The sequence below is a fragment of the Nostoc sp. MG11 genome, assembly GCF_014904695.1.
Lineage (GTDB): Bacteria > Cyanobacteriota > Cyanobacteriia > Cyanobacteriales > Nostocaceae > Komarekiella.
The window spans coordinates 1-102,882 of sequence record NZ_JACXXN010000021.1; the positions used below are offsets into that span (position 1 = coordinate 1).

A 102,882-nucleotide genomic window follows, 5' to 3' on the forward strand; every position below is an offset into this window, starting at 1 on the left:
TGATGATATGGTTAGCTCCAGCTATACGCAGCGGTTCAGCAAAATCGGGGTGGCGCATCCGAGTCAGAAGATGGGGAACGCCGTAGTGCTTAGCAAGGGTTACCATGGCCAAATTTAAAGCATCACTTCTCAGGACAGCCGCCAACGAGCCTGCTTTGCGAATCCCAGCATCTAGTAAGACTTCTGTACTCACAGCACTGCCTTCAAAAGCCATTGCCCCCACTTGTTCACGGGCATAGCGGCAAGCGGTAGGATCGATGTCAATAACGGCAACTGTATGCCCTAATTCTACCAATTTCTGGGCCAAACTTAAGCCCACTAAGCCTGCTCCGCCAATTAGTACGTACATGGCTATTCTTAATGTTTGACTTCCTATTTCAGTTTACAGGTTTAGCAAGAGAGTGAAGTTGTAGCAGTGAATAGTTTAGACTTTCCAACTGTTCACCTCGTAGGAATGTCAAAAACGCGCCATTCCTGAATACCCCAACGCTTAAGAATAGGTTCGGCTTGACGGATATCCTCTTCTGTGGTTTCTATTGTCATTAAATAATTGCCTTGGGATACTCGGTCGTTATAAAGCTGGGCGGCTTCTTCGGGAAGAAACCAACCTCGTAGTGCGCCAATAAGTCCGCCAGCAGCCGCACTAGCTCCACTTCCCAAAAGGGTAGCTAAAATAGACTCTGCTGCTAACGCCGGGCCAAAACCAGGAATCAGCAAAATACCCAGACCTGCAACCAAGGTAAGTAAACCTCCCGTCCTAGCACCTGCTAATCCACCCGCCCTAGCACCTTCAGCAGGAGTGATAGTATCACTTGTGTCGGAACTGTCAAGTTGCTCATCGATCTGGGGTTTTTTAGTGATTACAGAAATCTTATTCATCGGAAAGCCACTACTTCTAAGCTCATCGAGCGCCTGTAGTGCAATATTACGGCTGTGAAATATACCAATAGCGTGTTGGAGTTGACCAGAAGCCATTTTGCCTCCCAATATTGATGAACCTACAAAGCAACAAATCCTTTGGTAGAGACGTTGCATTGCAACGTCTCTACATGGTCTATCTGTCACATTCTTTTTGTAAATTGTTATTACTAACAAATGTGACCAGAAAGTGATGGCACTTGTGAGCAGTTAGGCTTGTTTGTAGTGGGCGATTTCTCGCCTATATAAAGTTTTCAAGAGCTAGAGCCGCTTACTACTAGCTCCGATTTAGTTAAGCCCTTCTACTTATCATCAACGCAGACAACATAATTATTTCAGCACAGGTAGGATCAATTGTAATTTTTGAATTGGGATTTTTCGAGCAACTCTTTAACTTGACCAGCTACAAGCGGATGTGGATCGTCTTGTAACTGGGGTAGGATTTCTAAAAGAATGCGATGTGAAACCATGTTTAGATATGCGATCGCAGCCTCTCTGACAAAGCCAGTTGGATGACGCAAAGCTGCCAAAATCTCAGGACTTGTCAGTCGCATACGAGTAATTTGAGCAAAATGAAAACAGCAAGCTAAGCACCAATCAGAAAGCAAATTACTCAACAATAGTAATTTGTGGAGGCGATCGCTCACTAACATATTTTCGTAGATCACAACTTTGGCTTCTATAAGATGTTGCAGTTTTTCTTGCTGCGATCGGTTATCTAAAATATTCAACAACAGGGATTTGGAAGGCAAAGTTACAGTGTGTTCTAAGATTTCTAATCCCCGTGCTAAGTTTACTCCTGATTGCGATCGCAGATTGAACGCCGCCGCCTGCATTTTATCTGGAGAGTAAAGCAGTTTCAATAACAACAGCAACCGCTCTTTGACATCCAATTCTAATTCTAGCAGCGCCCGTTGTAGTAACTCACAAACAGTCAAAATCCTCTTGCTTAATTGATCATATTCTAGAGGGTCTATTGTTTTGAAATCTACATAAGCGGCGTAAATCTCACCTAAAAATCGTAATTCCTGCTCAATTAAATTTTCTACCCTACTCTCATAAAACCGATCAACTAAACCTGCAATTCCTGGTTGTTTTTGGATTTTTAGCAAGCTACGAAGAATATGATCCCTGGTAGTACCCCAAGATGTTTCCAAGTTTTGCCATAAAGACTCCATCGCTTCTTGAGTACCGATCTGACCAATGGTACGCCAAGCATACATCCGCACTACTTCTGGTTTGTAAATATCAGTAGCCACCTGCAACAGCATCTCTAGAGCTTCATTCTCCAGTCGTACTAAAGCTAACATTGCTGTACTGCGGGTTGACTTGTAGTAAAGTGCTGCAATTAGTGCCGAATAGTATTCTTCTGAATGAGTTGCTGCAATCATTTCCAAGACAGCACACCGCACCCGTAAAGACTCATCCTGTAACAAATTCGGAATGTGAATCCGCAACGCTTGCAAATAAATCGCTTCTCTGAGCGCTCTAACTCCATTCACCCGTTCCCATTCTCGCTTATGAGTCAGCATTCGGCGCATGGTTTTTGTAGCTGCAACTTTTTGCATTGGCGTTCCCTGGCGCAAAACTAAAGCGGCGGCGGTAGCGCGGATGAGTGAGTTTTGGCGGGGGTGCAAGTATTCTTCTAGCAGGCTTAAATTGGGATTTGGTTCAGCCAGCCAAACGTAGCGCAGCGCTAGAGCAAAAACTTCAGGAGTAGTTGCTTCTGGTTGTTCTAACAAGGGGCGGATGGCGGGTAAATAAGCAGGATTTGCACCTCCTATCAACATCACCTCCAAACTTTGGCATTGCAAATCTGGAGGTAACTTGACTAGCAGTGGTGCTAAAACTTCTGCCGCGCCTGGGGAATCAATTTGAGCTAAAAGTTCAATGCAAGAGCGTTTATCTGCCTCGCTACCTTTTTCTCCTAAAGCTTTGACTACGCCCTGCTTGAAGAATCGTAAGCCCACATTGGCTGCACTCAGGTGTCCCCGGGCCACACTTAAGACTAACAGGTCAACATAGCGCGATCGCAACTCCCAAACTACTTTCAAACAAGCACCAGCTACCACCATTGTTTCCCCTACTAACACCCACTTTTGTAGCGGTACTGGTACAAATCGACCACCAAGCAACAAAGTCGCAAAAATTACCAATCCTGTCAAACCAGTAGCGATCGCTTCCGCAGTTCCGCCAGATAATGTCTGCATTCTGCTGCGAATCGCCTCTGGGATCGGTTGGTATAGTACTGGGCCACTACTCATGACAAAGGTGTAACGCAAAAGTTCATCGCAGAATTTGAGAATTATCAGACCCCAGAAAAAGCTCTGCGATTGCATTGCGGGAACTAAATTCAAGAATAGCAGCACCGCTGGTAATAAAAAACCTACAGTGATAGGTAAAAGCGTGGCGGTGAAAAAGACCCCCATCCGTTCGATGAGTCGGCTAGAAATAAACCACTGCGTCAATAACTCACACAGTCCTAGCATCCCACCAAATAGTCCTAAGAAACTGGCGAGTTCGCGATCGCCCAAATTGGACTGAAGTTCGCGCAAATACTGAAAATCTATTAACAACCCAATGACTTGTAACAGACCCACAAAAGCAAACAATTGCCAGACATAGCGCTTTAGCGGACTTTTAACAAAACGCTGTCGTGAGGCTTGTTCTTCAGGAACTAGTCTTTGGGGAGTTTCGGGAAAAGCTGCTCGATAGTGATGAGTTAAATAGAATAAAATCCCCGATCCCAACAGAATCATTACGCAGCCAATGAGGATGACGTTATTCAACTTGGCAAATTGCACCAGCCAAGGCAAACTAAAGCCGCTGATCACATCAGCGATCAATAAACCACTACTAACCAGTGGGTAAGTACGCTTAATTTCCCGAATGTTAAATAGTTGATTAGCAACGATGGACGTGTTGAGGTCATTGACCACATAAAGTGCATCTACCCACAGCCGCAGCAGAAATATTGAAATAACTGCTAAGTATGAAACATGGTTTCCCCAGTGTAATAAAACCAATAAAACTAATGGCGTCACCATGCAAGGTGCGATCGCCACAATTACCCGGCGTAAGGGGAAAATCCTTTGCAGCCAAGAATATAAAAAAACCAGTCCTGCACCTAACCCGGCACTGGCAATATACATCCAAGGCAATAAGTCTGTTCCATATTCGTCTAAAAACAGCGCGACTGTACTGTCCTCGGCCCACCGCAATCCTACAGATACAGTTGTATAAAAAGCAAACATCATCCAAGTTCGTTCGCTCTCCTCTGGTCGGAGATTTACCCACTGTAACAGTCGTGGTAGAACACCTCTATTTGCAGTCAACCAGTCATTTTTCAGTTCCATGCAGTTTTAGTTTCTGGTATCGTCACCGCGCAACAGGGAAGTAAGGAGTAGGGGCTGTGGAAGTACAATTATTCTTGCCCTTCATCTCCCTCATCTCCTGGACATAGCAAAAGTCCTGAGTAACTGAGTATTATGTTTCCCACTCAGCCATCAGGACTATCGATTTCAGATAAATAAACCCAGAAACCAAGAACTAGTAGTCAAAATTAGAGAAATCCCTCTAACTCTGTAGAGACGCGTAGACACTCGAAAAGCGGTGAGGGGGTCGCAGTCTTCTCTACGAGAGGCTTTTTTTACCAAGGCGGTTCCCGTCGTTAGCGCAGCGTTAGCGAGTCTTCGAGCATCACCCCCGAACCCATACTCCTGCTACGCGTAGTGTCTCCTACAGGAGAAAGGCTTCCGGTAAGAGTATAATCACGCTCTACTCCTGCTATCTCCTATCAAGTTGAATTACGAATAACGTAGCTTGCTTCTCGCCGGAGGCGAATATTATGAATTATGAATTACAAAATAATCCCCTGACTTATAGCCAGAGGATTATCAAACTTCGTCTATTAAACAGTTAGAGGATTATTTTTTGGGCGAGATCAGCATCATCATATTTCGCCCTTCTTTTTTAGGCGCTTGCTGAACTTCACCAAATGGCTCTAAATCCGTTGCCATTCGCTTGAGCAAATCTTCTGCTAGGTCACTGTGTTGAATTTCTCGACCCCGGAACATCACAGTAGCTTTGACTTTATCACCATCTTTCAAAAAGCGCTCTGCTTGCTTAACACGCACATTGTAGTCGTGTTCTTCTATCTTGTAGCGCATCTTAACTTCTTTAACATCAGCTGTGTGCTGCTTTTTCCGGGCTTCCCGCGCCTTTTTCTCCTGCTCAAACTTGTATTTCCCGTAATCCATAATCCGGCAAACCGGCGGATCAGCCTTGTCACTGAGTAGCACCAAATCTAGTTCTTTTTCTTCAGCTAGTTGTAGTGCTTCCTGTGGGGGCATAATTCCCAGCTGGGCGCCATCAGTGTCAATGACCCGAATTTTCGGGAAGCGAATCCGTTCGTTAATTTGTGGCAGATCGCGAGTTCGTTTTTTCTCAATCACAGGCATTATGATTTGTGGGAGCTCTTAATGAAGGATTTGGCGTGGTCTTGATTGGTATGCCTCAGAGGCAAAATACTGGAATAACTAAGGTTTGAACACATAGTCTCTGATTCTAGGGTAACTAATCCATAAAGTAGTTGCGTCGTTGTATTTGTCATTCTACTCACTCTGAGAGAATTTCTCTGCAATAGTTAATCTAAATTACACAACTTAGGGCAATATTAAGTATTGTTACAATTTACCAATACTTTGTTTATTGTGTAGTCGGATTAACAAGCATATCTCCAAAATAACAAGGTTAGATATACAAGACGTTTATAAAAACCAATACAATATATTGTATTACACAGAAATACTAGTAGTGTTTGTAGTCAATAACTCTTGATGAATGTACTTAGAGCAGATGTGGTAGCTGTCTTTTACAAGTAGACAATGGTTACAACTTCTCCAGCCTTGGCACTAAAGATTTGCAATTAAACTCTTATATTGGAAGTAATGGTGTTTCAAAGCTAATGAATTGGAGGGATTGTGACTACTGCGGTACATTGGCAGGAGCGGGTTGGTAATCAGAGGGATTGGGTTTGGCGGGGTTGGCAAACTCGTTACACTTTTATTAGACCTACCCAAAATTACCATCAGACAACACCTTTAATCTTGCTACATGGCTTTGGTGCATCCATTGGGCATTGGCGACATAATTTAGAGGTTTTGGGTGAGCATCACACGGTTTATGCTCTAGACATGCTGGGTTTTGGCGCTTCTGAAAAAGCCCCGGTCAATTACAGCATAGAACTTTGGGTAGAGCAAGTTCACGACTTTTGGAAAACATTTATCCGTGAACCTGCGATATTAATTGGTAATTCTAATGGTTCGTTGATTTCCATGGCCGCCGCTGCCACCTATCCAGACATGGTGCAAGGTATGGTAATGATGAGTTTACCCGATCCGTCGTTAGAGCAAGAAGCGATCGCGCCCATACTGCGGCCACTTGTCAGAACCATTAAAAATATAGTTGCTTCTCCGTTGATACTGAAGCCTATATTTAACTTTGTGCGTCGTCCAGGTGTGCTACGCCGTTGGGCAAGTCTTGCTTATGCTAACCCAGAAGCAATCACCGATGAACTCATAGATATTTTAGCTGGGCCACCCCAAGACCGGGGTTCTGCCCGTGCTTTTAGTGCTTTGTTTAAAGCTGCGATCGGTATTAATTTTAGTCCTAGCGTCAAGACAGTATTACCAACTTTAAAAATTCCGATGCTCTTAATTTGGGGACAAAAAGATCGTTTTGTTCCCCCAGCACTTGCTAGCCAATTTGCTCAATACAACGAGAAATTGGAATTGCTAAATCTAGAGGATGTGGGGCATTGTCCCCACGATGAATGCCCAGAAGAAGTTAACCGAGCTATTTTAGATTGGATTCAGAGATGGGCTGGCGATCGCTAATAGTTAGTTGCTACCTAAATATCCTTAAATTGGATTAATACGTTCAACAACCAGCACTAACCAATCGTCGTTTGATTAGTATCAACATCCGTAGCACCACTTACAGAACGGGCAACAGAAATCATTTTGTTAAGAATTTCCTGACTAGGAACTTTACCTTTCAATACTACAGTGCTGCCTGTCTGAGCTACCCAGAGGCTATCAACATCATCTAGTTGAGGGTCTTGATCGAATGCCAAGGCTACCCGCTTTGCCAACCCACTTTGGTCATACTCACCATTTAATCCCAGACGTTCTAGGGGAGTTGATTGAGTAGCAGTAGGGGCATTAGTAGAAGTTTGCTGTACTTGTGGAGCTGGATTTACTTCTGCATTTTGAGGCTTTTCCATTCCAAATAGTCTTTTTAACCAACCCATAAATACTTTGCTCCTGTTGAAGGTTTGTCAAATGTAAGTATAAATGCTTTATGCAAGTCCGGCATCTGCCAATAAAAAGATATGCACTCAGGAATATTTCTACTTATGGCATGATTTTTGCACAATTTTTTTTTAGGACTGCAATGAGTGTAGCTATTAAGTTTAAAATAGAAGGTCGCATTTACAATTTAATGCGGCAGTACGTCTAGCGCAGCCGTTAGCTAGTGTCTGCGTGATCAAATCCTGCTCTAGCCTTTGTTGGCGACGATGAAACATACTCTTTCAGTTCTCGTAGAAGATGAGGCGGGTGTTCTTTCCCGAATCTCTAGTTTATTTGCCCGTCGTGGTTTTAATATTGAAAGCCTCGCTGTTGGCCCGGCTGAACAGGGAGGAGTTTCCCGCATTACGATGGTTGTACCCGGTGACGATCGCGTAATCGAGCAATTAACCAAGCAGCTATACAAGTTGGTCAACGTTCTCAAAGTACAAGACATTACCGAGACTCCCTGCGTAGAGCGGGAATTGATGCTGTTGAAGGTGAATGCCACTAGCAGCAATCGCTCAGAAGTGATCGAATTGTCTCAGATTTTCCGGGCGCGTGTCGTAGACGTGGCGGAAGATTCTCTTACCTTGGAAGTTGTCGGAGATCCAGGTAAAATGGTGGCGATCGTGCAGGTGCTACAAAAATTTGGTTTAAGGGAAGTCGCCCGCACGGGCAAAATTGCCCTGACTCGTGAATCGGGTGTGAATACTGAATTACTTAAGTCTCTAGAAGCAAAAGTTTAGTGGAAAGAGTTTGGCAAAGGTTAGCCCTTTCAAGGTGTAATTTATTTCCTTAGTGCCTTAGTGCCTTCGTGGTTTAAAAATTGACTTTGAACCACTAAGACACTAAGGTAAAAAGCTTATTTTTAACTCCTCAAACAAGAGCGGATTGCTGGTAGTTGAGAACTGTGATCAAACTTTTGCCAAAGTGGCATGACTAAAGTGGCAAAAAATTGGTACAAGATAAATGGACAAATATTTAATACTGCTAACTACCAAAATAAACGAATCTGAGTTAGCTAAAAGTACCGATTTTTTAATTGTATCAATTGCCTAGGATGATATTGAATGTACAGATTCGTGGGATTTTTGTAGTAGGCTGCGATTATCTAAATATTAATTGCTACTCACCAATCACTCATTACTAAACTTTTAACTACATCTTAAGTCTGAGTCAAAAGAGAATTAATCAAAGTTTATAAAAACTGGTTCTTAGCAGAAGAACTTTTTAACAAATGCAGTATGACAAAGTATTAACACTGCGCCACAATTTGTCGTGGGCATTTATTGGCAATGCAGTCTATGCAGCTTGTCAGTGGGGGATGCTTGTAGTGTTGGCTAAACTTGGTAGTCCTGAAATGGTGGGGCAATTTGCCTTGGGTTTAGCAGTAGGAACACCCATAATCATGTTGACAAATCTGCAACTACGATCTGTTCAAGCAACAGATACTAGAAAACAGTATAGTTTTAGCGATTATCTGGCGCTGAGGTTAATATCGACAACGCTGGCACTTGTGGTTATCGCAGTTATTAGTTTATTAGGAGGATATGGGTGGGAAACATCTTTAGTTATCTTCCTAGTTGGTCTAGCCAAAGCGTTGGAATCTATTAGTGATATATTTTATGGGTTACAGCAATACAAAGGCACGAATTGTATTGCTGTGTCACTGATGATTAAAGGTTTTCTATCGCTGCTACTTCTGAGCATTGGCGTATATCAATCTGGCAATATTTTATGGGGAGTAACGGGGTTAGTATTTGCTGGGGCTGTGGTGCTAGTTGGTTACGACATTCGTAATGGTGTTTTGCTACTTAAGCATTTGTCAAAACTACAACCGCGTTGGCATCGGCCAATCCTACTCAAGTTGGTATGGCTCTGTTTGCCTTTGGGATTTGTGATGATGCTAGTCTCACTTAATCACAACATTCCTCGCTACTTTATTGAGCGATATTTGGGCGTGGAGCAACTTGGAATTTTTGCAGCCGTAGCTTACTTGATGGTGATAGGAGGGATGTTAGTGAATCTTCTAGGAGAGTCAGCTAGTCACCAGTTAGCTAAATATTATGCCGCAGGAGATGCGATCGCTTTTCGCACCCTCTTGCTGAAGTTGGTAGGAATGGCTGCTTTGTTGGGTGTCACAGGTGTTTTGGTAGCTGTTGTTGATGGACGGCAGATTTTAACTGTTCTGTATCGGCCTGAATATGGCGAACAAGCAAATTTGTTTGTCTGGTTGATGGTTGCAGCAGGAATTAGCTATGTATCGTCCTCATTAGGCTATGGAATGGCAGCAGCTAAGTACTTTTGCATCCAAATACTTTTATTTGCTGTGGTGGCAATTATCTTACCCATCGCTTGTATCTGGTTGCTACCTCAGATGAAATTGCTAGGAGCTGCGATCGCTTTAATTATTGCAGCTACAGTACAAGCTGTGATCAGTTTGGGCGTGATTCTTCACAGCCTACACAAGCTCGATTCCAAAAACCTGAATCCATCCACAAAACTCACCTGAAAGTTAGAGAAAATACATTACGCTATTTCTCGCAGTTTGAGTATAAATGATCGCAAATATTGCGATTAATAGCATTTCTTTAAGAATCCACCAAATTTTTACCAAAAAGCTTCTATTTCGTAAATAATATTGGCAATTATTTGAGTTGTTAAATTTATTCTTCCAAATGCTTCTTTGGGCAAGTATACAGGAAGAACTTGCTGAGTTTCCAGTTGCTTGGTGGAGGAAATAGGCTCTCAAAAAATTTGTTAGCGGTTTTATTTCGTACTGAGGCGAGAGTTCCGCAGGTTTGTGCTGCTGCAATAGACTTCTTGCATAAGTCAGGAAAAGCTGAAAGGAATTGTATTTTTCCTTTCCCACAAGAGTGCAAAGGCAATGGATGCAAGAAGTCTAATACTTAAACACATGGGATTTATGAATTTTCATACTTGCCTGTTCATATAAAAGGAGCGTTTTATGCCTGTCACACCTACCTATCCTGGCGTTTATATTGAGGAAATTCCCAGTGGCGTTCGTACCATTACGGGGGTTTCAACTTCTATTACTGCTTTTATTGGATTTGCTCTTAAAGGATCAACTAATGATCCCATCCGAATTCAAAGCTTCGGTGATTATGAACGCCAGTTTGGGAAGTTGACACTTAACAGCACTATGGGCTATGCCGTTCAGCAGTTTTTCCTGAATGGAGGGACTGACGCCCTGATTGTGCGCCTGTCTGCAAAAACCAGAGCAACCACTGAACTCGAAGCTGCTGATAAAAGCTTGATTTTGGAGGCAATAGAACCTGGGAGAGAGGGCGATCGCTTAACTGCAACTGTCAACTATACTGATGTAGTTGACGACAATAACTTCAACTTAATCATCAAAAAAGGTGAAAAGACGGTTGAAGAATTAAAAAACGTTAAGTTCGATCAAGTTGCCGGGAAACTATCGAAATCTGTGCGCTTACTCAGCAGCACACTCACTCAGCGCCCTGACGAAATTGAAAACCAAGCCTTTACAGGTGGTACAGACGGAGGAGTCGAGGCTCAGGTTAGCTTACCCACGAGTAATGAAGCTAACGCTCCAGCACTCGTCTTAAATGCCTCTAGCGAAGGAGCCTGGGGGAATGACCTGAAGGTTGTTGTTGACCATGATACGGCTGATGAATCCAGTACACCCGAAGCGAAAAAAACGTTTAACGTAACGATTACATATATTGACGGTGAGCAAAGAACGAGTGAGAAACTCCGCAACCTTTCCATAGACAAAACTTCGCCTCGCTACGTCGTCGAAGTTTTCAAAACTCAATCCTTCTTTGCGCGTGTTGATGAAGATAATATTCCAGCGGTTCGTCCTCAACCCAGCGACAATGAAGACGGAAGTTCCTTTAGTGGCGGACAGGATAGCAATGAACCGCCCACCAATGACAACCTCTACACCGGTAGCAAGTCTGAAAAGACAGGTATTTATGCGTTAGAAAAAGCAGACTTGTTTAATTTACTCTGCATTCCACCTGTTAATCGTGAAATCGACATTTCGCCAGGAACTTGGGCTACAGCACTTCAGTATTGCTTTGAGCGCCGTGCCATGCTAATTGTCGATCCTCCTCTGGAGTGGACAAGCAAAGATGCGGTGATTAGAAATCTGAACAACCCTCAAGACTCTCTGCTAGCAGCCTTGGGCAAAAATAAGAACTATGCAGCCCTGTTTTTTCCCAGAGTGAAACTGGCAGATCCGTTGAAGGAAAATCGCCTAGAAACATTTGTACCTTGCGGGGTGATTGCTGGAACCTTTGCACGTACCGACGCTCAACGCGGTGTTTGGAAAGCACCTGCTGGAATCGACACAAGTTTGTCAGGCGTGCGAGGACTCACTGTGAGTTTGACTGATGGTGAAAATGGTCAACTAAATCCTTTGGGAATCAATTGTCTGCGATTCTTCCCAGTCTATGGCAACGTGGTTTGGGGTTCACGGACATTGGAAGGAGACGATCGCCTCGCATCGGAGTGGAAATACATCCCTGTGCGGCGGCTGGCGTTATTTCTGGAAGAAAGCCTTTACCGGGGCACTCAATGGGTGGTATTTGAACCCAATGATGAGCCGCTGTGGTCACAAATTCGCCTGAACCTTGGGGCGTTTATGAACAACCTTTTCCGCCAGGGCGCATTTCAAGGAAAAACGCCAAGAGAAGCCTATTTCGTGAAATGCGACAAAGAAACAACCACACAAAACGACATTGATCGCGGCATCGTCAACATCATCGTCGGTTTTGCACCGCTGAAGCCTGCGGAGTTTGTGATCATCAAGTTTCAGCAAATTGCTGGTCAGCTCGTCACTTAAATCAGTGAACAGTCCTAACGGCGCATCGTGGGGTGAAACCCAGTAATAAAACTGATAACTGTTAAAGGAGGATGTGATGGCTCAGTTTAGTGTCAATGCTCAACGATTTGACCCATATAAAAACTTTAAATTTCGGGTGAAGTGGGAAGGTAAATATGTGGCGGGTGTGAGTAAAGTAGGAGCGCTCAAGCGATCAACCGAAGTGGTAACGCACCGAGAAGGTGGTGATCCCAGTAGCCCGCGTCACTCGCCCGGACAGAGCAAATACGAACCGATCATGTTAGAACGGGGCGTAACCCACGATAGGGACTTTGAACAGTGGGCAAATAAGATTTGGAACTACGGTTCTGGGTTAGGAGCAGAGGTATCGCTCAAAGACTTCCGCAAAGATATCATTATCGAGTTGTATAACGAGGCAGGACAGTTAGCGATCGCCTACAAGGTATTTCGCTGCTGGGTATCAGAATTCACCGCTCTCCCAGAACTCGATGCCAACGCCAACGCTGTTGCTATCCAGAGTATCCAACTGCAAAACGAAGGCTGGGAGCGAGATTATGAAGTAACAGAACCTACCGAACCGAGTTTCTTGGAACCGTCGTAGAAAGAAGGAGGGGCAGTGTTTCGGCTACGCGGCAGTTGGGCGCTAGAGCATCGATTCAGTAATCGCAAAAACCCGATTTCTCTTCGGTAAAACGACCAACTATCGTTGACTGTAGAGACGTTGTTATGCAATGTCTCTACGAAATAATCGGTTTTTCTCGCCCCTATTTTGAATACTGAATCGGTGTTCTAGGGCTGAGCGTAGCCGTTGGCGCAGCCTCTCGTAGAGAAGCGTAGTCGAAACCCAACAATTGGTGCGGAGGAGCGGAGGAGATATATTTTAGAATGCAACAATGAGTCCTTTGATACTCGCAAACGAGTCTTTGATACTCGCGAACGAGCCTTTGATACTCGCGAACGAGTCTTTGATACTCGCAAACCCTGCCCCCTGCTCCTCCGCCCCCCACCCCTCACCATGCGTCTCCTCTCTGCCAATCAGATTCTTCAAATTTGGGAAATTGGGCAAGCTCAGCATCCTTTAGATCGGGCGCTGACGTTGTTATCTTTTGCGTTACCTGAGCGATCGCTGGATGATTTAGCACAGTTCAGCATTGGGCAACGGGATGCGCTGCTATTAACGCTGCGAGAGATGATGTTTGGCTCAGTAATGGATGGATTTGCAGTGTGTCCGCAATGTGGTGAACAGCTAGAATTTACGCTGAAAGTGCCGGAACTGCGGATTGTCGAGCCAATGTTGACAATTAAGCCAGAGTACGCATTTTCCATAGAGGACTACACACTACAGTTTCGCCTGCCCAATAGTCGAGATTTGGCGGCAGTAGTACGCTGTCCTGATTTAATAACAGCTCATCAACTTTTGGCGCAGCGTTGTATCCAACAGGTTAGCCTGAGTGGGGAAATAGTGAAGACTGATATGCTGCCGGATACAGTATTAAACCAGTTGGGACAATATATGGCAGATTGTGACCCACAGGCGGAATTACTGCTAGATCTTACCTGTCCTGCTTGTAATCACCGCTGGCAGGTATTGTTTGATATCGTCTCGTTTTTCTGTACAGAACTAAGCGTTCAAGCGAAGCGGCTACTGCGGGAAGTCCATACTTTGGCACGCTGCTACGGCTGGCGTGAATCCGATATTTTATCCATGAGTCCGATGCGGCGACAATTTTATCTTGATCTGGTGAGCAGATGACAGACTTTCTAACACGACTAGCAGCACGCACGTTGGAGCTAATGCCGATGGTACAGCCCCAAATCGCGCCGATATATGCGGTGGGGGATGGGGAATGGGGCATGGGGAAGAGTTACGAAACAGAAGATTCAGAGCAGTCTGCTGCTATAGAGAGGACAGAACAAAGACAGAATCCGGCGTTAGCGATCGCCCGGCTCCCTCGCCTCACAACCCAACCTACATCCAATCCCATTGGTGAATTGCATTTGTTGGAGGTTTCTCAGGACATATCTCGAGCTATGGTGCAGGAAGAATTATCTGCCCCATTGCAGCCAGAGGATGTAAGGCAATCATTGCATCCTCCAGAAGTTTCTGCACCAATTGCACTGTCTACCCCAGACAAAGACGCTATTTCTCCATCATCCATCTATCCGGCAGTGCCACTTCCAGGGCCAGGGCGATCGCCCGAACCGCTTTCATCACCACAGTTGTTGGAAAAACCTCTCATCCCTGCTGTATCTGCAAAGGTGTCACAGCCTCAAGTCCCGGTGTTGTCACCACCACAGTTGTTGGAACAAGTTATCCCTGCTGCATCTGCAAAGGCTTCACAGCCTCAAGTCCCGGTGTTGTCACCACCACATTTGTTGGGACAAGTTATCCCTGCTGCATCTGCAAAGGCTTCACAGCCTCAAGTCCCCGTGCTGTCAGCGCCACCATCATCGGAATTGGTGACACCTGAAATGAATCGGTTGGTGCAGTTGAGACAGGCGCGGGTAACTAATGGAGAGGCAGACGAAGCGATCGCCCAGCCTGTGGAATTGCCAGTTGCTCAGTTGAATTTCTCTTTGGAAGATAGTACTGCTCTAGTTCAGCCAGTGCAATCCGCAGGTTTGAAGCAGTTACAAGAGGCTGCGGGATCTCAACCAACAATGGCGTGGAGTGACAGACGCATCGATGCAGCGCCATCTGTACCCACCATTCACATCAGTATCGGGCGGATTGAAGTGCGGGCAGTGTCGCCGCCTGCACCAACTCGTTCTCGCTCCGCTCCTGCTGCACCCCGATTATCACTAGAAGACTATCTGAAGTCTAAGGGAGGTTGAGATGAGTAACGCCCTTGCCATTGGTGCGGTAACTGCTGTAATTAAGAACTTGCTAGAAAACGGGCTGGTGCGACAAGGTATTGCTGCCAGTCTCGGAGACGCGCCCACTGTGACAGTAGTGTTGCCCAATTTGGACGGTACTAATGGGACGACGCCAGCGAAAGATCGGCTGAATCTGTTTCTGTATCAGACAACGTTCAATTCTGGCTGGCGTAACCTGGGTTTACCCACTCGTAACAGCAGTGGAGAGCGGGTGGCGAACCCTCCTCTAGCTCTTGATTTGCACTACTTGTTAACTGCTTATAGCCAGGAGGCGTTTCATGCCGAGATTATGCTCGGTTATGCGATGCAGTTATTCCACGAAACACCTGTATTAACACGGGATGTGATCCGCACCGCGTTGCAAAGTCTTGCCTCTAGCGAAAAACCAGCACTCAAATCGCTATCTGTGGTGGATCTAGCAGAGCAGGTGGAGCAAATCAAGATATCGCCACAGCCGATGAGTACAGAGGAAATGTCAAAGCTGTGGTCGGCAATTCAGACCCAGTATCGTCCGACAGCGGCTTATCATGTGTCCGTGGTATTGATTGAGTCCCAGCGCTCGCTCAAATCTGCCCTCCCCGTCCGAGAACGACGCCTACACGTACTGCCGCTACGCCAGTTGGTAATCACAGAAGTGCAACCGCAAATTGTCGCACCAGGCAATCTGCTGACGTTGCGGGGGCAAAACCTGATGGCTGAACGTGTACAGGTTAGTTTTGGCAGCGTTACGGTGGAGCCAATGAAGGTGGGCGATCGCGAAATTCAGGTGAATGTCCCTACTGGTTTACAAGCAGGCATCAGTACAGTACAAGTCTTGCATCTACTAGATTTGGGCGCACCATCGGGGCTGCATCGTGGCTTTGAGTCCAACGTTTTGCCTTTCGTTCTGCGTCCTCGAATTCTGCGGATAGAGGCTCCAGGAGGGATTATTGCAGGCAGAGTAGATATTCGAGTGACAGTGGAGCCAGTCATTGGCAAGGGGCAACGGGTAACGCTATTGCTGAACGAACAAAACAGTGACACTACCACCGCTTATACCGCTACTGTTGACAAATCTATTGAAGATACCAACATCATCACAATTCCGGTAGCGGGAGTGAAAGCGGGGCGTTATCTGGTAAGAATCCAAGTCGATGGCGCAGAAAGCCTACCGGAAGTAGACGACAATCTCTATTCTGGAGAGCCAGCGGTGGCGATCGCCTGCACCCAAAATTGCCTGCGCGTTACCCAAGACGACATCCAACTGACAACCACACTGGATGGAAATCTCCTGATCGTCGAGGGGATTGTGACTGTCAAAGACCAGACAGGCGCTTTATTACCAGATGTGAAAGTTGCGATCGCCTGGACACTACCAGATGGCTCCACCCGTACCGATACTGGCAATACTGTTGCGGATGGTACTGCCACTTTCCGCATTATTGGCATCCCAGGTACTTATACCCTAACTGTCACTAACCTCACGAAACTCGGTTTCTGTTTTGACCCACCCAAAGACACCACCCAGATTCCTCCCCGTCGAACGCTGCCGTTTAATAGCGTTACAGAGTGATTATGACCAGCACCGTCCCTTTAACCTGGCAAGAAGCCAACGACCAATATCTGGCGATCGCGATCACTAGAGTGCGGACGGCGTTGCAGGAATACATCGCCCGTGTCCAAGGACAACCTGCGCCGGAAGCATCTCCACCCATACAGCAACATCCGTTAACCCCACCTTCAGCCCTCCAAACCCTCTGCACTGCATTTGGTCTTACTTCCTTTGAGCGTGATTTGCTGGTGTTGTGTGCTGGAATAGAACTTAGTGGCTCTCTCGCCCAACTGTGTGCAACCGCCCAAGGCAGCTTGCAATTAGCGTATCTTACCTTCAGCCTAGCGCTAGCAGCCCTGCCCGATGCTCACTGGAGCGCCCTGGCTCCCACCAGTCCCCTCCGCCATTGGCGCTTGATTGAGGTCGGCAATGGTGAAAGCCTGACTCAAAGCCGTCTCCGCATTGACGAGCGGGTGCTACACTACCTCAACGGCGTATCCTACTTAGACGATCGCTTGCGCGGACTGGTAGAACCGATAAAGAATAATGCTTTGCTACCACCCTCCCACCAGCAACTCGTTGAAAGCCTTGTAAATAGACTGACAACAAATACCAGTATTTCCCAGCTAATTCAACTGTGTGGTGGTGAGCCGGAAGCTAAAGAAGCGATCGCCATTACCGCCTCTACCAATTTGGGACTCAACCTGCATACCCTACGAGCTACCGACCTCCCCACCAGCGCCGCTGAACGGGATGCTTTAGCACGTCTTTGGGAGCGGGAAGCAGTCTTGAGCCGCAGCGCCTTACTAGTAGATTGTGAAGTCGGAGAGAATAAAGACAAAGTATTACCTTTCCTCGAAACCGTCCAAAGCTTGGTAATGGTTGCCACCCGCGACCCTCTGCACCTGCGTCGCCCTTCCCTGCGCTTAGATATCAATAGACCTACCTCTGGCGAACAGCGCCAACTTTGGCAAGAGGCTCTAGGAGGCATAGTAGACCAAGATCTTGACCCCCTCATTGCTCAATTTCAACTCAGTGCTGCTGCCATTCAGGCGATTTGTTCAAAAGACTCATTATCTGCTAAAGACCTCTGGGATGCCTGCCGTATCCATGCACGTACTCGTTTAGATGACATGGCCCAGCGCATTCAACCTGTGGCTACCTGGGATGACTTGATCTTGCCAGAACCTCAGTGTCGAACCCTCCGGGAAATTGTCGCCCAAGTGCAACAGCGGATAACGGTTTATGAAACCTGGGGTGTTGCGGCTGGAAGTGCGAACGGTTTAGGGGTAAGCGCTCTATTTGCAGGGGCTAGCGGCACAGGCAAAACCTTGGCAGCAGAAGTACTAGCACAAGAATTACGGCTGGATCTCTACCGGATTGATCTCAGCCAAGTGGTGAGTAAATACATTGGGGAAACCGAAAAGAATTTGCGGCGGGTATTTGAAGCGGCCGAAGCAGGCGGCGCAATCTTGTTGTTTGATGAAGCAGATGCATTATTTGGTAAACGCAGCGAAGTAAAAGATAGTCACGATCGCTACGCCAATATTGAAGTTAGCTATCTGCTGCAACGGATGGAAGCTTATCGCGGACTAGCGATTTTGACAACAAATTTGAAAGGTGCGATCGACTCTGCATTCCTGCGGCGGATTCGCTTTGTGGTGCAGTTTCCATTTCCCGATGTCGCCCAGCGCCTAGATATTTGGCGGCGGATGTTCCCACCCAAACTGCCAACCAAAGGGCTAGATCTGAATCGGTTAGCGCAACTGAACATCCCTGGCGGTAATATTCGGACTATCGCCCTGAATGCTGCTTTCCTCGCTGCCGATGCTAAAGAACCTGTGCAGATGAAACACCTGCTACGGGCAGCCCAAAGCGAATATCTGAAGCTAGAGAAAACCCTGACGGATGCGGAGGCAAGTGGATGGATTTAACACCTGCTAATTTGGAGTTACACATAGAAGAACTTATCCTACATGGCTTTCCGGTCAGCGATCGCCACCGCATTGGAGCCGCTGTACAACAGGAACTCACCCGATTATTCGCACAGGGTATCCCACCATCTTTGATGCAAGGAGGAGCGATCGCCCAACTCAATGGCGGTATATTTGAGATGACACCTGGCACGCAGCCAGAAATTATCGGTGTCCAGATTGCTCAGTCTATTTATGGGGGGTTGAATCAATGAGTACAAAAACGTCAGCGGTAAATACAACAACGAAACCCTCCCTCAACAGCGACAAATCTGGACTGCTGCAACGCAAGTGTGCTTGTGGCAATTCGCCAGGGTTAACAGGCGAGTGTGCTGAATGCCAAAAAGAAAAACTCACTTTACAGCGATGGGCAACAAATCAAGATCATGCTGCTGAAGTGCCGCCAGTTGTGCATGAAGTATTGAACTCTTCCGGTCAACCCCTCGACCCGGCAACGCGCACCTTCATGGAATCTCGCTTTAATCACGGTGTGGATCAACAGATACATAGTCTGCAATCCCCTGTTGCCAAGAATATCAGTATAGGTTCAGCAGGCGATCGCTATGAGCAACAAGCAGATCGAGTTGCCGAACAAGTAATGCGATCGCCTGTTCCAACTAACCCACCTACTTCCCAGTCTCAACTTGACTTCAGTTTGGTTCGCATCCACACCGATGCCAAGGCTGCACAATCGGCTCAGGCAATTAGCGCCCGTGCTTACACCTTCAACCAGCACGTCGTATTTGGCTCAGGGCAATATGCACCTGACACGACTGAAGGCAAAAAACTCTTGGCTCATGAGTTGACGCACGTTGTACAGCAACAGGGACAACCAGCGATGAAGTTGCAACGGAAGCTGAATAGTCCAACACAAAGCGCTCCTGAAACACCAACAATAGATCAGGGCGCAGATACCGCAACTCAACCAGACCAACCTTCTACCCCAACTGCGACAACGCTACTCGCTCCGAAAGCCGCATTACCTTCAAATACTCCTACTGTGCCTGAGCCAATCGCCTCAGAAGTCTCTCCTACACCACAAGCCCAAACAGTACCCTCTGCTCCCACAAAAGACAATGTGGTTACTAGCAGTTCTGAGGGACTATTACAGTCTTTGGCAACTACGCCAGCCAGTTCTTTTATCCCAGCGATCGCAACTGTCAGACAGGCAACAGGGCAAGTACAAGCACAAGAAAAGGCAGAATTAACAGCGAACTTTCCGACGGTTGAACAACCCACTGGTTTACCTAGTATTCCTGATGCTACCAAAGTTGCACCAACTGTGCTGGAACGCGGCATCGCTCCAGAATTGCCCAGTGCGGGGGAAGGTAAAACGACAACAGAAATGCCCATCGCCGCAGCTAGTGGCCCCCTTCCTGCCAGCCAGGTATCTACCGCAGCGGCAGAACCCACGGCAGAGGACGAAGGCAGCTGGTGGGACTGGCTGTCTAACCGAGTCGGCAATTTTATCACCACCATCCCTACCACTGACCCTAACCTTTCCACTTCTGCTGGTTCTCGTCCCTATGTAGACCTGAGTGGCAATGCCGATCCGGCTCAGAATACCCAGTATCAACAGACTTCCCAGCAGACTATAGCCCAGCATCAAAGTGAGGCGGATGCCGCGATCGCTGCTGATTTTGGCGAAAATAACATTTACCCCACCTTACAGCCTCAAACTCTGCACCCAAGTTATGAGCCGACGACACCAGTAGCAAAGGAAGGCGTCAGTATGGCAGCACCAATTTTGCCGGATGTCCAGCGTCCTATCTTTGACCAAAGCTATACTCCTTGGACAACAGCAGCAGCCAAGCAGCAAGAGCCGCAATACTTACAGGATCAGACAGAATTTCAGCGTCAGTCTCAGGAAACACAGGTACAAGGACAGCAGCAAATTGCTACAGCCACAGAAGCGACACGGATGCAGCAAGAACAAATGCAGCAACTAGCTCGCAATGATGTGGATGCACAACGGCAACACTGGCGAGAAGAAAACAACAAAGTTCAGCAGCAATATGCTACGGAGTCCGATGCCAAACGCGGGGAAATCGATCAACAGATTCAGGACAAGGTGCAGACGACTGAAGCGGAAGCTGACCAGAAGTTAACTGATGCAGAAGTCAAAGCGGAGGAAGAACGGAGTAAAACTGAGCAAAAGGCAGCCAGTAAGAAGCAAGAGTTAGAAAACAAGCCTCAAAGTTTCTGGCAAAACCTCAAAGGCTCAATTTCTTCAGTGTTTGACAGCATCAAACAGGCAGTCAATAGTTTGTTTGAGGAACTGCGGCGTTTGGTGAAAAATATTCTGGATGCCGCCCGTACCGCTGCTAAGAATCTGATCGAAACTGGGCGTAAGCTGATTGTCGGTTTAATTCAAGACTTTGGTAACTTTGTTAAACAGCTGGTAGATGTGGCACTTGCCGCTTTCCCTGACCTGGCTGAGAAAGCGCGGCAGTGGATCGATAATCAGGTGAATCAGGCAATTAACGCTGTTAATCAGGCAGCTGATGCCTTAAAACAAGGTGTTGATATCATCCTGGATGGGATGGCTCGGATCATTGACACCGCTCTATCGGCGCTTCAAGTTGCTTTTAATACAGCACTGGATATCCTGGAAGCCATTGCGATCGCCCCGCTGCAAGTCTTGGAAATTCTAGCTCAGCTAGCAGAAATCCTCAAGGAGTTTCTCCCGTTACCTGAAGGGCTGGAGAAACTACGTAATTACTACCAAGGACTATTAGATCGGGCAAAAGCAATACTGGGAGAAACTTTTTCTGATGCAACTCAATCAGAAGCGATCGCTACTGCTCCCACTGCATCTATTAGCAACATTGCGCCGTCGATGATGGCAAGCTCAGCAACGCCAGCAACCACCTTGGCTACTAGCACCTCATCCAACATCATCCAGCGCCAGCCTAGTTCTCAAGCACCTGCGGGTAAAGTGCCGCTCGGCTCTCCAGGTGGTTTTAACTCACCAACTACTGAGCCAGCCGGTGGTTGCGGACTATGTTACGGTATACCCGCTGCGGTAGGTACAGCCGCTCACACCCTGATTCAGCAAGAATTTGAAATTCTCCATCCCCTTGGGCTGATGGAATTTCCTTTCTCCAGTCCTACAGATGAAAACGGCAGGTTAGATTTAGCGATCGCAACTCCCACTGGCTTGCAAATTGGCGAAATTAAGCCTGCCAATCCTGCGGGATATGCACAGGGCGCTGCCGATATGCTGTTCTATACTGCTGCCCTCAAAGCAGTTTACCCAAATTCCACCATCAGTCCCCTGACCAGCCTAATTCCACCTTTGATTTTCCCCACCCTTTCACCCAATTGTCCGGTGCAAGATTTGTTTGTTGCACCGCCGATTGCTGGAGTTTACGGCTATTTCTGTAAACCTAGTTTTAGTGAGTTACTGGCAAAGGGATGCAAGTGTAATGGCAAGCCAAAGAAGGAGAAAGAGAAAGAAAAGGTAAAAGAAAAGGTGAAGGAAAAGGAAAAAGTGAAGGAAGAGGTGAAAATCAGGCAAAGGATTCCTGACTGGGTATTAATCCTCGCAATGATTGCCCTCTTAATTGTCGGCATTATCCTACTCCTCATACCCTCTCCTGATCCCATCACCAAGGGAGGTGGCGCAGGCGCTCTTGTTGGTGCAGGAGCCATATTAATGTTGTTGCTCAACAAGTCTCGTTCAGAGTCCGAACCGATCGCCTGAATACAGGGGACTCCAGCCTCAGCATTCTGATGTATGTCTTTCGTCAAGCGAGGATTTAAGAAATGCGATCGCACACCTCAACTAAATCACTACCAAAATCCTCCTTTACCCCAGCGCGATCGCCCCTACTCCAGCGAAAGTGCGATTGTGGTAATTCGGCTGGGTTAACGGGGAAGTGTAGCGCCTGCGAGGATAAATCACTAACCTTGCAAAGACGCTCTAAAAATCAAACAGAAACCACTGCTGAAGTTCCGCCAATTGTGCATGAAGTCTTGAGTTCGTCCGGTCAACCTCTTGATCATCAAACCCTCAACTTCATGGGATCTCACTTTGAACATGACTTTAGCCGGGTAAGCGTGCATACCGATTCCAAAGCAGCAGAATCCGCCCAGGCAATCAATGCTTTAGCTTACACAGTGGGACAGAATATTGTATTTGGAGCAGGGCAATTTGCACCAAATACAACAACGGGTAAGAGGATACTGGCGCACGAGTTAACTCACGTAGTTCAGCAAAGCCATCAGGGACTAACTCCATCACTACAACGCCAATCATCTGCTGGAACAGAAAGTGATGCACTTGAAGTAGAAGCAGACAAGATTGCTCAGAATGTAGTTAAAAGCCCGACAAAAAAAGCTAGTTCACTTCAGAAGAAAAAAACCAAGAAAGCTGTCAGTTCTCTCTTGACCTTTGCTCAGGTAGAAAAATATATTCTCAGCAATAACAATTCCAGCCTCAGTAAGGAATTCCTGCTCTGTTTGATTTGGAAGGAAAGTGGATTTGATCCAAAAACCAAAAATTCTTCGAGCAGTGCAACTGGACTGATGCAAATGACCAAAGGAGCAGTCACAGAGGTCAATAAAAATACACCCAAAGGTGTGCATTTTAACCATAGTGAGATGACTGATCCTGAAAAAAATATTGCCTGTGGAACTTATTATCTAACTATCCGAATTAAGTGGGCAAAGGGAAATATCAAGAAAGGTGTAGAGGGCTTTGGTACTGGAGCCGGATATGCTGACAAAATCTTGGATTGTGAAACTTGCTTGCAAAAGCAGCCAGCTGAACCCAATGATTGCTTGTTTACTATTCATAAATAGCGTAAAATCATTTTTTTGAACAATCTTTGAGGAAATATACTAATGCTATCAATTTTGCAAACACTGATTTTTTTATTTGGGACTGCATTCATCTTGGGTTTTCTTACCTATGGGCTAATTGATAACACCAATCCGCCCAAAAAAGATGATAATAATCCCGCGCCAATTCCTCCAGTAGGAGATTCTCCTACTGCTGAAAAAGCTGAACCAGTTTCTTCATAGCTTCAGGGTTTTTGGTGTCTAAACTTACGGATTCTTCTTTTGAGGGAGCAGTTCTGGATCGGGTTCTGGCAATAGTTGAGTGAGTTTTAAGTCCCAACCAAAGGCTTGTTTTAGCGTGCGATCAACCCAGATCGTCACAAGCTGAAAGGGTAGTAGTAAGACAGCAACAAATTTTTTCAAAATAGTCGTCGGCGTGGGATTATCTGCTTCTAACCAGATGCGAAATCCACGTCCTGTATGGAATCCCAGCAGCCAGACAAATAGAAAACCACCCACAATAGACAGCAGTACTAGCAGCAGCAACCGAGCAAATTGAGTAAAAATCTGCCAAGTTTTCCAGACAGCTTCTTTGTATATCTTGCTGGTGTCGCGGCTGGTGACAGTTTGCCATAGTTCATTAGTCTGACAAGAGAGCGTTGTCCACCAGCGTTGCCAAGCATCTTGCAGAGGTTGAAGGGTTGGAGGCTGAGAAGTCTGGGTTTGAAGAGAAGTCATATAAGTAATTATCTCAAGAGTAAGCTATCCAAAATTAGAGATTCTCTAGTTAGTAAAACGTGAGTTAAAGCACTTTTGCAAACTATTGGTTAAGGGTTAAAGCTCAATAGAAAAAAAATTCATGCCTTTAACCTTTTGTCCTTTACCCAATTCTTGCAAGAAGTCTGATGACTGAAGGGTATAACTTTTGTAAAACAATTGTTGGGCGATCGCTAAAATCATTATGATTTTTAACAATTCTTTGGCTAAAAGTGAATAATCATTACGTATTTAGAGGAAGAATTACAAATCTGGTAAAAACTGGCGGAAAACAGTATCCTTTTCACAGAAAACTTTAATTATTCAGCATAACCACTATAGTAATACTAATTAAATTTTGAGAAAAATAAATCAAAAATCTCAACGGAGCAAAATCAGGCTTGTCCTTTGCTAAACTCTCCGAAGTTCATCATTGCTCAGCACTGTTTCAGTGAAGATTATCCATTCATAAATTTAGAAATCTAAATTAGGCTTTATGATTGCCTTTACTCTTTCTCCACGTCTGGTTAAAGGAGCCATTGTTGCCATTGATCCAACTACCAATCGGGTAGCTCGAACTATTGTTTTTCAGTACAACCCAGAAACGCTTTCTCGGACTTTGCAGGTTCAGGCAATTGAAGAAAATGGTGCTCGATCAGAGGTATTTCGGCTCAAGGGCGCACCAGTGGAAACTATTCGATTAGAAATTGAAATTGATGCTACTGACCACTTAGCCAATGGAGAAAAAACAGCAGTAAATTTAGGTATTTATCCCCAATTAGCGGCATTAGAAACGTTAATTTATCCTGACGTTGAGCGGGTATCTAAAAATATGGAAAACGCTGCCAAAGGAGTGTTAGAAATCATTCCTACGGAAGCTCCGATGACACTACTAGTTTGGGGAAAAAAACGAGTCCTACCCGTTCGACTGACCGATTTTAGTATCAACGAGGAAGCATACGATGTAAATCTCAATCCCATTCGCGCTAAAGTTTCCCTCAGTTTACGTGTCCTCAACTATGACGATCTTCCTTGGGGACAACGTGGCTCCAAACTATTCCTAACCCATCATCGTGAAAAGCAAAATCTAGCTAGACAAGGGAAAATATCCCTTGCTGAAACCACAGTCGTTCAAATCAATATCCCAAATCTGTAATCTCCTCCCATGTTCGACCCCAATAGCCGCTATTACCGCTTGGAAACTGCCGAGTACACCACCCCCGACGATCGCAAAATTGCCTATAAGCGGCGGCGCTTTTTGCCACAGGGCGAAATGCTACCGCTACAGCTAGAAGTCACGGTAACACGAGACGATCGCCTGGATTTAATCACGGCGCAAACACTGGGAGAAGGAGAGCAGTTCTGGCAGGTTTGCGACGCCAACAACGCCATGCAGCCAGAAGACTTACTAGCAGAGCCGATACAAGTGTTGCGGATTCCCGTTCCCCAGCCACTTTCGCAGATGTAAGGACGCGACGACAATGCCCGGAATTACCCTAACGCTACGAATTGGGAAAAAAACACCTCAACTAGCTCCGATGCTGTTGACAGAGGCGTTGCAGAGTGTGGAAGTCAGCCATAAAGACAGCGATCGCTCAGGTTTCCAGATAGTTTTTCAAGTCGGGCGATCGGGGTCACGCGATTTGCAGGATGATCGGTTGCTGCAAAGTCCGCTACTAGAACCATTTAACCGAGTCATCCTGGTAATTACACTGAACGCCAAAGCACAGGTATTAATGGATGGCATCATTACACACCAAGAGTTTTCGCCCAGTATGGAGCCAGGGCGCTCTACACTCACGGTGACAGGGGAAGATGTGAGCGTAATGATGGCTAAATCAAAGCTGAAGATTCAACATCCGCAACAGAGTGAATCGGCGATCGCTCGCAAAATTATCAGTAATTACTCAGAGTACAAACTCATCGCCGATATCCAGAAACCCCCAGCCGAAGCCGCACCCTCCCGAAATGAGCGCATACCCGCCCAATCTGGTAGTGATTTGGAATACCTAGGGTTATTGGCAGATCGTTTTGGGTACGTATTTTACGTAACGCCAGGGCCAGGAGTAGGACAGAATACCGCCTACTGGGGGCCGCCCCCACGCGGTACAAATCCCCAAAAAGCAATCACAGTCAACATGGGAGCCTTTAGCAATGCCGACTCAATTAACTTTCAGTTTGATGCTCAATCAGCAACCCAGATGCAAGGCAGCATTCAGGAACGGCAGAGAAACCAGATCCGGCGGTTGCAAGTGATGAAAAGCGATCGCTCCCCACTAGCGCGACAATCTGCCTTCCAACTTCAGCAAACACAAGGTGTCCCACACATCAAGACATTTGAAGAAACCGGGCACGACCTAGCCAGAGCACAAGCACGTAGCCAAGCAATAGTCAACCAATCAACCGACAATGTTCTTACCGTCAGCGGTGAACTGGACACTCTGCGCTACGGCGAACTCTTAAAGTTGCGAGAACTAGTGAATCTGCGCGGCGTCGGCAACACCTATGACGGTACTTACTACGTCAAAAGCGTCACCCATCGCCTCCGTCAAGGGGAATACAAACAGAGCTTCACCATCACCCGTGAAGGGCGAGGCAGCACGATTTCGGCTGTGAGGAGATAAATCTATGCCGCAATTTTTTGGTAAGTATCGAGGAAAAGTCGCCGCCAACAAAGACCCGCTTCATTTGGGTCGGGTTCAAGTTCAAGTGGCAGCAGTATATGGCGAAGGTCGAGTTAGTTGGGCAATGCCCAGCACCCCCTACGCTGGAAAAGATATTGGCTTTTTTGCCATTCCCCCAGTTGGCACAAATGTTTGGGTGGAATTCGAGAAAGGCGATCCTGACTATCCCATCTGGAGCGGCTGTTTTTGGAACCAAGGGGAACTACCGCAAAATGCCAGGGTGGAAGATCCCGTGAAAGTGCAGGTGTTCAGAGCTGAGGGCATCACCCTAACTTGGAGCAATTTGGGAGAAAACAAAGGAGTCACCCTAGAGGTAGACACTCCTGTAGTAGAACGCAAACTCAAATTAGTCTTCAACAGCGACGGCATTGAACTTAATAACAAAGATGAAACCACCATTAAACTCAAGGCTGATGTGATTGAGTTAAAAAACCGCAATAGCTCCACCATCACCATTCGGGCGGATAACATCCAACTTCAAGAAACTGCAATTGAAGTCAAACTTACCGCTAACAGCATCGACCTCACCTGCGCTCCCGCCACAATCAAACTCAGCACTTCCTCTGGAATTGAGTTGAGCAACTTACCAGCCACCGCCAAATTTAATTCCTCTGGTATGGAGATTAGTGCTACTCCCGCCAGTTTAAAAATTTCACCAGCAGCAATTGAACTCAGCAATACTGCTGCCAATATCAAAATTTCTCCCGTCTCGGTCAATGTCAACAATGGTGCTCTGGAGGTAATTTAATGCCTGGCTTTCTATTAAACGTGGGCAGTACCGTTCTTTGCGCGCATGGGGGACAAGCAAAACCCACCGTCCCCAATCCTCGCGTCCGAGTAATGGGAATGCCAGTAGTGACCCAGGGGCCGCCTTACATAATTGCAGGCTGCGCTAATCCGCCGCCTCCACTCAATGTCGGCCCCTGCGTAGTCGGAAACTGGATTCTGGCAGCACTACGAGTGAAAGTTATGGGATTGCCAGTACTACTTCAAGATAGTCAGGCAATCTGCCTACCAACAGGAACCCCGTTGACTGCCATACTTGCTCAACCGCGTGTTAGGGGGATGTAATTCGTAATTTGTAATTTTTAATTGGTAAGGGTGCGATGCGAAAAAGTGGAAGCATATTGAGGGGAGCAGGGTTCACGAATATCAAAGGCTCGTCTGCGAATATCAAAGGTTCGTTCACGAATATCAAAGGTTCGTCTGCGAATATCAAAGGCTCGTTCACGAATATCAAAGGTTCGTCTGCAAATATCAAAGGTTCGTCTGCAAATATCAAAGGTTCGTTCGCAAATATCAAAGGTTCGTTCACGAATATCAAAGGTTCGTTCGCGAATATCAAAGGTTCGTTCACGAATATCAAAGGTTCGTTCGCGAATATCAAAGGTTCATTATTGCATTGCAAAAGATATCTTCCCTGCCTCCCCTGCGGTGGTCAGATCCCCGACTTCTTAAAAAAGTCGGGGATCTAATAGCCCAGAGAATACATGCTTGAACAATTTGGTAGAACTATGCAGATTGGCTATCCATTTCAAATTGATGGGCGGGGACGAGTGGCGGATGCAACCCCAGAACAGCACATTCGCCAAATGATTGAGCAGGTGTTGTTTACATTGCCGGGGGAGCGAGTCAACCGTCCAGACTTTGGCAGCGGTGTACAACAACTTATCTTTGCACCCAACAGCGAAGAACTGGCAGCGGCGACAGAGTTCTTAGTAAAAGGGTCGCTAGAACAGTGGTTAGGGGAGGTGATTGAGGTAGAGGCGGTGGAGGTGCAGAACGAAGACGCCAGTTTACAGATTACAGTTCAGTATCGAGTGCGGCGAACCCAAGAGCGTCAGGTTGTGGAGTTTTCTCGCAATGGTTAGTACACAATACCGATGTAAAAATGAACGACGCAGAAACGAAGTTCGTAAACGCAAGGATGCGGACGGACTGCCGATTTTGAATGGCATTGATTATTTAGAAGTCGCCACAGATCAAAAAACGCTGTTTGTTCATTTCATCCACATCCTGGAGCAAAATACTTTAACCATTGAAAACATTCAGGTAAGAAGGTTTGAGGGAACAACGGCGATTGAGGTTCCCATTGAATCGGTGAGTGCCTCAAGCAGGCTGTTAACCATTGGGGTGACAGCGCCTAAAGATGTGTTGACGTACACAATGCAATTGGTAGAAGCATTCGGCAAGGAAAAACCGCCTACCGGATTTGACTCACAACTGGCACAGGTAGAGTTTTTATTCCAGGTGGCAGATTTGAGCGAGTTTGACTGCAAAACACCGACTGAACCAACTGAAAAACCACCTCTACCCCCAGTAATTGATTATCTGGCCAAAGATTACGCTAGCTTTCGCCAATTGATGCTGGATCGGTTGGCGGTGACAATGCCGCAGTGGCAAGAGCGCAGCCCCGCTGACCTAGGGATTATGTTGGTGGAACTGGTAGCTTATAAGGCAGACTATCTCAGTTATTTCCAGGATGCGGTAGCAACGGAAGCATATCTGGGAACCGCTCGCAAGCGTGTGTCGGTGCGTCGCCATGCCCGTCTACTCAATTACCCCATGCATGATGGCTGTAACGCCCGCACCTGGGTAACACTGCGGGTGAATCAACCTTTGATGTTGCCCGATCGCAATACTGTAAAAACACGCTTTTTAACAAATGTGCCTGATCTTCCTAGCATCCTATCTGAAAAAGAATTTGATATTGCCATTAACCGAGGAGCGCAGGTATTTGAAGCGATGGAGGATGCCAAGCTTGATCCTGCCTGCAACGAAATACATTTTTATACTTGGAGCGATCTGACGTGTGTGCTGCCTACCGGGGCGATCGCTGCCACACTGAAGGATGAAGGGAAACTGGCGCAACTATTACAGCCGGGTACTGTGCTGATCATTGAGGAAGTCAAAGGAGCGCAAAGCGGTGAACCAGCAGATGCCGATTTGACTCATCGTCATGCGGTGCGATTGACAAAGGTAATGTTAGATCGTGATCCATTGGAAGATGTGAGCTTAGTAGAGATTGAATGGTCGCAAGAGGATGCATTACCGTTTCCTATTACCATTTCCCAAATAGTGGGCGATCGCCCCATCTCTAATATCAGCATTGTCCGGGGTAACGTTATTCTGGTCGATCACGGCTACACGGTGGATGGTTCAGAAAACCGGATGCTTGATTGGGTATCAGCCAAACGCTACCGTGCTCGCCTGCGAGAAAGACCGCTAACTCAACAAGGACGGGTACAAGTTAGCACCGACACACAAAAACAAGATTCCACCGCTGCGGCTTTTGTCAAGGCCTTTGGCAAAGATTGGTCTGAGTGGTGGGGTAGTAGACCAACCTTTAACCCCAGCGCCTCGGCTGCGTCTGTCTGGAAATGGGAAATGCGTGATGTGATGCCTGCCATTTTCCTAGAAGAACAGGATGCCTCAACCACCGAGATCAGCTTTTGGTATCCCCAACGAGATTTGCTCAATAGCGATCGCTTTGCCCGCGAGTTTGTCGTGGAAATGGAGGATGATGGACGTGCTTATCTGCGGTTTGGTGATGGTCAGGTGGGTAGACAGCCCCAAGCAGACGCCACCTTGTCGGCAATCTATCGCATTGGCAACGGTACACAGGGGAATGTGGGAGCAGAGGCGATCGCTCATCTCTTCTGTAAAGCATGGGATTCTCAAGAAGTTCTGCTAACAATCGGCAATACCAATCCTATCCGTAACCCCCTCCCAGCAAGAGGCGGCGTTGACCCAGAACCGATTGAGCAAGTGCGGCTTTATGCGCCCCAAGCATTTCGCACACTGCAACGGGCAGTCACAGAGGCAGATTATGCCGAAATTGTCCAGCGCTTTCCTGGTGTTTCCAAAGCGCTGGCAACTCGCCGCTGGACGGGTAGTTGGTACACGATTTTTATCACAGTAGATCGGCAGAATGGTTTGCTAATTGATGAGACATTTAAGCAGGAATTGACCAGCTTTTTAGAACAGTTTCGCCTGACGGGTCAGGATGTAGAAATCGAAAGTCCGAGCTTTATACCGTTGGATATTGCCCTCAAGGTTCAGGTTGCACCCGATTATTTTCAGAGCCAGGTGAAGGAAGCCTTGCTGAATGCTTTTAGTAACAAAGTGTTGGGTGAGGGACGACTGGGGTTTTTCCATCCTGATAATTTCAGCTTTGGTCAGCCAGTGTATCTGAGTAAGGTAATTACACAGGCGATGCAGGTGGTGGGTGTGCAGTCTGTTACCGCAAAGCGTTTTCAACGCTGGGGATTGCCACCACAAAACGAGTTGGAATTAGGGCGAATTGCCCTTGGGCGACTGGAAATTGCCCGCCTAGATAACGACGCCAATATGCCGGGACAAGGCAGACTTGAATTATTGCTGGAGGGAGGCTTATGACGTGTCCCGAACAACCGCAACAACCGCGCAATCGCCCTGGTTTACCCGCCCTGAGTTATCGAATTGGGGACTATGCTTCGTTTCGCGATCGCCTCCTTAGCCGCCTCACTTGCCCCATAGTCACGCCCGACAAACCCCAGGGCATTTCCCTACGCCAGCTAAATACACGCACCAACGACGACCCCGCGATCGCCCTCTTGGATGCCTGCGCTGTGGTTGCCGATGTCCTCACTTTTTACCAAGAGCGGATCATCAACGAAGGTTATCTACTCACTGCCACCGAGCGGCGCTCAGTACTAGAATTAGCGCGGATGATTGGCTACGAACTAAATCCGGGTGTCGCTGCTAGTACAGTTTTGGCGTTTACCGTCGAAGATGCCCCCGGTTCTCCCACCGTCGCCACCATTGCCAAAGGCACACAAATCCTCAGCATTCCTGAACAAGACGAACTACCACAGACTTTCGAGACTAGTGAAGACTTCACCGCCCATCTGGAATGGAACGCCCTCAAACCCCGCCCCAACCGTTCCCAAAAAATTACTAAGAGTACCCGCCAACTCTACCTCAACGGTACGAGTACCGGATTGCAGCCAGGTGATGCACTGCTACTAATGGATGGAGATGACCCAGAAAAGCCGCATTATTTGCTCAGTCTCGATACCGTTACACCCAACGCCAAAGATGGTTACACCGTCGTCACCTGGGAACGGCAATTACCCCCTACCCTAGAACAACCACCCCGCAACCCCACCGTTATCGCCTTTCGCCAGCGGGCAAATATGTTTGGCTTCAACGCCCCCCGGTGGGACACCATGCCCGACGAAATTAAGCTGGCAAACGGTGGCAAAATCAAGGGTGGCGTTTATCGCTACAACGTTGGTAGTAATTCTCAGTGGCAGTCAGTTAATACAGGTTTGCTGAGTTTTGACATTCGTTGTCTGGTCGCCAATCTCAAAACAGGTTCCTTGTTTGCTGGAACGCCCCTTGGGATTTTTCGCTCCAAAACTAACAGCGAAACCTGGACGCTGAATAACACTGGACTGACAAATTTTAGTATTCAAACCATCCTGGCGGCATCGAATGGGGAACTGTTGGCGGGTAGCACGGGTGGGGGTGTATTTCGCTCCACAGATGACGGCGAAAGCTGGTCGCCCATTGGCATAGGTTCGGTGAAAGTCAAAATTAGCGGAGCAGGTGGGACACAAACCTCGGAGCCGGAAATCACAGGCATTCCCAATACAGTTGTTCATGCTCTGGCGACTTATGATTTCACCCTTACACCACCAACTCTATCCACAAATGGAACTACAGTAACGATTACCAGAGGAAACGGAATTATTCCTTTGAACCTCCAACCAGGAGATGCGATCGTTGTTGGGCAACAAATTAGATTTGTGACTGGGGTTAGTGCTACAAATCCAGCGCAAGTTACTATTAACGATTCGTTTCGCAATCCTCCGCCGCCGTTGCCGAATGGTGCAGAGATTAACCTACCACTTGGAACGGCTTTCATCGCGTTTCGTCCTTCTAGTTCTCCTGGTGCTTCCGCCTTGGTGCTAACAAGTAGTAGCGGTAATTACATCTTTGCGGCGACGGATGTTGGAGTTTATCGCTCCAATGATCAAGGGCATAATTGGGACGGTAAAAATAATTTATCTAATCAGGTTGTTCGATCGCTAGCAGTTTGTTCAGGTTTTATCTTTGCCAAAACCGATCGCGGCATTTTGCAATCTAGTGACCAAGGAGCAATCTGGAACTCAACAAATCTCACAGATACGGGTAAGGAAATTCGCTCGCTGGTAGCGTTTGGCAATGATGCGTTTGTGGCTGCAAGCGATGGAGTTTATCGATCGCGCAGTGGGGGAAACTGGGAACAGAAGAACAACGGTTTAATTGATACCAATGTGTGGGCGATCGCAATCAACCAAGTGAGCGAGCAACCAGGTGATCTATTTGCATTCACAGCTAGCGGCATTTTCCAATCCATAGACCAAGGCGAGAACTGGACTTCATTTAGTAGTGCCTCGAAAAATCCTGACTTGACCGCCGTTACAGCTTGTGTAAAATCTGTTGTCGCTAATCCAAATCAAATCTTTGTAGGTTCTGCTTTTACTGGTTTTGAGAAAGTAACTGAAGCAGGCTGGACAAACTACAACATTCCAACTCCCCAACCGGGGCAAGATTTGCAAATTGATTTAGATACACTTTATCCCCGGATTATTGCTGATAGCTGGGTGGTGTTACGCCAGGGAAATCGTTTCCAACTGTGCAAAGTCAAAGATGTTATTGAAACACAGCGCCAGGACTTCACCCTAGACACGAAAATCACGCGAATTCTCACGAATACAGTAAGCCAGCTAGAGAAATTCAATCTACGAGATACGATGGTGCTGGCGCAAAGTGAGACGCTTTCACTCACTAAAGATCCGTTAACAGTTGCAGTACAGCAAGAAAATATCTTTTTCGACCCCATTTGGACAAACAAAGTCTTGCTGAGTGAGTACGTCAAAGGTTTACAGCCTCAGCATCCAGTAATTATCAGCGGTAAACGCATTCGAGCCGAAGTTTTGAATGTGGGTGGAGTTGTGCAGTCTGGGAATGATGGCGATCGCTGGTTCCGTAATAATATTGGTTTAACTAACACTGAAGTTACTGCATTTACTTCCCATCTCCAACCAGAATTAGGGACACTCGCCAGAAACTTCACCGCCATCCTGGGAACAAAAGCCGCCTTTAGCAAGGAACTTAAGGTTGGTGCAGGTATTACAGTAAATGGTGAAACTCAGACGATTAGCAGTATTTATTCAGACAATTCTCTCCTGGTAAACACAAGATTCACCAATGAGCTATCCGAAGTCCCATTTACATATTCTGGAGCGGGAACAGGGACGATCACCAGTAGTGACACTATGATTGCAGGCAGCAATACTGTTTTCACCAGAGAGTTGAAAGTTGGTGCTGAGATTAAAGTTGGGGAGCAATCAATAAAAATTAAGGATATTTTCTCTGATACATCGCTGGTTTTAGAGTCTGCTTTCAGTTTAGATTTACCGCCCGGAACAACCTTTACTTACAAAGGTGAGGGAACAGGTACAATTTCGAGCGATCGCACTGCTATTCAAGGCACTAATACTGAGTTTCTCAAAGCCTTAAAAGTTGGTCAAGCAATCACAATTAATAATCAGACCAAACTTGTTACAGGCATCATCTCAGATACTTCTCTGTTTGTTGATGCTGATGTTGACGATTTAACGAGTCAGTCTTTTGAGAGTAATACGCTGTTTGTGGGGACTAACGGCGGTGGTGTTTTTCGCTCGCTCAACAACGGTAACACCTGGGAACCCATCAATCGCGGTTTAACAGATCTGAAGATTCAAGCGATCGCCACTAAAACCATTCAACCAGAAGCTAGTGATGCTCCAACTCCAGGATATAAACTGTTTGTCGGCACAGCAAACGGCGTATTCCAAACAGAGAGAGAAATTCAGTGGCAGGAAGTAAATACGAATTTGGTGTATTCTGATGTCCGTGCCTTAATAGTGAGCAACAGTGGTGATTTGCTGGCGGGGACAATCAACGGCGGTGTTTTGCGCTATGCCAATGACGGACAAACCTGGATGCAGACAGGATTGGATGTTGTCGATGTCCAGACTTTGGCAGTTGACCCTAATGGAGACATCTTTGCTGGAACTATTGCCGATGGTGTGTTCCGTTCTGCTGATGACGGTAACACTTGGAAAAAACTGGATGCTGGGTTGACCAATCCCAACGTTACTAGCCTGGTAGCTTACCGCAAATTGGGAACTGGAAATGTAACTACTATTGACGCTAAGGTACTTGGACTAGTATCTGAACAGGATGAACCGGGTACAGCCTTCACCACAGAATTTGCAGTCGGTGACACAATTACTATTGCAGGGCAGACACGCCGCGTCACGAAAGTTATTTCTGATATTCGTTTAGATATTGACCGAAAATTTGATCGAGAAGATATCACCGAAGCCAGCAACTTTCAGGTAACACGAGTATTGGCGGGTACTGCTGGTAGTGGCGTATTTCGCCTCAAGCCCAATCAACAACAAAACCCGATTTGGGAACCTATTGCCAATAATCCCACCGATTTGAATATTCTGTGTTTGACGATTCAGCCTGTTACTAGCGATTTGTTTGCTGGTACGGCAAGCGGCGGTGTATTCCGCTCTCGCGATGATGGCAATTTGTGGAAATCCAGCAATGGGGGGCTGACTAGCCTAAATCCACAAATCAACCCTACAGGAAAGGTAAACACCGAGTTTCGAGCGATCGCAGTGCTTAATCAGCATCTTTTCGCTGTCGGTATTGGTATTCTGATTTCGCCTGACAACCTTTACACTGTGCCAATTCGCTCAGGCGATCGCTTGCAAGTCATGTCTTTGTCTATACCTCTGCCCGAAAAAGGTCGAGAGGAACAAGCTGAGAATCTGGGACAAAAATGGTTGCTCAAAGACCGTGATGGCTTTACAGGCGTGGTGATGACTGCTGAGATGGAAGATATACGGCTCTTAGAGGCGACAGCCGAGGATGAAGCAGTTAGTGAAATAAATGCGATCGCCATTCCACCTAACGATCAGCAAGAGCCGTTGTTGACTTTCACAGAGCCGATTCAAAATAGCTATGACCCGCAAACTGTGCAGATTTATGCCAATGTAGTCCGAGCAACGCATGGCGAAACGATTCAGGAAGTCTTGGGTAACGGTGATGGTACAGTGACGAATCAAAAGTTTATTTTGAATAAGCCGCCCTTAACATACATATCTGCATCTACACCCAGCGGTTCTCAAACCACACTTCAGATCAGAGTCAATAATGTGCTGTGGCAAGAAGTGCCTTCCTTATACCAGCGATCGCCTCTAGAACAAATCTACATCACCCGCATCGCCAATGATCAAACAGTCACGATTACCTCTGGTGACGGCATTCACGGGGCGCGACTGCCCACAGGCTTGGAAAATATCACCGCTACTTATCGCAGCGGCATTGGGCTAGCAGGGCGAGTGGGGGCTAATCAATTAACTCTGCTGAAGACACGTCCTCTAGGCATTTCTGAAGTTACCAATCCGCTGCCAGCCACCGGCGCAGCTGACCCAGAAACCATGTTAGAAGCGCAGACAAGCGCCCCTTTAACCATCCGCACGCTGGGGCGAATTGTATCGTTGCAAGACTACGAAGACTTTGCCCGCGCCTTTGCTGGCATTGGCAAGGCCCAGGCAAAGTTACTGTGGGCAGGTGAAACCCAGCAGGTACATATTACTGTGGCAGCAATTGGGGGCGCAGCTGTGCTAACTGATTCAGCGTTGTACATCAACTTGGTAAAGGCAATTGATGATGCTCGCGATCCGGTGCAACAGGTGCAGGTTGATTCTTACGAACCGTTGGCGTTTAACTTGGAGGCAAAACTGTTAATTGATCAGCGATACCTACCAGATAAAGTGCTGGCACAGGTGAAAGCGGCGCTGCTGAAGCGGTTCACCTTTGAGAAACGCGACTTTGGGCAGGATGTGACGACGGCAGAAGCGATCGCCACTCTCCAAGCAATCACAGGGGTTGTGGCCGTCGATCTAGACGCGCTACATCGCCGCGATTTAACCCGCAATCTAGAATCCGTCTCAGCATTGCCCGCCCGCTGGGATGTTGTAAATCGCCAAATCCTACCTGCTCAGTTATTAACAATCAGTCCTGCTGGAATTCGTCTGCGAGTGGAGGCAAGTTTATGACTCACAACGACATCCCCGAACGTCTTTACTCTCTTCTCCCCGCCATCTACCGGATTCGGGACGAGTCCCAAGATGGATCGCTGCGATCGCTGCTCAGCATCATTGAGAGCGAACTGCAATTAGTCGAGCAAGATATTGAAAACCTCTATGAAAACTGGTTTATCGAAACCTGCGATGATTGGGTAGTGCCATACATCGGCAATTTACTTGCGGTACGTGAATTGAGTGCCGAAAGCCACCGCACCTTTGGACAGGAACGTCGCGCCTTCGTTGCCAATACCCTCGCCTATCGCCAGCGCAAAGGCACAACCCCTGTATTAGAACAACTGGCGCGAGATATTACTGGCTGGGGCGCAAGGGCGGTAGAATCTCAACGGTTGGTAGCAGCAACTCAAAATGTCAACCACGTTCGCCCCCAAACTGGCACTGTGAATCTGCGCCGCATCGGGCAATCAGAGCGCTTAGGCACTCCCTTTGAGACAGGAGTTGCCTATACTACCCAAATTGGCCCCAGTCGTGGCGGCGGTAAATATAATCCCAACAGCGTTATCCTCTACCTCTGGCGGTTGCAATCCTATCTAGTTGAAAGAGGCACTCCCCGCGCTGTATCAGGGCTTGACTCCGCGCAAGGACGCTATTTCACCTTTAATCCTCTTGGCTATGACAAAATTCCCCTGTTCAACACTCCGCAAACCGAGAGAGACATCACGACGTTGGCAGAAGAAATCAACGTTCCCGGTATCCTGACACGGGATCTGCTGAAGGCGTATGCACCAGAAGCCCGGCCAGTACAAGTATTTGTCAAGGGAGAACGGCAGCCGTATCAAGTAGACGACCTCTCAAATTGGCAGTCTGATCTTACTGGTACGCTGGTAGTTGATCCAGAACTGGGACGGTTGGCGTTCCTCAGCGAGCCACCTGAGCAAGTAGAAGTAACCTATGCTTATGGCTTCAGCGGCGATATCGGAGGTGGGGTTTACGAACGAACAGATGCGATCGCCCAACAACCACCTAATCCAGGACAAATTACTTGGAAGGTGAATTCTGACTTGCCGGCGCTATTACAGATAGTAAAAATCTGGAATCAATACGCCCGCAAGTGGCAACACTGCTATGACTTAATCAATTTTCCTGTAGCGCGACTGGTACTCAGTCCTGATCAACAGATTTACCGAGTTGATTTAGATAATAAGCGAGAAGAACGCAATCTCAATCTGTCTCCAAATATGCGGGCGGGTATCTTGCAGGGCTTAAAAGCGATCGCTCATCTTGGAGAAATTGACGTGGTGGTAACGCCCGGTGTGGCGGTGGATATTCAGGGGCGAGCGATGCGGCTGAATGTTCGGCATTCGGTGATTGTGGGCTGCTATCCCAGTCAAACGGTGCGGCTGGTGATTTTTTACCCGGAACGAGAATGGGAACCTCACTGGGAAATTCGGGCGCTACCTATGGATGAGTGGGAGCAAGATTTAGTCAAAACTTACATTCCGTTGGTAGAACTGACAATCAACGCTGACGGCAGAATTGAGAAAGTGAGCAACGCTGTACGGCAGAATTTTCAGTTTCAGCCGGGGTTTGTGGGCGAATTCAAGTTGTCCATCCCATCTAGTTTAAGTGGCTCGAATGACGTGTTGGAGATTTCGGCAAATCCGGGAGCCTTCGCTGTTAACCGTAATGGCCAAAAGATCAATCTGACTCAGGTTGCTTCTTACGCGTTGTCACAGGAACCACCAAAAACGATGTTGCTGTTCATTGCTCCTGGTAAAGAACCAGGGACAGGCAGACTAGATATTGTTCCTGATACAGAACGTGTGATTATCGAACTCCAGGGCAACCACACTTATACTCGCAATTTGGCGTTGCAAATTCCAGCAGAAAAGCAGCTGCATCTAGTTGCTAGTAATGGCGATCGCCCCCACCTGTTAGGCAATCTCACAATTCGCGGCATCGCAACCCCCGATACCGAAAATGCAGGTGACTTTTTCCTGGAAGGGCTGCTAGTAGAAGGCAAGCTTACTGTGTTGCCGGGAAACCTGCAACGTCTGCAAATTGCCCATTCCACACTGGTTCCCCAAGCGGGAGGGCTAGTAGTACAAAAGGCGGAATACGAAATTATAGACGCAGATCCAGAAGATGTTACCTTGCTGGCGCTATTGATGTATAGCCTGATGCTGTTGCAACGTTTGCTGCGAGTAGGGCTAAGCAGTAATGGCTTATCGACTCAAGAGCGAATTTCCCAAATGTCACAGATTGTCTTGCAACAGGTGAGTACTTTGTTTGCAGGCATCCAGCGAGTGATCGAGCAGTTGCAACCGCCGTCACCAGTATATGAAGACGAGGAATCGCCACAACCTCGACACAGCTGTACTGTATGTCAAGAACCCGACGACGACGATGTGAATCTAGATGAGGACAATTCGCTCCTTGCGATCGCCATTCACCAGAGTATTTGTGGAGCGATCGCTTTGGTAGATACTGTGCCAGAACTCCGAATCACCGATAGTATCATCGATGCTGGAGAGGATAGTAATCACGGGGCGATCGCTGCTCTGGGAGCCGATGTAGATGTGAAGACTTCTACTATCTTGGGTGCTGTTACTGTCCGCAGTTTAGAAGCCGAAGAGAGTATTTTTCGCAATCAAGTTTCTGTTTTACGCAGGCAAGTAGGCTGTCTACGCTTCTGCTATGTACCACAGGGTTCGCGCACACCTCGCCGTTTCCGCTGCCAACCCGATTTAATTTTATCTGAACGAATAAAAGAACCTCCAGCAGCGATCGCAACTCTGTCTGTTGACCCCGCAGGGCAAGTCTACGCGGGAACACGGGGTAATGGTGTATTCCAGTTGCTTGAAGAAGGAGTCTGGATACCTTTAAATGCTGAACTGAGCAATTTGAATGTCACAGCTCTACCTGCTACTGCCATTCCTGGTACTGGCAGTATCTCTAGTACACCCGCATCCCCAAATATCGTTACAGGCATCAACACCCTGTTCACACAGGAGTTGAGATCTGGAGATTGGATCACTGCTGAAGGTCAAAACCGCATGGTGCAGGAAATTATCTCAGACCAGCAAATTAAACTGGATGCACCGTTTAACCCCCCCCTTCCCAATGATGGCAAGCCGTTTACAATCCACACCTTATTTGCAGGCAGGGCAGACGGCACATTGCTGAGAGCAACATCAACTCTCCGCTCTGGTATTGGCACTCTTAGTAGTACTGGTTTGGATGCAGAGAATCTTGTCGCTGTCACAGGCTGCAATACTTTTTTCCAGGAACAAGTAGCAGCAGGGAGGATAATTACGATCGCTGATCAGCAGCGCACTGTACAGAGAATCGCGTCAAATACGCTGCTGTATATTGATACCGCATTTGACCGCACCGTAACGGGTGAAGAGTTTTTGATTACCAATCCCACCAATGGCACAACGACAGCCGGAACCGGAAAAGTTAGCAGTACGCGCGATCGCACTATGGTTACAGGCTGCAATACCCGACTTACCCAAGAAGTTCTGCTTGGAGACGACATCATAATTGTTAATCAACTGCCCACGGGCGAGGAGAATATACAGAGGCGGACAGTAGTGGCGATCGCTTCTGATAATGTACTCAGCGTCAATACTGCATTCAATGCTGATTTTGTCAATAGCTTCAAAATTCGGCGCACTGTTTGGACACCAATTACCCCCAATCTCACCAACACCCGCATCAACGCCTTAATACCATACACTATGGGCACTGGCACGATTGCCAGCGTTGGCGACACAGTTACAGGACAACAAACGCTGTTCAAAACAGAATTTACCGTCGGTGACATAATTACCGTTACAGGAGTAAAAACACAAACGCGAAAAGTCACAGAAATTGTTTCCAACACAGAGTTAAAAGTCCACGCGCCATTTGATGCAGATTTAACACCAGGTACATCATTTCAAGTAATGGGCATTTTGATGGGAACGTCTGGCAACGGCGTCTTCCGGTCTACCGATGGCGGTAGACAGTGGGTTGCAGTCAATCAAGGATTAACGAATCTGGATGTACGAGCGATCGCTCACCATCCCCTTACTAGCTACCTGTTTGTGGGCACTCATGGCAACGGCGTTTTCCGTTCCACCGATCATGGTATGACTTGGACAGGTGGCGACCCCCTCGACCCAGAAATCCGCCAGACTGGGTTGACATTTCCTAACATCACCTGCCTAACCATCAATCCGATCACCGACGATATCTTTGCTGGAACCGAAGGCGGTGGCGTGTTCTGTTCCAGCGATTTTGGACAACGCTGGATGCCTGCTAACGATGGGTTGTCTCATTCCACTATCACAGCCCTAAGTAGCTTCGCTCAAAATGGCACAGGCACTCTCTCCAGCCGTTATACCCAAGTCACCGGAATCGATACCCGTTTTCATACCGAACTCCGAGAAGGTGATACCCTCACCATCAACGGACAAACCCGTACAATCATCCAAATACATGCCGATAACGACCTGATCATCAATGACGCCTTTGACCCAGATCTACCAGAAGGAACGACATTCAAAATTGCTACCCTCTATGCAGGTGCTTCTGAGGGTACTATCTACCGTTCCACCAGCAATGGTAAAACTTGGGAAGCGATCGCCCATTTAACGGATACTGACATCTCAGCATTCGCCGTGCAGCAACAAGCACCACGTCCAGTCCTATTCGCGGGGACACAGCTTGGTAGCCTGTATCGGCAGGAAGAAAGCGATCGCTGGATAGCCCTCAACCAAGGTATCCAAGGTGTTGAAGAAACCTTGCTGTTGCTCAACCAGATGCAACCGTGCTTCACCACCGAGCAATATGGACAGCCAGCATACACCCAACTTAGTACTATCTGTCCAGTAGAAATTTGCACAGGAGCAGAAGACGGCTCCGAAATGGGTGTTTTTCATTACCTAAAACAACCGCAGCGTCAGGCAAATCTCCAAGCCAGCTTGCAAGAATACCTCCGATTTGGGCTACAGGCAGACATTATCTATATAACTTAAATCAATTCTCCAAAATCAGGCTACAAATACAAGCCTATAAACCTAAATTAAATCTAACTTTCTGGCGTTGCTGAATCAAAGTATGAAATTCAAAAATTCAGTTTTTCAAACTCCTCTTCTGGTGTCGCATATTTTCGGGATGATTTATCGGGCTGCGCTAACACGCAGAGGCGCAGCGAAAAGTTCTGTTCGCGTAGCGTCTCCGTCAGGAGAAGGAGGGTTTCCCGACCTAGGAAACTTTTCAAGACATAGGCGCAGAAAGGATAAGGAGTTTTAAATTTAAATACATTCAATTTCATCCCTTGTTTGTGTAATGCCCCTCTTCTCTGTGTCTCTGCGCGACGCCAGTTCGCTCAAGTCAAGCCAGCCGCGTGCGGGGGTTCCCCCCGTTGAGCGGACTGGCGCGGGAAACCCGCCCACGCGACTGGCTCCTCTGCGTGACACAAATTCATAATCTTAATCAGCAACGCCAACTTTCTTAATTACGAATTACATTCACACAAAGGGACATCTCATGAAAGGCGACTTTACTCGATTCACCTTCCAACCAGAAAAACGTTATACCAGCGTGCTGATGCAGCAGGGACGGCTGCAACTAGATGCCGACTGGAATGAGCAAATGAGCATCCTGGGATATCTCAACCAGACTCAGGCGCGAGACATGATTGGGGCTTCAGCGGGTACTTCCGAAACCGAAGGCGGATTCCAACTTCTCCCTACTCCCGACAATACCGACTTAATTATTCGGGAAGGGCGTTTTTATCTAGGTGGGCTACTGTGTGAACTGCGTCTAGGTACGCCAATTAGTGTTAAGTGGCTGGATGAAAAGACTATCCAAATTCCCTTTGTGATGGTGGACGGATTGGCGTTAGCAAAAGACCAGTGGGTAGAAATCACCGGACAGAAGTTTAAGAAACGCATCAAAATCTTAAAAGATGACCTAAAGCAACAAATTCTGGAATTAGCAGAGCCAGTACCAAAACCTACAGATGTCGGCGAAACGCTGCAACTGCGACGACTCATCACCTATAAAACTCAACCTGAGTATACTAATCCCCCCGCTCCATCTGCCAACTTACTCTATCTTGTCTATCTAGATCTATGGCAACGACACGTTACGGTAATTGACGATCCAGAACTGCGAGAAGTGGCGCTTAACGGATTTGATACTACCACACGTCTAAAAACCATTGCTCAGGTGAAGTTGCTGGATGTCACTGAAGATATTCACAAGTTGGCACAGCAGCTACTCCAACTAAATCAAAAAACCGGCCTCCTAACGCAGAAACCGCCACTTTCAACTTTGGAAAACCTGCCGGCATGGCAAAAACTGCTCAACCATGATGTATGGATGACTGCAAGTACGGCATTAGATCCCACTAGTGGCAATACTTTGGGAAACTACCTGGGTAAAGAGAACCGCCTCTACCGGGTCGAAATTCATGCAGATGGCACTTTGGAAAAGGCAACTTTCAAATGGTCACGCGACAACGGCAGCATTGTTAGTGCTGTAAAGTCTATTGAAGGCAACGTGATCAAGCTCAAAGGTCAAGATGAGTACAAGCTGTTTGCAGCCCAATTCTCAGAAGAGAAACCCTGGATTGAAATTATCAGCGAAGCCCAGGAACTCCACAATCAGCCTGGTATTCTAGTTCGGCTCAAGGAGCTAAAACCGCCTAATCAATTATTATTTGACCAGAGTCAGATACAGGGTACTGACATTCCCAAAGCAACGCCGGAACAGGCAGAACAGCAGAAGTTAAAGGTGCGTCGCTGGGATGGTAAGGATTCTACTAGTAGCGATTGGAAGGTACTTGAGCAGGGAATTAAGGTACAGTTTAATGCTACTAGCCTGGGCGATGAGTTCCGCAACGGCGACTTCTGGTTGATACCAGCGCGGGCGACTGGGAAGCAAATTGAGTGGCCAAGGGATCTGGCGAAAGTAAAAGACCAACCGGGGGAACCACTCCCGCAAAAGTCCACAGGTATTGAACACCGTTACGCCATTCTAGCGCTGGTGAAAACTGAAGCAAATACTGGCGAGTTTGTCCCAGCAATTGAAAATGATGACTGGACTCAATCTGATCTTCGTACTAAGTTCCCACCATTGATCAACTGTTTTGACAAAAACACTGGTTATACTGATGGTTCCTTTGGGATTGGAATTCAGCCAGAAGCAAGATTGCACGTCCGAGGAAATGCGACTCAAATAGCACAAGGAAAAATTTCGACGGTTGGAGGCGATCGCTCAAAAATTGCGATCGCAGATATTAACCCTACTCAAGTCTTGATCTATAAGGGTTACACGCTAACAGTTAACGATAAAACCAAGCTGGTAACTGATGTTGATATCAACGGTGTGTTAACAGTTGACCCGCCATTTGATGCCCCTCTAGCTGACCAAAAAGTTGAGTTCCAATATCAACAACCCGTGATCCGCTTTGAAAGTAGCGCCACCGATATCTCTCCGCAATTTTTCCTCAACCCACAGGGCAATATCGGCATTGGAACGTTTAACCCAGCAGCAAAGCTGGAAATTAAAGGCATTACCAACGACCAAACTCTCAGCTTGCTACATATTAAAAATGCCATTGGGGGAAGTCTACTACACGTCAATTCAGACGGCAAGGTGGGCATCGGCATTGAGCAGCCCCAAGCTAACTTGGAAGTTAAAGGTATCCTCAAAACTACGACTGGTACGCTCAATCCTGGTTTTCTTGAAATTAAACCGCAGAATAACAGCCCTGTCAGCTTCACCTCAAATGCAGGCTACAGTTTCGACAATAACATCACGATCGCTAGCGGTGGACTCACAATTACCCAAGGCAGTGCAACGATCGCCAATGATGTCACAGTTAAAAATGGCAATATTAAGGTTCAAACGGGTAGTGCAATCATAAGTAATGATGTCACCGTTCAAAATGGCAACCTTAAAGTTGAAAAAGGCAATGCTGCGATCGCCAATGGCCTCACCATTCAAAATGGGGGAATGACAGTCAAGGGAAATGTGCAAATAAACGAAGGTACTTTAACTATTGGCACTTTCCAAATTACCACCGACGGATTGCAATTTAACCAGCCGATAACTTTTGGTAGCAGCATTACTGTCAACCAAGGAATTACCGCCAGAAATGGCATTTCAATTCCCACGGGGGATGTAAATATTGGGACAGGAATTTTGCGAATTGGCAGCTTCCAAATTCGTGGTACTGCTCCTCAATTTAGCGAAGCTGTTGGCTTTAACAACGGCATCACCATCAATAAGGGCGGTGCTACAATTTCTGGCAACGTTACCTGTAATTTCAGCAGTGCAGAAAAACTTACCCTGAGAAATTCAATAGGAGAGCCACCAGAAAATTCGCCAGTTATTGACCTTCCTAACCAAAGACTTTCGATTCAAGATGGAGCAAACAAACTCATTACTTTATCACCTCTAGAAAGCACAAATAACATTAAACTGAACATCTGTGGAAGTGCTGTCATCGGTAAAGAATATGTGACTCGGAATGCTCTAGCAAATTTGGCGCTGGATAATGGACTTCTTGTTGAGGGAGATGTCGGAATTGGTGTATTTGATACTACCCCTCCTGTCGCAAAACTAGAAGTCAGGAGTACATCAGATGCTAATAAGATTGCGTTGAATATAACAAAATCAAACCGTGATAGTTTGTTTTATGTGAGGAATGATGGGCAGATTGGAATTGGTACAGGAGGTTTAAATCCTCTATTTGCTCCTGTGTTTGATAGTAGTATTCCCCCGGCGGCAGTCAATCAAACTAAGCTATATGTGAAAGGAAATGCTTACGTTGACGGCAATATTTTTGTCAAAAAAGTAACGGGTGGGACGTTTACTAGCAATGATTTTGTCCAGATTTCATCTCGAACTTTAAAGGAAAATATCGCCAACTTATCTAGTCAAGAAGCGGTAGAGATGTTGAAAGCGCTCAATCCAGTTAAGTTTAACTATACAATCGAGGGGGACGATCGCACTCCTCACGCCGGATTCATTGCCGAAGAAGTACCTTCCCTACTTGCATCGTCTGATCACCAAGCAGTACGCCTGCTAGACGTGATCGCAGTGTTGACAAAAACAGTCAAAGATCAGCGAGAAATGTTGATGTCGCTAGCGAAGATTGTCAAGCAGCAACAACAGGCGATCGCTACTCTTACAGATAAACTGAATACTTCGGATAAATAGCACATCACAACTCAATTCACTCACCATGACAAACATTACCATTTTTAACGTTGACGACAACATCAAAAACCTCTTGCAAGAAAGAGCTGCAAGAAATGGCCGTTCTCTAGAAGAAGAAGTAAAAGAAATTCTCCATCTTGCTTTAATAGAAAGTCAAAAACCGCCTATAAATCTTGTAAATCTGATAGAAAAACGCTTTGCCCACTTGGGAGATTTTGAACTAGGAGAAATTACCAGAGAACCTATGCGTCCTGCGCCCACTTTTGAATGATTATTCTTGATACTAATATTTGGAGATGGGTTTTTTGTTGTGGAAGCGATCGCTTGTCTATTTACCCTTTTCCCAACTAATATGCTTAACCAAGAGTATCCTGATCTGATTGAGAACTGTTAGAGGATGTTTGAAAAGTCCTATCGTGGGTAGCAAAACGTTTTAGATCCCCCTAAATCCCCCTTAAAAAGGGTGACTTTAAGAAGTTTTCCCCCTTTTTTAAGGGGGGCTAGGGGGGATCGATTAGTGCCTAAAATCACAGCCAACCACTTTTCAAACAACCTCTTAGGCAAATCCACAAGTTAACAACAATTCTGTAAACCGCGCTTCCTCTTGAACCCTCATTATTCTTAATTGTGTCATGGCTTCCATGAAAGCATTGTCACCTTTCACCTGACAGCTAATAGCCCAGTCAATAGTTTGCAGCAGTGAAAATTGGAATACACGCTGCAACAGTGCGGGCTGATCAGATTCACGATATGCTGGCAGCACCCGCGACAAGAAGTCTAAACCATAGTCCTCATAAATCCAGAGGAAATCCCATGCCGGATCTCCAATCATTATGTCTCCAAAGTCAATGATGGCAGTGACCTGCTTCGCTTTCTCATCGAAGAGAACATGATCTGGAGAAAGGTCGCCGTGCAGCAACGTGAAGCGAAAATCTGAGGTGTTGCCGGATTCCAGATAATTCCCAATCACCCGCTCAATAAACAAGCACTCTGATTTATCTAGGATTGCAAACAGATTCTCTTGCGCTTGTTTCAACAAATCAGAACACCGATTTGCATATTCATTGGCTAATACATGACAATCTTCTGCAAGCCTTACGTCCACCGAGTGCATCTGGTTCAAGAAGTGCGCTACTTGCTCCGCACAACGGGCTCGACTTGCTTCGTCAAGTGTGAAATATTGTTCTTGGGAAAGAGCGTGACCGGGCAGGAGTGGGTAAGCGATAAATGACAGTTTCGGATTATCTTCAAAGGAGGCAATTTGCGGAGATGGAATCGGGAGCGTAATTTGATTTACAAGTTTGGGGAGCAAACAGTATTCGCGTTTTAGACTCGCGCGTGCCTCGTCGTGTTTAGCAAAGCGGAAGACCCATTGATCATTTACAACGTATGCTGAACAGAAGTCTCCATCAGCGAGATAGCATATTGAGTCAATTGTCCATTCCGGACAACAACGCAAAATAGCCTTTGTAATTTCTCTAAGTGTCAAATTACCCATCCTTGACAGGTTAAGAAAATTGCTCATTTGTCAAGAGGGTGCAGTAAAAGGAGATAAATCTAGCTTGGAGACAGGCTTTCGGACACTTTTAACCACACCTAAGTCAAGGTTTTCTTTCGCAGCAAAGTATTTAACGGGGTCATCAGCTTGGCCTTTTTCTTGCGCTACGCTGAAATGGTAGAGTCCACGAAAAATCATCTCTAAAGAAATGCGGTCAAATGGTAAAGATAATTCATCTGCAACCATTACAGTAATATATACCCCTTTACCACGATGGTAGAGGGGTGCGGCAGTGAACCGAGAATTGGAGAAAATAAATTTAGTGCTAACGGTGCCCATCACCCGCCGCAGATAACCTCTGCATCAAACCGATCATTTTTCGGCGGTAGGTGTGCATGAGCGTTGTTAGCTTGCGCCTGCTGTTACTCGATCTGCACAGCTATTTTTTGAGTTCGTCAATCTTACTATGTAGCTGGTTTACTGATGCAGACAATTGAGATATTTCTCTCAAAATTCGGTCAATCAAGATAACATAGTCATCGCGTTCAGGCGGGCCGCCAGGAGGTAAGCATTCTGCAACCTTATCCCCCCCCAGTAACTCTTGAAATTGTGCAACAATTTCAACAATAAGATAAGGTGACTTTTTTAGGTCAATTGTGTCGCCGTATCTTTTGATTATTTCATCTATCGCCTTCTCTTGAAGTTTGACTTGGTTTTCCATTTTGCCTCCTATATGGGGTTGATGAAACTATTTTGTCTAATCCAAGTATTGAGCGTGATTTTTATTCCCCGCTTTACTTGTAAGCTGGCATGAATCATAGCATAGTTGCAATTTCCATTCTTTAAAAGATTATCCCAGAATACCAGTCTTCCTTGTATTGGCATCACATAATGATTTAAGGCTCTAAAATAAGTTTCACCTCCCTTTTGTGGAGATAAAAGATATATCAAAATTGTTTTTTTTCTCTCTCCCGACGGGTGATCTTTCCAGCATCCACAGTCATTATGAAAGTTATAAAAGTCACCATACTCATACTTTGTTATCTGCCAATTTTCTAATTTATCCAAATCAACATTTATTTTCTTATGAAGCAAGCTCTTAATGCTATCAGTTTTGTTTTTTAAGTTATAACCAAAATTGCACTCATGGAGTACCTGACTTTTTCTATGGCTAGAAAAATACTCATGGTGACTAAAAGTATTATGTTGTAATGCTACTTTTGCCGTCGTCCAAAAAAGATTGAGACTACTTTCTTCTAGTAGATTACGGCATTTGCTTTCTGGTAAGAAATTATCAATTATGTTTATACCGTTTAATTTTAAAATATCAAAATTGTCAATATTATTCATTTTCAATTAATTTGTATCCTATAAATTCTTCGTAATCGGAGATGCTTCTCGTTTTTCCTAGCGGAAAATTTTTGTATTCCACTCCTTTGAAGATTCTTTTAATTCTTTGGCAAGACTTGGCATCAAGTATGTGCCAGTTATTGTGATTTTCCCAGTGAGGTGTTCTGGTTGTTCGGTCATAAAGATGCCATGCTATGACCCTATGCGGATGAAAAAAATCATAACCATGACAATAAGCTCTTAAACCCGTTGTGATTTCATCCCCATAAAAGTAAATATTGGGATCGAAGGGAATTTCACGGTTAAAGTTGCCTATTGTAAATAAAAAGCCAAGCGAAATAAAATGAGCTTTTATTGGGGATTTGATCCATTTGAAATACGGAATGGGTTGGCCGTTAAATTTGGTGAGTAAATTAAAATAATACCCTTCGACATACATTTTAAGTGGGTAGTTGGATTTATTTTTTGGAAAAGATTTGGGATCGAAGGATGGTGGGTAGCCTGTCAAAATGGGTTTGGATATGCCGTTGTTCTGCAACTCTATAAGCATGTTTATTAATTTAATGTCCCACTTTTTTGAAAAGCGTATGTGTGAATCAATTAGTAATGTATAGGTTTCGTTATCCCAGTTCTTTTGCGCGACGCTTCTTGCCCAGTTCGCGCCTTTACTTTCTCTGTAGTCAATATCAATAATATTAATGTTTGCTGAGTTTAAGATCTCTTTTGTCAATGTTTCTGATTTGTCATGTTGCCAACAGATGGAGATTTTTAATCGCGTGCTGTCATGGGCATTATTTAAGAGACTTTCAATTGTATAAATTAATTGGGTATCTCTGTAGGATGGAATTTGCACAAATATTTCATCTTGGTTTTTCTTCATGATTTTATTCTTTCTGCATATTCTCGTGAACAAAATCCTTTGTATGTAAGGCTTCTGCCACTTATTTTCTTCATAAATAAGGATTTATGATGGTTAATCAGGGTCTATTACAATTAGAGAAAAGAATTGAATCAGACTTTAAAAGTGAAAGTTGACCATAAAAAGGTAAAGGAATTATGCAGATCCCCCACGCACGATTATCATTCTTATTTTAATGTTTTGAGTATTTTAACTGATTGACAAAATGGGTTTTATCTTAATCTGTCACGAAAGCAAATTACCTTACATTTAGATTTAGTAGCCAATACCTTCGCCAAAAAAAAGAGTATAAGGACACCAAATCGCGGTGTCCTTAATGAAAAAATTCAGTGGATTCTAGATACCAAAATTATTTGTTGCCGTTGCCGTTGCCGTTGCCATTACCGTTATTGTGAAGGACACGTTCAGCAAGTTTTTCCGGTACTTCCTGGAGATGATCGTATTCCCAATGGAAAGAACCAACGCCAAGAGTAAGCGATCGCAATTCTACAATAAAGTTTTGCATCTCTGCTTGCGGCAAGTATGCAGATACATTATCCCAGCCTTGCCAATCGTTTTTGCCCTCGTAACCCAAAATCTGCCCGCGTCTACCACTCAGTAGTTGCAATACCTTGGAGGTAAATTCACTAGGTGTTGTCACTTCCACCCGCAAAATTGGTTCCAGAAGGGTGGGTTGCGCTTGGGGTATCCCCGTCTGCATAGCTAAGCGGGCTGCTTGCTTAAAGGCTTGTTCGGAACTATCGACGCTGTGGTAAGAACCATTGGTTAAAGTTACCGCCACATCTACTATTGGGAAACCCAAGGGCCCATGCGCCAGAAACTCCCGCACGCCCATTTCTACCCCAGGAATATATTGTCTGGGAACTACACCGCCAACGATGGTTTCATTGAAGTTAAACCCTGTACCACGTGGTAAAGGCTTAATATCGAGAAAAACATCACCAAACTGTCCGTGGCCACCACTTTGGTGCTTGTAGCGCCCATGAACCGCAGCTACCGTTTTGCGGATGGTTTCTTTGTAAGGCACTTGTGGCAAGTGGGTTGTCATTGGTAAGTTATATTTGCGGCGCAGTCTATCTAAGGCAACTTGTAGATGAATTTCGCCTTGACCCCAAAGGATAACTTCATGGGTATCGCCATGTTGCTCCCAAGCAAGTGAGCAGTCTTCTTCTAACAACTTGGTGATGGCACTGCTAAGTTTAACTTCATCGTTGCGCTTTTCTGGTGTAATAGCCAGAGCATACACTGGTTCTAATTTTTCAGCTTTGGGTAATTCTATAGCTAACTGCTGCTCTGTAGAGATTGTATCGCCCGTCTTGATTCCCTCTAAGCGGCTCAACGCGACAATTTCACCAGCACCAACTTCATTAACTAATTGCTGTTGTTGTCCCATGAGGCGATAAATTCCACCAGTGCGAATGCCGTTGAGGACGATACCATCAGTTAATTTGCCCCGCCAAACACGCACCAGGGATAGTTTGCCACCTTGAGGAGTATAGTAAGTTTTTAGTACCTGGGCTAAAGGAGAAGTTGTTTTGCTCTTGAGGTTTTTTAAGCGACGTTCTGCTGTGGTTTCTGGTTCGGGAGCTTCTCTTAACAAAGCTTCTATTAAAGGTCTAACACCATAATCTTGTTCTGCCACACCAAAGAAAACGGGCACTACCAAATCTGCCCCTAATTCTAGTTTTAAGTCTTTGAGGATTTCCTCTTGGGGTGGCTCAATGTCTTCTAAAAGTTCTTCTAGTAAGTGGTCATCAAAATTTGCCAGGGCTTCAAGCATTTCTGCCCGTGCTATGTGTTCTTCTTCTTTTAAACTTTCGGGAAAGGGGATGGGATCAGCAGGTGCGCCTGGATGATATTGGTATGCCTGTTCGCTCACCATATCAATAAAGCCGGTCAGCTGCTCCCCATTCATAATGGGATATTGGTGCGCTACTAAAGGACGGCTGGATACAGCTTTGAGAGCGTGCAATGTTTCCAAGACGTGAATATTTGCCCGATCCATTTTATTAACAAAGACGATGTGGGGAATTTCCCAATCGTCTAAGAATTTAAATAGAGGGGCTAAGGTGAGGACTCGATCGCGGATGGGTTCACAAACTACAATTGCTGCATCGACTCCCATTAAAGCATTGTATGTTTCTTGGGCAAACTCCACGCTTCCCGGACAGTCAATAAAGGTAAAGCGAGTGTCATTGTACTCTGTGCTAGCGGCACTTACTTCTACACTCATTTGGCGATCGCGTGACTCAGCGGCACTGTCTCCGATTGTGTTACCATCCTTAACATTGCCTTTGCGCGAAATTGCCCCTGTGACAAATAACAAGCTTTCTAGTAAAGTGGTTTTTCCACTTAAATAAGGCCCAACAATTGCAACATTCCGCGAACCCGATTTTACTTTTTCGTTCATAAAACCTCCCTTGCGGCAAGTCACTCTAACCGCATGATTCTGTTAATTTCAGGGATAAAAAATGGTTCTCTGGAGTCAAACTTACCCCTTCTTTAATTTGTTATTATCCTCCCTTTAATCAAAAGCTAAAAAAATTGTAGCCTGTTGTAAGGTTTGACTTAATAAAAGTTAACAATTATGACCTTTAATACCGAATCCAGAAGTTTTGTAAAGAGCTTCAGTTGTAACAAGACTTTATGTGAAGTAAAACTAACTGAAAGTGTTCCAAGTCAGAAAATCAATGGGATTATCATTCTCTAAATATCACATAGCAACAGTAGCGAGTTTGATTTTGCTGGGTGAAAGCATCCTCTTTTCCTCTGTTTCCCCTGCCTCCCCTACTCCCCCTCTGCTTGCACAAGCAGATACTAAAACAGGCACAGACTTGTTAAAACAAGGCTTACAGGCAATTCAGGCAGGAAAGGTACAAGATGCGATCGCTGCCTTTAAACAAGCAACTCAATTAGATCCAAACTTGGCAGCAGGCCACTATAATTTAGGACTGGCACTGCGACAAGTGGGACAATTACAACCATCGGCTGATGCATTTTATCGAGCAACCCAAACTGATCCCAAATTTGCTCCAGCCTTTGCCAATTTAGGCGGAGCTTTGTTAGAAGGGAATAATTTACAGTTAGCAAATGACTACTTGCAGCGAGCGCTGGAACTTGATCCCAAATTGGGTTTTGCTCACTATAACTTAGGGTTGGTAAGAGAGCAGCAACAAGATTGCAAGCAGGCGATCGCATCCTTTAAAAAGGCTATGGAATATAGCAAAAATGCCCCGGAGCCTGCCTACCATATAGGGATGTGTTATCTTCAACAAAGCAAATTCGACAAAGCAAAAGATGCTTTTCGTCAGGCAATCAAAATTAATCCAAAATATTCAGAAGCTCATTACAATCTTGGTTCAATTTGGTTTAACCAAGGCAAATTACAAGAAGCTTTGGAAGCTTTTAGAAAATCAGCCGAAGCTAACTCTAACTATCCCAATGCCTATCACGGTGCGGGGTTAGTTTTTATCCAGTTACGGCAATATGGAGATGCAGTTCAAGTGTTGCAATTTGCTAGAGATTTATACAACGCTCAAGGTAATTCCCAGTGGGCAAAAAATGCCGAACAATTGTTGCAACAAGCACAAAATTTAAATTACCAACCTCGCTGAGGCGCGATCGCTTAACATTGCGTAATATAAGATTATTGGGTTGACTCGCTGGTGTGGTGTGAACTAGTCTCGATGGGAATGAAATTTACATGCAAAAGCGCCTCAAGAGTCGATTTTTATTTTGCGATCGCTGGCTTGATCGGCAATCAATTGTTCGCAACATGGAGGCTTTCCAAGACTTAATTGTGATCGTCCTATGTTTGGGTTTGTTCGCCGTCATGCTCATACAAATGTGGGGAATACTTATCGCCCTGACACAGCCACTAGATTATAAATCTGTAACAGCCAAAATACTTTTTGTGTTGATTTTAGTCGAGTTATTTCGACTACTAATGGTTTACTTGCAAGAACATAGCATTTCTGTTGGCGTAGCAGTTGAAGTAACAATTGTATCTGTACTACGAGAAGTAGTTGTTCACGGAGTCATGGAAATTTCTTCAGCTCAGACCGTAGCAATTTGTGGCTTACTGTTGATTTTAGGTGGGCTATTAATAGTCTGTGCTAAGACGCCACACATGGATTGCATAAGTGCTAACACTAAGTTTTGCCCAATTGTGTATGAAGACCGTAGAGAACTGCAAAATGATCTAGAGTTCCATTATTCACGTCACCGTGATGAAAATCAACCTCGTGTATGAATGTCAGTAAAACATTGCCCAAATTCATCACGAATTAAATTTGGAAAAACTCTGCGTATCTGTACATTTGAAAAAGCGATCATTTGACCCAAAGCCGTAGTCAGCTTAGAGGCGATGGTTTTGTACACTTTTACTTGGCAATGCTTTAGCAGCCTTGATGTATCCACAGGTGACGATTGTTAATCTAACACTAGTAGTATTTATCGCACTTCACAAGGTTCTTCCGGCGTATTGAACTATACCCTTTTAGGGAGATGAATCACTCTTTTAAGGCGAGTAAAAATTAATTAGAAATCTTAAAAGAGGGTCTACCAATGGCTAAAAATACAGGTAACGGACAGTCTCAACAGCCAATTAGCAACCTAGAGTACGACTTTATCACCGTGTTGCACAACAAGGCTGAAGCAGTAAAGGCTTACGATACTTACATTCAAGATGCACAGCAAGTTGGTTCCCAACCCTGTGTAGAGTTGTTCCAAAAATTGCGCCAATCTGATATTGAGCAAGCACAAGAGATCCGCCATCATCTACAAGAAGTGATGCAGCACGGCAAGATGTAACCTAAGTATTTAAATAGGTAGATGCACAGAGAAGTTGGAGCATAAGAAGCTTGCTATCCAAACTTCCTAAACTTTCTTTGTAGACTCAAAGCAGTGAGGAGTTCGCAGTCCTGGACGCTACTTGCTACGCTGTGCGAACGCTAAGAGCGAAACAGTAGCAAGTCTTGTTTGCGATACGCTGCGCGTAGCTTGCTTCCCTATAGAGGTAAAGCGGCTATTCAGAGCATTTCACGAAAATCCTGATACAATTCACTGCCTCAACTTGCCTACAAACTTACGCTATCCCCTTTGGTGTCGCCTTTTGGGTTTTCATGTTCGCCAAAGGCGTTCCCATTTGCGTTAGCGTTGCAAAGCAAAGGGTAGCGTGCCTGAAACAAGATTTGCAAATATAAAAATGTATTTTATTGAGTCAGGACTTACCCAGAAAACCTCTCAGACTCTCATTCCTCCGTGTACTTTGTCTTGAAAAGTTTCCTAGGTCGGGAAACCCTCCTTCTCCTGACGGAGACCGGAGGCGAACAGAACTTTTCGCTGTGTCTCTGTGGTTCGTTTTCCCGTTACTTATGCGTAAGTCCTATGAGTAATTTTTCATTCTTTTAATTTTGTTGACTTTAGCTTCTAGGTACATAAAGCTGAAAAAGCTTACATTACAAGCTTTATAAGACTTTATATTCTTTATTTTTGCAAAAATTACATCCATCAAAAATCAAAAAGCCTTGAAAAAACTGTATCAAGGCTTGATTTTTCGCATCTAGGTATGTGATACTTTATCTCACAACTCCGGTAATTCAATCAAATTGCCGGATATTAGTTTAGTATGATAGCACTACATCAAAAGATTCTCTATCTGAGTATTTTTAGATGGCTAAGGTAATAATCTTTAGTTAAAGCTTGTACATCCTAGAGAATACGGTTATATCCGAGAGTTAAATATTACTAAACACGGTGTCTTGCTAGAGATGAATCTCGCATAAAATTCTCCTTAATATTTAGTATGCTTCTATACTTAGTCGATATTAATAAATAGCTTATGTCCCTCTGTGCTGATAATTTTTAGCCTGACATAAATATTTCAATTTTATTAATCTATAGTCAATTAAATAGCTAATTTCTACTGATTTCTCTTGTAGCTAATCGTACAGATTATACACTCAGTCATAATCAAAATGTCCTGAGTTAGGTGATGAATTCTGATTAGTTTCTAACATACAACACAATAAAAAAATTACTTAGTTAGGGAAATGCAAATTTATATCATAAAATTTTTACAAACAATGCAACTTTTGTCTCAACATATAATTAAAAGTTGGTTAAAGAAACGTCGTGTGCAAAGCTTTGTCAGTCTGTTTGTATTGGGTACTGTTTTGAGTATGACAGTCGCCGCCTGCTCTGGAGGCGTTTCAGCTACGAAGGCAGACGTCAAACTCAAACTCGTCTCTTTCTCTGTCACCAAAGCCGCGCATGATCAAATAATTCCCAAATTTGTGGATAAGTGGAAGAAAGAACATAATCAAAATGTTACTATTGAGCCGAGTTACGGGGGTTCTGGCGCTCAAACGGCAGCAATTATTGCAGGTTCGCAAGAAGCAGATATAGTACATTTGGCACTTCCTCTAGATGTTATCAAACTTCAGCAAGCAGGTTTGATTAAATCAGGTTGGGAAATCAGAACTCCGAGAAATGGTATTGTCAGTAAATCTGTAGCAGCGATCGTCACTCGTGAAGGTAATCCCAAAAACATTCAAACTTGGGCAGACTTAGCAAAAGATGGTGTAAAAATAATTGCAGCTAACCCAAAAACTTCAGGTATTGCTATCTGGGAATTCTTAGCTTTTTGGAGTTCCGTGAGTCTAACAGGCGGTGACGAAACGGCAGCATTAGATTATGTCACCAGAGTTTATAAGAATATCCCTGTATTAACGAAAGATGCCCGTGAAGCCAGCAATTTATTTTTCCAAAAAGGCGAGGGAGATGTCTTAATTAACTACGAAAATGAGGTAATTTTGGCGCAAATAGGTGGATTGAAACTACCTTATGTTGTACCTCAAGTCAATATTTCTATTGATAATCCTGTAACTTTAGTTGATAAAAATGTTGATAAACACGGTACAAGAGAAGTTGCACAAGCATTTATTGATTTTCTTTACTCGACAGAAGCTCAACGGGAATTTGCCAAATTACAGTATCGTCCTGTTAACCCTACCGTTACCCAAGAAGTAGCATCAAAACAACCGCCAATTAAAACTTTATTCACCTCACAAGATTTAGGTGGTTGGGATATTATCCAGAGGAAGTTTTTTGAAGATGGGTCAATTTTTGACAAAGTTCAAGCTGCTAGCAAAGCATGATCCTTTCTTTTTCACACAGCATTGTCTATTTGCCAATAGTCACTTTATCTCAATTTATAGTTTATGAATTTTTATAGCAGATTTAAAGATAGCTTTTTATTAACATCTTTAATGTTTATTGCCAGCACTATCACTGCTTGTAACAGTGGACAGGAGTTGAAAAGTCAGGTGAGTATTGATGGTGCAGCAGTAGGTTTTCCTATTTCTTTAGCAGTTGCAGAAGAATATCAGAAGATAAAAGCTGACGCGAAAGTTAGCGTTGCTTCCAGTGGTACAGGTGGCGGTTTCAGTAAGTTTTGCAATGGTGATATTGATATTGTTGGTGCTTCTCGTACCATCAGAAATGAGGAAATAAAAAAGTGTAAAAGTAAGAATATTGAGTTTATAGAGTTACCTATAGGTTTAGATGGCGTAGCCGTAATTGCAAATCGTAAAAACGACTTTGCTCAATGTCTAACTATTAAGGAAATGAACACAATTTGGAGTGCTAAATCAGACGGCAAAATCTTGGCTTGGGATCAAGTTAATCCTAAGTTTCCTAAGCTACCACTGAAGCTCTATGCTCCGGCTTCTGATACTGGAACCTTTGATTATTTAACTCAAGCTGTTACTGGCAAAGCCAAGAATGGGCGTACAGACTACACTCCTAGTCATAATCAAAACCTCCTAGTGCAAGGTGTTTCTGGTGATGAATCAGCACTGGGCTATGTAGGGATATCTTACTACATTCAAAACCAAGAAAAACTCAATTTAGTTGCTATAGAAAATCTCAAAGGAGAATGTAAAAAACCAGTTCCATTGGATAATGTACTCAAAAACACCTACACACCTCTGTCTCGTCCCCTTTTCATTTATGTTAGTAAGATATCTTTAGATAACAAGCCAGCAGTAAAAGAATTTGTAGATTTTTATCTAGAAAATTCTTGGAAGTGGGTAGATGGCGCTGGTTATGTAGCATTACCTGATGAAGCTTACGTCAAGGTCAAATACAAATTTGCTGCTGGTGAAACTGGGACAAAATTTCAAAAAGCTAAACCAGGCGAACCAATTACAAACTTTATTTAGACAAATCCCTAGTCAAACAATTTTGGATTTGGGATTGATTCCACAGATAAATATGGGGGCTTGTACCATTAAGGAATTATTGGTCATTTGTAATTTGTTTTGTGTCAAAATTTAACTGTTTATGCAAAATACCACTCCTCAAGATGATCCTTATTTACTACCCAGACAATCACTAGATAAAAATATATCTGAAGATATCTCAGAAAGGATTGTTGGAGCGATTTTATTTGCTTGTGCTTTAGTTTCGGTTTTGACTACCTTTGGTATAGTCTTTATTATTTTTCAGGAGACATTTAGTTTTTTCCAAGAAGTTTCCTTTGCCCAATTCTTTCTTGATACTAAATGGACGCCTCTGTTTGCAGAGAGACATTTTGGCGTTTGGCCATTAATTAATGGCACTTTCTTGACTACAGCTATTGCTATGTCAGTTGCTATCCCTTTGGGTTTATCTTCTGCCATTTACTTGAGTGAATATGCTCAACCCAAAGTAGCAGCAGTTTTACGCCCAGCAGTGGAACTTTTAGCAGGCATACCAACTGTAGTTTATGGTTATTTTGCACTGTTATTCGTCACACCCTTGCTACGAAATATTATCCCTTTAGAAATATTCAATTCCTTGAGTGCGGGGTTAATGATGGGAATAATGATTACTCCTACTGTTGGCTCCATTAGCTTAGATGCTATTCGCTCAGTTCCACGTTCTCTACGGGAGGGTGCTTACGCTTTAGGTATCACTAAACTAGAAACCATTTTTAAAGTAGTTTTACCAGCCGCACTTTCGGGAATTGTCGCCTCGATTATTTTGGGCATTTCTCGCGCTGTGGGTGAAACAATGACTGTCCTAATTGCCGCCGGACTACAACCAAAGCTGACTGTTAGCTTTGCGGAATCAATAGCAACAATGACAGCTTACATGGCACAAATTTCCGGGGGAGATAGTCCGCGTGGAAGTCTAAATTTTAAGACTTTATATGCTGTAGGCGCGGTTTTGTTTCTGCTGACTCTCAGTTTGAATATTGTTAGTTACTGGATTGCTAATCGTTATAAAGAAAAGTATGAGTAATAAGCATGGCTACTAGTTATCAACGAAATGATTCTTTTGATTCAGCGGCAGAATTTACTGATAATGTTGACGCAAGAGAGAATTTGGGAAAGGTCTTTGAAGTAGTTTTTTTGATAGGATTGCTGATTGGTATATTTGTCTTAGCATTGCTACTATTTGATATTTTAGGAGACGGATTAGGTAGGTTTTTGACACTAGGCTTTCTCACAGAAACTCCTTCTCGTTTTCCTGATCAAGGTGGCATCCGTCCTGCTATCGTCAGCAGTATTCTTTTAGGACTTGTTGTTATCTTTGTGACTGTACCCATTGGTGTCGGAGCAGCTTTATATCTAGAAGAGTATGCACCTAAAGCTTGGTGGACAGTGATTATTGAGATTAATATCAGCAATCTCGCAGGTGTGCCTTCTATTGTCTACGGACTACTGGGTTTAGGAGTTTTCAATTATTTGCTTGGCTTTGGCCCCGCTTTGATTTCTGGTGCGTTGACTTTATCTTTATTGTCTTTACCAGTAATTATTGTGACGGCTAGAGAAGCAATTCGCGCCGTTCCAGATTCGCTAAGAAATGCTTCTTATGGATTAGGTGTCACTAAATGGCGAACTATCAGCAATCATGTTATACCCTATGCTGTTCCCGGTATCCTGACAGGGGTGATTATTTCTGTATCCCGTGCTATTGGTGATGCGGCGTCTCTAATTGTTGTAGGTGCTGTGGGTTTTCTGACGTTTAACCCTGGTTTGTTCCAGAGATTTATGGCATTACCCATTCAAATTTACAGCTACATCACTCGTCCTGAACCGGGTTTTGCTAATGCAGCAGCAGCGACAATTATAGCTTTGTTACTCTTGATTTTAGTTTTAAATGGTGTAGCAATTTATATCCGACAACGCTTTTCAATACGTTAGATAAATGAATAGCTAATTGGATAATTTTCACTGAGTTAATCCCGGTTCATGGATATTTAGGAGATCAACAAGATGACCTATAGCAATAGTAGAAGTCAACGAGATAGCGCCACAATAGACCAAGATAATGCTGTATTTAATGTTGAGGGTGTGAAAGTATACTATGGCGGATTTCTGGCACTTATAGATGTTTATTTAAATATTCCTGAAAAACAAATCATTGCTTTTATTGGGCCTTCAGGATGTGGTAAAAGTACTCTATTGCGTTGCTTCAATCGCATGAATGATTTAATCCCTGGAGCCAAGGTAGAGGGTAGGTTGAATTACCGCGATCGCAATATTTACGACTCTAAGATAAATTCTGTAAAATTACGACGGCAAGTCGGAATGGTTTTTCAAAGACCGAATCCTTTCCCCAAATCAATATACGAAAATATTTCCTTTGGGCCACGTGCTAATGGTTATAAAGGTAATGTTGATGAATTAGTGGAAAATTCCTTAAGACGCGCTGCTATCTGGGATGAAGTCAAAGACAAACTCAAAGAGAAGGGTACTGCATTATCTGGCGGACAACAGCAACGACTTTGCATTGCAAGAGCGATCGCCATGAAGCCAGATGTATTATTAATGGATGAACCATGTTCTGCTCTCGATCCAATTTCTAGCCGTCAAGTAGAAGAACTCTGCTTAGAACTTAAGCAGCAATACACCATCATCATGGTGACTCATAATATGCAGCAAGCTTCCAGAGTGGCAGATTTTACGGCTTTCTTCAATACAGAAATTGATGAGCATGGCAAACGTCGCGGAAAATTAGTTGAGTTTAGTCCTACATCTCAAATGTTTAGTTCTCCTCAAACTAAAGAAGCCGAGGATTATATCAGTGGACGCTTCGGTTAAGCAATATACTGGACAGTGTTTCCAAAAAATAAAGCGAGGATACAAGCAGCTAAAAATAGACAGGCTAATTTTCAACTGCTTGCTGCACTTGCTCTATCCTCAAATCTAAAGCCACTGCTACTTGTTCCACACTTAGTCCCAGTGCCAATAACCTGGGTATAGACTCTAATTTAGCTTGTCGCTTACCTTCTTCTAAGCCTTCCTGTCTACCTTCCTCTAAGCCGTCTTGTTTGATGGATTGATACATCCTGCTCTTTTTGAATTCGTCGTCTATGCCTAACATTTGAGCCAACTCCTCTCGGCTTAACCGGGTGAATTTGTATAAAAGGATGGTTTCTATCAATTCTACAATTTGCTTTCTGGTTGTTTCACCTGCCAGTTGTTGTCTTGCCTGCAAAATCAATTCTCTACCTCTATCTATGGCTGTCTCTTCCCTTTCGATAATTAACTTAACAATTGCCACTTGAAGTGAGTTCTCTGCTGTATCTAATTCGTCTAAATAAATGCGCTGCACTTGTAGGCTGTCTAGCAGCAAACGATATGGTAGTTTGTCCTCTGGATCTAAACTCCTTTGGGGATAGATAACCACAGCACGCCAAAAATTAACAGATTCGTTTTGACGCAGGTAAAGAAAGATTTCAGCAAACAAGCGTCTATAAAAAGTCGAGTCTAGTTGAAACTGGACTTCAACAAAGTACAAAGGTTGGTTTGTAGTTTCATCTGTCGGGATGAATACGCCATCAATCCGAAAGGCAGTATCTTTTAGTTCAACAGAAACAAATTCATAGGCATTGGTATTGACAGTTGTGTCACCAATTATCTCAAAAAATATGCTAGGGAAAGCTTGAAATATGCTATAGAATATTTTGTCAGTTCGCACCTGGATTCAGTCAAACGAAAATTTTATATTATAAAGCTTATCAAGAAAGGCGATCGCCTGATAATTCAGCAGAAAAAAGACTTAGCCCAATGCAAAATTAGGAGAAATAACTATTTAATTTCATATAATTTAAATTACTAATTACCTTGCATTGCTATGCCAAGTTTTTCCAGATTTTCACGGATATTAATAGTGCGAATATTATTTGCCCCCCAAACTCGCTCACAAATATCTAAAGCTTGCAAATAAAGGGGTTTTGCTTCGCTATAACGTCCTGTTACACGATAGATTTCTGCAAGATTGTTGAGACTTTCAGCAACATTAGGATGATTGTCTCCCAATAAATGTTTATCAAATTCTAACGCTTTTAAACATAATGGTTCTGCCTCATTGTAACGCCCTTGTTCTCTGTACATATAACCAAGAGCGTAGATAGTATCTGCCAAAAGAGGATGAGCCTTTTGCAGTACACGTTCCTTGAGTTCCAAGGATTGTAAAAATAATGCTTCGGCTTGGTCATAACGTCCTTGAGCGCGGTAAATCAATCCTAAATTATGAATATCTGTAGCAACATCAGGATTATCTTCGCCCAAAAAACGCTTATCTAGTTCTATTGCTTGTTGCGACAACGGTTCAGCTTCACCGTAGCGTCCTTGATGATAATAGAGTAGCGCTAGATTATTCAGGATGTGAGCGAAAGAGGGATGGTTTTCACCAAGCAAGCGTTTTCCAAGTTCTAATGATTGCAGATACAGAGGTTCTGCTTCGTCATAACGTCCTTGTTGATCGTATAGTAGTGCCAGGTTGTTGAGACTAGCGGCAACATCGGGATGGTTGTCTGCCAATAAGCGTTTCCTTAATTCCAAAGCTTGTTGATATAGAAGTTCCGCTTTACTGTATTGTCCAGTAGATTTGTAGAGTCCCGCCAAGTTATTCAGGCTAGTAGCAAAAGCAGGATGGTTGTCTCCCAGCAGACGTTTCCTCAATTCTAAAGCTTGTTGATATAAAGGTTCCGCTTCTCCATAGCGTCCTGTAGTACGGTATAGTCCTGCAAGATTGTTGAAACTAGTGGCTAAGTCTATCTGCAAACCTGATTCATTTTGCAGTTCAATCGCCTTACGCCAGTATTTTATTGCTAGTTCCTGTTCTTTTTGATAATTCTGAGATTCTCCTCTATCTAACCTACTGCGGTAAATATCAGCCAACCTTGAATATAAGGTAGCCAAGCTGGGATCTTTAATTCCCCGTTCCTGTTCTATCTTCTCAATTAAACTTTGTAAATCTTGAATGGGCAAGAAAAAAGGGTTATTTTCATTAGTATCTGTACTAGCTAATTCTGTGTCTCTAAAAACAAAGCGTATAGGTTCTAATTCTTGACAAGCAATAGCATTCGTTTTTTTAGATACAAACCGAAAAACACCATTGCGCCAACTCCAAAAATCAGGGGCTTTTTTAATTAAGTTGACTAAAATTTGATTAGTTACCCAAAGCACGATCGCAAAAGGAAATTCGCGTAAACCCTCCCGTGTCCACTGTAAATAACCAAAAAACTTTTCCTGTTCCGATTGCTCTTTTCCTAATCTGAGAAAATAAAGTTGCTCAGCACCCGTCACAGTTATCACCGCTGGATTACGCTGACGCAGATATTCTTCTTGTTGTACCAGTTGATTAAGAGCAGCTTTCAGACTTGGTTCTTGACGTGCTAAAGTCACCCGGTATAAACGGAAGGCGGGTTTTAATTCGGCTTCATATTGAGCAATAATGTCATCACGAAAGTTAGCATCATCGCAAACTGCAATCAATAAATTCAATCCTTGTTTTTGAGCTTCTATTGAAACGATTAAATCATCATAAGCATCTTGATTTTCTCCATCATCTATAAATTCCTCATTTGACATGAATAACCCCCTGAACTTTCAAGCTTTCTATAATGATTGGGTGAACATCGTACCAGGTTTCATCAGTGCGATATTCCAAAACATACAGCCCATGTAGTAAATCCAAAAACTCTGTTTGTTTAGGGTCATCGGGCATAAATTGCTTGTAAATACTTTGCAAAATATCTATATCAACTTTTCCTAAACGTATAGAAAAATCATTGCGTATTTTATTGATTGCTTGGAATAAAATCTTATCATCAATAATAACTTCTGCTGTTGGATTTCGTCGGATCATCCGCAAACAAATGCGGCAACATTCTTTAGAAATCCGAATTAGCTCTCGCAACACGCCACCACTGTAGATAACAATTTTTTCAGATGTTTCTGCTGCTATTAATTCACTAGAAATTCGTTTTTGTAAAACTGCACCGAGAATCTTTGTTGCTTCAAGACGCGGTTGAGCATTAGGTAGCCGATTTTTGCCTTTCTCAAATATTTTCAAAACAGGCATTGCTACAACTTGGTCATTAGTCTCAGTGGCAATTATTGTGCTGATAAATGTTTCGCGCAGTACAGCAATGGGGATAGTATAGATAATCCGAAAATTAGGTTGACAAAGAGCTTTAATATTGTCTCGATAGATTTCATTAACTCTTCCTAAATCAAGTTTATCTAAATCATCAATAATTACTAATACATCTTGTTTTGTAGCCGCTTGAATCAGAGCAGCAATTTCGTTAATTCTGGCAACTAAATCTGAGATTTTGCGTTCAAATTCTTGCTTAATTTCATCCCGAACAGTAGCATCAGCTTTTAATTTAGAGCTAATCAACTTTAGTAAATCAAACCCAATCCCAGCTTCTACCTGCAAATTTAACTCTTCAGTGCGAGTTCGAGTAGCAAACCACTTATAAAGAGCTTCTTTAGTCGATTGAGGAATTTCAACTTTACGTGCTTCCGCTTCGGTCATTAAATTAACTGCGATCGCAAACAATATATTAATATGATTAACAGCCGACATTTCAATTTTGTCAGCAATAGAAAATAGAACTACAAAATATTTATTTTGAATTTGCCTGCTAAACTCAGCTAACAAAGTTGACTTACCACATCCCCGATGTCCTGTAAAGACAATTTTGCCGTCTCCATTGGGGCTATCTTCAACTAATTGGTTGAGGTCTGCAATCAAATCATCACCATATTCCACTCTAAATCTTTCCATTTCGTTCTGTTCCATCAACGGAAACAGTTCGAGATTGCTGTATGCTTCTTGAAAGGCGTTTAATAATTTTTGAGACATTGGATAGTGCCGTAAACGTGCTAACTATCCATATAATGGCTCATGATTTTTCAAGCAAAAGTTTAGGTAATGTCTAGGATAGAGTATGCCTACATAACTTCTCAAATCTCGTTAATAAATAACTACTAGGTGAGTGGTATGTTATGTCTTAAAAAGAGATGCCATAATCCCCAAATTTCAACCTATCAATGAGTAACAGAGGTCAATAATCAATCAGACTGAATGATAGATTATACATTCGATAATTCAGACTGAATGATAGATTATACAGATAACATCCTGAAAGCTACTTAACACATAAATAAAATAAAATTTTCAGTTATAAAAATAAATTTTTAGTGTGCTTCGTCTCATCCCCCTCTAGCCGATGCGATGGGTAGCTGTTGTTACTATTGGTTAGTAGTCTGTCAAGGAATAATTGACGAGTACATTCTCTGTAGAGACGGCGATTTATCGCGTCTCTTTAACGTGTCAGTCTTTTAGACGCGATAAATTGCGTTTCTACGTGAGAGCTTTCTGGCTATCCCAAGCGTATTGGGATAAAACTGGTGACTTGTGTGTACACCGTAGCCTTTTAGGAGAGAGGTCAAAATTGTACCTCACTGGGTCGAGAACCGCATATCACCAGGACTTACGCACTCAGATCCCCCAACCCCCTTAAAAAGGGGGCTTTAGAAGTTCCCCCCTTTTTAAGCTACGGTGTACACACATCTCTGTACAAAACCAAAATCGTTGTATATCCTCCTAAATCCCCTTCAAAAGGGGGACTTTGAGAGGTTTTTGCCCCCCCTTTTGAAGGGGGGTTGGGGGGATCAAAAGCCTGTGGGGCAACTCTCAAATACTTGTGTGTACACCGTAGCCTTTTTAAGGGGAGCCAGCGCGGTCTTCTCCCAACGCGAAGTAGCGTCTCCAAGAGTTGGGGAGACGCAATCATGCGATGGGGTCTCCCCAAGTGGAGCGACTGGCGTCGGCTAGGGGGGATCTAGGTTTCAGGCTTCAGTGCGTAAGTTCTAATCACGTCTTTGTGAACTATATGAAAGCTCCGCGACTTCAAAACCTGCTTTTATGACTTCAAAACCTGCTTTTATGACTTCAAAACCAGCTTTTGTGACTTCTAAACTAGCTTTTGTGACTTCTAAACTAGCTTTTGCGACTTCAAAACCTGCTTTTGCGATTTGTAAACCAGCTTTTGCGACTTCAAAACCAGCTTTTGCGACTTCAAAACCAGCTTTTGCGACTTCAAAACCAGCTTTTGCGACTTCAAAACCTGCTTTTCTCAACGAATTTCAGCAAATATACCCGCATCTATCTAATTGGCTAATGCCATCCAATGCTTTTATAATTCTGTAACTTCACTGTGGCTAGTGCATCTGCTTATTGCGTATTTTAATGATACATAAATAACTCAGTGTGTAAAATTAGGGTTATTTATAAATTAAATAAAACTGGAAAACTATATGACGCAACGGAAACGAAACTCCATCGCACTGACCAAAGCTGAACGACGGATTGAAGGAATGCAGACAATTAACCCTGAATTAGACTTTAGTAATGGGTTTTCAATTGCTACTTACAACACTAAAGTAATTGAGTTACGAGAAAAGCTAGCCGCTTATAATCAAGCACAAACAATAGTAGATAAGACACACAATGCATTAATAGAAGCAGAACGTGAGTTGAATACTTATTCTGAGCAAATGCTATTGAATGTTGCATCTCGCTATGGCAAAAATAGTGATGAGTATGAGATGGCTGGTGGAACGCGCAGGTCAGACCGTAAAAAAGCACGTCCAGTAATAAACCAAACAGTGATCTCAGTGAAGTAATTGTTTGGACTCGCCGCTTCTTTAGATAAGGGTGCGTTGACCTTTGTGACAACGTACCACGATCCTACATTCTACCGCTTAACTTCTGAAGCATCTCCAGAGACTTTTGACATCCCAAAATCGAATGCTGAGTGCGATCGCAAATGGGCTAAAGGTATTGTCAAATCCCAAATTAGACTTAATCGTAGGTTGGGTTGAGGAACGAAACCCAACATCTACTTTAGTTTATTAGATTGCGCTTCACTCATTTCTTAACTCACATCTCAACAAAAATAAATTGACGGTATCCTTTATACCAATACTTTAGTATAAAGAGCGAAATTCAACCATCATAAAATTAACACAATGCAATATCGCCGAGCCACAATCGAAGGTGGCACTTACTTTTTTACACTCGTAACATATAAAAGACAAAGACTATTATGCTTACCTACTAACGTATCTTTATTAAGAAATGTTTTTTGGTATGTAATGCATCAACACCCATTTATAATTGATGCCTTTGTTTTATTACCAGATCATCTGCACTGTATTTGGACATTACCACAGGGCGATCGCAATTTTCCTACTCGTTGGCGTTTGATCAAAAGCTATTTTAGTCGTCAGTGCATTACTTTATCACAGGAAAACTTATCTACCTCTAGGCAAAATAAAAAAGAGCAAGGTATTTGGCAGCGTCGTTTTTGGGAACACTTGATTAGAGACGAGGTAGATTTTAAAAATCACCTTGAATATATTCACTACAATCCTGTCCAACATGGTTTAGTGAAAGCTCCAAAAGATTGGGAATATTCCAGTTTTCATCGTTCTGTTCGTCAGGGTATGTATGATATTACGTGGGTGCTGAGCAAGCAATTGTATTTGACTCTAATATTGGTAAAGAGTAGATATCGCCTAAATTGTAGCTGAAATTGTAGGTTGGGTTAAACGAAGTGAAACCCAACGTCAGCATTGGGTATTGTAATGGGTAATGTTGGGTTTCGTTCCTCAACCCAACCTACGAATTACTGCCTTATCAATTTACAACATAGATGGTTTGATATTTTCCCCTTACCTGCTATTCTGATTCCAAGCTATGCGGTTATGAGGTATACAAATCTTGCCAACTGCTGAACAAGGCATCAGGTGTGTCATACTATGTCAATCTTTGACCAATACATTCACTCCTATTTACATTATCCGCCTCGATGAACAAACAGGTAATGTGTTTATTTTGGCAGGAGATAACATAGAGGTAGAAATCTATCGCAATGGATTTTAGAGGTTCTTGTGATTGAGCCAGAATTTAGCAGCATGAGCAAAACCGAGTTAAGAGCCTTCGTCATTGCTCACCCCGACAACAAAGCAGCGTTTCGTGCTTTTGTTGACCGCTTTACATATGAAGCGTCTCCAGAGACTTTTGACATCCCAAAATCGAATGCTGAGATTGAAGAAGTGGAAATTTTGATTAGACAAAAATTAGAACAATTAAAAATGAGCTAAATTTTAGAAGTTTCTTTTAAATGTCGCAGAATTAATTGAGTCGAACAACTGTTCGGTTTTGCAACCTACCAAGCTATCCGACTCGGTTTTATATTCGGAGGTTGTCGCCTTCCTCGCTGGTTCAGGTCTGGACTCCCTGATGTACGCTCGATAAATTCCCACTTATCAACTCTGACTTTGGGGAGTACTCACGCCACAGCCACCGCCACCACGCGAAAACCAACATTGTTGTTACGATTCGCGTGCGCGTTCCTATTGCGATTGGCAGAACGGCAATTCCTGGCATTGTTGATCCAACTACCGCCACGCAGCAGCTAAAATCGACCTGCCCCATGCTCAAACTCTCAAACTAAGTGAGAAATTTGATTAAATGTAGTGTATAACAGTTTTTGATATCAATACACCAGTTTTAGAAAAAAATTTTTGATCCGCCTGTGGCGGAGATTGAAGAAGAAGGGCAAAAAAAAAGAAGTGTAGAGGGAAAAAGGGGAAGAGGGTAAAGAGCAAGGAATCCTCACGCCACAGCCACCGCCACCACGCGAAAACCAACACTGCCGTAACGAATCGCGAGCGCGTACCTATGGCGATAGGCAGAACGGCAAAGCCCGGCATTGAAGATCCAACTACCGCCACGCAGCAGCTTTATGTTATTATAGCTACCAACTAACCACGGTTTACCATCTGTTGGTGCGTCTATGTAATTGCCATTATACACATCTTCACACCATTCATATACATTACCATGCATATCGTATAAACCGAAAGAATTAGGCGGAAATTTTCCTACATCTATTGTTTGTTTACGATATTCGCCCTTTGGCGCAGAGCCGTAAGGATTGTTACCGTCGTAGTTAACTAAATCTGTGGTAATCGTTTCACCAAAATAAAACGGTGTAGTTGTTCCCGCACGACAAGCATATTCCCATTCCGCTTCACTGGGTAGCCTGTAGGTGTGTTTTCTCTTCTGACTCAACTTTTTACAAAACTCTACCGCCTCATCACAACTAACTTGTTCTACAGGTCGTTTCTCACCTTTGAAGTTAGAAGGATTAGTCCCCATAATGGCTTGATACTGTGCCTGGGTAACTGCATATTTCCCCATGAAGAACCCAGGCACTTTTACTTGATGCAGTGGACTTTCACTTTCACGTCTTTCTGCTTCCCCTTCCGGTGAACCCATCGTAAAGGTTCCCCCTGGTATCTGCACCATTTCGAGGGTGATACCATTTCCTAAATTTTCTTCAAAATATTTCGCTTCCTGATTACGGCGGTTGGTGATATTTCCTTGTGCATTTACCGTAACTACTTCAAATTGAAAGGTTTTTAAGGGATTTTTTTCAACTATAAATTCTCCCTTAGTGGAATTTTCAATAATAGGAGGAGGTTGTGGTAAAGATGGTTCTTGACGTTCAGGCAATCTTGCAATTCTTTGAATTGCTTTGATTGCATCCATATCTTGCCCTGAAGCCGCAGCTAATACCCGAATCCATAATTGCTCTGCTAAATCTAAATTCCTATTTACTTCTGCTTGATAAGCATCAATTTTCAACGTGGCGATATCTGCTAGGGTTGCGTATTGTGGCACAAGTATTAGGTGGGATTTATTCACAGGTTCAGCAATCACATAAGGTGTTTGCCTCGCATTTTTATGCTTACTAACAATTTCCGGCACGCGAGACTTGAGATACTGATTTAACCGTTCAACTGTGGCGCGTTGACCTTGAATTCCTAACCCTTCTAGTAGTGCAGTAGTAAAAGCACCTTGTTGTAAAGCCTCAATTTCATAAGAATACTCCTGTGGACTACAGGAAAATATGCTGATAACTCCTTGTTGACGTGCTTCTTCTGCCGTTTGTCGCCCAATTCCTTCACCAGTTTTTTTGCCTTCATTGCGACAAGCATCCAGAATCAAGACAACATTATCAGCACCGCAGCGACGCAGACGTTCACTCACAAAGTTAATCGCAATTGCCGTGTTTTCAATATCCTCTGGATCGCCATCACAAGGCATGAGATAATCACGATCAGCGTATCTTATCCCATGACCACTGAAGAAAAACCAGAAATTATCCCCTGCTCCCATAAAGGGATTGTCAAATAACTGGCGCAAGACTCGCAGCAAGTTAGTGCGAGTTGGGCGAGTCGATTTTCCATCAACAGGAGGAGAGTCATCAGAGAAGAAGAATATCCGCTCAAATCCGGCTTCATTGCCCAGAAACTCTTGCATTAACAGTGCATCCCGCTTGGCATAGTTTAGCGGTTGTAGATACTCATACTGGTTAATTCCGATCGCGATCGCCCAATTTTTTGCCATCTCACTGTGATTCTTGGCGCTTGAACTTCAGCTTAATAGCTCCTTTACTCCCAGCTTTGACACCACTGCCAATTAATTTAACTTCCCCATCTGCACTAATTTCAACCGATAGCTCAATTTCATCTAGCTGCATCTTGGAGTTGACTTTTGCTTGCTGTTCAGCTTGACTAAACAAACTTCCCACTACTTTGAGAAAGTGAGTCATATTTTGCTCTAATGTTTGAGCGCTAACCTTAACGGCATCTCCTACCCCTTTGCTACCAGTACTATCCCTGATAGTTTCCTCTCCCCAACTGCGTGTATTATTACTCCCGCCTTTAGCACCATCAGGAATCGATATTTGCGGCACTTCATCCGTCACAATCCAAATGCCGTCGTTTTGGGGGGTTTCTGACATATTACTTTAAATATTTAGATTAAATTGTCCCACAAATATAGATACAACGGTAGAGATAGCGATTCCGATTACTAGGAAATCTCACTGAGCATTTTAGCGATCGCACCAATTATGATAAAGATTCTGGGAGCGATCGTATAGTCTCAAATTATCTCAGATTGAGTGCGATCGCTTTCTCTAATATTTACCCCACCCTAACCCACCCCTTATAAAGGGGAGGGAACCGTATTTTCTTGTTTCCCCCTTTTATAAGGGGGGATTAAGGGGGGTAATAATTCGATTAAAATCACAACATACCACTTTTCAAACATCCTCTTAAGTACAATTATTTGATAACTTTCAGTGCGTTTTCAACCCCATGATCAAACCCGCCGATGTCAGCACCAAACGCTTAATCAGCCTTGCACCTGATAACTGGGTAAAATGGGTAACACAAATTCCTGATATTGTTGCTGGCGAAATTCTCAACTCAGAATTTCAGTGGATAAGTCGAGAAAGTGATGTTTTAATCCGTGTCGAAAGTCCTCAGCATGGGAAATTTCTCGTTCTTAACGAATTACAACTGCGCTATAAACCAGAAATGCCGCGAAGGATGCGTGCTTATGCAGCACTTGCAGAAGAAAAATATAATTTGCCAACGTATCCAGTACTCATTAATATCCTCAAGGCAAGTGACGCTGAAATACCAACAAGTTACACATTAAATATTGCTGGTTTACGTGCTATTCAAGATTACCGTGTCATTAACCTGTGGGAAGTTGATGTAAACATTGCCTTTGCACAACCATTACCATCACTACTTCCATTTGTACCCATCCTCAAAGGAGGTGATAACGAGTCTACCATTCGAGACGCATTGCGAATCTTACGTGCAGATGAACAATTGAATAAACTGGAAACAGTATTAGGATTTTTTGCTACGTTTGTATTAGATAGTGCAATAGTTCAACAAATTTTGAGGTGGGATATGGCACTTTTAGAGCAGTCGCCTTGGTATCAAGAAATTTTTAGCAAAGGGGAAGAACGAGGAAGAAAGGAAGAGTTATATTCAGGGATTGAATTAGCATTAGAAATTAAGTTTAGCGATCAAGGTTCAGAATTGATGCCGATAATTTCTCAAATTACAGATTTGCAGAAATTAAAAGCAATTCAACAGGCAATTAAAACTGTAAATACAGTAAATGAATTACAGCAAATTTTGTCAACCAACTTTACATGAAACACCAAAAATATAACCCCTCTCCGCCACCGGAAAGGGGTTAATCACTGCTAAAACTCAGCAATCTCTAATAAGCGTCCTGCAACTCGTAGAAATCAGGCGAGATATAATCCTTCCGCAAAGGCCAACCTACCCAATCTTCCGGCATCAAAATCCGCTTGAGATTTGGGTGTCCTTCGTAGATAATGCCGAGCATATCGTAAGACTCGCGCTCTTGCCAATCTGCGGTCTTCCAAATCCAGTACACTGATGGCACGGTGGGGTTTTCTCGTGGTAAGAAAACTTTTACCCGGACTTCTTCGGGGCGATCGCTATTATCACCGACTTTAATCAAGTGATATACACTTACCAATTCTTGTCCTGGGCCAAGGTCAACACCACCTTGAAACTGGAGATAATTAAACCCATAAGCATATAGGGCTGTAGCGGTGGGGAGCAAGAAATCTGGCTCCACCTTAATTATCTCTACCCCGTTCTTGTCTGGTTCTAAAAACTCATGGTCAAAGCCATTTTCTGTTAACCACTGAGAAACTTTACCCGCTTTTACCAAGGACTCTTCTTTGGCTGCTGGTACTGGTTTAGATTCTTCTTCAGCCACGGGTTTGTTCCTCCTTCTCGGCCTTTGCTGTGAGCAGCGCAGGTGGTATTGGCATACCAATCGCTTCCGTCAATTCCTTCGGCGGTACAGAGCGAGTTTCTGACTGCATATATTTACCAGTTAAAATTTGCTCAACTGGCTTCAGGTTATGAGTCGTGCTGTAGTAGCGGTGGGTTTGCTTGATTTTACCCCGCTCTTGCATCGAATCATTGGTGATCTTCTTCCGCAGCTTAATAATCGCGTCGATAATTGCTTCGGGACGAGGAGGACAACCAGGCAAGTACACATCCACAGGAATCAGTTTATCAACTCCACGTACTGCCGTGGGAGAATCAACGCTGAACATCCCGCCAGTAATCGTACAAGCTCCCATCGCAATTACATACTTCGGCTCTGGCATTTGCTCATAAAGACGCACCAATTGAGGAGCCATCTTCATAGTAATTGTGCCTGCCGTAATAATTAAATCGGCTTGGCGAGGACTAGAACGAGGAATTAGTCCAAAACGGTCAAAGTCAAATCGTGAGCCAATTAAAGCTGCAAATTCGATAAAGCAGCAAGCAGTGCCAAATAGCAACGGCCACAGACTAGAAAGCCGCGCCCAGTTGTAAAGATCATCAACCGTGGTCAGAATCACATTTTCTGAAAGGTCTTGAGTGACTGTAGGGCGCTCAATAGGGTTGATGATTCGCTCTTTGTCCTGAGTTGTTAAGTTAGAATTCAAGACCATTCCAAAGCTCCTTTACGCCATGCGTAAACTAAAGCGACTACAAGAATTGCAATAAAGACTAACGCTTCAATAAATGCCAATAGCCCCAAACGATGGAAAGCTACCGCCCAAGGATACAAGAATACCGTCTCCACATCAAAGACGACGAAGACCAAGGCAAACATGTAGTAGCGGATATTAAACTGAATCCAGGCTCCCCCGATGGGTTCCATGCCAGATTCATAAGTAGTGCGTCGTTCCGGGCTGGAACCACTGGGTCGTAGGAGCTTGGACGCTGAGAGCGCTAGGGCAGGCACTAGGCTACAGATTATGAAGAAGCCTAGAAGGTACTCGTAACCGCTGAGGACAAACACAATGAATATCTACCGCTTATAGTGTAAATAAGGCTGTTACTTTCTTTTACATTATATCTTTTTGACTTTTCTGAAATCTAGGAAACAGATGCACTTCAGGTATTTGATTCGTTTTGGTAGATGATAGAAAAGCCTAACAATTATGTCATAATTTTTAACGTATATTTAAGATTTCTTCTCTGCGAGGCCTTAGCCATGAGCGAACCAGCTGTTGAGACTCCAGTGCTAGACCGCTATGAGTGTCGTGCATGCGGTTATGTCTACGAACCCGAAAAAGGCGATGACAAGCATGACATTGCTTCAGGAATACCCTTTGCAGAACTACCTATCAATTGGCGCTGTCCAGTTTGTAGTGCTAAAAAGACCGCTTTTGCCAACATTGGCCCAGCAGGTACAGCATCCGGTTTTAAAGAAAATCTCGGTTACGGTCTTGGTGTCAACAACCTAACGCCAACCCAAAAGAATATCTTGATTTTTGGTGCTTTGGCTCTTGGCTTCTTGTTTTTTATCAGTCTGTACGGCTTACAATGACACGCGTAACCTTTTTGACGACAGTGCTGAGTCTCTGGAGTTCAGAGCAGCCATCGAACTTCTGAGCGTCGGATTCCGGCGCATCCTGCGGGGTCTTGCTACAGAGTTATCAGAAGCCGTCGCACCCTAGCGATCGCTACTGACTTTTCTCTGAGTCCTGAGTAAATAAAAGTACTTAGTACGCTCTATAGTTGGTACAGGTCTTCTAACTCAGTACGGACTACACGCCGCTATGCTAACGGCACGGGCTAAACGCCCTGCTACCGCTAACAATACTCAGGATTCATCTACCTCGGAGGGTGGCCACTGCCTTAAAGTAAACCTTTTAGAAAACCCTTAGACAAATTTAGAAACAACTAAGAGATACTGATGCATTCAATTGTGAGAAGTTGGCAACGAATATTTGCCTTGTTGATCGTAGTCCTCATGTGTATAGGTTGTAGCAAAGTTCCCTCCGTTAGCTACAACCCCTGGAAAATTATTTCTGTGCCGACAGACTCGAATCTGCTGGATATTTCCTTTACTGGTAATCCTCAGCATGGCTACTTAGTAGGTAGTAATGCCACACTTTTAGAAACAAATGACGGTGGTTATACTTGGAAACCTCTAACACTAGAACTGGATGAGCAAAAGTATCGCTTTGACTCAGTAAGTTTTGTAGGGAAAGAAGGCTGGATTGCCGGAGAGCCAGGGCTGCTGCTGCATACTACTGATGAAGGTAGTTCTTGGTCACGTATTCCCTTAAGCGAAAAGCTACCTGGTAGCCCGATCGCTATTAAGGCACTAGCCGAGAACACAGCTGAGATGGCTACAGATGTTGGAGCAATATATCAAACTACAGACGGCGGCAAAAACTGGAAAGCTAAAGTGGAGTCAGCTGTTGGTGTAGTGCGTAACATCGAACGTTCTGCTGATGGCAAATATGTTGCCGTTTCTGCTAAGGGTAACTTCTACTCAACTTGGGAACCAGGACAAAATGCTTGGGTTCCCCATAACCGCAATAGTTCTCGACGAGTAGAAAATATGGGTTTTGCTAACGGTGGTCAGTTGTGGATGCTAGCAAGGGGAGGTCAAATTCAGTTCAGCGATCCAACTAAACCTGACGAATGGCAAAAGGCGCAATATCCCGAACCGTCAACCAGTTGGGGTTTACTGGATTTAGCATATCGCACACCCAACGAAGTTTGGATAGGTGGCGGTAGCGGTAATTTGCTACGCAGTACCGACGGTGGCAAAACCTGGGAAAAAGACCGTGAAGTGGAAGAAGTAGCTGCTAATTTGTATAAAATTATTTTCTTGAAGCCAGATCAGGGATTTATAATTGGCGATCGCGGTGCTTTGCTCAAATATATCCCACCTGAAACAACTTCCCCACCAGGAGCAGCTTAATGACCGAAGAGGCAGAGGGACAGAGGAAGAATAATTAATACCCAATGCCCAATTTCTGAGAAGGACGTTGCAACTTGTAACTCTTTCTAAACTTTGTAGGATAATAAACTCAATAACACTCTTTGTGAAGGTAGGGATCTAAATGTCAGGTACCACTGGAGAACGTCCGTTTTCGGACATCATTACCAGCGTTCGCTACTGGGTGATTCACAGCATCACCATTCCAGCATTATTTATTGCAGGTTGGCTATTTGTCAGCACAGGGCTGGCTTATGATGCGTTTGGCACACCCCGTCCTGATGAGTATTTCACACCAACACGGCAAGAAGTGCCGATTGTGAAAAACCGTTTTGAAGCTAAAAAGCAAGTTGAACAATTTATCGGAAAGTAGTTTGAGATCATGACTAGCGGCAATAACATCAATAATCAACCAGTTACCTATCCAATTTTTACGGTTAGATGGCTTGCAGTTCACACCTTGGGTGTACCAACTGTATTCTTTTTAGGCGCGATCGCCGCAATGCAGTTTATTCAACGCTAGGAGAAATTTATGGAAAGATCGCCCAATCCTAATAATCAACCGGTTGAACTAAACCGGACTTCATTGTACCTGGGACTCTTACTGGTTTTTGTTCTGGGTATACTGTTTTCCAGTTACTTCTTTAACTAACTAGAAGTGCTGTTGTTAATCTTTGTTTATTGATCGTGTGTTGATTTGTTGTTAAGGGAGGAGAAAAGCTGTGTCTGGAAGTGGGAGAATTCCCCTGTGGGTCGTCGCTACGGTCGCAGGTTTAGGTGTAATTACTGTTTTAGGCATTTTCTTTTATGGTGCCTACGCCGGACTCGGTTCTTCGATATAACAATAGTCTGAACCGAATACTATAAGTCTGAATTTTCTAGTAATTGTTGAAAAATCAGCGTAAAAAAACCGCCTGTCTCCATGAGATAGGCGGTATTAATTTTTAGTCAATAGTCTAGAAAAGTCTACGGCGTACTTGATCACAATCGCTTACCCAACAACTTGACTAATGACTATTGACTACATCAACTGGCATCGCTGATATCATCGCTTTCCATATATAAAAATAGAAATGCGAAGACTACACCGGGCAAAATCCAACCAATTGTGTAAACCAAGATAGAAGGCAAAAATGGAGCTGCCATAGTAAAGATTCCTGTTTAATCACACTACAATTCAAAATGAGCTTACTGCAAATTCAGCCTGATTTTTGAAATTCTCAAGATTTTTAACACAGACTATTTTTGCAGCATCTTCACATACCCAGTAGTTCATCTAGCTGTAAAGTCGGCAAGTCGGGAGGAATCACAGTCCGCACTATTGTGACTTTGTGACTCTCCTGTTGAGTTACCATATCTAGAGCGATCGCCTCTAAGCGAATTTCTAAACAGCCAAAGGGAATATTTAATTTAGTCATTACTTCCAGCCCTCCCAAGGAGTTAGGCAGCAAATTTGTCAGCAAATGGGGGCCGTCTAGTAACCAGCGAGTTTGGTAATCCTCAACCCATAACTTAACAACAACTTGCGGGGGTACATCAGGCATTTCTACGCGCACTGTTATGGACTTACCAGCAATCAGTTCGCCACCTGGCACATACAACTGTGGAATTGGCAAAGGCTCAATAATCGCCGCAGTCATAGGCAAAGAACGGGATAAATTTAACAGTGGTTGCGCCTCTTGTTCAGAGAGGTGGTTACTTATCACATCGGCTGGTAATTCATAATATGTATCATCTATAACAATTTCTTGCGCCAACCAAGCTGACGGTGTCTTAATAAGAGAAGAAGGCGGTAATTGTGGTAATGGATGCTGTAAAAATGTAGTTTCTGATACATTTTCTGTTTCTGCGTCTCCCTGTGTCTCCATCTCCTCTACTTCCACCAAGTTTGTGTCTGCCTTTGTCTGCGTTTCAGAATCTAAATTTAATGACAAGTTGGCATCAACAGTTACAGTTTCAGCACTTAGCGAAACCAGCGTCTCTTGGGCTGGAACATAGGTATCGTCTTGGTATTGCAAATTGATAGATTCAGGTGAATACCCTTGACTTTGCATCCACTTTTTGATCAGGGGCGACGAGTGGGAGTTAGCCGCAGTGATGGATTCTGCGCTAGAAAAGGTTACTTCGGCAATAGATTCATCGAGGAATTCTGCACTTGACGGGGCTGATACTTCTGGAACTGCAACAGATTCATCCTGGAATTGGATATCGTCTGTCACTAATTCAGGTGTATTTTTATCCTCTGCTACAGTTGTGTCCAACTGCGGAAAGTCCTCAGCAGCTTGAAATTCCCATGTATCTGGTACATTGTTATTTACTTCTTCTTTGTTATCTGGCAAAGCTTTTAGCCGTCTCAAGTATGGAAAAGTTGGGTTGAGCATTGGCATTCGACGATGCTTGATAACCAACTGCTCCAGATTGATAGCAGCTATCGTGGTGTCCTTCTCCACAGGTTCTTCCTGTGTAGGGAGTTCTGCAACAATAGCAGTGACAGTGAGCGCCGAAGTCATTGCGGCAGTTTGGCTAGGAGGCAACTTTGGTAATTGAGGCGAGTGCTCAGTTGCGGAATTCTTGAGTATAGATGCTCGTAAAGCGGCTTCCCGCAAAACTCGCGGGTTAATTCGCGGTGGCAGGGGTTTATTTGGAGATGGATTAAATATTTGAGACTGTTCTGTTTTTGGGGCTTTGACCAGATTGAAAAGTTCCAAATCGAGGCTGACAGATGCCTCTGGCTCTGTGAAGGCAGCAGGCGGTATTGATAATGCGCTAGATTCTGACACTTCTGGTGTACTGGGCTTTGCTACTGCTGTCATTGCCAGTAATTCTGTTACATCCGCTGTAATTGTGAAGGACTGGCTGGCTAACCGCATGACTTCACCAGTATCAGTAAATCCACCATACAAACAGATATCTGCCAAAATCAGCTTAGATTCACAGTCAGCAGGAACATCAATTGAGGTGTTGATAGTAAAGGGCAACACTTGATCGGGTAAGGATTGCCGTACCTGAGTCAGGATTTCCGACTCTAGAGGCGATCGCAGTTCAATTCCTAATTCGAGCGCACATAGGCTCTTTAGGGATAATGTTTCAGCTAAATCTAAATCTGTCTTTTCCTTTAGTTCAACGTGCCCACTGACTATGAGAGCTTGCCCCCAACGGGCAATATAAGTTTCTTGGTCTAAAGTTAGTGATAATGGTGGCGGTGGTTGGGTTGTTACAGAATCCGTCACCGTTTCATCTTCCAGCAAGGGTTCAGAAGCAGGTAGAGCTAATTCTATCAAGTTTTGTAAAATCTGTTCTGCCGTCTCACCTTTAAGCCAGACAGGGCTGACAGGCTGATCGATTTCTTTAGTTTCATCTAATAGAGCAGTGGTAGCAGAACTGCTGTCTACAACAGTTCCCAGTTCTGTGGGAATGCCAATGGCATCATCTAAGGTAATTGCGGTTTCTGCCGGAGCAGTAGATACCAAGTTACTACCAGAAATAGTATCTGGGTAATCAGGAACTAATGGTTCCCAGGTAGACTTGTGTAGTGTAGCCTCTCGTTTATTAGTCGAGTTGGTAGGTAACGGAGTAATGCAGTCATACTTAGAATTTGATTCTGCATTTTCCCCTTTTCCCCCCCTCTCCCCCTCGATTTTCTGGGGTAAGACTTGCAGGAGAACCCTGTATTGCCAGGATTTACCCAGTAGATCCGACATCAAATCGCCAGAGCAGCGCAACTCCCAGACTCCCGGATTGAAGTAGGTAAATGGAATTACCGCCATTAAACCTTCAGAGTTAGTGCGACGCGATCGCCTAAAAATTCGCCGCTTTGGTGGAACTTGTTGGGTTGAAGAGTGAGAAACCCGCACTTCCACATCTGTATTAGGAAGGTTAGAACGAGCCAAAACTCTATATTCACCTTCCAAAATTTCTACATTTGGCGATTCCAGGGTATGCCAGGAGCGATCGCCCTGTTTCTGTATCAGAAATTGCCAGTGTTCCATTATAAGTTATGCCCAGACCGAAGAGCCGCTGAGTAATATTTTGCATTACCTTGCTTGCAAGTTTACCTCAGCAATTTATAATTGCATCACTTAATTATGATGCTTTGATTCAAACACTGGCAAAACTGACTTGAGTGTAGCAAGTCAAGGTTTCAGAACACTTTTACTTACCTAACTTCTCGCACTTTACCTGGGCGCGTAAAGCCAATTTCAATGCGTCGCCATTTCGCATCTGAATCAATGCAACGCCATTTTGTGAGTTTCTCCCCTCAATTCGTTCGGGAAATTGATATTAACTCAAATCGTCAGAACACAAGATAGCGATTTTGATAGTAAGTCAAAATTTCATTGACGCGTTGCCGACTTTCTAAACCAGAGTTGGCTGTCCAAGAAATCCACAAGCCACCAATTTGACTTTGATTGTAATCAAACTCTTGGGATAACTGAGGAATCAAATCCACTTCTACCCCTTCTACTTGACGCAAATGAACTGCTATCTCTCTATAAACTGCTAAAGGCAAACCAGCAAATTCAATTTTTTCCTTATTCTCCATCTTAAATAAAACTCCAGCAGTAACAAGATTTTAAAGCGGCATTGCCATCGAAACAGAATTATTACTAGCAGATGCAGCTGATGGCGTTGAGTTGGCAGGGCTTTCCCCTACCATTTTGGCAACCTCAATACCATATTGTTCTAGAATCACGACAGGGTTATAGCCGTCATTCATTTCAATACGTTTAATCAGCACACCGTTTGCCAATCGCTGTCCCGCCTGCACATAACGACTTGTCGGCTCATTAGGTACTTTAATAATTGCCTGGGGTTCTCTACCAATTAGAACTACACCAGTCACAAGAACTGCCTTTGCCAATTGAGGTTGTGCTGGTGGTGGTAACACAGATACTAGAGTAGGGTTAGAAACAACTTGAGGTAAAACTTTAGGTAGAACCGAAGTCAAGCTAGCACTAGGTCTTTTTGCTATTTGTGCAGAAGAGATTTGATTTTTTTGTTGATTTAAAGCTGTGCTACTTACTGGAAGTTTTCGTCCTACTATCGATGCAGTAGGTAAGCGAGGCAACACAGGCACAGGTCTTGCAGCTTTATTGTAGGGCATTGTGGAAACTGTCTGTCCAGCAATTTGGGCAAACGGGTCAGTTCGCCCTTTTGATACTACGACTACTCGCTCTGTGGCATTAGTCGGCTGAATCAGGTTAAGAGTTGCAGAAGCAACTTGTGAAACCCGTTTGGTAGGCACTACTGGATTCTTAAAAGATTGAATTGCTGGTTGCGACTTTGCTGCCGTTTGGGGAATTGGTGTAGAATTAATCGCTTGTTGTGTATCTTCAGAAGCACATCCAGCGATCGCCAAAGTTAAAATGGCTGCAACTGCAATTTTGGAATTTTTGCCCATGAGTTTTTCTCAAAAGCCATTAAAAAATTTACTAGTGGAAAGCAACATGCCTAAAATTAGTATCAAAGGCGAAGTCTGTTCCTTTATAACCTAATTTTTTGCATTTCAAGGGTTATTTTTAGCACTACTGACCCAGCGTAACTGCGGTTTGAGTTTGTTTGCAGTTAATCCTCTGTTACACCCATGAGGTGTTTCATCAAATCTAGGCCTTTCTTGACTCTACGGGAAACCGTTACTACACTAATTCCCAAATGTTCTGCTACTTGTTTTTGTGTCAAATCTTGTAAAAAGACACATTCTAATACTTCGCGGGTGCGTTTTTCGAGTTGCAGCAGTGCTTGTTGTAGGCGAAGTTGATCTTCTTGTGCCAGTTGAAAGCTGCGGTAGTGAGGATCTGGAACCAATTCTCCCAGGCAAGTAGCACCTTCTTCTCCATCCTGGATTGGTACATCTAAACTCAAAGGGGCACGATTAACCCATGCTAATTTAATTTCTTGCCATTCGTTTGGAGAAATTTCCAGTGCTGCTGCTAATTCTGAATCGGTAGGTTGGCGATTGTATTTTTCACGCAAAGAACGTGAAACTCCTATTGCCTGCTGTTGTAGTGCTAACCACCGCCGAGGGATTCGTACGGTGACACCTTTGTCTCGGAGATAGTGTTGAATTTCACCCCGAATATAAGGAATGGCATAGGAACTGAATGCATGCCCCTTAGCAATTTCAAATCTTTCAATAGCTCGAATTAAACCTAAACAACCAACCTGGAGCAAATCCTCATAGCTTTCATGACATTGATTTAGCCAGTAGTGAGCTTCTTTTCTCACAAGTCCAAAATTTAGTTTAACTAGTTGATTGCGAACATTTTCTGACCGAGATTGCTGATACTCTCGCAACAACTGCCAAATTTCATGTTTCAGTTCATTGGTGACTGTGGTAGGCATAGCACCATTTTTATTTAGTAAATAAATAGTCAATTTCTAGTTTTTAAACTCAGCTTTGATTGCACGATACAAATAAAATATCGTACTAAATGTCTTCGCAAATCCTATGGCATATAAAAGAGTTTCTGTAAAATAAATGCCATAATTGAATTGACATTGAGCAAAATTTAAATGGACGAAACTGGTATTTATATTTGGTATGTTATGTAGTTTTTTTAAACCACATAGAAACAAAATATAAAATTAGTTACTAAATATCAAACCGAGATTGTACTTAATTTGATTAATTAATTATGAAATTAACTTATAAATACAAAATTATATTATTCAGAACTTTGTTGGATGACTAAAAGTTGCATTCACTGTAAAATTACGTATTTGCTCAAATGATATTCATCCAATCTTTAGAAAATACTGATACAAAGCGGAAATATTTATGTGTATTCACTTAAGTCAATAAAAAAAGGGCAAGATGCCCCTTGTTGTACTTCAATTCGTAGCCATTTAGTAAAAGAACCGCCTATTACCCCGAAAAAACCTATCCATTAGCCACATTTTTTTACAATCTTGTAACCCTTGTTTTATAAGGCTCTCAAGGATGACTTACATTTTCTCGCTATTTTGAAAAATCAGACCTGGTTATTCTAGACAAAAACTCAATTTTATTGAGAATTAGACACGAAGATATAAAGGTTTGATTATTGATGAGCGTAGACACAAAGACAATTCCGAGAGATGGCTTACTGCGCTCAGAACTTCGGGAGTGGCTTGTCATCAGACATAGCGATCGCAAATGTTAATAAAGATCTGGGTAATGGATAGCTTTTCAGGGAAGTAAAAGAATTAAGTTTTGTGATGAAACCTGATGCTTACAGAATTGTAATTCTGTGCCAGTCGGTTGCACTACTCAAGAGGATTTAGCCACGAGTCGGTTCAACTCGACCATAGAATAAACCGCGAATCTTGACTTCTTTTGGTTCGCCAGCACCTAAATCGGTATCAGATGGCTGTTCGCTCTCAAAAGTACCAGCAATTTCACCACTAGAACTATCGATTTTAGCTATTTGCAGAGAAATTTTGCCATCAAGAATTTCAGCACGTTTGACGTTAGTGCGGGTGAGTTCTTCATCATCCGCTTGGGCGGGGAGAGCTACGGCATTATCGTAGCCACTAACAACACCGCGACCTTTGGGATCTAGAAAGGCAGCACCACGATAGGAAGGAACTTTGAAAGTACCTTCAAAGTCCGTGGAGGTATTAATACTGGTCAAATTGGGTTGTGTTTGAGCAACCAAGTTTTTGATGGTGAACAGGAAAGGTACTCGCTCACCACCAGGAAGTTGCACAGTGATAGCTTGGAAGTCAAGACCGTCAGTTTCCACAAAGGTCAAGCTATTATCTGAGTTAATTTTCAGGTCGCCTTGCACCTGGTCAATAGTGGAAGTGTATCTGGTCAACAATTTGCCAGCAACAAATTCTGCTTCTTGGCGTTTATTAGCAGGTTCCTCTTTCACAAAGAAACTAGTTGGTTCCAAGCAAAGTTCTTTGATGGCATAGGACTGGCTAGCATCAAGGGGAATGGAACCACGACTTGTTTCTGCTAATTGGGGGCATTTGTTAGCTAAGCCAGTGCCTCGAATTTGTTCGTAAGTAAGCACATCCCTACCACTACTAGTAGAAGAACCATCACTACAAGCAGTTAGTAGCCCCAGGCACAAAGCCAAGAATCCAACAATTAAAGCGCGATACCTCATGATCAACCTCAATTTCAAAAATTAATACTAAGTTGTAAAACTGTTTTGGATGTGTGTCCCTAGGGGAGCAAAAACTAGCAGTTTCACTGTTGGTGGCATTTAGTTAGAGTTGGGCACGTGGATGAGCAAGCTCCGACACAGAGCGGCATAAGTGCTTGCCTCTAAAAGCGCAAACAGAGGTGTCTGCTTCACGCTTGGCTCTTGCTCGTGGCAAAAGCTGTGTCGCCCTCATTCTGTATTATGTATGTGTTGCCACTACATACAACCCATTGTTTGATGGGTAAATCAGCCAGATCATACGATTTTTTTTAACTCAAAATCAAAGCACTCCAGTCTTAAGTAAGAACGCTGCGATCGCATCTAGCTCATTTGGAGGGTTTACTAAACATCATCGCTCCCTTTTAGAAGCGATCGCAATTGCCTTTTAACTTCGATACAGACCTGACTATACTCAGCCTCTAATAAGACAGTACAACGATGGTGAACTAAAATATCAAGCAACGTGAGTCGAGAAAAATCTCTCTAGAACTCTCTATAAGCTTGCTGAAGGTTCATCTTCTGGGTTCTTTTAGGACTTATACAGGTCGTTAACAAAGCAAGGGCTTGAGCAGAGTTTTGAGGGTAGAGTGTAAAAGATTGGAAAAACACTATATCCTCCACCCAGTTTCAAAAGATAATTCTGATGCGTCAGTCATGTCCTTGGTATAAAGTGACAAACAGAAAATTAACAATCTCTTGTAAATTTGAGTTGACTTCATTTACACGGAAAGGGTGGCATGAGCAACGACAAAAGTTTTGAATCAGGAAAATTGTCCTGTAATGTGCAAGCGATCGCAACTGTGGTACATGAAGCGGCTCAGAGTTGTCAAGGAGATACTGTAGCTCTTTTGGCTTTGCTGCGGCAGTTGGAGCAGTTACACCGAGAGATTAGGGATGGGGCTTTTCAAAAGAGTTTGCCTGATAACCGTCGGCAACTCTACTCACTACTGAAAGATATTGAGTCTGAGGGGGGCTGGCCCTATATTGAGCGCATGAAACTACAGGCATTTTTAGCGAATTTTCCCCAAGAAGCAACTGAGGAAAACAGTGATCTCAAAAACAGTGATGATGTATTGATTAGCGATCGCTCCTTTGAGTGGTAAGCTCGAAATAAATTTCGAGATTTAAATTAACAACTCTGAGCGCCTCATCAGCCGCTAAACTGATAGCGATTGCTTGTTGAGGCTTCAGGACTTAGCTATGGAGTCAAAATTAATACATACCCAAGCAACGGAGTCTAATTTAAAAATTGCGGGTAATGTCATCACACAAAAAGCGATCATGCTCTTCTACATTGCGATTGTGTTTCAGGTAATTACCTACCAAGTTGCAACTTTGAACAAGCAGGTCATCAAGATCTAAATTCCACATAATTATGGTGTTGTCATCACTAGCTGATGCCAGTGTTTGACCATCAGGGCTAAAGCTAACGCTTAATACAGGAGCGCGATGCCCGTTAAGAATTTTAATTAATTCACCTTCACGGCTCCAAAGTTTGACTGTGCTGTCCCAATTGGCGGCAGCAAGCAGTTCCCCATTGGGACTGAAAGTAACACCATTGACGCTATCGCTATATCCCTTTAACAAAGTTTTTAACAACGTACCATCTCTTTCCCACAACCTAACTGTGTTATCCCAGCTAGCAGAAGCTAGCAACTGGTCAGTAGGACTAAAGCTCACACCTAATACCCAACTGTCATGGGGCGAAAAAGTTTTAATCAAAGTACCGTCCCGCCGCCAAAGTTTGACTGTTTGGTCATCACTAGCTGAGGCTATAACTTGACCATCGGGACTGAAATTCACGCTATTCACCCGCGCCTCATGCCCTACCAAGGTTTTTAGCAAGCGACCATCACGGTTCCAAAGTTTCACTGTCTTATCCAGGCTAGCTGATGCCAAAAGTTGACCATCTGGGCTGAAGTTGACGCCCGTCACGCCATCGCTATGTCCTTGAAGAGTCTTAATTAAAGTACCGTCACGCCACCAAAGTTTCACAGTTTTGTCATAGCTACCTGAAGCCAGTATTTTTCTAGTTGTGTTAAAAGCGACACTAGTAACTCTATCTGTGTGTCCCACTAGAGTTTTATAGAGTCGGGTTTTAACCTCGCCGCTAATAGTATCTCTTTGCCAGAGTTTCACCGTGCGATCGCGACTACCAGAAGCCAACATCTGACCATCGGGACTCCAGGCGACGCTCAAAACTCGATCCTGATGTCCCTTGAGAGTTGGTAGTTTTGGGATATCCAGACTCCACAGTTTCATGCTTTTGTCATGACTTCCTGATGCCAGTAATTTGTTATCTGGGCTAAAAGCTACGCTGACAACAGCATCGTTGTGTCCTTTGAAAGTTTTGAGTAATGTGCCAGTGATACTCCACAGGTTGATCGTATTGTCTTCACTTGCGGAAACTAACTTTTCACTATCAGAACTGAAGCTTAGGCTCCAAACCGTACTGGTATGTTGCTGCAAGGTTTTATAGGTACGAAAGTCCCAATTATCTTTACTACTGTACTCCCGCCGCCAAAGTTTCACTGTTTTGTCTCGACCTGTAGACGCTAGTAGCTCACCATTAGGGCTAAAAGTGACAAAGGTCACATTCTGCTGATGCCCTTGCAAAGTTCTGACCAAGCTACCGTCCCGTCGCCAAATTTTCACTGTCTTGTCTTCACTGGCTGAGGCAATGAATTGACTGTCAGGACTAAAGCTTACCCAGTTAACCCACCCTTTATGTCCCTTGAGTGTTTTGACTAAGCTACCGTCCGAGCGCCAGAGTTTGATGGTTTTATCCTTACTACCAGTAGCTAGTAACTCCCCATCAGGACTAAAACTGACGCTATAAACCCAATCTCCTTGTCCTGACAAGGTTTTGAATGGCTGTGGGTTAAATTCGCCTGTAATTGGGTTTTTGCGCCAGATTTGTACAGTCTTGTCGAGGCTGGCTGAAGCTAATCTTTGACCATCTGGGCTGAAGCTGACGCTAGTAACAGCATCGGTATGACCTTTGAGAGTTTGGAGTAAAGTGCCATCAGGATGCCATAATTTCACCGTCTGATCTCGACTGCCTGATGCCAATAACTTACCATCAGGGCTGAAAATTACACCCCAAACTGTATCTGTATGTCCTTCTAAGCGATTTACCTCCGTTAGTCCGTAAACTGCCTGTTGGAGGGCTGTCACCACTCGCATTCGAGTTTCTGGTTGAACTTTGTTTGTTTGTTTAAGTCTTCTCCAAGCTCGTAAACTTTCTAACAAAGCATCAAATTCCTTATTAGAAGCAAACAGAGCTTCACTGGCCGCGGCGATCGCACTAATTTTAAAGTTGGTTTCACTGTGTTCAGCTCGGAGAGTTTGGCTAATTGCTGCTCTTTTTTGTAAGTCAGCTTGCCACCATAATGTCGCTATTGCCCCCCCCATCATTGCTAAAACTGCCCCTGCTATCCGTGCTTCTCGTAGTCGTCGTTGTAATACTAAATTGAGTTGTTCTTGACTTAGTTTTTGGGCTACTTCGGCTTTTATTTTTTCAATTTTTACTTTTTCTAATTCGGCAACCATACCATAGTTGTTTTTTTGGCGAATTGGTTCAACTAGATAATCGTGAACTAGCTGGTAGCGATCGCCTAACTCTTCTCGTACTCGCAACACTAATCCTGAACCAACCAAAATTTCTAAAATCAATTCCCATGCTAGTTCAAAGTTTGATATTTTATCACTATGACTGTTGTTTCCTAATGTACTTACTAAATCCGCTTTAGTTTTTAGTGGTCGTGTACCCTTTTCATCAGTTAACTCAAATAATAATTTCCAACTGAACTCTTCGTTTTCTTGACCACAGTCTTTGATCACTTCTTCAAGCCAGCGTTTTACTAGTTTTATCGAGCCGCCGCAAAGCTTATATTGTTTAAGTGTGGTAATATTTTCTGCTTGCAGCTGAGCGCCGACTATTTGTAATTCAATTGGATGTACTTCGTCTAGTTCTCCTGCTAAATCCTTTACCAATTGATTAATTAATTCATCGCTTAATTCATAATGCGAACGTTGAGTAAGGCTGTGAATTATAGTTATTGCATCTTGGCTAGAAAATTTACCTAGATAATAGCGAATATCTTTATCAAGAATGTTTTTATTAATGACTCCTAAATCATTTAAACCACTACTATATTCTTTATTTAAACGCTCAAATTCTAATAAATAATGTAAATAATCTTCTCTTAACGAAAGAATGATTTTTACAAATGGAATGTTTAAACATTCACTAAAAAATTTATAAAATTGGATTCTTTCTACTGGAGAACTTCTAATAAAGAAAAATTCTTCAAATTGGTCAAATATAATAACTATTGTATGATTATGCTCAACTAACAAACGAATTTTTTCAATAATTATAGTTGCTGTATTTTCTATATTATTAAAAATTTCAATATATGATAGTGCATTGTTAATACTGCTGCCCAGCGCTGTAATCCAATCAGTATAAACAGATAAAACAATGGGTATAGGAATGCGCTCACCAATGATTTTTCCCTTCAAAGCTGGTACTAAACCAGCTTTGATAACTGAACTTTTACCAACACCTGATGGCCCATGAATTACTGTGAGTTTGTAGTCAGCACGAGTAATTCTTGCAATCAAGCGATTGACATCTTGCTGTCGTCCAGAAGCAGATATTTCCTGGGCAACTTCTTCAGGAATAAAGGATATTTGTTGTGGCTCTAAAACTGGATTAATTCTGTAGTGTTGAGGTTGCAATTGACTGGCTCCAATGAAAGCACGAAAGCCATATTGATGTTCTATTTGAATTTTTTCTTGCTTGAGGCTAAAGGCTTCTGTATAATTACGACGCTCACAAAAGTAGAGCGATCGCAGCTCCTCTAAAATCTCCAAGTAAAGTGACGGCTCATGTTGTAGCTCACATACTACTTTCGCCCATTCAAGATTGTTAATGGCTTCCTCCCACTCACCTAAATGTCGCTGTGTACGTGCTAACAACAAAAGGTACCAACTTTCCTGCTGCCGTGAAACTTCTGTTGCTGTTTCTGATATAGAAAGTGCCGTATTGGCTAATTCATGAGCTAGTACCCAATTTGATTCAGAAGCCGCTACATATGCTAAAAAGCCATAATCTTGAGCAACTTGCGCTGAAGTTCCGTAAGTCTTATGCAGTAGTAATGATTTTTGAGCTAATTCTTTTAAGTCTTCCCAAGCTTCTAAGCGTTGCATACTTTCACAAGCAGGCAAAATAAATTTAGCAACTAAATCTTCTCTTTGTGTTTCCTCTAATACATCCAAGCATTGTTTAAACCATAAAAGAGCATTTTGCCAATAAATACTGTTAGCATTATGATGTAAATCTGCCATTCGGCGATAACATAGCCCTAGGTGAAATAATACTATTGCTTTCCACAGTAAATATGAGGAGAAGAAAGAAGAAGATAAAAGTAATTGTTCACTTACTTTCCCGACTTTTATGCTTTTACTTTCTCCTACTCTCCTAGCTTCCTGCTGCCACAAAGCCAAGCTTCTTTGATAATGAGCTAAAGCACCATTAATTTGATCATTGGCGTATTTATCTCGCCCCAATACAACTTCTAAACTAGCTTCTAATCCTGGTTCTAAGTTGACACCATATAAGCGCAGCAAATCATTACGAGCTGATTCTATTTCATGCCGATGCTGAGATTTAGGATCTAAATCTAGAGAAGCATTGGATAAAAATCTTTCGGCACCTGCGTCTAAAACTTTGGCAAAGAGAGATTCTGTTTCTTGGCGAATCAAAGTAATTAAATCTGATTTTGTCATTTCAAATTTAATGGTGGTTGCAGCCCAGCTTTTAAAATCGGGTGCTAATCTGGAAAGCAATGATGCTGCTTCATCTTGTAACCATAACACCAGTGGAAAGTGAAATGTTGTGGCATAAATATCTCGTGCTTGGTTAATACTGGTAAGTAAGTCGTCAAGGTCGATAATTGACTCTAGACCAAAAATCATTACAGCTGATGGCAAAGAATCTGTAGCAACTACAGGATTGTCCAGGAATAATTCTGTAGCTATTGTGCTGTGTAAAGAGCTAGTTGATGAATTGACAACGATTTCACGTAAATTGATATCTTGAGTTATAGAGCGGAGATGTTCTAACATTTGCTCTCGTAATTGCCTATAGTTACACCGGACTAAAATCAGAGCAAATTGACCTTTAGAAAGCGCGATCGCTCGCATCAGCCTTTGCAGAGCATCTTGATTATCATTGGCGATCGCGCCTGTGAGTTGCCACTTTGTCATAACTAAACATCAAGCTAGAAAGGAAGAAAAAAAACCACATCAAAAAGAGGTTACGAGCCTTTTAAGTTTCTGATTTCGGCTCATACACTATGCATATCTATATGCCTGAAGATGCCCTACAGTCGTCTCCACTCTAATTCAAAATTTATAATGATCAGAAATTCAAAATTAAAGATTGTCTGAATTTTGAATTTCAAATTTTTAAGGCTTTGACCTAGCTACTTATTTTGTTGCCAAGCAAGGACTTTTTCTGTTTCTGCCAATGCTGGACTGATGCCAAACCAGCGCCCCAGAGGATCGCGATATTCAAACAGATACATACTTCGCAGTAAGCTTTGATAATCAGACTCGCCTTTAACCCTTTGCTGCTGCACTACTTCAAACAGTAATTCCCACTGGTATTCATCAATCGCCAATAGTAAATCATCGCGATAGTCCTTAATCACGGCTTCTAAACAATTCCTAGAAAAAGGTGGATCTTGCCGTTGCAAGCAGCTATAAAGTAAACCTAATAAATTACGAATGTGACCACCACTAACGCGACATAGACGATCCAGGGTTTCGGAATGATCAAATAATTCTGTGATGATTAACATCCTTCCATTCCAGGAAACTTCTGGGAAAGCTCTTGCTAAGACTAATTGGCGCAATAGTGACATTCCTGGTTCGTAGTCACTACCATCTCTTTGCCGCACTAATACCATCGGCAATACTTTGGGCGCAATACCTCCCCCAAGGCGATTTTTCAGTGTCTCGTACTCATTAGAGAAAATTAACGCTAAAGGAATTGTGTAAACCAAGTGACATTTGAGTCGGCGTAACTGTTCGCCTCGATCAATGAAAAGATACTCTGGTTGCGATCGCCCGGATGCAACAGGGCGCATATCCACTCGATCTAAGTTATCTACAATCACTACTAATCCTTTTTGACCTCGCAGCTTTAACTGTTCGACAGCCTTTTCTAATACCTCTTCGTTAATCGCTTGTAAAATACTATTGGTACGTGGTTCTAGATATTGCCTCAGTTGATTACGTAACTGAGCGCTATCTTTAGTTTTAGCGGTAATTTTGGCAATACCCAAGGACAACTCTGCTTGTGCTGAGAGCTCTATGGGGCTTTGTAAAAAATCGCCAACTTCTTTAAACAAATTGGTAAAATAACTAGGCTTGAGTTTGATGCCAATCCCTTCTAAACTGACACTGACTTGACGGGCTACACTCAACAAAATATCGCTGACATCAATATCTGCCATGTCCAAGTCTTGACTAGACTCAAAATAAACTACATGAAATTTCGCTAACTCCAGTTCTGCCTTCAAGCGTTGCAACTCTGTTGATTTGCCACAGCCAATGTGACCTGTAAATAACTGGCAGGTTGGCTCATCGGGAGAAATACGGGTAATAGTCCGTTGTAATTCTTCAACAATCTTGCAACCACGTACATCAGCAAAATCAATGTAGTACTGCCGATCTATCACGTCACTTATGTTTAAGGTATAACTTGGATTACAAGCCTTGTAAAAACGTGACAGATTTAGTGTCGTTCTCATGTATGTAGAGGTATGTGTAGAGGTGTATGCAGATGCAGTTTAATTCGTATTTTTTATACAAATAATCTCTAGCCGAAATGTAGGTACGCGACTAACCTGCAATTTGGTGGTATTTTGCAGGGGACAGCACTCACGGCAGAACCACTGCCAGTAACTAACTGTCAGTAGTGTGGTAGAGATTAATTGACCCTAATAACATTAAGCATATGTGTCCTTTTTACAGCTAATGTTGAGGTTTTAACAACCTTTAGCTTTTGCTTGACTGACGATAACCTTTATGGTTTTGTTAATCAGTAAGAAAAAACTACTAGAAGGTGTAAGTCTCAGTTTTTATAGCTGATAAGGTAGGACTGGTATTAATTCTAGCAAGGTACTCAGAAATTAGTACAGTGTAAATACCATTTCACATAATGTTTGTCAAGAAAAATCTTCACATTACAGCCTCCCTCTTTAACTACTGTAAGCTAGTTAAAAACATACATACAGATTATGTTAAATTTGTCAATTACTGCTTTATGGCTTTTTTAGCAGGTATTAGCTGTCACACCACAGTAAAGAGGCTACAGTTGGTTAAAAGTGGACACAGAAAACTTAAACAAGAAAAATTACTGGCGTCACAAGACCTTTTGTAGTTACTGTAGAGTGTTACTAAATGTAAAAAAATCCTGGGATTAAAGTGGCTAATATATGCCCACAGGGTTTACTACACTTAATTGATGATACGAGCGCATTAAGGAATTGAACTGAAACCAGAAAGGGGTTTGAATGGCTGGCATAGTATCAGTTTCCCGCACGGATTTAGCACAGCGCCGCAAGAAGTTACGTCGACAGCGGCAGATGAAAATTCTTCAGGCTATTTGGCGAACCTTTGCCATAAGTGGACTAGCGGGTGGATTGCTGTGGGTGGCAATCCAACCAATATGGGTGCTAAATGCTCCCAAACAAATAGTAATGAAATCAGGCAATCAATTATTGTCCGATGATGCAATGAAGTCACTGCTGGTGTTATCCTATCCCCAGTCTTTGTGGCGGATTAAACCGTCTGCGATCGCCGACTCTTTGAAGCAACAACCAACTATTGCACAAGCAACAGTTAGCCGTCGTCTGTTTCCACCTGGATTAAACATCGAAATCCAGGAACGAATACCTGTAGCGATTGCTCAAAAACGCATAGATCAACACAACACTACTAACAAAAAAGTGACTGTAGGCTTGCTAGATGCCAGTGGGGTTTGGATGCCCTTAGAAAAATACAAATCACTGAATCCTACCAGTAAATTGCCCACTCTCCAGGTTATTGGTTTGCCAGAACAATATAGTTCTTACTGGACTCAACTTTATCAAGCTGTCAGCCAAAGCTCCGTGAAGGTGATAGAAATTGATTGCGAAGATCCAACGAATTTAATTTTGAAAACAGAATTAGGAAAAGTGCATCTTGGTGTTCCAAGTATCCAGTTACCTGAACAAATCAGGTTACTCGCTCAAATGCGCCATTTACCATCAAAACTCAATTCGAGCCAAATAGAGTATATTGATCTGAAAAATCCCGAATCTCCGTTGGTACAAGTGAACCACAAAAAACCGAAAATTGACTCCCAAAATCCTTAGCTCTAAATAATGTGATTCATATATCAAGCGCTCCTAGTAAATCAATAAGTTTTATGCTGATAAAGATATTTATTATTTTGAGTTTTCCAGCAACCTGCGAAAAAATGGGCATTAATTTCTAATTAAGATGAGAGGAGCAATCATCAAACCTCTTCTGAGAGCAAATTCTGAGAGCAAAGACCTTGAATTGTTATCCTAACATCTAGTGATAGGGTACAAGATGTTAGACAATCTGATGGTGGCATCTGGTGTACAAAATACCTTTTGTCTGTATGGTCTTCAACTGAAACCAACGCGTCAACACAAAATACGTAAGTTTTTCATTAAAGTCTGACTCACAAGCAAAGGACACTAGTAAGAACAACTTATGCTACTAAATTTGTATAGAACCCAAGATGTTCTAACTTTGCTGAGTTGAGAGCATTTCCAAAGACGGTTTACCAAAGTTCCTAACCGTAACGAGAAACACTGCTATAAGTTCTGTCAGCGTTGCTTTTGGTGAGTCAGTTTGGATTTCTTTATGCTGTGCTTCCTATTGGGTTGCGAAGCATCTCTGAAACTCTTGGTTTGTTGACGGCACTGGTTAGAGTTCTCGTAAGATAAAATATTGCTCCAACAAAGTGTCCATTAAAACCAACCAAACAACAAATCAATCAGCTATAGTCTGACAAGCAAATTCTTCTTTACCCTTACCGGAAGAATAAGTAAGTAAAAGGCAAATATTGTGTCTTAAGTTGCAATCATACCCAATTGTGAAACTGATTAACAATATTATTATGGCAAGCAAGACGCACCTTGGCGCGACTTTACAAGTCATACCATCCGCAGATAATTTTGAGTGCGAGGTTGGTTTTATCATGATTACGTGTATACGTAATCACGTAAAATTATTCTCAGTAATCAATTTCAAACGAAGACAGAATTGCTCCCAACCGTATTTTTCTTTCTTATTTGATTACATTTTATACAATTTATACAGTGTGGTTGTGGTAACTAACCAAAAAATAACTGAGATTGAAAACTGTAAAATTAATGACCAACTTAAATCATTAACGCAAATAAAGGGAGGACATTGGAAATGCCAAAGAGATACTGAAAGAGATTGCCAACATAGGAGGGCAGAGATTAATGTCTGGTTGAGGTTATACAGATCAATTTTAAGTAAATATAGGTATACTTCTCTAGAATCATCTGTGCGATCTGCTGCATTGAAGGCTTATTCCATAGCAAATTTTTGCAGTGCCAATCCTGTTAGGGTTGTAAGTAGCGAGAACAATAAAGAACAGTGCCACAATCTATGGCACTGTCAAACTATAGTTGACTCTTAGGTGAATAACACCTAAAAAAGTCGTTTATCTACCTTTCTGAATGCAATGACACTTGATAATAACCAAGGACTTACCTATAAAAACTCCCAATCTGCGGGACAGCCAGGGTTTTCTCTGGCAGTTAACTCGACGAATCCCTTTAATAACTCTGGGCTGAACTTTGGACAAAATCACGATAGTAAGAAGATTTCTTCTGAAAACAGCCGAATTGGCGAGATTGTTCCAGGTCGGGTTGCCAACATCAAAGTCATTGGTGTGGGTGGCGGCGGTGGTAATGCCGTAAATCGCATGATCGAGTCTGATGTCTCTGGGGTGGAGTTTTGGTCAATTAATACTGATGCCCAAGCTTTAACTTTGGCAGGTGCTCCTAGTCGATTGCAAATTGGACAAAAACTGACGCGAGGTTTAGGAGCAGGTGGTAATCCTGCCATTGGTCAAAAAGCAGCTGAGGAATCACGGGACGAAATTGCAACGGCTTTAGAAGGTGCAGACTTAGTATTTATCACTGCTGGCATGGGGGGTGGTACTGGAACAGGTGCAGCTCCGATTGTGGCAGAGGTAGCTAAAGAAATGGGCGCTCTCACTGTTGGCGTAGTTACACGTCCATTTGTATTTGAGGGACGCCGCCGTACAAGCCAAGCAGAACAAGGTATTGAAGGACTAAAAAGTAGAGTAGATACGCTGATCATTATCCCCAACAACAAGCTGCTGGAAGTGATCCCTGAGCAAACACCTGTGCAAGAAGCTTTTCGCTATGCAGATGATGTGCTACGTCAAGGGGTACAAGGAATTTCTGATATCATTACGATCCCCGGCTTGGTAAACGTTGACTTTGCCGATGTCCGAGCTGTGATGGCAGATGCAGGTTCCGCATTGATGGGGATTGGTGTTAGCTCTGGAAAATCCAGAGCCAGAGAAGCGGCGATCGCTGCTATTTCCTCACCTTTACTAGAATGTTCTATTGAAGGAGCCAGAGGAGTCGTCTTTAATATTACTGGCGGTACTGATCTAACCCTGCATGAAGTGAATGCTGCTGCGGAAGCAATTTATGAAGTGGTTGATCCCAACGCTAATATTATTTTTGGCGCAGTGATTGATGATAGACTCCAGGGTGAAGTAAGAATTACTGTAATTGCCACTGGATTTACAGGTGAAGTACAAGCTGTACCACAACAAAATGTGGCTAACGCCAGGGTAGTAACCCCAACTCAAAAGCGACCAACACCGCAACAGCCACCCACAGTTAATCCTCCAACCCCAATTCCAGAACCAAAAGAAAAACCTGGATTGGATATACCTGATTTCTTGCGAAACCGAAATAAGCCAAGAAATTAAATGATTTTGGATTTGAGATTTTAGATTAAATTTACAGTCTCAATCCAGGCTGAGGGCTGTATAAAATCTATTATTGCTAGGGTTTGAGCAGAGTTATCCCTGATCCTAATTGGTGACGGTACTCCTCGATGCTACCCATAGAGCGAATAAACTGGGGCAGGAGTCTGCTGACTCTTATGTCCTGTTATGCTTTTGGAGAAAAGCGGGAAGACTTACCCGACTAAACGGTTGTGATCGCGCTACATCTACCCTCGCGATCCATTGTCCTATGGCTGCCTCTGCTCGGAATAGATGCGGGTTCGTAATCAACTGTTCTCTGGCTTTGCTGGAGTTTGAACACATAATCATTTTTCACCTGCTTGGGCTGAATCTCAGCACTAGATACTGCTGTAATTTTTGAGTCAACGCAAATGACTATCATATTCTTGAGCTAACTGTAAAAGCCTATAGACAGGTAAGCGGCTTTCCGTAAGGTAGAACACCAAGAAAAAAGCGAAGGTCAATATAAATTATTTCGGTTTTTTGGTTTGTAAAGTCTGTTCAACCCATTGAATTACTTGATGACCAAGGTGCGTGCTATCGAGTCGGTCAATCTCGCGAATTCCAGTGGGACTAGTAACATTGACTTCAGTCAGGTAGCCACCGATAACGTCAATACCCACAAAAATTAAGCCGTCTTGGCGTAAGCGCTCATTGATTTGAGCACAGATTTCATGCTCTCTTGAAGTAATTTGGGTTGAAGCGACTGTGCCACCAGCTGCCATATTATTGCGAAAATCAGTACCACTAGAAAGCCGATTGAGCGAACCAATTGGTTCACCATTGAGCAGAATAATTCGCTTGTCTCCTTCTTTTGCCTCTGGTAGATAGGTTTGTACCATTACTGGCACTCGGCCTTGGAGAGTACTGAGTTCGACAATGGAATTGAAGTTGCGATCGCCTGATTGCAAAAATAAAATCCCTTCCCCAGCTTTATTACCCAGTGGTTTGAGAACTGTTGCCCCTTTTGCTTCCACAAATTGCTGGATAAGCTGTTTATCGGCACTAACAATTGTTTCTGGAATTGCTTTGGTAAACTGAAGGGCATACATTTTTTCGTTTGCCCCCCGGATGCCACTGGGGCTGTTAATCAACAGGGTTTTGTTTTGGTCAATGTAATCCAGAATATATGTGGCATATAGATAGGAATCATTGACAGGTGGATCTGTCCGCATAAATACGGCGTCCATTGTGTCTAAAGAACTTAAGGAGCGAGTGCTCAACTTACACCAAGGATTTGCTGCTAACCAGCGTCCTTCTATCAACTCTACTGGTACAAGTTCCACTCGATGTAAGACAGCCCAGGCTTTGCCTTCCACCACACTCAGCATATTTGCCTGAGTCACCCAAACTTCGTGTCCGAGAATTTGCGCTGCTTCCATAAGGGCAACGCTGGTATCATGACACGGGTCAAGCTGATGAATGGGATCAATTATAAAAGCTAGTTTCACGCTTTCTACCTACCTCAATCACCAGGAAATTTAATAGTTATTCAATTTAGATTATCTCTTGATGATCTCACTAATTGACGTACATGTGTACTGCTGAAGATGACCATTTAGTTTCCCAGGTAATGTTTTGTTGTCCAGGCATAGTTTTTGTAGAAAAAACCGGGTAGATACACAGCACCTTGCCCTTGGTGCAATACCTTCTCAACCTACACAATATTGCTGGAAGCTAGTAATTCATCAAGTTTGCCTTGACGATCTAAAGCATGGATGTCATCACAACCACCAACATGTTCATCGTTGATGAAAATTTGTGGTAGAGAACGTCTTCCATTTGCCCTTTGAGCCATTTTGTTTCTTGCCGCCTCATCTCCATCAATACTGTATTCGAAAAATTCGACTCCCTTGTTATTCAGCAAACTTTTAGCACGGATACAAAACGGGCAAGTTCTCCAAGTGTAAATTTCTACTTTTGCAGTCATAAAGCGCTCAACTTAATTTAGTACTTCTTAATTTTAGAACGTTGCCAGCTATTGCTAGTGGCAACGTTCTATTTTGCTAAAACTGTATATAAAATTTTTTATGTATTAACCGAGCTAATAAATGTAGCTATTAACTTAACTTGTTTATTTTATAAAGTAAGTATACTTTCTGATTAAGTAGTGCTAGGACGAAGGGCTTACTTAAAAAAATAATTACTACTATCTAGCTAATGGGGGAAGAAGTACCTTTGTGCTTCTCCACCCAAACTGAATTAGCAGTGTTGCTGACTGCTATGGAGACTGTTTGCTTTTTTGGTGAGTCTCAAAACACCTACAGCAAATAAGCCAAGAGCCACAGCTGTACTAGGCTCAGGTACTTTTTTAGGTGGTGGTGGTGGTGGGGTGTAGTAAGGAGCTTGTCCTTTAAGTTTGCTACTTCCTTCTCGACTACTTCCAGAACCTACGCTCATTAAACGTACTCCGAAGTTCTGTTCAGAAAATTGAGCCAGGGTTAGAGCTTGTGAACTGTGGGATAGGGTAAATGTAGTTGATTGAATGTCGCCTTTTCCTTTCCCTATACCTTCTTGACCAATTTCTACCGCAGCATCAAAGGAACCGCCACCACCGTTTAGATTGTTACTACCGCTGCCGACAGAGTTAATTGTCCCAGCAGGGCCAAATTTGCTGGCTGTTATATCTGTACCTACTACTTGGAGACCACTGAGAAGCGAATCATTCAAAATATTGAAGAAAACGCCTCGTATGTCAGCAATTGTGTTGGTGCCAGTCGATAAAAAGTCCACTTTGAACCGAACTTTGCCTGCTCCTGCTATTTCGTCATCCAAGGTAAACTTCACCTGAGTGTCATAACCTGTGAATTCGTTGATAGTGAAATTTATAGAAGCTGCATTAGCAGGGGAAAAGGTAGAAAGTGATATTACAACAGCAGTAGCAGCCAAAACGCCGGGCAATACAGAAGTTGAAAAGGGGTTTTTCATGTTGAATAGTACTTACGAAACAGAAAGTTGAGACTCAATTGGTAAAGATGGGAATTTGATAAATTGCTATCCATCTAACTGATATTAAAAGCACCTTACAAATAGGCCTTACATTACACTAATCTAGGCATCCAAGGGTGAGTTGTCTATAATACAGACTCTATATTCAAAAACACTTTATTTTTAACTTCACATCAGGAAAAAACCCAGTATTTCTACTGGGTCTTAAAGTGTTAAAAAATCAAAACTAAGTTCTATATTTACCCACCGTCCACGGCATATTGAATTAGCTGAGCAAGACGCTGGCGTAGGGTTTCTAATCCCAAGCGCTGACTTGCAGAAATAAATACCGCTAGAGGAAACTCTTCCCTAGCTAAAGCTAATGTCTCGCTACTTGCTTGATCAATCTTATTAAAAGTAACCAGTGCTGGGCCGGGGGTCACTGGCATTTGCGCTAGGATTTCCCTAACTGCGCGAATATGACTCAACCAAGCAGGATGAGATAAATCAACCAAATGCAGTAGAGCATCGGCTTCTGTGACTTCCTCCAAAGTAGCGCGGAAGGCATCCATTAAAGATGTAGGCAGTTCGTGTATGAACCCTACCGTATCTGTGATCAGAATTTCTTGAGGTTCATCTGTTTCGCCATGAGGAATTACTAAGCGACGCGTGGTGGGATCGAGAGTAGCAAATAACTGATCGGCTGTGTAAACTTCAGCATTAGTGAGAGCATTGAGCAAGGTAGACTTGCCCGCGTTAGTATAACCAACCAAAGCAACTGAGGGAACTTCTCGATGCTGCCGTCGCTGCCGTAACCGCGAACGATGTGCTTGCAATTGGTTGACTTCTTTTTGCAGTCGGGAAATGCGCTGTTGAATGGCACGTCGTTCTGTTTCTAGTTTGGTTTCACCAGGTCCACGAGTCCCAATACCACCACCCAACCTAGACATTGTACGACCTCTACCAGCAAGTCGCGGCTGCATGTATTCTAACTGTGCTAGTTCTACTTGTAATTTACCAGCACGGGACTGAGCGCGTTGGGCAAATATATCCAGAATTACTTCAGTGCGGTCAACCACCCTGATACCAATTTGCATTTCTAAGTTGCGGACTTGGGAGGGTGAGAGGTCGCGGTCAAAGACTACTAGATTAACGCCCAGGATTTGGGCAGTTAAGGCAATTTCTTGTACTTTACCTTCGCCAACTACTGTCTGGGGATGAATGCGCGATCGCTTTTGTTGTACTGTTTGTAATACATCTCCACCAGCAGTATCCACTAACCGTGCTAATTCTGCTAAGGTGTCCTGAAATCGTTGTGGACTTATCTCACTGGTCATCAGCCCCACAATTAGCACGCGATCGTGATCAGCGTCCACTTCCTGAGCGACAAATTCCCGCTGGAATTCCGCTTCCAGATTTTCCACTAAGTCTATTAAATCTTGCTCTGCTAGATCATCCAAGCTCAGAGGCGGCGATATATTCCAACTTGGGGGTTGGACTTGGCTCTGCTCTACTTTGGATGCGGCAGGACTAGTCACCAGAGTGCGAGACTCTTGGGGTGTCAGATGAGCCAGATAAGCTTCTTTGACGTACCCAGTAGCGCCACCTCCCCGCCGTGTAAATCCTGTGCCGGTAATGTTTAGAACAACCAAAGCATCTAAACGTTGCAGTGCCATAGCCGTCAGTGCCGCCTCATTAGGCGGTTCGGGCTTGAGATGGGTGGCGATACAACGAATACCGCTGAGCCGTTCTGCACCATAACGGGGCAATTCCAGCGGTGGGATTTGTGTTTGACGCGGTGTACCTACCCCAACACGAATCACTTGCCCGCGACGGTTGAGATAGGCACATACAGGTTGATTGACTTCTGTACTAATTGCTGCCAAACGCTGGGAAAACTCGGACGTGGTGATGCGATCGCCCGGTATGCGCTGGTGATACAGCCGCTGTAATTGCTTCAGCTGGCTGGATTTTAAACCTTGGAGATTTCCAAAGATAGTTTCTATAGGCGTTTATGACCAGTAAATGGCCCCCCAAATCCTTCTATATGTCTATTTTACAACAGTATTTAGGGTACAAACTCTCTCCTGTGAGGGATGGGATCTGGGAGAACAAATTTTAAGTGTCTATTTCACCAGCTTGTTGCAGTGCCAAATTTATCAGTAGCGATCGCCCTAATTCATATTTCTATTCTGCAACGCCAATATTTTTCTGTCTTGCGCAAGGGCGATCACGCTTAATTTCAGTTAGTATTGTCAATGGAAATGAGAAGGCGATCGCTAGATTAATCATTACATTCACAAGCATTAAAGACTCGCCAACGAGTATTAAAGACTCACTAACAAAGAAACTACAAGGAAATAGGAAAATTTGTACTCCCTTGTCTTTACAAAAGAGAAACTGGGGTTAAAGTATTTCGCCATCGTCTCACTGCTGTTTGCAATTCTCTAGCCAACCAGCCATCAAACTGTGGATAAATTGGCGATCGTGGCACTAATTCCCACCCAGCAGGTTGTAAAATTTCTCTCAATGCTTGCTCTTGAAGATGAGGATAATCAGGATTCACTTCATCTTTCGGCCCTATTCCGCCCAAGTCTCTCGCACCAGCTTCGATACAAGCAAGTAACCATTGCTCATCTTTAACTAAATTCGGTGGAATTTGAATAGTAATATCTGGCGGTAAAATCTGACGTGCTTTGGTAATTAATTCTGGTAGTTGATGGGGGTCAAAGGGAGGTGCGTCAAAGGTTTGTTGATTTCCTGGACTGTGAGGTTGCAGGATCACTTCTTGAATATGATGGTAACTTTGATGCAAATCAGATATGGCCGCCAATGTTTCCCACCAATCATCCTCAGTTTCCCCAATTCCCAACAGTAGCCCAGTTGTAAAGGGAATCCGCAACTCTCCCGCCCATTGTAATTGTTGCAACCTTACTGCTGATAATTTACTCGGTGCGTGCCGATGAACAGTATTTAACAATTTTGGTGTTAATTGCTCCAACATTAATCCCATAGAAACATTCACACACTTCAGCTTTCGCATTTCCTCAAAACTCAGTGGGCCTGCATTGGTGTGCGGTAAGAACTCCATCGAAAGTGCTAATTCACACAAATCATAAATCCGCTGAAACCACGCCTGACGCCTTAGTGAATAGGGATGTACTTCACCACTGAGTATAAGGATTTCACAGATGTTTTGGCTTTGAAGCTGTTTTAAGATGCTTTCTGCTGCTGAGAGGCTCATCCACGGACTTTTACCCGGTTCGGTGCGAAAGTTGCAGTACGTACAGCGATTAAAGCATTCATAAGTCGGAACTATTGTATAAGCAGGGCTATAGGTGACAATGCGGGAATAATCAATTGGCATAAAACAGGCTCTATCTCACTACGCCACAATCTCTACCTGAGTAAGGTTACGAAAACTGAGCCGATTCAAATTGTCATAACTAGATGACTGCAATTAAAGTTTATATTTTTTAAACTCATACTATCACTGCATTTGAGGCGATTTTATGCTTGTAAAGTAATACTTTAGAGCTTTCTATAAGCTTATTTACAGGGTTAATAGAAAAATTTATTTACAAAACACTTTACAAAATGCAATATTTTATTTAAGATAAATTACAGGTAGCAAAGCTTACCTAAACATTCATAAGCAAATTGTAATTATAAAACCATGACAGCAACCTTACAGCAGCGCTCCAGCGCCAACGTATGGGACAAATTCTGTGAGTGGATCACCAGCACCAACAACCGTTTATATATCGGTTGGTTCGGCGTTCTCATGATCCCCACCCTACTAGCAGCCACCACCTGCTTCATCATCGCCTTCAT

The 102,882-nt window shown here is 43.6% G+C and carries 82 protein-coding genes and 3 pseudogenes; 48 read left to right on the plus strand and 37 right to left on the minus strand.

Annotated elements, in window-relative coordinates:
• The 4 genes from HCR01_RS23810 to infC all read right to left on the minus strand — a co-directional run.
• Positions 1-349, minus strand: a 349-nt coding sequence (locus tag HCR01_RS23810) for a potassium channel family protein (RefSeq protein WP_193198572.1), incomplete at its 3' end; no start/stop codon positions are given.
• Between the two features lie 92 nt (positions 350-441).
• A complete protein-coding gene (locus tag HCR01_RS23815; protein ID WP_320073166.1) occupies positions 442-1,065 on the minus strand; it encodes a hypothetical protein in 624 nt (207 codons plus the stop codon).
• Between the two features lie 203 nt (positions 1,066-1,268).
• Entirely contained in the window at positions 1,269-4,274 is a 3,006-nt protein-coding gene (locus HCR01_RS23820; protein ID WP_193198573.1) for an MFS transporter, read from the minus strand.
• Positions 4,275-4,844: 570 nt separating this feature from the next.
• Positions 4,845-5,378, minus strand: coding sequence for a translation initiation factor IF-3 (gene infC / locus HCR01_RS23825; protein WP_086687969.1), 534 nt, complete (start codon positions 5,376-5,378; stop codon positions 4,845-4,847).
• Positions 5,379-5,900: 522 nt separating this feature from the next.
• Between infC and HCR01_RS23830 the strand changes: the two genes are divergently transcribed.
• Entirely contained in the window at positions 5,901-6,815 is a 915-nt protein-coding gene (locus HCR01_RS23830) for an alpha/beta fold hydrolase (RefSeq protein WP_193198574.1), read from the plus strand.
• Between the two features lie 56 nt (positions 6,816-6,871).
• Here HCR01_RS23830 and HCR01_RS23835 read toward each other — a convergent pair whose 3' ends face one another.
• Complete coding sequence (locus HCR01_RS23835; protein WP_193198575.1) at positions 6,872-7,231, minus strand: BON domain-containing protein; 360 nt, start codon at positions 7,229-7,231, stop codon at positions 6,872-6,874.
• A 267-nt stretch (positions 7,232-7,498) separates the two neighbouring features.
• Between HCR01_RS23835 and ilvN the strand changes: the two genes are divergently transcribed.
• From ilvN to HCR01_RS23895, 13 genes are all read left to right on the plus strand, one after another.
• The gene (gene ilvN, locus HCR01_RS23840; protein WP_193198576.1) at positions 7,499-8,017 is read left to right on the plus strand and encodes an acetolactate synthase small subunit; all 519 of its coding nucleotides are present in this window, start codon (positions 7,499-7,501) and stop codon (positions 8,015-8,017) included.
• 491 nt (positions 8,018-8,508) lie between these two features.
• A complete protein-coding gene (locus HCR01_RS23845) occupies positions 8,509-9,783 on the plus strand; it encodes a lipopolysaccharide biosynthesis protein (protein WP_193198577.1) in 1,275 nt (424 codons plus the stop codon).
• Positions 9,784-10,239: 456 nt separating this feature from the next.
• Entirely contained in the window at positions 10,240-12,105 is a 1,866-nt protein-coding gene (locus HCR01_RS23850) for a phage tail sheath C-terminal domain-containing protein (RefSeq protein WP_193198578.1), read from the plus strand.
• A 76-nt stretch (positions 12,106-12,181) separates the two neighbouring features.
• Positions 12,182-12,706 carry a phage tail protein gene (locus HCR01_RS23855; RefSeq protein WP_162398893.1) on the plus strand — a complete coding sequence of 175 codons (525 nt, stop codon included), beginning with the start codon at positions 12,182-12,184 and terminating at the stop codon, positions 12,704-12,706.
• A gap of 207 nt (positions 12,707-12,913) precedes the next feature.
• The gene (locus HCR01_RS23860) at positions 12,914-13,858 is read left to right on the plus strand and encodes a phage baseplate protein (protein ID WP_226889581.1); all 945 of its coding nucleotides are present in this window, start codon (positions 12,914-12,916) and stop codon (positions 13,856-13,858) included.
• Complete coding sequence (locus tag HCR01_RS23865) at positions 13,855-14,940, plus strand: hypothetical protein (protein ID WP_193198579.1); 1,086 nt, start codon at positions 13,855-13,857, stop codon at positions 14,938-14,940. The genes HCR01_RS23860 and HCR01_RS23865 overlap by 4 nt, the downstream gene beginning before the upstream one ends.
• A gap of 1 nt (position 14,941) precedes the next feature.
• Entirely contained in the window at positions 14,942-16,534 is a 1,593-nt protein-coding gene (locus tag HCR01_RS23870) for a Pvc16 family protein (protein WP_193198580.1), read from the plus strand.
• Positions 16,535-16,536: 2 nt separating this feature from the next.
• Entirely contained in the window at positions 16,537-18,447 is a 1,911-nt protein-coding gene (locus HCR01_RS23875; RefSeq protein WP_193198581.1) for an ATP-binding protein, read from the plus strand.
• On the plus strand, positions 18,438-18,701 hold the full coding sequence (locus tag HCR01_RS23880) for a hypothetical protein (protein WP_193198582.1): 264 nt from the start codon (positions 18,438-18,440) through the stop codon (positions 18,699-18,701). The genes HCR01_RS23875 and HCR01_RS23880 overlap by 10 nt, the downstream gene beginning before the upstream one ends.
• Positions 18,698-22,192: a DUF4157 domain-containing protein gene (locus tag HCR01_RS23885; protein ID WP_193198583.1), complete on the plus strand. Its 3,495-nt coding sequence runs from the start codon at positions 18,698-18,700 to the stop codon at positions 22,190-22,192. Before HCR01_RS23880 ends, HCR01_RS23885 begins: the two co-directional genes overlap by 4 nt.
• A 33-nt stretch (positions 22,193-22,225) precedes the next feature.
• Positions 22,226-22,360, plus strand: a complete 135-nt coding sequence (locus HCR01_RS40120; protein ID WP_264299938.1) for a hypothetical protein — start codon at positions 22,226-22,228, stop codon at positions 22,358-22,360.
• A gap of 38 nt (positions 22,361-22,398) precedes the next feature.
• Complete coding sequence (locus tag HCR01_RS23890) at positions 22,399-23,292, plus strand: DUF4157 domain-containing protein (protein ID WP_226889582.1); 894 nt, start codon at positions 22,399-22,401, stop codon at positions 23,290-23,292.
• A 42-nt stretch (positions 23,293-23,334) separates the two neighbouring features.
• The gene (locus HCR01_RS23895) at positions 23,335-23,514 is read left to right on the plus strand and encodes a hypothetical protein (protein WP_193198585.1); all 180 of its coding nucleotides are present in this window, start codon (positions 23,335-23,337) and stop codon (positions 23,512-23,514) included.
• A gap of 24 nt (positions 23,515-23,538) precedes the next feature.
• Here the strand turns inward: HCR01_RS23895 and HCR01_RS23900 are convergent, their stop codons facing one another.
• The gene (locus tag HCR01_RS23900; RefSeq protein ID WP_193198586.1) at positions 23,539-24,009 is read right to left on the minus strand and encodes a hypothetical protein; all 471 of its coding nucleotides are present in this window, start codon (positions 24,007-24,009) and stop codon (positions 23,539-23,541) included.
• 514 nt (positions 24,010-24,523) lie between these two features.
• On the opposite strand from HCR01_RS23900, the gene HCR01_RS23910 reads away from it, so the two are divergent.
• The 11 genes from HCR01_RS23910 (at position 24,524) to HCR01_RS23960 (ending at position 46,343) form a co-directional block, all read left to right on the plus strand.
• A complete protein-coding gene (locus HCR01_RS23910) occupies positions 24,524-25,183 on the plus strand; it encodes a hypothetical protein (protein WP_193198588.1) in 660 nt (219 codons plus the stop codon).
• Between the two features lie 9 nt (positions 25,184-25,192).
• Positions 25,193-25,495: a hypothetical protein gene (locus HCR01_RS23915; RefSeq protein WP_193198589.1), complete on the plus strand. Its 303-nt coding sequence runs from the start codon at positions 25,193-25,195 to the stop codon at positions 25,493-25,495.
• 13 nt (positions 25,496-25,508) lie between these two features.
• Positions 25,509-26,651, plus strand: coding sequence for a hypothetical protein (locus HCR01_RS23920; RefSeq protein ID WP_193198590.1), 1,143 nt, complete (start codon positions 25,509-25,511; stop codon positions 26,649-26,651).
• 4 nt (positions 26,652-26,655) lie between these two features.
• Positions 26,656-27,459 carry a phage baseplate assembly protein V gene (locus tag HCR01_RS23925; RefSeq protein WP_193198591.1) on the plus strand — a complete coding sequence of 268 codons (804 nt, stop codon included), beginning with the start codon at positions 26,656-26,658 and terminating at the stop codon, positions 27,457-27,459.
• Positions 27,459-27,782, plus strand: coding sequence for a hypothetical protein (locus HCR01_RS23930; protein WP_193198592.1), 324 nt, complete (start codon positions 27,459-27,461; stop codon positions 27,780-27,782). The genes HCR01_RS23925 and HCR01_RS23930 overlap by 1 nt, the downstream gene beginning before the upstream one ends.
• A 419-nt stretch (positions 27,783-28,201) precedes the next feature.
• Positions 28,202-28,582 (plus strand): GPW/gp25 family protein, encoded by a 381-nt coding sequence (locus tag HCR01_RS23935; RefSeq protein WP_226889583.1) that lies wholly within the window; start codon positions 28,202-28,204, stop codon positions 28,580-28,582.
• Positions 28,575-31,109, plus strand: coding sequence for a baseplate J/gp47 family protein (locus HCR01_RS23940; RefSeq protein ID WP_193198593.1), 2,535 nt, complete (start codon positions 28,575-28,577; stop codon positions 31,107-31,109). Before HCR01_RS23935 ends, HCR01_RS23940 begins: the two co-directional genes overlap by 8 nt.
• A complete protein-coding gene (locus tag HCR01_RS23945; RefSeq protein ID WP_193198594.1) occupies positions 31,106-36,862 on the plus strand; it encodes a putative baseplate assembly protein in 5,757 nt (1,918 codons plus the stop codon). The genes HCR01_RS23940 and HCR01_RS23945 overlap by 4 nt, the downstream gene beginning before the upstream one ends.
• Positions 36,859-41,874 (plus strand): exo-alpha-sialidase, encoded by a 5,016-nt coding sequence (locus tag HCR01_RS23950; protein ID WP_193198595.1) that lies wholly within the window; start codon positions 36,859-36,861, stop codon positions 41,872-41,874. The genes HCR01_RS23945 and HCR01_RS23950 overlap by 4 nt, the downstream gene beginning before the upstream one ends.
• A gap of 514 nt (positions 41,875-42,388) precedes the next feature.
• Entirely contained in the window at positions 42,389-46,072 is a 3,684-nt protein-coding gene (locus HCR01_RS23955; protein WP_193198596.1) for a DUF6519 domain-containing protein, read from the plus strand.
• Between the two features lie 25 nt (positions 46,073-46,097).
• A complete protein-coding gene (locus HCR01_RS23960) occupies positions 46,098-46,343 on the plus strand; it encodes a FitA-like ribbon-helix-helix domain-containing protein (RefSeq protein WP_193198597.1) in 246 nt (81 codons plus the stop codon).
• Positions 46,344-46,628: 285 nt separating this feature from the next.
• On the opposite strand, the gene HCR01_RS23965 is transcribed toward HCR01_RS23960, so the two are convergent.
• The 6 genes and pseudogenes from HCR01_RS23965 to HCR01_RS23990 all read right to left on the minus strand — a co-directional run bounded on the left by HCR01_RS23965 (position 46,629) and on the right by HCR01_RS23990 (position 52,249).
• The gene (locus HCR01_RS23965) at positions 46,629-47,597 is read right to left on the minus strand and encodes a phosphotransferase (protein ID WP_226889584.1); all 969 of its coding nucleotides are present in this window, start codon (positions 47,595-47,597) and stop codon (positions 46,629-46,631) included.
• Between the two features lie 18 nt (positions 47,598-47,615).
• Positions 47,616-47,813 (minus strand): annotated as a pseudogene (locus tag HCR01_RS23970) (IS4 family transposase); the annotation flags it as partial.
• Between the two features lie 196 nt (positions 47,814-48,009).
• Positions 48,010-48,291 (minus strand): hypothetical protein, encoded by a 282-nt coding sequence (locus HCR01_RS23975; RefSeq protein WP_193198599.1) that lies wholly within the window; start codon positions 48,289-48,291, stop codon positions 48,010-48,012.
• An 8-nt stretch (positions 48,292-48,299) separates the two neighbouring features.
• On the minus strand, positions 48,300-48,920 hold the full coding sequence (locus HCR01_RS23980; RefSeq protein ID WP_193198600.1) for a 2OG-Fe(II) oxygenase: 621 nt from the start codon (positions 48,918-48,920) through the stop codon (positions 48,300-48,302).
• Positions 48,913-49,800 (minus strand): GlcNAc-transferase family protein, encoded by an 888-nt coding sequence (locus tag HCR01_RS23985; RefSeq protein WP_193198601.1) that lies wholly within the window; start codon positions 49,798-49,800, stop codon positions 48,913-48,915. Before HCR01_RS23985 ends, HCR01_RS23980 begins: the two co-directional genes overlap by 8 nt.
• 388 nt (positions 49,801-50,188) lie before the next feature.
• Positions 50,189-52,249 carry an elongation factor G gene (locus tag HCR01_RS23990; protein WP_193198602.1) on the minus strand — a complete coding sequence of 687 codons (2,061 nt, stop codon included), beginning with the start codon at positions 52,247-52,249 and terminating at the stop codon, positions 50,189-50,191.
• Between the two features lie 280 nt (positions 52,250-52,529).
• Between HCR01_RS23990 and HCR01_RS23995 the strand changes: the two genes are divergently transcribed.
• The 8 genes from HCR01_RS23995 to pstB all read left to right on the plus strand — a co-directional run bounded on the left by HCR01_RS23995 (position 52,530) and on the right by pstB (position 60,932).
• A complete protein-coding gene (locus tag HCR01_RS23995; protein ID WP_193198603.1) occupies positions 52,530-53,453 on the plus strand; it encodes a tetratricopeptide repeat protein in 924 nt (307 codons plus the stop codon).
• 89 nt (positions 53,454-53,542) lie between these two features.
• A complete protein-coding gene (locus tag HCR01_RS24000; RefSeq protein ID WP_193198604.1) occupies positions 53,543-54,091 on the plus strand; it encodes a phosphate-starvation-inducible PsiE family protein in 549 nt (182 codons plus the stop codon).
• A gap of 314 nt (positions 54,092-54,405) precedes the next feature.
• Positions 54,406-54,651 carry a hypothetical protein gene (locus HCR01_RS24005; RefSeq protein WP_193198605.1) on the plus strand — a complete coding sequence of 82 codons (246 nt, stop codon included), beginning with the start codon at positions 54,406-54,408 and terminating at the stop codon, positions 54,649-54,651.
• A gap of 1,274 nt (positions 54,652-55,925) precedes the next feature.
• Positions 55,926-56,999 carry a sulfate ABC transporter substrate-binding protein gene (locus tag HCR01_RS24010; RefSeq protein WP_226889585.1) on the plus strand — a complete coding sequence of 358 codons (1,074 nt, stop codon included), beginning with the start codon at positions 55,926-55,928 and terminating at the stop codon, positions 56,997-56,999.
• Between the two features lie 63 nt (positions 57,000-57,062).
• Positions 57,063-58,064 (plus strand): PstS family phosphate ABC transporter substrate-binding protein, encoded by a 1,002-nt coding sequence (locus HCR01_RS24015; RefSeq protein WP_193198607.1) that lies wholly within the window; start codon positions 57,063-57,065, stop codon positions 58,062-58,064.
• 121 nt (positions 58,065-58,185) lie between these two features.
• Entirely contained in the window at positions 58,186-59,127 is a 942-nt protein-coding gene (gene pstC / locus HCR01_RS24020; RefSeq protein WP_193198608.1) for a phosphate ABC transporter permease subunit PstC, read from the plus strand.
• 5 nt (positions 59,128-59,132) lie between these two features.
• Entirely contained in the window at positions 59,133-60,032 is a 900-nt protein-coding gene (pstA, locus tag HCR01_RS24025; RefSeq protein ID WP_193198609.1) for a phosphate ABC transporter permease PstA, read from the plus strand.
• 72 nt (positions 60,033-60,104) lie between these two features.
• A complete protein-coding gene (pstB, locus tag HCR01_RS24030; RefSeq protein WP_193198610.1) occupies positions 60,105-60,932 on the plus strand; it encodes a phosphate ABC transporter ATP-binding protein PstB in 828 nt (275 codons plus the stop codon).
• A gap of 64 nt (positions 60,933-60,996) precedes the next feature.
• On the opposite strand, the gene HCR01_RS24035 is transcribed toward pstB, so the two are convergent.
• The 4 genes from HCR01_RS24035 to HCR01_RS24050 all read right to left on the minus strand — a co-directional run bounded on the left by HCR01_RS24035 (position 60,997) and on the right by HCR01_RS24050 (position 66,272).
• Positions 60,997-61,812, minus strand: a complete 816-nt coding sequence (locus HCR01_RS24035; protein WP_193198611.1) for an Rpn family recombination-promoting nuclease/putative transposase — start codon at positions 61,810-61,812, stop codon at positions 60,997-60,999.
• 137 nt (positions 61,813-61,949) lie between these two features.
• Positions 61,950-63,710 (minus strand): tetratricopeptide repeat protein, encoded by a 1,761-nt coding sequence (locus HCR01_RS24040; protein ID WP_193198612.1) that lies wholly within the window; start codon positions 63,708-63,710, stop codon positions 61,950-61,952.
• Positions 63,700-64,992 (minus strand): ATP-binding protein, encoded by a 1,293-nt coding sequence (locus HCR01_RS24045; RefSeq protein WP_193198613.1) that lies wholly within the window; start codon positions 64,990-64,992, stop codon positions 63,700-63,702. Before HCR01_RS24045 ends, HCR01_RS24040 begins: the two co-directional genes overlap by 11 nt.
• Positions 64,993-66,002: 1,010 nt before the next feature.
• Positions 66,003-66,272, minus strand: a complete 270-nt coding sequence (locus HCR01_RS24050; protein WP_193198614.1) for a hypothetical protein — start codon at positions 66,270-66,272, stop codon at positions 66,003-66,005.
• Positions 66,273-66,449: 177 nt separating this feature from the next.
• Here HCR01_RS24050 and HCR01_RS24055 point away from each other — a divergent pair, with 177 nt between their 5' ends.
• Complete coding sequence (locus tag HCR01_RS24055) at positions 66,450-66,818, plus strand: hypothetical protein (protein ID WP_193198615.1); 369 nt, start codon at positions 66,450-66,452, stop codon at positions 66,816-66,818.
• Between the two features lie 71 nt (positions 66,819-66,889).
• Here the strand turns inward: HCR01_RS24055 and HCR01_RS24060 are convergent, their stop codons facing one another.
• On the minus strand, positions 66,890-67,033 hold the full coding sequence (locus HCR01_RS24060; RefSeq protein ID WP_193198616.1) for a hypothetical protein: 144 nt from the start codon (positions 67,031-67,033) through the stop codon (positions 66,890-66,892).
• Between the two features lie 130 nt (positions 67,034-67,163).
• Here HCR01_RS24060 and HCR01_RS24065 point away from each other — a divergent pair.
• From HCR01_RS24065 to HCR01_RS24075, 3 genes and pseudogenes are all read left to right on the plus strand, one after another.
• Positions 67,164-67,705: pseudogene (locus HCR01_RS24065) on the plus strand (REP-associated tyrosine transposase).
• A 212-nt stretch (positions 67,706-67,917) separates the two neighbouring features.
• Positions 67,918-68,079 carry a DUF6888 family protein gene (locus HCR01_RS24070; protein WP_193198618.1) on the plus strand — a complete coding sequence of 54 codons (162 nt, stop codon included), beginning with the start codon at positions 67,918-67,920 and terminating at the stop codon, positions 68,077-68,079.
• An 8-nt stretch (positions 68,080-68,087) separates the two neighbouring features.
• Positions 68,088-68,300 carry a DUF6887 family protein gene (locus tag HCR01_RS24075; RefSeq protein ID WP_193198619.1) on the plus strand — a complete coding sequence of 71 codons (213 nt, stop codon included), beginning with the start codon at positions 68,088-68,090 and terminating at the stop codon, positions 68,298-68,300.
• A gap of 188 nt (positions 68,301-68,488) precedes the next feature.
• On the opposite strand, the gene HCR01_RS24080 is transcribed toward HCR01_RS24075, so the two are convergent.
• From HCR01_RS24080 to HCR01_RS24090, 3 genes are all read right to left on the minus strand, one after another.
• Entirely contained in the window at positions 68,489-68,614 is a 126-nt protein-coding gene (locus HCR01_RS24080) for an SUMF1/EgtB/PvdO family nonheme iron enzyme (RefSeq protein ID WP_193198642.1), read from the minus strand.
• Positions 68,615-68,814: 200 nt separating this feature from the next.
• Positions 68,815-70,614: an SUMF1/EgtB/PvdO family nonheme iron enzyme gene (locus HCR01_RS24085; RefSeq protein ID WP_193198620.1), complete on the minus strand. Its 1,800-nt coding sequence runs from the start codon at positions 70,612-70,614 to the stop codon at positions 68,815-68,817.
• Position 70,615: 1 nt separating this feature from the next.
• A complete protein-coding gene (locus tag HCR01_RS24090) occupies positions 70,616-71,011 on the minus strand; it encodes a hypothetical protein (protein ID WP_193198621.1) in 396 nt (131 codons plus the stop codon).
• 358 nt (positions 71,012-71,369) lie between these two features.
• Between HCR01_RS24090 and HCR01_RS24095 the strand changes: the two genes are divergently transcribed.
• Positions 71,370-72,230 (plus strand): Rpn family recombination-promoting nuclease/putative transposase, encoded by an 861-nt coding sequence (locus tag HCR01_RS24095; RefSeq protein WP_193198622.1) that lies wholly within the window; start codon positions 71,370-71,372, stop codon positions 72,228-72,230.
• A gap of 67 nt (positions 72,231-72,297) precedes the next feature.
• Here HCR01_RS24095 and HCR01_RS24100 read toward each other — a convergent pair whose 3' ends face one another.
• From HCR01_RS24100 to ndhC, 3 genes are read right to left on the minus strand one after another with little or no spacing between them, the layout of a single operon-like run.
• Positions 72,298-72,828: an NAD(P)H-quinone oxidoreductase subunit J gene (locus HCR01_RS24100; RefSeq protein WP_193198623.1), complete on the minus strand. Its 531-nt coding sequence runs from the start codon at positions 72,826-72,828 to the stop codon at positions 72,298-72,300.
• On the minus strand, positions 72,821-73,558 hold the full coding sequence (gene ndhK, locus HCR01_RS24105; RefSeq protein ID WP_193198624.1) for a photosynthetic/respiratory NAD(P)H-quinone oxidoreductase subunit K: 738 nt from the start codon (positions 73,556-73,558) through the stop codon (positions 72,821-72,823). The genes HCR01_RS24100 and ndhK overlap by 8 nt, the downstream gene beginning before the upstream one ends.
• Complete coding sequence (gene ndhC / locus HCR01_RS24110; RefSeq protein WP_162399779.1) at positions 73,549-73,911, minus strand: photosynthetic/respiratory NAD(P)H-quinone oxidoreductase subunit C; 363 nt, start codon at positions 73,909-73,911, stop codon at positions 73,549-73,551. The genes ndhK and ndhC overlap by 10 nt, the downstream gene beginning before the upstream one ends.
• Before the next feature lie 195 nt (positions 73,912-74,106).
• Between ndhC and HCR01_RS24115 the strand changes: the two genes are divergently transcribed.
• The 6 genes from HCR01_RS24115 (at position 74,107) to HCR01_RS24140 (ending at position 76,691) form a co-directional block, all read left to right on the plus strand.
• Entirely contained in the window at positions 74,107-74,442 is a 336-nt protein-coding gene (locus tag HCR01_RS24115; protein WP_162399778.1) for a rubredoxin, read from the plus strand.
• Positions 74,443-74,811: 369 nt separating this feature from the next.
• Positions 74,812-75,831: a photosynthesis system II assembly factor Ycf48 gene (locus HCR01_RS24120; RefSeq protein WP_193198625.1), complete on the plus strand. Its 1,020-nt coding sequence runs from the start codon at positions 74,812-74,814 to the stop codon at positions 75,829-75,831.
• Between the two features lie 142 nt (positions 75,832-75,973).
• Complete coding sequence (gene psbE, locus HCR01_RS24125; RefSeq protein ID WP_193198626.1) at positions 75,974-76,222, plus strand: cytochrome b559 subunit alpha; 249 nt, start codon at positions 75,974-75,976, stop codon at positions 76,220-76,222.
• Positions 76,223-76,231: 9 nt separating this feature from the next.
• Complete coding sequence (gene psbF / locus HCR01_RS24130; RefSeq protein ID WP_162399774.1) at positions 76,232-76,372, plus strand: cytochrome b559 subunit beta; 141 nt, start codon at positions 76,232-76,234, stop codon at positions 76,370-76,372.
• A 9-nt stretch (positions 76,373-76,381) separates the two neighbouring features.
• A complete protein-coding gene (locus tag HCR01_RS24135; RefSeq protein ID WP_015209609.1) occupies positions 76,382-76,501 on the plus strand; it encodes a photosystem II reaction center protein L in 120 nt (39 codons plus the stop codon).
• Positions 76,502-76,571: 70 nt separating this feature from the next.
• Positions 76,572-76,691, plus strand: coding sequence for a photosystem II reaction center protein J (locus tag HCR01_RS24140; protein ID WP_073644363.1), 120 nt, complete (start codon positions 76,572-76,574; stop codon positions 76,689-76,691).
• 184 nt (positions 76,692-76,875) lie between these two features.
• Here HCR01_RS24140 and HCR01_RS24145 read toward each other — a convergent pair whose 3' ends face one another.
• The 6 genes from HCR01_RS24145 to HCR01_RS24170 all read right to left on the minus strand — a co-directional run bounded on the left by HCR01_RS24145 (position 76,876) and on the right by HCR01_RS24170 (position 83,945).
• Positions 76,876-76,995, minus strand: coding sequence for a photosystem I reaction center subunit VIII (locus tag HCR01_RS24145; protein WP_191759413.1), 120 nt, complete (start codon positions 76,993-76,995; stop codon positions 76,876-76,878).
• A gap of 110 nt (positions 76,996-77,105) precedes the next feature.
• Positions 77,106-79,838: a hypothetical protein gene (locus HCR01_RS24150; protein WP_193198627.1), complete on the minus strand. Its 2,733-nt coding sequence runs from the start codon at positions 79,836-79,838 to the stop codon at positions 77,106-77,108.
• 305 nt (positions 79,839-80,143) lie between these two features.
• Positions 80,144-80,392, minus strand: coding sequence for a hypothetical protein (locus tag HCR01_RS24155; RefSeq protein WP_193198628.1), 249 nt, complete (start codon positions 80,390-80,392; stop codon positions 80,144-80,146).
• Between the two features lie 30 nt (positions 80,393-80,422).
• Positions 80,423-81,250 (minus strand): hypothetical protein, encoded by an 828-nt coding sequence (locus HCR01_RS24160; protein ID WP_193198629.1) that lies wholly within the window; start codon positions 81,248-81,250, stop codon positions 80,423-80,425.
• A gap of 164 nt (positions 81,251-81,414) precedes the next feature.
• The gene (locus tag HCR01_RS24165; RefSeq protein WP_193198643.1) at positions 81,415-82,191 is read right to left on the minus strand and encodes an RNA polymerase sigma factor SigF; all 777 of its coding nucleotides are present in this window, start codon (positions 82,189-82,191) and stop codon (positions 81,415-81,417) included.
• Between the two features lie 917 nt (positions 82,192-83,108).
• A complete protein-coding gene (locus tag HCR01_RS24170; RefSeq protein WP_193198630.1) occupies positions 83,109-83,945 on the minus strand; it encodes a photosystem II manganese-stabilizing polypeptide in 837 nt (278 codons plus the stop codon).
• 776 nt (positions 83,946-84,721) lie between these two features.
• On the opposite strand from HCR01_RS24170, the gene HCR01_RS24175 reads away from it, so the two are divergent.
• Complete coding sequence (locus HCR01_RS24175) at positions 84,722-85,087, plus strand: hypothetical protein (RefSeq protein WP_193198631.1); 366 nt, start codon at positions 84,722-84,724, stop codon at positions 85,085-85,087.
• A gap of 139 nt (positions 85,088-85,226) precedes the next feature.
• On the opposite strand, the gene HCR01_RS24180 is transcribed toward HCR01_RS24175, so the two are convergent.
• Positions 85,227-90,260 (minus strand): hypothetical protein, encoded by a 5,034-nt coding sequence (locus HCR01_RS24180; RefSeq protein WP_193198632.1) that lies wholly within the window; start codon positions 90,258-90,260, stop codon positions 85,227-85,229.
• A gap of 218 nt (positions 90,261-90,478) precedes the next feature.
• Complete coding sequence (locus HCR01_RS24185; protein WP_193198633.1) at positions 90,479-91,810, minus strand: P-loop NTPase fold protein; 1,332 nt, start codon at positions 91,808-91,810, stop codon at positions 90,479-90,481.
• Positions 91,811-92,575: 765 nt separating this feature from the next.
• Here HCR01_RS24185 and HCR01_RS24190 point away from each other — a divergent pair.
• Positions 92,576-93,418 carry a cell division protein FtsQ/DivIB gene (locus tag HCR01_RS24190; protein WP_193198634.1) on the plus strand — a complete coding sequence of 281 codons (843 nt, stop codon included), beginning with the start codon at positions 92,576-92,578 and terminating at the stop codon, positions 93,416-93,418.
• A gap of 1,373 nt (positions 93,419-94,791) precedes the next feature.
• Positions 94,792-96,081, plus strand: a complete 1,290-nt coding sequence (gene ftsZ, locus HCR01_RS24195) for a cell division protein FtsZ (RefSeq protein ID WP_193198635.1) — start codon at positions 94,792-94,794, stop codon at positions 96,079-96,081.
• A gap of 174 nt (positions 96,082-96,255) precedes the next feature.
• Here the strand turns inward: ftsZ and HCR01_RS38995 are convergent, their stop codons facing one another.
• The 6 genes from HCR01_RS38995 to cofG form a co-directional block, all read right to left on the minus strand.
• Entirely contained in the window at positions 96,256-96,429 is a 174-nt protein-coding gene (locus HCR01_RS38995; protein WP_226889586.1) for a hypothetical protein, read from the minus strand.
• A gap of 161 nt (positions 96,430-96,590) precedes the next feature.
• Positions 96,591-97,571, minus strand: coding sequence for a glutathione synthase (gshB, locus tag HCR01_RS24200; RefSeq protein WP_193198636.1), 981 nt, complete (start codon positions 97,569-97,571; stop codon positions 96,591-96,593).
• 206 nt (positions 97,572-97,777) lie between these two features.
• Positions 97,778-98,050, minus strand: coding sequence for a glutaredoxin 3 (grxC, locus tag HCR01_RS24205; protein WP_193198637.1), 273 nt, complete (start codon positions 98,048-98,050; stop codon positions 97,778-97,780).
• 272 nt (positions 98,051-98,322) lie between these two features.
• A complete protein-coding gene (locus tag HCR01_RS24210; protein ID WP_193198638.1) occupies positions 98,323-99,048 on the minus strand; it encodes a hypothetical protein in 726 nt (241 codons plus the stop codon).
• Positions 99,049-99,308: 260 nt separating this feature from the next.
• Positions 99,309-101,054: a GTPase HflX gene (hflX, locus tag HCR01_RS24215; protein WP_193198644.1), complete on the minus strand. Its 1,746-nt coding sequence runs from the start codon at positions 101,052-101,054 to the stop codon at positions 99,309-99,311.
• Between the two features lie 380 nt (positions 101,055-101,434).
• Entirely contained in the window at positions 101,435-102,415 is a 981-nt protein-coding gene (cofG, locus tag HCR01_RS24220; protein ID WP_193198639.1) for a 7,8-didemethyl-8-hydroxy-5-deazariboflavin synthase subunit CofG, read from the minus strand.
• 309 nt (positions 102,416-102,724) lie between these two features.
• On the opposite strand from cofG, the pseudogene HCR01_RS24225 reads away from it, so the two are divergent.
• Positions 102,725-102,882: pseudogene (locus HCR01_RS24225) on the plus strand (photosystem II q(b) protein); the annotation flags it as partial.

Bases quoted from the DNA above. Each gene is read 5' to 3' on its own strand.
- HCR01_RS23820 (WP_193198573.1), bottom strand. From the start codon at position 4,274: ATGGAACTGAAAAATGACTGGTTGACTGCAAATAGAGGTGTTCTACCA.
- infC (WP_086687969.1), bottom strand. From the start codon at position 5,378: ATGCCTGTGATTGAGAAAAAACGAACTCGCGATCTGCCACAAATTAAC.
- HCR01_RS23835 (WP_193198575.1), bottom strand. From the start codon at position 7,231: ATGGGTTGGTTAAAAAGACTATTTGGAATGGAAAAGCCTCAAAATGCA.
- ilvN (WP_193198576.1), top strand. From the start codon at position 7,499: ATGAAACATACTCTTTCAGTTCTCGTAGAAGATGAGGCGGGTGTTCTT.
- HCR01_RS23845 (WP_193198577.1), top strand. From the start codon at position 8,509: ATGCAGTATGACAAAGTATTAACACTGCGCCACAATTTGTCGTGGGCA.
- HCR01_RS23850 (WP_193198578.1), top strand. From the start codon at position 10,240: ATGCCTGTCACACCTACCTATCCTGGCGTTTATATTGAGGAAATTCCC.
- HCR01_RS23855 (WP_162398893.1), top strand. From the start codon at position 12,182: ATGGCTCAGTTTAGTGTCAATGCTCAACGATTTGACCCATATAAAAAC.
- HCR01_RS23865 (WP_193198579.1), top strand. From the start codon at position 13,855: ATGACAGACTTTCTAACACGACTAGCAGCACGCACGTTGGAGCTAATG.
- HCR01_RS23870 (WP_193198580.1), top strand. From the start codon at position 14,942: ATGAGTAACGCCCTTGCCATTGGTGCGGTAACTGCTGTAATTAAGAAC.
- HCR01_RS23875 (WP_193198581.1), top strand. From the start codon at position 16,537: ATGACCAGCACCGTCCCTTTAACCTGGCAAGAAGCCAACGACCAATAT.
- HCR01_RS23880 (WP_193198582.1), top strand. From the start codon at position 18,438: ATGGATTTAACACCTGCTAATTTGGAGTTACACATAGAAGAACTTATC.
- HCR01_RS23885 (WP_193198583.1), top strand. From the start codon at position 18,698: ATGAGTACAAAAACGTCAGCGGTAAATACAACAACGAAACCCTCCCTC.
- HCR01_RS40120 (WP_264299938.1), top strand. From the start codon at position 22,226: ATGTCTTTCGTCAAGCGAGGATTTAAGAAATGCGATCGCACACCTCAA.
- HCR01_RS23895 (WP_193198585.1), top strand. From the start codon at position 23,335: ATGCTATCAATTTTGCAAACACTGATTTTTTTATTTGGGACTGCATTC.
- HCR01_RS23900 (WP_193198586.1), bottom strand. From the start codon at position 24,009: ATGACTTCTCTTCAAACCCAGACTTCTCAGCCTCCAACCCTTCAACCT.
- HCR01_RS23910 (WP_193198588.1), top strand. From the start codon at position 24,524: ATGATTGCCTTTACTCTTTCTCCACGTCTGGTTAAAGGAGCCATTGTT.
- HCR01_RS23915 (WP_193198589.1), top strand. From the start codon at position 25,193: ATGTTCGACCCCAATAGCCGCTATTACCGCTTGGAAACTGCCGAGTAC.
- HCR01_RS23920 (WP_193198590.1), top strand. From the start codon at position 25,509: ATGCCCGGAATTACCCTAACGCTACGAATTGGGAAAAAAACACCTCAA.
- HCR01_RS23925 (WP_193198591.1), top strand. From the start codon at position 26,656: ATGCCGCAATTTTTTGGTAAGTATCGAGGAAAAGTCGCCGCCAACAAA.
- HCR01_RS23930 (WP_193198592.1), top strand. From the start codon at position 27,459: ATGCCTGGCTTTCTATTAAACGTGGGCAGTACCGTTCTTTGCGCGCAT.
- HCR01_RS23935 (WP_226889583.1), top strand. From the start codon at position 28,202: ATGCTTGAACAATTTGGTAGAACTATGCAGATTGGCTATCCATTTCAA.
- HCR01_RS23940 (WP_193198593.1), top strand. From the start codon at position 28,575: ATGGTTAGTACACAATACCGATGTAAAAATGAACGACGCAGAAACGAA.
- HCR01_RS23945 (WP_193198594.1), top strand. From the start codon at position 31,106: ATGACGTGTCCCGAACAACCGCAACAACCGCGCAATCGCCCTGGTTTA.
- HCR01_RS23950 (WP_193198595.1), top strand. From the start codon at position 36,859: ATGACTCACAACGACATCCCCGAACGTCTTTACTCTCTTCTCCCCGCC.
- HCR01_RS23955 (WP_193198596.1), top strand. From the start codon at position 42,389: ATGAAAGGCGACTTTACTCGATTCACCTTCCAACCAGAAAAACGTTAT.
- HCR01_RS23960 (WP_193198597.1), top strand. From the start codon at position 46,098: ATGACAAACATTACCATTTTTAACGTTGACGACAACATCAAAAACCTC.
- HCR01_RS23965 (WP_226889584.1), bottom strand. From the start codon at position 47,597: ATGAGCAATTTTCTTAACCTGTCAAGGATGGGTAATTTGACACTTAGA.
- HCR01_RS23975 (WP_193198599.1), bottom strand. From the start codon at position 48,291: ATGGAAAACCAAGTCAAACTTCAAGAGAAGGCGATAGATGAAATAATC.
- HCR01_RS23980 (WP_193198600.1), bottom strand. From the start codon at position 48,920: ATGAATAATATTGACAATTTTGATATTTTAAAATTAAACGGTATAAAC.
- HCR01_RS23985 (WP_193198601.1), bottom strand. From the start codon at position 49,800: ATGAAGAAAAACCAAGATGAAATATTTGTGCAAATTCCATCCTACAGA.
- HCR01_RS23990 (WP_193198602.1), bottom strand. From the start codon at position 52,249: ATGAACGAAAAAGTAAAATCGGGTTCGCGGAATGTTGCAATTGTTGGG.
- HCR01_RS23995 (WP_193198603.1), top strand. From the start codon at position 52,530: ATGGGATTATCATTCTCTAAATATCACATAGCAACAGTAGCGAGTTTG.
- HCR01_RS24000 (WP_193198604.1), top strand. From the start codon at position 53,543: ATGCAAAAGCGCCTCAAGAGTCGATTTTTATTTTGCGATCGCTGGCTT.
- HCR01_RS24005 (WP_193198605.1), top strand. From the start codon at position 54,406: ATGGCTAAAAATACAGGTAACGGACAGTCTCAACAGCCAATTAGCAAC.
- HCR01_RS24010 (WP_226889585.1), top strand. From the start codon at position 55,926: ATGCAACTTTTGTCTCAACATATAATTAAAAGTTGGTTAAAGAAACGT.
- HCR01_RS24015 (WP_193198607.1), top strand. From the start codon at position 57,063: ATGAATTTTTATAGCAGATTTAAAGATAGCTTTTTATTAACATCTTTA.
- pstC (WP_193198608.1), top strand. From the start codon at position 58,186: ATGCAAAATACCACTCCTCAAGATGATCCTTATTTACTACCCAGACAA.
- pstA (WP_193198609.1), top strand. From the start codon at position 59,133: ATGGCTACTAGTTATCAACGAAATGATTCTTTTGATTCAGCGGCAGAA.
- pstB (WP_193198610.1), top strand. From the start codon at position 60,105: ATGACCTATAGCAATAGTAGAAGTCAACGAGATAGCGCCACAATAGAC.
- HCR01_RS24040 (WP_193198612.1), bottom strand. From the start codon at position 63,710: ATGTCAAATGAGGAATTTATAGATGATGGAGAAAATCAAGATGCTTAT.
- HCR01_RS24045 (WP_193198613.1), bottom strand. From the start codon at position 64,992: ATGTCTCAAAAATTATTAAACGCCTTTCAAGAAGCATACAGCAATCTC.
- HCR01_RS24055 (WP_193198615.1), top strand. From the start codon at position 66,450: ATGACGCAACGGAAACGAAACTCCATCGCACTGACCAAAGCTGAACGA.
- HCR01_RS24060 (WP_193198616.1), bottom strand. From the start codon at position 67,033: ATGTTGGGTTTCGTTCCTCAACCCAACCTACGATTAAGTCTAATTTGG.
- HCR01_RS24085 (WP_193198620.1), bottom strand. From the start codon at position 70,614: ATGGCAAAAAATTGGGCGATCGCGATCGGAATTAACCAGTATGAGTAT.
- HCR01_RS24090 (WP_193198621.1), bottom strand. From the start codon at position 71,011: ATGTCAGAAACCCCCCAAAACGACGGCATTTGGATTGTGACGGATGAA.
- HCR01_RS24095 (WP_193198622.1), top strand. From the start codon at position 71,370: ATGATCAAACCCGCCGATGTCAGCACCAAACGCTTAATCAGCCTTGCA.
- ndhK (WP_193198624.1), bottom strand. From the start codon at position 73,558: ATGGTCTTGAATTCTAACTTAACAACTCAGGACAAAGAGCGAATCATC.
- HCR01_RS24115 (WP_162399778.1), top strand. From the start codon at position 74,107: ATGAGCGAACCAGCTGTTGAGACTCCAGTGCTAGACCGCTATGAGTGT.
- HCR01_RS24120 (WP_193198625.1), top strand. From the start codon at position 74,812: ATGCATTCAATTGTGAGAAGTTGGCAACGAATATTTGCCTTGTTGATC.
- psbE (WP_193198626.1), top strand. From the start codon at position 75,974: ATGTCAGGTACCACTGGAGAACGTCCGTTTTCGGACATCATTACCAGC.
- psbF (WP_162399774.1), top strand. From the start codon at position 76,232: ATGACTAGCGGCAATAACATCAATAATCAACCAGTTACCTATCCAATT.
- HCR01_RS24135 (WP_015209609.1), top strand. From the start codon at position 76,382: ATGGAAAGATCGCCCAATCCTAATAATCAACCGGTTGAACTAAACCGG.
- HCR01_RS24145 (WP_191759413.1), bottom strand. From the start codon at position 76,995: ATGGCAGCTCCATTTTTGCCTTCTATCTTGGTTTACACAATTGGTTGG.
- HCR01_RS24150 (WP_193198627.1), bottom strand. From the start codon at position 79,838: ATGGAACACTGGCAATTTCTGATACAGAAACAGGGCGATCGCTCCTGG.
- HCR01_RS24155 (WP_193198628.1), bottom strand. From the start codon at position 80,392: ATGGAGAATAAGGAAAAAATTGAATTTGCTGGTTTGCCTTTAGCAGTT.
- HCR01_RS24160 (WP_193198629.1), bottom strand. From the start codon at position 81,250: ATGGGCAAAAATTCCAAAATTGCAGTTGCAGCCATTTTAACTTTGGCG.
- HCR01_RS24165 (WP_193198643.1), bottom strand. From the start codon at position 82,191: ATGCCTACCACAGTCACCAATGAACTGAAACATGAAATTTGGCAGTTG.
- HCR01_RS24170 (WP_193198630.1), bottom strand. From the start codon at position 83,945: ATGAGGTATCGCGCTTTAATTGTTGGATTCTTGGCTTTGTGCCTGGGG.
- HCR01_RS24175 (WP_193198631.1), top strand. From the start codon at position 84,722: ATGAGCAACGACAAAAGTTTTGAATCAGGAAAATTGTCCTGTAATGTG.
- HCR01_RS24180 (WP_193198632.1), bottom strand. From the start codon at position 90,260: ATGACAAAGTGGCAACTCACAGGCGCGATCGCCAATGATAATCAAGAT.
- HCR01_RS24185 (WP_193198633.1), bottom strand. From the start codon at position 91,810: ATGAGAACGACACTAAATCTGTCACGTTTTTACAAGGCTTGTAATCCA.
- HCR01_RS24190 (WP_193198634.1), top strand. From the start codon at position 92,576: ATGGCTGGCATAGTATCAGTTTCCCGCACGGATTTAGCACAGCGCCGC.
- ftsZ (WP_193198635.1), top strand. From the start codon at position 94,792: ATGACACTTGATAATAACCAAGGACTTACCTATAAAAACTCCCAATCT.
- HCR01_RS38995 (WP_226889586.1), bottom strand. From the start codon at position 96,429: ATGATTATGTGTTCAAACTCCAGCAAAGCCAGAGAACAGTTGATTACG.
- grxC (WP_193198637.1), bottom strand. From the start codon at position 98,050: ATGACTGCAAAAGTAGAAATTTACACTTGGAGAACTTGCCCGTTTTGT.
- HCR01_RS24210 (WP_193198638.1), bottom strand. From the start codon at position 99,048: ATGAAAAACCCCTTTTCAACTTCTGTATTGCCCGGCGTTTTGGCTGCT.
- cofG (WP_193198639.1), bottom strand. From the start codon at position 102,415: ATGCCAATTGATTATTCCCGCATTGTCACCTATAGCCCTGCTTATACA.